Genomic DNA, 82389 nt, shown 5'->3' with positions numbered 1-82389 from the left:
CGACGACGCGGTCGATCACGTAGCTGCCCTGGCCCGCTCCGCGCAGGAGGGAGGCCGGGATCACCGTCTCGCGCTCGCCGACGGCGGCCCCGACACGACCCAGAAGGGCTCCTAGTCCGTGCCAACGACACGCCTCAGCACCGAACCCACCGCCGTCCTCGTCCTCGAGGACGGACGACGATTCCGGGGACAGGCCTACGGCGCCCGAGGCCGCACCCTGGGCGAGATCGTCTTCGCCACCGGCATGACCGGCTACCAGGAGACGCTGACCGACCCGAGCTACGCCGGCCAGATCGTCGTGCAGACCGCGCCCCACATCGGCAACACCGGGACCAACGACGAGGACATGGAGTCGCGCCGCATCTGGGTCGCCGGCTACGTCGTCCGCGACCCCTCCCGCGTCGTCTCCAACTTCCGCGCGCAGCGCTCCCTCGGCGACGACCTGGAGACCGACGGCATCGTCGGGATCTCCGGCGTCGACACCCGGGCGATCACCCGCCACATCCGCTCGGCCGGCTCGATGCGCGCCGGCGTGTTCTCCGGCGAGGACCTCGCCCTCCCCGAGGAGGAGCAGCTCGCGCTGGTCCTCGGCGGCCGGCAGATGCAGGGGCTCAACCTCTCCTCCTCGGTCTCGACCGACGAGCAGTACACGGTGCCCGCCCGCGGCGAGCGCGTCGGCTCGGTCGCGGTCATCGACCTGGGGGTGAAGACCTCGACGGTCGACTACCTCGCGGAGCGCGGCTTCGACGTCCACGTGCTGCCCGAGTCGGTGACCGCCGAGCAGGTGCTCGCGCTCGACCCGTCCGCGCTCTTCTTCTCCAACGGCCCCGGCGACCCCGAGGCCTCGGACCGCCACGTCGAGCTGCTGCGCACCACGCTGCGCGCCGACCTGCCGTTCTTCGGCATCTGCTTCGGCAACCAGCTGCTGGGGCGCGCTCTCGGCTTCGGCACCTACAAGCTCCCGTTCGGCCACCGCGGGATCAACCAGCCCGTGCTCGACAAGCTCACCGGCCGCGTGGAGATCACCTCGCAGAACCACGGGTTCGCCGTGGACGCGCCGATCGAGGGCGAGCTGGACTCGCCCGAGGGCTTCGGCCGCGTCGAGGTCAGCCACTACTCCCTCAACGACTCGGTCGTGGAGGGCCTGCGCTGCCTCGACATCCCCGCCTTCTCGGTGCAGTACCACCCGGAGGCGGCGGCCGGCCCGCACGACTCCAACCACCTCTTCGACCGCTTCCGCGAGATGGTCGTGCAGCGCACGGCCGGGCGCGGGGCCTCGGAGCCCACCGACATCCCCACGACCAGCAGCATCGGAGAGCAGAAGTAATGCCGCGCAGGGAAGACATCCAGAGCGTCCTGGTCATCGGCTCCGGCCCGATCGTCATCGGACAGGCCGTCGAGTTCGACTACTCCGGCACCCAGGCCTGCCGCGTGCTGCGCGCCGAGGGGGTGCGCGTGATCCTCGTCAACTCCAACCCGGCGACGATCATGACCGATCCCGACTTCGCCGACGCCACCTACGTGGAGCCGATCACGCCCAAGGCGATCGAGGCGATCATCGCCAAGGAGAAGCCGGACGCGATCCTGCCGACCCTCGGCGGGCAGACGGCCCTGAACGCGGCCATCCAGCTGCACGACCTCGGGATCCTCGAGAAGTACGGCGTCGAGCTCATCGGCGCGAGCTTCGAGGCGATCAACCGCGGCGAGGACCGCCAGATCTTCAAGCAGCTGGTGCTGGACGCGGGCGCCGACGTCGCGAAGTCCTACATCGCGCACACCGTCGACGAGGCGATCGAGTACGCCGAGGACCTGGGCTATCCCCTCGTCATCCGCCCGTCGTTCACCATGGGCGGCCTGGGCTCCGGCTTCGCCTACACCCGCGAGGAGCTGGTGCGGATGGTCGGCGACGGCCTGCACCAGAGCCCCACCACCGAGGTTCTCCTGGAGGAGTCGATCCTCGGCTGGAAGGAGTACGAGCTCGAGCTCATGCGCGACACGGCCGACAACACGGTCGTCGTCTGCTCGATCGAGAACGTCGACCCCGTCGGCGTGCACACGGGCGACTCGATCACCGTCGCACCGGCGCTGACCCTCACCGACCGCGAGTACCAGAAGCTGCGCGACATCGGCATCCGGATCATCCGCGACGTGGGCGTGGACACCGGCGGCTGCAACATCCAGTTCGCGATCGACCCGGCGGACGGCCGGATCATCGTGATCGAGATGAACCCGCGCGTCTCCCGCTCCTCCGCCCTCGCCTCCAAGGCGACCGGCTTCCCGATCGCCAAGATCGCCGCGAAGCTCGCCATCGGCTACCGCCTGGACGAGATCCCGAACGACATCACCAAGGTGACGCCGGCGAGCTTCGAGCCGACGCTGGACTACGTGGTCGTGAAGGTCCCGCGGTTCGCGTTCGAGAAGTTCCCGGCCGCCGACAAGACGCTGACCACGACCATGAAGTCGGTGGGCGAGGCGATGGCGATCGGCCGCAACTACGCGCAGGCGCTGCAGAAGGCGCTCCGCTCGCTCGAGAAGCGCGGCTCGTCGTTCCACTGGGGCGCGCAGGAGCGCTCGGTCGAGGAGCTCCTCGAGATCGCGAGGACCCCGACCGACGGCCGCATCGTCACCGTGCAGCAGGCGCTGCGCCTGGGAGCCACGGTCGAGCAGGCGTTCGAGTCCACGAAGATCGACCCCTGGTTCCTCGACCAGATCGTGCTGATCAACGAGATCGCCGACCTGGTGCGCGAGCACGACGGCCTCGACGCCGGACTCCTCCGCCTGGCGAAGGACCACGGCTTCTCGGACGCGCAGATCGCCGAGCTCCGCGGGCTCGACGAGGCGGAGGTCCGCCGCACCCGCTACGCGCTGGACGTGCGCCCGGTCTACAAGACCGTCGACACCTGCGCGGGCGAGTTCCCGGCGCTCACGCCGTACCACTACTCCTCGTACGACGAGGAGACGGAGGTCGTCGCCGCCGACCGCCGCAAGGTCGTCATCCTGGGCTCCGGCCCCAACCGCATCGGCCAGGGGGTCGAGTTCGACTACTCCTGCGTGCACGCCTCGTTCGCGCTCTCGGACGCGGGCTTCGAGACGATCATGATCAACTGCAACCCCGAGACGGTCTCGACCGACTACGACACCTCGGACCGCCTCTACTTCGAGCCGCTGACTCTCGAGGACGTGCTCGAGGTCATCCACGCGGAGTCGCAGTCCGGCGAGCTCGTCGGCGTCGTCGTGCAGCTGGGCGGCCAGACGGCGCTCGGGCTCGCCGCGGGCCTCGAGGCGGCCGGCGTGCCCATCCTCGGCACCACCCCCGCGAACATCGACCTCGCGGAGGAGCGCGGCGCGTTCTCGCGGATCCTCGACGAGGCGGGGCTTCTCGCTCCGCGCAACGGCACCGCGACCGACCTCGACGGCGCCCGTGAGGTCGCGGTGGAGATCGGCTACCCGGTCCTCGTCCGTCCGTCGTTCGTCCTCGGCGGGCGCGGCATGGAGATCGTCTACGGCACGCCCCAGCTCGAGGACTACTTCGAGCGGATGGCCGGCGAGGGGATCATCGACGAGGCGCACCCGCTGCTGGTGGACCGCTTCCTCGACGACGCGATCGAGATCGACGTCGACGCGCTCTTCGACGGGGAGCAGCTCTACATCGGCGGCGTGATGGAGCACATCGAGGAGGCCGGCATCCACTCCGGCGACTCGGCGTGCACGCTCCCGCCGGTGACGCTCGGCCGCCGGCAGATCGACCAGGTGCGGGAGGCGACCCTCGCGATCGCGCAGGGCGTCGGCGTCCGGGGACTGCTGAACGTCCAGTTCGCGATCGGCCAGGGCGTGCTCTACGTGCTCGAGGCGAACCCCCGGGCCTCGCGCACCGTGCCGTTCGTGTCGAAGGCGCTGGGGATCCCGCTCGCGAAGGCCGCGTCGCGCCTGATGGTGGGCGAGACCATCGCCGCGCTGAAGGCCGAGGGCCTGCTGCCCGAGCGCGACGGCTCCGACGTCCCGATGGACTCTCCCATCGCGGTGAAGGAGGCGGTCCTGCCGTTCAAGCGCTTCCGCACCAAGGAGGGCCAGATCGTCGACTCGCTGCTCGGGCCCGAGATGCGCTCCACCGGCGAGGTCATGGGGATCGACCGCGACTTCCCCCGCGCCTTCGCGAAGAGCCAGGACGCCGCCTACGGCGGCATGCCGGCGAGCGGGACCGTCTTCATCTCGGTCGCCGACCGCGACAAGCGCTCGATCGTCCTGCCCGCGCTGCGCCTGCGCCAGCTCGGCTTCGACATCCTCGCGACCGAGGGCACGGCCGAGGTGCTGAACCGCAACGGGATCCAGGCCCGCGTGGTCCGCAAGTACAGCGAGACCGCCGAGGGCGACGCGCCCTCCATCGTCGAGCTGATCGCCCGCGACGAGGTCGACGTGGTGATCAACACGCCCAGCGGAGGAGCGACCCGCGCCGACGGCTACGAGATCCGCGCCGCCGCGGTCGCCGCGGACAAGCCGCTGTTCACCACGATCGCCCAGCTCGCGGCCGCGGTCGCCTCGCTCGACGCGGCGAACGAGCCCTTCGAGGTGACGAGCCTGCAGGACTACGCCCTGCGCCGCGCGGAGCGCACCGCGTGAGCGGCGGCGCGGCGGGCACCGCCTCCTTCGGCTCGCGCCTCGAGGCGGCGTTCGCCGCGCACGGCCGGCTCTGCGTCGGGATCGACCCGCACGCGTACCTGCTCGACGCGTGGGGCCTCGCCGACGACGCGGCCGGGCTCGAGAGCTTCGGCCGCACGGTCGTCGAGGCGGCGGCCGGCCGCGTGGGCGTGGTGAAGCCGCAGATCGCGTTCTTCGAGCGGCACGGCTCGGCGGGCTACGCCGCGCTCGAGCGCGTGCTCGCCGACGCGCGCGAGGCCGGACTGCTGGTGATCGCCGACGTCAAGCGCGGCGACATCGGCACGAGCGTCACCGCCTACGCCGAGGCGTGGCTCCGGCCGGGCTCGCCGCTCGAGGCGGACGCCATGACCGCGGCGGCCTTCCAGGGGCTCGGCTCCCTCGAGGGGATGCTGACCCTCGCCGAGGAGGCGGGCAAGGGCGTGTTCGTCCTCGCAGCCACCTCGAACCCCGAGGCCCGCCCCGTGCAGCGCGCCCTCGTGCAGGACGGCGGCCGGGCGGGATCCACCGTGGCACGCGCGGTCGTGGCGGACGTGGCATCCTGGAACGACGCTCACGCTCGCGCGTCGATCGGCTCGGTCGGCGTGGTGCTCGGCGCCACGGTCGCCCTGGGCGACTTCGGCATCGGCATCGACGAGCCGCTGCACCCCGCACTCCCGGTGCTCGCGCCCGGCTTCGGCCACCAGGGCGCGGCCGTCGCGGACGCGCAGCGGCTGTTCGGCGCGCTGAGCGCCGCCACCATCGTCAGCGAGTCGCGCAGCGTGCTCGGCGCCGGCCCCTCGGGGATCGCGGCCGAGATCACCCGCCGCGCGACCGACATCCAGGAGACCCTTGTCCGCTGAAACCGTCAGCCCCGATCCCGGCGCCTCCTCGCGCCCGGAGGCCGTGCGCCGTCCCTCGCCGCCCGAGGTCGACCGGCGCGCCGCCTCCGAGGCCGCGATCGCGGCGCGCCGTGCCCGCGCCGCCGTCAAGAAGGCCGTCGCCGCCGGACGCCGCCCCGCGACCGCCGTGCTCGCGGCGGCCCAGGCCGAGCCGCTCGGAGTCGAGGGGCGGATGCGCGTCAGCGAGCTGCTCCGCGCGGTGCCGGCGCTCGGCGTGGTGAAGACGCCCCGGGTGATGGACCAGCTGCGGATCGCCGAGTCGAAGCGCCTCGGCGGGCTCGGCCGGCGCCAGGTCGAGGGCCTGGCGTCGTTCCTCGAGGAGCGGGAGTCCCGGCAGCGCCGCCCCGGCCGCAACCGCCTGCTCGTCCTCGCCGGTCCGACCGCGGTCGGCAAGGGCACCGTGTCGACCTACATCCGCGAGAACTACCCGGACGTCCTGCTCTCGGTCTCGGCCACCACCCGGGCCCCGCGTCCGGGCGAGGTGGACGGCGTCAGCTACTACTTCGTCGACGACGCCGAGTTCGACCGGATGGTCGCGGCGGGGGAGTTCCTCGAGTACGCCGTCGTCCACAACGCTCACCGCTACGGAACGCCCCGCGGCCCCATCGACGCCGCGCTGGAGCAGGGCCGGCAGGTGATGCTCGAGATCGACATCCAGGGTGCCCGTCAGGTGCGCGAGCGGATGCCGGACGCGCGGCTGGTCTTCCTCCTGCCGCCGAGCTGGGACGAGCTGGTCCGCCGGCTGGTCGGCCGCGGCACCGAGAGCGCGGAGGAGCAGGAGCGCCGCCTGGCCACCGCGAAGGTGGAGCTGGCCGCGCAGGACGAGTTCGATTTCGCCGTCGTCAACAGCACCGTGCCCGAAGCGGCCCGCGAGGTCGTAGAATTGATGTCGCCTCGTGCCGACGGCGCGCCCGCTGACCCGGGCCGCTGACACCGGGCCACCGACCACCTCCGGGCCGACGCCCCGGGTCCCACCGGGCACACGCCCCTCGGAGCCCGCGCGCCGTGTTGCTCCGGAGCCGCAGATCGGCGCTGATGCGCCTGCAAGGAGACACCCATGGCCAACAACCTCGGCATCATCGACCCGCCCATCGACGAGCTCCTCTCGAAGGTCGACTCCAAGTACGCGCTGGTGATCTTCGCCTCCAAGCGCGCCCGCCAGATCAACGACTACTACGCCGACCTCCACGAGGGCAGCCTGTTCGACAACGTCGGCCCGCTGGTCGACTCCACCATCGACGACAAGCCCCTCTCGGTCGCACTGCACGAGATCAACGAGGACAAGCTCGTCGCCAAGCCCCTCGCCGAGTAGTCCCCTCCGGGTGGGCTCCTCTCTCGAGGCCGGCCGACGGCTCAAGGTCGTCGTCGGCATCACCGGCGGCATCGCCGCGTACAAGGCCGTCGGAGTCGTCCGCGCGCTGGTCCTCGCGGAGCACGACGTGCACGTCGTCGCGACCGAGGCCGCGCTGCGCTTCGTCGGGAAGCCCACCCTCGAGGCCATCTCGCGGAACCCGGTGCACACCGAGCTCTACGAGGGCGTCGCCGAGGTCCGGCACGTTGCCATCGGCCAGGCCGCCGACCTCATCGTGATCGCGCCCGCGACGGCGCACACGCTCGCCAAGCTCGCCGCCGGCCTCGCCGACGACCTGCTCGGCAACACGGTGCTCGCGAGCACCGCCCCGCTCGTGGTCGCCCCCGCGATGCACACCGAGATGTGGGCGAACGCCGCCACCGTCGCGAACACGGCGGTGCTCCGCTCCCGCGGCGTGCACGTCGTCGGCCCCGCGGTCGGCCGCCTCACCGGCGCCGACTCGGGCCCCGGCCGCATGGAGGAGCCCGAGACGATCGTGGCGGAGGCCCTCGCCGTCCACGCCCGCTCCGCCTCCGCCCGCCGCGACCTCGCGGGCGTGCGCGTCCTCGTGACCGCCGGCGGCACCCGCGAGCCCCTCGACCCGGTGCGCTTCGTCGGCAACCGCTCCAGCGGCAGGCAGGGCGTCGCGCTCGCGCTGGCCGCCGCGGCCCGGGGCGCGGAGGTCACCCTCCTCGCCGCGAACCTCGACGTGCCGGCGCCGGAGGGCGTCACGGTCCTCCCGGTGGGCACCGCGCTCGAGCTGCGCGAGGCCGCCCTCGCCGCGGCCCCCGGCGCGGACGTCGTGATCATGGCCGCGGCCGTCGCCGACTACCGGCCCGCCTCGGTCGCCGACGCGAAGATCAAGAAGGAGCAGCAGGGCGACCGTCTCGTCCTCGAGCTCGTCAAGAACCCGGACGTCCTCGCCGAGATCTCCGCCTCCCGGCGGGAGGGGCAGATCGTCGTCGGCTTCGCCGCGGAGACCGAGCCGGACCGGGACGCGATGCTCGCCCTCGGCCGCGCCAAGATCGCCCGCAAGGGCTGCGACCTGCTCGTCCTCAACAGGGTGGGCTGGGCCGAGGGTTTCCAGAGCGACAGCAACGCCGTCGTGGTCCTCGATCGGGCCGGCGATATAGTTGGCGAGGCCTCGGGCAGCAAGGCGGAGGTGGCCGATCGCGTCCTCGACGCGGTCGTGCGCTAGCCCCGCCGGTCCGCCCGCCCAGGCGCCGATCGCCTGCCGCCCGGCATCCGCCCGCCAGGCCACTCCCGGTACGAACGACCCCGGTCCGCACGAGCCGGGACGAGAAGAGAAGCATGACCTCCGGTCCCCTCCGCCTGTTCACCTCCGAGTCCGTCACCGAGGGCCACCCGGACAAGATCTGCGACCAGATCTCGGACCGCATCCTCGACGCCCTGCTCCGCGAGGACCCGCGCAGCCGGGTCGCCGTCGAGACGCTGGTCACGACGGGGCTCGTGCACGTCGCGGGCGAGGTCTCCACGAGCGGCTACGTCGAGATCCCCAAGATCGTGCGCGACACGATCGTCGAGATCGGCTACGACTCCTCGGAGAAGGGCTTCGACGGCCGCTCCTGCGGCGTCTCGGTCTCGATCGGCCAGCAGTCGCCCGAGATCGCGGCGGGCGTCGACACGGCGCTCGAGGTCCGCTCCTCCGAGGCGGGCGAGGACGCCTTCGACCGCCAGGGCGCGGGCGACCAGGGCCTGATGTTCGGCTTCGCGACCGACGAGACCCCCGAGTACATGCCGCTGCCGAGCTGGCTCTCGCACCGCCTCGCCGAGCGCCTGGCCGCCGTCCGCAAGTCGGGCGAGCTCGACTACCTCCGACCCGACGGCAAGACCCAGGTCACCATCGGCTACGACGGCACGACGCCGTCCACCATCGACACCGTCGTCCTGTCCACCCAGCACGCCGAGCACGTCAGCACCGAGACGATCCACGCGGACATCGCGGCGCACGTCATCCGCCCCGTCCTCGAGACGGTCGACCTCGACTCCTCCGCCGTGCGCCTGCTGATCAACCCGACGGGCCGCTTCGAGATCGGCGGCCCTCAGGGTGACGCCGGGCTCACCGGCCGCAAGATCATCGTCGACACCTACGGCGGAGCGTCCCGCCACGGCGGCGGCGCGTTCTCGGGCAAGGACCCGTCGAAGGTGGACCGCTCGGCCGCCTACGCCATGCGGTGGGTCGCCAAGAACGCGGTCGCCGCGGGGCTCGCCTCGCGGCTGGAGGTGCAGGTCGCCTACGCCATCGGCAAGGCGGCCCCGGTCGGCCTCTACGTCGAGACCTTCGGCACCGGCACCGTCTCCGACGAGACGATCACCGAGGCGATCCGCTCGGTCTTCGACCTGCGCCCGGCCGCGATCATCCACGCACTCGACCTGCTCCGCCCGATCTACGCGCAGACCGCGGCCTACGGCCACTTCGGCCGGGAGCTCCCCGACTTCACCTGGGAGCGCCTCGACCGGGTCGACGACCTGCGCTCCGCCGCGGGCCTCTCGTAGCGGGCGCGGCGGCGATGGCGACGAGCGGAGCCGTCGCGCGCGTGCTCCTGGACTCGCCCCTCCCGCAGCTCGACCGGCTCCTGGACTACGCGGTGCCGGAGGCGCTGCGCGGCGAGGTGGTCCCCGGCGTGCGCGTGCGGGTGCCGTTGCGGACCGGAGGCCGGATCGCCGACGCGTTCGTCGTCGAGACGGGGGAGGGGACCGAGCACGCCGGAGCGCTCAGCGGCATCGAGGAGCTGGTCTCGCCGCTCGTCGTGCTGACCCCGGAGGTCTGGGCCCTCGCCCGCCGGGTGGCCGACCGCGCCTCCGGAGGCGCGAGCGACGTGCTGCGCCTGGCCGTGCCGCGCCGCCACGTCCGCGTCGAGAAGGCGCGACTCGCCGCGGGTCCCGCTCCTGCGGCGCCCGCGGTCGAGGCGGGCGGCGTGACGGGCTACCCCGCCGCCTCCTTCGCGGGACTCGCCGAAGGGGCCCGGTTGGCGGTCGGCGCCGTGCCGGCTCCCGTGAGGCTCGACTCGGGCGCGTGGGTCGGCGGCTGGGCCGTCACGCTCGCCGAGCTCGCCCGGGACACGCTCGCCGCGGGCCGCGACGCGATCCTGGCGGTCCCCGACTACCGCGACCAGGAGCAGCTGGAGCTCGCTCTCGCCGCCCTCGTCCCCGCGGAGGCGGTGGTGCGCCTCGATGCGCGGCAGAAGGGCGCCGAGCGCTACTCCGCCTTCGTCCGCTGCCTCGATCCCGGGCCGCGGGTCGTCGTCGGCAACCGCTCCGTCCTCTACGCGCCCTCCTCCGCCCTCGGCCTGATCGCGCTCTGGGACGACGGCGATCCGCTCTTCGCCGAGCCGCTCGCGCCCTACGCGCACGCCCGCGACGTCGCCCTGGTGCGGCAGGAGCAGAGCGGCGCCGGCCTCGTCCTGCTCGGCAACACGCGCACGGTCGAGGTCGAGCGGCTCGTCGAGATCGGCTTCGCGACCGAGGTGGAGCCGCGGCCGAGCCGCCGCCCGCACGTCGTGCCGACCGCCCAGCAGTGGGCGGCCGACGAGCACGACGCGGCAGCGCGCATCCCCTCCTCCGCCTGGCGGGAGGCGCGGAAGGCCCTCGACTCCGGTCCCGTGCTCGTCCAGGTCGCGCGCCCCGGCTACGCGCCGGTGGTCGCCTGCGCCCGCTGCCGGACCGTCGCACGCTGCAACCGCTGCCAGGGTCCGCTCGGCGTGCACTCCGAGGGCGGGCGGCCGAGCTGCGGCTGGTGCGGCCTGATCGCGGCCGACTGGACCTGCTCCGTCTGCGAGGCGACGGCTCTGCGCCTCGTCTCCCTCGGCGCGGGCCGCACCGCGGAGGAGCTCGGACGCGCCTTCCCGGGTGCCAAGGTGATCGTCGCCGACGGGCAGCGCCCCGTGCTCACCCTCCCCGACGAGCCCGCGCTCGTCGTGGCCACGCGCGGGGCGGAGCCGCGGGCCGACGGCGGCTACCACGCCGTCCTGCTGCTGGACGGCGAGCGGATGCTGGCCCGCGAGAGCCTGCGGGTCGCCGACGACGCGCTCCGCACCTGGTCGAACGCCGCGGCGCTGGCCCGCCCGGGCGCGCCGGTCCTCCTGGTCGGGGTCGGCGGCCGGCTCGCGACCGCCCTGGCGACCTGGCGGCAGGCCGAGTACCTCCGGGCCGAGCTCCAGGAGCGGCGCGCTCTGCGCTTCCCGCCCGCGGTGCGCCTGGCCACGGTGAGCGGCGACGCGCACGCGGTGGAGGAGGCGCTCGACGCGCTCGACGAGGACGACCGGCACGAGGTCCTCGGTCCTGTCGGGCTCGAGGACGGCTCCGTCCGGGCGATCGTCCGGTTCGACTACGCTCGCGGTGCGGATGTGGCCGCGCGCCTCCGCTCCGCCGTGATCCGCAACGCCACGCGCCGTCGTCGCCCGCCGACCACGCCCGGCCGCTTCCGGCCGGCCCCCCGGCTCCGGGTCCGTCTCGACGACCCCGACATCCTCTGACTCCCCAGGAGACCCCCGTGCGCCTCGTCTTCGCCGGCACGCCCGCCGCCGCCGTTCCGACCCTCCGCGACCTCGCCGCCTCCGCGCACGAGGTCGTCGCCGTGGTCACCCGGGAGGACGCCCCGGTGGGCCGCAAGCGCGTGCTCACCCCCTCGCCGGTCGCCGTCGCGGCCGAGGAGCTGGGGATCCCGGTGATCCGGGCGAACCGCCTCGACGAGGACGTGACCGACCGGATCGCGGAGCTCGCCCCCGACCTCGGCGTGATCGTGGCCTACGGCGGCCTCGTCCGGCAGCGCCTGCTGGCGGTGCCGCGCCTGGGCTGGATCAACCTGCACTTCTCCCTGCTGCCGCGCTGGCGCGGGGCGGCTCCCGTCCAGCGGGCGCTGATGGCGGGCGACACGCGGATCGGCGCGAGCGTCTTCCAGCTGGTCGCCGAGCTCGACGCCGGTGACGTGTACGCCGAGCTCGCCGTCGACGCGGGGGAGCGCACCGCGGGCGAGCTGCTGACGGAGCTGGCCGGGAGCGGCGCCGGCCTCACCCTCGGCGTGGTCGACGCGCTGGAGGAGGGCACGGCCGTCGCGACTCCGCAGGCCGGAGAGGCGACCCCCGCTCCCAAGCTCGACGCCGCCGACGGCCGGATCGACTGGAGCCTCCCGACCGCGCGGGTCCTCGCGCTCGTGCGCGGAACGACTCCCGAGCCCGGAGCCTCGACCGCGGTGGGGGACGCGCGCCTCAAGGTGCTCGCGGTCCGCGCGGCCGAGGGGGACCTCGCTCCCGGCGTCGTCCGCCTCGACTCGGGGCGCGCCCTCGTCGGCACCGCGGACGGAGCGGTCGAGCTGGTCACCGTCCAGCCCGCCGGCAGGACCCCGATGGCCGGCGCCGCCTGGGCCCGCGGCCTGCGCGAGAGCACGGTGCTCGCATGAGCGCCCGTCGCGAGGCCGCTCCCGCCCGCCGGGTCGCCTACGACGTCCTGCTCGCGGTGAGCGGGTCGGACGCCTACGCCAACCTGGTCCTGCCCGCGCGGATCAGCGCCGCCGGCCTCTCGCCCGCCGACGCGGGACTGGCCACCGAGCTCTGCTACGGCACTCTGCGGATGTCCGGCTACTACGACCGCGTGATCGCCCTCGCGGCCGGCCGGTCCGTCGAGAGCATCGATGCGCCCGTGCTCGACGCGCTGCGCCTGGGCGTGCACCAGCTGCTCGCGACCCGCGTGGCCCCGCACGCCGCGGTGAACGAGAGCGTCGCGCTCGTCGCGGCCGGCTCCTCGCGGGGAGCGGTGGCCTTCGCCAACGCCGTGCTGCGCGCGGTCTCGCGCTCGAGCGCCGGCGAGTGGCGCGAGCGGGTCTCCGCGGCCGCGGTCTCCGGGGACGACCGGATCGCCGCGCTGAGCTCCCACCCCGTGTGGATCGTGCGCGCCCTGCGACGGGCGCTGGCGGCGGAGGGGGCGGCCGACGAGCTCGACGCGCTGCTCGCCGCCGACAACGCGGCTCCGCGGGTGAACCTGGTGGCTCTGCCGGGTCTGGCGTCTCCCGGCGAGATCGCCGACGCCGAACCCGACCGGTTCTCGCCGGTCGGCATGACCAGCACCGGCGGCGACCCGGAGGCGTTCCCCGCGGTGCACGAGGGCCGCGTGCGCGTGCAGGACGAGGGCTCCCAGCTCGCCGCTCTGGCGCTCTCCCGAGCACGGCCGGTCCGCCCGGGCGAGCGCTGGCTCGACCTGTGCGCGGGACCCGGCGGCAAGGCGGCGCTGCTCGCGGCGGAGGCGCGCGCAGGCGGGGCGGCGCTGCTCGCCAACGAGGTGGTCCCGGGCCGCGCGGGCCTGGTGCGGCAGGCGCTGGCCGCCGTCGACCCGTCGGTCGAGGTGCGCACCGGCGACGGGCGCGACCTGGGCGACGAGCAGCCGGGCTCGTTCGACCGCATCCTCCTCGACGCGCCGTGCACCGGTCTCGGTGCGCTGCGGCGTCGGCCCGAGGCGCGCTGGCGCAAGTCCGCGGCCGACGTGGAGCCGCTGGCCGCCCTCCAGGGCGAGCTGCTCGACTCCGCGGTCCGGGCTCTCGCTCCCGACGGGCTGCTGGCGTACGTGACCTGCTCGCCGCACCTCGGCGAGACCCGGCGCGTGCTCGCCCTCGCGCAGGAGCGGCACGAGCTCGAGCTCGTCGACACGCCGGCCGTGCTGCGCGCGGTGACGGCGGACCCGCTCCCGCTGCCGGACGGCCCCCTCCACGTGCAGCTCTGGCCGCACCGGCACGGCACCGACGCCATGTTCGTCCAGCTCCTCCGCCGCCGCCGGCCCCTCGAGGCGGCGTCCGGAGACGCCTGACCCCTCCGGAGCGGGAGCGTGCTCGGCCGGCGGACGCCGAGGACGCTCCGATCTAGGCTGGACGCATGCCCGCACGGATCAACCCCAGCATCCTCTCCGCCGACTTCGTGAACTTCGAGGCCGAGCTGCAGCGCATCGCCGGAGCCGACCTCGTGCACGTCGACGTGATGGACAACCACTTCGTGCCGAACCTCACCTTCGGGCTGACCATGGTCCAGCGCCTCCAGGACGTCTCGCCCCGCCCGCTCGACCTGCACCTGATGATCGACGACCCCGACCGGTGGGCCCCCGACTACGCCGAGACCGGCGCCTTCTCCGTGACCTTCCACGCCGAGGCCGCGCGCGACGCCGTGGCCCTGGCGCGGCGCCTGCGCGAGATCGGCTCGCGGGCGGGGATCGCGCTCAAGCCGGGCACGATGGTGGACGACTACCTCGACCTCCTGCCCGAGTTCGACCAGGTCCTCGTGATGACGGTCGAGCCCGGCTTCGGGGGCCAGTCATTCATGGAGGAGACGATGCCCAAGCTGCGCACCCTCCGGAACGTGGTGGACCGCACCGGGCTCGACGTCTGGCTCCAGGTCGACGGCGGGATCGCTCCCGGCACGATCGAGATCGCAGCGGAGGCGGGAGCCGACACCTTCGTCGCGGGCTCCGCGGTCTTCGGCGCGGACGACCCGGAGGCCGCGATCGCGTCGCTGCGCGAGACGGCGACCGCTCACCTGCACCGGCACTGAGGCGGCCCGCGCCCGGCCGCCGTATAGACTTCCCCGGTGAAAACTTTCGACGACCTCTTCGCTGAGCTGGGCGAGAAGGCCGCCGCCCGTCCCGAGGGTTCGGGCACCGTCCGCGAGCTCGACGCCGGCGTGCACTTCATCGGCAAGAAGATCGTCGAGGAGGCCGCCGAGGTGTGGATGGCCGCCGAGTACGAGGGCGACGAGCGCACCGCCGAGGAGATCTCGCAGCTGCTCTACCACCTGCAGGTGCTCATGCTCGCCAAGGGACTGACGACGGCCGACGTCTACCGGCATCTGTGAGCCCCGCCCCGCTCGCCGGGGTGCGCCTCCGCTCCGCGCCGTCGCGCCCGCACGCTCCCCGAGGAGCATTGCCGCCCCCTGAACAGCCGTCGAGTCATGAAGGACGTCCCGTGACCACCACCCCCGCCCCGGCGCTCCTGCGCGTCGCCGTCCCCAACAAGGGCTCCCTCTCGGAGACCGCCGGTCAGATGCTCGCGGAGGCCGGCTACACCGGCCGCCGCGACCCGAAGGAGCTGCACGTCGTCGACGAGCGCAACGGGGTGGAGTTCTTCTACCTGCGCCCGCGCGACATCGCCACCTACGTCGGCTCCGGCGCTCTCGACGTCGGGGTCACCGGCCGCGACCTCCTGATCGACTCCGGCTCCGAGGCGCGCGAGATCGCGAGCCTCGGCTTCGCGAACTCCACCTTCCGCTTCGCCGGGCCCGCCGGCCGCTACGACGAGCTCGCGCAGATCGACGGCCTCCGCGTGGCGACCAGCTACCCGGGCCTCGTGGGCCGCTTCCTCCGGGAGCACGGCGTCGAGGTGACGCTGATCCGCCTCGACGGCGCGGTCGAGTCCGCGATCCAGCTCGGCGTCGCCGACGTCATCGCCGATGTCGTCGAGACCGGCACCACGCTCCGCAAGGCCGGCCTCGAGATCTTCGGGCCGGTCATCCTGGACTCGACCGCCGTCCTGGTCTCCGCCGCGGGGGAGCCCGAGGGCATCCCGGTGCTGCTGCGCCGCCTGCAGGGCGTGCTGGTCGCCCGCGAGTACGTGCTGCTCGACTACGACTGCCCCGTCGCGCTCCTGGAGAGCGCCACGGCGATCGCCCCGGGCTTCGAGTCGCCGACGGTCTCGCCGCTGCACGACGCCGAGTGGGTGGCCGTCCGCGTGATGGTGCCGCGCTCGGACATGAACCAGGTGATGGACCGCCTGTACGACCTGGGCGCCCGCGCGATCCTGGTCACCTCCATCCACGCCGCGCGCCTGTAGAGGGGGAGCCGATGAGTCTCGCCGTCCGCGTCATCCCCTGCCTCGACGTCGCCGCCGGCCGCGTCGTGAAGGGCGTCAACTTCCAGAACCTGCGCGATGCGGGCGACCCCGTCGAGCTCGCCCGCCTCTACTTCGAGCAGGGCGCCGACGAGCTGACCTTCCTCGACGTCACCGCCACGGTCGACGACCGCTCGACCACCTACGACGTGGTGCGGGCGACCGCCGAGCAGGTCTTCATCCCGCTCACGGTCGGCGGAGGCGTGCGCAGCGCCGAGGACGTCTCGCGACTGCTCGCGCACGGCGCCGACAAGGTGGGCGTCAACTCCGCCGCGATCGCCCGGCCCGAGCTCCTCGGCGAGATCGCCGACGTCTTCGGCGCGCAGGTGCTCGTGCTCTCGCTCGACGTCAAGCGGAGCGACGCCACGCCGTCCGGCTTCGTCGTCACCACTCACGGCGGACGCCGCGAGACCGAGCTCGACGCCCTGGCCTGGGCGGCCGAGGCCGTCGAGCGCGGCGCCGGGGAGCTGCTGGTCAACTCCATCGACGCCGACGGCACCAAGCAGGGCTTCGACCTCGAGCTGATCGCCGCGATGCGCGAGCTGAGCTCCGTGCCCGTCATCGCCTCTGGAGGCGCCGGCGCCGTCGAGCACTTCGCTCCGGCCGTCGACGCGGGGGCCGACGCCGTGCTCGCCGCCTCCGTCTTCCACAATCGCGAGCTGACGATCGGCGACGTCAAGCGCTCGCTCGCGGCCTCCGGGATCGAGATCCGATGACCCCCGCCGAGCTCGACGCCGTCCTGGACCGCGCCGCCTTCGATCCGACCGGGCTCCTGCCCGCGATCATCCAGCAGCACGACACCCGCGAGGTGCTCATGATGGGCTGGATGGACCGCGAGGCTCTCCGGCGGACCCTCACCGAGGGCCGCGTCACCTTCTGGTCGCGCTCGCGTCAGGAGTACTGGCGCAAGGGCGACACGTCCGGTCACGCGCAGTACGTGCGGGGTGCCGCCCTCGACTGCGACGCCGACACCCTGCTGGTCCAGGTCGAGCAGATCGGCGCCGCCTGCCACACGGGCGAGCACGCCTGCTTCGACGTCGACCCCCTCGTGCCGTTCACCGGCCTCGGCCCGGTGGAGTGAGCATGAGCGGACGGCGGCTGAAGTACACGGCGATCCTCGGGGTCGTGCTCCTCGCCGCGCTCGAGCTGACCTCCTCCACCCAGACCTGGTCCACGCTGAACCTGGCGGCGATCGAGGGGGAGGGCCAGCGGATCGACGTGGCCGGGACCGTCGCCGCGCCCGCGCTCTCCGCCCTGGCGCTCGCGGGCCTCGCCCTCGCCGCGGCCCTCGCCATCGCCGGCCCCGTCTTCCGGATCGTGCTCGGTGTGCTCCAGGCCGTCCTCGGCGCCTCGGTGGTGCTCGCGGCCGCGACGGCACTGGGCGACCCCGTGCGCGCCGGCGCCTCGCTGGTCACGGAGGCGACCGCCATCGCGGGGGAGCAGTCCGTCGCCGCGCTCGTGGCCTCGTCCTCCGCGACGGCCTGGCCCGTCGTCGCCCTGGTCTGCGGCGTGCTCACCGCGCTGCTCGGGATCGGCGTCCTCGCGACCTCGCGCCGCTGGCCGGGAGCGGCGCGGAAGCGCGCGTCCCGCTTCGAGCCCGCCGACGGCTACGGCCACGGCGCGTCGACCGTGCAGACGGACGACGGCGACATCGATCCGGTCGTCTCGTGGGACGAGCTCTCGCGCGGCGACGACCCCACCTCGGGCCGCTGACACCGGCCGGGGACGTGTCCGGCGGTCCGGCATCCCCGCCTCCTGCAGGCGACTGCGCAGGCGAGTCCGGGGCCGGGCGCTCAGGCGCCTCACGCTAGACTGCTCTGGTCCCGATGCACCCCCAGGAGGAGACCCATGAGCACCGAGCACGACGACGACAACCACGGCCACTCGCCCGCAGCGTGGACGGCCGTCGTCATCATGCTGGTCGGATTCACGATCGGCACGATCGCGTTCTGGTTCGACGTGCCCCTGGTGGTCTGGCTCTCGGCCGGCCTGGTCGTGGTGGGTCTGCTCGTGGGCATGGGCATGGCCAAGGCGGGCTACGGCGTCAACGGCGCGAAGGCGAACCCGAAGGCGCGCGCCTAGGTGCTCGCCGACCTCACCGCCGGAGCCCTGGCCGACGCGGCCCGGCGCCGCGAGAGCGCCCCGCTCGAAGCCGTCGAGCGCCGCGCGCTCGCCCAGGCGCCCGCCCTCGACGCCCTGGCCGCTCTGGCCCCCGCCGAGCGCGTCAGGATCATCGCCGAGGTGAAGCGCGCCAGCCCGTCGCGCGGAGCCCTCGCCGACATCCCCGTCCCCGCCGAGCTGGCCGGGCAGTACGAGCTCGGGGGAGCGAGCGCGATCAGCGTCCTCACCGAGGAGCGCCGCTTCAAGGGGTCCCTCGCGGACCTCGAGGCGGTCCGCGAGCGCGTGTCGATCCCCGTCCTGCGCAAGGACTTCGTCGCCGAGCCGTACCAGGTCCTCGAGGCCCGCGCGGCCGGAGCCGACCTGGTCCTCCTCATCGTCGCCGCGCTCGAGCAGCCCCTGCTCGCCGAGCTGCACGCCCTCGTCCTCGAGCTGGGGATGACCCCGCTCGTCGAGACGCACTCGGCCGACGAGCTCGAGCGGGCCGCCGACCTCGGCGCGCGGCTCATCGGCGTGAACGCCCGCGACCTCTCCACCTTCCAGCTCGACCGCGACCTCTTCGGCCGCCTCTCCGAGCGCTTCCCCGACGACGCGGTGAAGGTGGCCGAATCGGCCGTCCTCACCGCCGACGACGTCGCGCACTACCGCGGCTCCGGAGCCGACGTCGTCCTCGTGGGCGAGGCTCTCGTCACCGGCGGCGACCCCGTCTCCACCCTCGCCGGCTTCCTGGCGCACTGACCACACCGATAGGCGGTACCCCCATGGCACTCCGGGATGAACTCGGCCCCTACTTCGGCGAGTTCGGCGGACGCTACGTCCCCGAGTCCCTCGTCGAGGCCCTCGACGAGCTGAGCGCCGAGTACGAGCGCACGAAGGTCGATCCCGCGTTCGCGGCCGAGCTGATGGAGCTGCACCGCAGCTACACCGGCCGTCCGTCGATCATCACCGAGGTGCCGCGGTTCGCCGAGCACGCCGGCGGAGCACGGATCATCCTCAAGCGCGAGGACCTCAACCACACCGGCTCGCACAAGATCAACAACGTGCTGGGCCAGGCGCTGCTCACCAAGCGGATCGGCAAGACCCGCGTCATCGCCGAGACGGGAGCGGGCCAGCACGGCGTCGCGACCGCCACGGCCGCCGCCCTGTTCGGCCTCGACTGCGTGGTCTACATGGGCGAGGTCGACACCGAGCGCCAGGCCCTCAACGTCGCCCGCATGCGCCTGCTCGGCGCCGAGGTGATCCCTGTGACGACCGGCTCGCGCACCCTCAAGGACGCGATCAACGACGCGATGCGCGACTGGGTGACGAACGTGGGCACCACGAACTACATCTTCGGCACCGTCGCGGGCCCGCACCCGTTCCCGGCCCTCGTCCGGGACTTCCAGAAGATCATCGGCGAGGAGGCGCGCGAGCAGGTCCTCGAGCTCACCGGCTCGCTGCCCACCGCGGTCACCGCCTGCGTCGGCGGCGGCTCCAACGCGATGGGGATCTTCCACGCCTTCCTCGACGACCCCGAGGTCCGCCTCGTCGGCTTCGAGGCCGGCGGCGACGGGATCGAGACCCCCCGCCACGCGGCGACCATCAGCAAGGGCCGCCCCGGCGTCCTGCACGGCGCCCGCAGCTTCCTCCTCCAGGACGAGGACGGCCAGACCGTCGAGTCGCACTCGATCTCGGCCGGCCTCGACTACCCGGGCATCGGCCCGGAGCACGCGTGGCTCTCGAGCATCGGCCGCGCCGACTACCGCGCGGTCACCGACTCGGCCGCGATGGACGCGCTCATGCTGCTCAGCCGCACCGAGGGGATCATCCCGGCGATCGAGTCCGCGCACGCGCTGGCCGGCACGCTGGAGCTCGGGCGCGAGCTCGGCTCCGAGGCCACCATCCTGGTCAACCTCTCGGGCCGCGGCGACAAGGACATGACGACCGCTGCGCACTACTTCGGCCTCATGGACCAGGGCGCGGTGCAGTCGTGAGCGGCCGCGGACCGAGCGTCGCCGAGACCGTCCGGCGCCGGAACGAGGAGGCGGCGGGCGCCCTGATCGGCTACCTCCCCGTCGGCTTCCCCGACCTGCCGACCAGCATCGACGCCGCCGTGGCCATGGCCGAGAACGGCGTCGACGCGATCGAGCTGGGCCTGCCCTACTCCGATCCGGTGATGGACGGACCCGTCATCCAGGAGGCGACCCAGGCCGCCATCGCGGGGGGCTTCCGCCTCCGCCACGGCTTCGAGGCCGTCCGCGAGATCCGGGCGCGCGTCGACGTGCCGGTCCTGGTGATGACCTACTACAACCCCGTCCTGCAGTACGGGGTCGAGCGCTTCGCCACCGATCTGGCCGAGGCCGGCGGGTCCGGCCTCATCACGCCCGACCTGATCCCGGACGAGGGCGCTGAGTGGCTCGCCGTCTCCGAGCGGCTCGGACTCGACCGCGTGTTCCTCGCGGCACCGTCCTCGACGGACACGCGCCTGCGCCAGGCCGTCGACTCGAGCCGTGGATTCGTCTACGCGGTGTCGACGATGGGCATCACCGGCGCGCGCACCGATGTCGACTCCGCGGCCCGCACCCTGGTCGACCGCCTCCGCGCCGCCGGCTCCGAGAGCGCGTGCGTCGGCCTGGGCATCTCGACCGGCGAGCAGGTCGCCGAGATCCTCGCCTACGCGGACGGCGCCATCGTCGGATCCGCCCTGGTGCGGGCGCTGGCGTCCGGAGGGGTCGACGCGGTCGCCGAGACCTCCCGCGGCCTCGCCGAGGGCACCCGCCTGCGCTCCGCGCGCTGACACCCTCCCGCTACAATCGGGATGCCCACCGGGGCGCGGCCGAGCCGCGCCCGGGGGACCCCCTCCTTCGAAAGGTCGAGTACCGGTGTCCGTACCGCTGAGCATTCCGAGCCCCCCCGACGCGTGGAGTCAGTACGACCTCACGATCGGCACCTTCACGCTCGCGATCCACACCTACGCGCTCTGCATCCTCGCGGGGATTATCGTGGCGACGATCATGACGAACCAGCGCCTCAAGCGCCGCGGCGCGGAGCCGTGGGTCGTGCTCGACATCATCATCTGGGCGGTGCCGCTCGGCATCGTCGGCGCCCGCGCCTACCACGTGCTCACCCACCCCGGCGACTACTTCTACGACGGCGCCGACCCGTGGGAGGTCGTCCGCATCTGGAACGGCGGCAACGCCATCTTCGGCGGGCTCATCGGAGGCGCGGTCGGCGCGTTCATCGGCTGCCGCTGGACAGGAGTGCGCTTCTGGACCTTCGCCGACGCCCTCGCCCCCGGCATGCTCGCCGCTCAGGCGCTCGGGCGCCTGGGCAACTGGTTCAACCACGAGCTCTTCGGCCTGCCCACGACCCTGCCCTGGGGCCTCGAGATCGAGACCACCAACCCGGCCTTCCCCGTCGGCCTCCCGGCGGGCACGCTCTTCCACCCGACCTTCCTCTACGAGATCCTCTGGAACGTCGTCGGCATCGCGGTCATCCTCCTGCTCGAGCGCCGTCTCAAGCTGCAGTGGGGCACCGTCTTCGCCGCCTACCTGATCTGGTACGGGATCGGCCGCGTCTGGTTCGAGTCCATCCGGATCGACCCGAGCGAGTTCTTCTGGGGCATCCGCACCAACGTCTGGGCCGCGCTCATCGCCGTGGTCATCGGCCTGGTCCTCGTGGTGATCCAGAAGCGCGAGCACCCGGGCGCCGAGCCCTCGGCCTACCGGCCGGGTCGCGAGTGGACGCCCGCCCCGGCTGCGGTAGAATTCGAGGACGTCGAGTCCGACTCCGACGACACCACCACCCCTGCTTCCGGCACCGACGCCGAGAAGCCGACGGTCTCCCGCACCTGACGGAGGTCGCGGAGCCTCCGCGACCGCCTCCCGGGTGCCCGACACCTCCACGACCGCCCCATCGCGGCGCAGCCACGAGCGCTGCCGCGGGCGGGTCGTCGTGCAGGCACCGCCGGCGGCGCGCGACGCTCGCGCCACGGCAGAACCCTGCGGCCCTCCCGATCGGGGAGCCGCTCCTCCTCCACCACCGCGGGCCAGCGACGTCCCGATCAGCCATCACCCCCGTGAGGACGGTTCCCATGGCCTCCGCCCAGCCCTCGACCCCGGCCCGCGCCGTGCCCTTCCTGGGCATGCCGCCGGCACAGGGGATGTACGACCCGGCCGCCGAGAAGGACGCGTGCGGTCTCGCGATGGTCGCCACCATGCGCGGCACCGCCGGCCACGACATCATCGACGCCGCGCTGAACGCGCTGCGCAACCTCGAGCACCGCGGCGCCGTCGGCTCCGACGCGGGGACGGGCGACGGCGCGGGGATCATCACGCAGATCCCGGACGAGTTCCTCCGCGCGGTCGCTCCCTTCGAGCTCCCGCCGCTGGGCCAGTACGCGGTGGGCAACGCCTTCCTCCCGGTGGACGTGTTCGAGCGCGAGCGGGTCAAGTCGACGATCGCCGACATCGCCCGCGAGGAGAACCTCGCCGTGGTCGGCTGGCGCTCCGTGCCCGTGCAGCCCGACGAGATCGGCACGCTCGCCCGGGCCGCCATGCCGGCGATCGAGCAGCTGTTCATCCGGAGCGAGCTGAACGACGAGAGCGGCACGCCCCTCTCCTCCGTGCGCCTCGACCGCCTGACCTTCCGCCTGCGCAAGCGCGTCGAGCGCGAGCTCGAGGTCTACTTCATGTCGCTCTCGAGCCGCACGCTCGTCTACAAGGGCATGGTGACGACGCTCCAGCTGGAGCCGTTCTACCCGGACCTGTCCGACGAGCGCTTCGCGTCGAAGCTCGCGCTGGTGCACTCCCGGTACTCCACCAACACCTTCCCGTCGTGGCCGCTCGCTCAGCCGTTCCGGATGATCGCGCACAACGGCGAGATCAACACGGTGCAGGGCAACCGCAACTGGATGCGCGCGCGCCAGTCGCAGCTGAAGAGCCGCGAGCTGGGCGACCTGGCCCCGCTGTTCCCGATCGTCTCGCCCGGCCGCAGCGACTCCGCCTCGTTCGACGAGACCGTCGAGCTGCTCAACCTGGCCGGCCGGTCGCTCCCGCACGCGGTCATGATGATGGTGCCGGAGGCCTGGGAGAACCAGGACGGCGCGCTCGACCCGAAGCGCCGCGCGTTCTACGAGTACCACTCGATGCTCATGGAGCCGTGGGACGGCCCGGCCGCGATCGTCTTCACCGACGGCGAGCTCGTCGGCGCCACCCTCGACCGCAACGGGCTCCGCCCCGGCCGCTACGTCGTGACCGACGACGGGCTCGTGGTGCTCGCCAGCGAGATCGGCGTGCTCGACATCGACCCCGCGAAGGTGGTCCGCAAGGGACGCCTGCAGCCCGGCCGCATGTTCCTGGTCGACACCGAGCAGGGCCGCATCGTCGAGGACGAGGAGATCAAGGGGCAGCTCGCCGCCTCCGGTCCGTTCGAGGAGTGGCTCGAGAAGGGCCGCATCAACCTCAAGGACCTCCCCGAGCGCGAGCACATCGTGCACACGCCCGCCTCGGTCAACCGCCGCCAGCGCACCTTCGGCTACACCGAGGAGGAGGTCCGCCTCCTCCTGCTGCCGATGGCGCGCGCCGGTGCGGAGCCGCTCGGAGCGATGGGCTCGGACACCCCCGTGGCCGTCCTGTCCAAGCGCCCCCGCCTGCTCTTCGACTACTTCACGCAGGCCTTCGCGCAGGTGACGAACCCGCCGCTGGACTCGATCCGCGAGGAGGTCGTGACCTCGCTCCGCCTAGGCCTCGGCCCCGAGCGCAACCTGCTGACCGCCGGTGCCGAGCACGCGCGCCAGGTCGTCCTCGACTTCCCGGTCATCGACAACGACGAGCTCGCGAAGATCCAGCACATCGCGCCGCGCCCGCTGAGCCACATCACCACGACGATCCGCGGCCTGTACCGCGTCGACGCGGGACCCCGCGCGATGCAGGACCGCATCGACGAGATGTGCGACGAGGCCGACGAGGCCATCGCCGCGGGAGCGCAGTTCCTGGTGCTCTCGGACCGCGACTCCACCAAGGACCTCGCGCCGATCCCCTCGCTGCTGATGCTCGCCGCCGTGCACCACCACCTCATCCGCACCGAGAACCGGATGCGAGTGGGGCTCGTGGTCGAGGCGGGCGACGTCCGCGAGGTGCACCACGTGGCGACGCTCATCGGCTACGGCGCCTCCGCGGTCAACCCGTACCTGGCGATGGAGACCTGCGAGGACCTCGTCCGCAGCGGCATGCTGTCGGACGTCTCGCCGGAGAAGGCCGTGAAGAACGTGATCAAGGCGCTCGGCAAGGGCGTGCTGAAGATCATGTCCAAGATGGGCATCTCCACCGTGTCGAGCTACGCCGGGGCGCAGACCTTCGAGGCCGTCGGCCTCAGCCAGGCGTTCGTCGACCAGTACTTCACCGGCACCGTCTCGAAGCTCGGCGGCATCGGCATCGACGTCGTCGCCGAGGAGAACGCCGCGCGTCACCGCGCCGCGTACCCCGAGGACGGCGCGATCGTCGCGCATGAGCGCCTGGCGGTCGGCGGCGAGTACCAGTGGCGCCGCGACGGCGCCCCGCACCTGTTCAACCCGGACACGGTGTTCCGCCTGCAGCACTCGACGCGCAACCGCCGCTACGACGTCTTCCGCGAGTACACGAAGATGGTCGACGACCAGGCGAGCTCGCTGATGACCCTCCGCGGCATGTTCAAGCTCGACACCGCGGGGCGCACGCCGATCCCGATCGACGAGGTCGAGCCGGTCGAGGCGATCGTGAAGCGCTTCTCGACGGGCGCGATGAGCTACGGCTCCATCTCGCCGGAGGCGCACGAGACGCTCGCCATCGCGATGAACCGCCTCGGCGCCAAGTCGAACACGGGCGAGGGCGGCGAGGACACCGAGCGGCTGCTCGACCCGGAGCGCCGCTCCGCGATCAAGCAGGTCGCCTCGGGCCGCTTCGGCGTCACGAGCATGTACCTCACCCACGCCGACGACATCCAGATCAAGCTCGCCCAGGGCGCCAAGCCCGGCGAGGGCGGTCAGCTGCCGCCGACGAAGGTGTACCCGTGGATCGCGCGCACCCGGCACGCGACCGCCGGCGTCGGCCTGATCTCGCCGCCGCCGCACCACGACATCTACTCGATCGAGGACCTGAAGCAGCTGATCTTCGACCTCAAGCGGGCGAACCCGTCGGCGCGCATCCACGCGAAGCTGGTCAGCCAGTCGGGCATCGGAGCGGTCGCCGCCGGCACCGCGAAGGCCCTCGCCGACGTGATCCTCGTCTCGGGTCACGACGGCGGCACCGGCGCGAGCCCGGTGAACTCGCTCAAGCACGCGGGCACGCCCTGGGAGCTCGGCCTGGCCGAGACCCAGCAGACGCTGATGCTCAACGGCATGCGCGACCGCGTGGTCGTGCAGGTCGACGGCCAGATGAAGACCGGTCGCGACGTCGTCATCGGCGCGCTGCTCGGAGCCGAGGAGTTCGGCTTCGCGACGGCTCCGCTGATCGTCGAGGGCTGCATCATGATGCGCGTCTGCCACCTCGACACCTGCCCGGTGGGCGTCGCGACGCAGAACCCGGAGCTGCGCCAGCGGTTCTCCGGCAAGCCCGAGTTCGTCGTCAACTTCTTCGAGTTCATCGCCCAGGAGGTGCGCGAGTACCTCGCGCAGCTCGGCTTCCGGAGCGTCGACGAGATCGTCGGACACCGCGAGCTGCTCGACGTCGACCAGGCGATCGAGCACTGGAAGGCGAGCGGGCTCGACCTGACGCCGATCCTCGTCGGACCGGTCTTCACGGCGGAGGAGCCTCGCCGCCACGGCCGCGCGCAGGAGCACGAGCTCGAGCACCACTTCGACAACGAGCTGATCCGCCTCGCGGCGAACGTGCTCGACCACCGCGGCACCGTGCGGATCGAGCGCGAGATCAAGAACACCGAGCGCGCCGTCGGCACCATGCTGGGCCACGAGGTCACCGTCCGATTCGGCGAGAACGGCCTGCCGGCCGACTCCATCGTCGTGTCGCTCCGCGGCTCGGCCGGGCAGTCGCTCGGAGCGTTCCTCCCCGCCGGCATCACGCTGCGGCTCGAGGGCGACTCCAACGACTACGTCGGCAAGGGCCTCTCGGGCGGCCAGATCGTGGTGCGGCCGGACCGCCGCAGCACCTTCGACGCCTCGACGAACGTGATCGCGGGCAATGTGATCGGCTACGGGGCGACCCAGGGCACGATGTTCATCCGCGGGATGGTCGGCGAGCGCTTCCTGGTCCGCAACTCCGGCGCCACCGCGGTGGTCGAGGGAGTGGGCGACCACGCGCTCGAGTACATGACCGGCGGCCTGGCGGTGATCCTCGGCGAGACCGGGCGGAACCTCGGCGCCGGCATGTCGGGCGGCACGGCCTACATCCACGGCCTGCGCCGCGAGCTCGTGAACCGCGACGCGATCGCCTCCGGCGAGCTGACCCTCTCCGAGCTCGGCAGCGCCGACGTGGAGATCCTGCGCGACCTGCTCGAGCGGCACGTCGCGGAGACCGAGTCGACCCTGGCCCAGGGGATGCTCGACGATTTCGACGGAACGGTCTCGCGTTTCGTCAAGGTACTGCCCCGCGACTTCGCCGCGGTGCTCGCGACGCGCGCATCCGCTGTGGAGGAGGGGCTCGACCCCGACGGCGACGTCGTCTGGGGACGGATTCTGGAGGTGACCGGTGGCTGATCCCAAGGGGTTCCTGAAGGTGCAGGACCGGGAGCTGCCCAAGCGGCGTCCCGTGTCCGTCCGCCTGATGGACTGGAAAGAGGTCTACGAGCAGGGCGACTCCGCCGTGCTGCGCCGGCAGGCGGGCCGCTGCATGGACTGCGGCATCCCGTTCTGCCACAAGGGCTGCCCGCTGGGGAACCTGATCCCCGAGTGGAACGACCTGATGTGGCGCGGCGAGGGCCGCCAGGCGATCGAGCGCCTGCACGCGACGAACAACTTCCCGGAGTTCACGGGCCGGCTCTGCCCGGCGCCGTGCGAGTCGTCCTGCGTGCTCGGCATCAATCAGCCCGCCGTCACGATCAAGCAGATCGAGGTCTCGATCATCGATCAGGCCTTCGGCAACGACTGGGTGCAGCCGCACCCGCCGGAGCGCCTGACCGGCAAGACCGTCGCGGTCGTCGGATCCGGCCCGGCGGGGCTCGCCGCCGCTCAGCAGCTCACCCGCGCCGGGCACACCGTCGCGGTCTACGAGCGCGACGACCGCATCGGCGGCCTCCTGCGCTACGGGATCCCGGACTTCAAGATGGAGAAGAAGCACCTCGAGCTGCGCCTGAACCAGATGAAGGCCGAGGGCACCCGGTTCCGCGCGGGCGTCGACATCGGCTCCGACATCACCTGGGACGACCTGCGGGCGCGCTACGACGCGGTCGTGGTCGCCACCGGTGCTCTCGTACCGCGCGACCTGCCGATCCCGGGTCGCGACCTCGACGGCGTGCACTTCGCCATGGAGTACCTCGTGCAGTCGAACCGCGCGATCGCGGGCGACCGCGTCTTCGAGCAGATCTCGGCCGAGGGCAAGCACGTCGTCGTCCTGGGCGGAGGAGACACCGGAGCGGACTGCATCGGCACCGCCCACCGCCAGAAGGCCGCGTCGGTCACGAACCTGGCGATCGGGCAGCAGCCGCCGTCGCAGCGCCCGGACAGCCAGCCCTGGCCGATGGACCCGACCGTGTTCGAGGTCTCGAGCGCCCACGAGGAGGGCGGGGAGCGGATGTTCCTCGCGTCGACCGTGGAGTTCCTCGCGAACGAGGGCGGCGAGGTCCGCGCGGTGCGCGTGGCCGAGACCGAGTACCTCGACGGACGCCGCGTGCCCAAGGCGGGCACCGAGCGCGAGATCCCGGCCGACCTGGTCCTGCTCGCCCTCGGCTTCACCGGCCCGGAGGCGGACCACCTCGGCCGCCAGCTCGACGTCCCCTTCACCGAGCGCGGCAACGTCGCGCGCGGCGACGCCTTCGAGACGACCGTCCCCGGCGTCTTCGTGGCCGGCGACGCCGGGCGCGGCCAGTCCCTGATCGTCTGGGCGATCGCCGAGGGCCGCTCCGTCGCGGCCGAGGTCGACCGCTACCTCGAGGGCACGACCCAGCTGCCGGCGCCGGTCGGCCCCAACGACCGGGGCTTCACGCTCTAGTCCCCGGGACGCGATAGTCTCGGCCCGCCAGCAATCAGCTCACCCTCCCCGCTAACGACGCGCCTCCGGGCGCAGAACAACGGAGCACCCCCTCAATGAGACGAGCGAAAATCGTCGCCACCCTCGGCCCGGCAACGTCGTCGTACGAGACCATTCGTGCGATCATCGACGCCGGCGTGGACGTGGCCCGCATGAACCTCAGTCACGGAAGCTACGACGTCCACGAAGGCATCTACCGCATCGTGCGGAAGGCCGCGGACGACGCCGGGCGCGCGGTCGCGATCCTCGTCGACCTGCAGGGTCCGAAGATCCGCCTCGGCAAGTTCGAGGGCGGCCCGTACGCCCTCGCCGAGGGCGACGTCTTCACCATCACCACCGAGGACGTCCTCGGCACGCGCGAGCTCTCGGGCACCACGTTCAAGGGCCTCCCGGACGACGTGAACCCGGGCGACATGCTCCTCATCGACGACGGCAAGGTCGCTGTCCGCGTCACCGCCGTCGAGGGCCCCCGGGTCGTCACCGAGGTCGTCGTCCCCGGCAACGTCTCGAACAACAAGGGCATCAACCTGCCCGGTGTCGCGGTCAACGTCCCCGCCCTCTCCCAGAAGGACGAGGACGACCTCCGCTGGGCGATCCGCCTCGGCGCCGACATCATCGCCCTCTCCTTCGTGCGCAACGCCAGCGATATCGAGCGCGTGCACGAGATCATGGCGGAGGAGGGCCGCAAGGCGCCCGTCATCGCCAAGATCGAGAAGCCGCAGGCGGTCGACAACCTGCAGGAGATCATCGACGTCTTCGACGGCATCATGGTCGCCCGCGGCGACCTCGGCGTCGAGCTGCCCCTCGAGGCGGTGCCGATCGTGCAGAAGCACGCCGTCGAGCTCGCCCGCCGCTGGGCGAAGCCGGTCATCGTCGCGACCCAGATGCTCGAGTCGATGATCGAGAGCCCCCGCCCCACGCGGGCCGAGGCCTCGGACGTCGCGAACGCCATCCTCGACGGCGCGGACGCGGTCATGCTCTCTGGCGAGACCAGCGTCGGAGCCTGGCCCGTCGTCACCGTGCAGACCATGGCCCGCATCGTCGAGTCCACCGAGGAGCACGGCCTGGAGCGCATCCCCCCGCTGGGCAGCAAGCCCCGCACCCAGGGCGGATCCGTCACGCTGGCCGCCGCCGAGGTCGCGGAGTTCGTCGAGGCGAAGTTCCTCTGCGTGTTCACCGAGTCGGGCGACTCGGTCCGCCGCATGACGCGCTTGCGCCACGGCATCCCGATCATCGGCTTCACCCCCGAGCCCGCCGTCCGCCGCCGCATGGCGCTGAACTGGGGCGTCCAGTCCTTCGTCACGCCGCGCGTCAACCACACCGACGCGATGTTCGCGCAGGTGGACGCGGTGCTGCTCCGCGAGGGCCTCGCCCAGGCGGGCGAGACCGTGGTCGTCGTCTCCGGATCGCCCCCCGGGCGCGCCGGCACGACGAACGACATGCGGGTGCACATCGTCGGCTCGTCCAGCTCGGCCGACAGGGCCGAGAACTGGGACCACTGAGTCCAGCACCGCCGGAGGGCCCGGTCGCGCGAGCGGCCGGGCCCTCAGGCGTTCCCCGGCGGCCCGCGTGGCGGGACGCGCCTCCGCGGGCGGATACCGTGGACCCATGCGACTCGGCGTGCTCGACATCGGCTCCAACACGGTCCACCTGCTCCTCGTCGACGCGCACCCCGGCGCCCGCCCGGTGCCCTACCGCTCGCACAAGCGGAGCCTCGCTCTCGTGGCGCACCTCGACGAGGCGGGGGAGATCACCGAGCGGGGCCAGCGCGAGCTGATCGCGTTCGTGACCGAGGCCGCGGAGGTCGCCCGCGAGCACCGCGCGGAGGACCTGCTGGCGTTCGCGACCTCGGCGATCCGCGAGGCCGGCAACGGCGCGGCTGTCCTCGACCGGGTCCGCGCCGAGACGGGAGTGCACCTCCAGGAGCTCGGCGGCGAGGCGGAGGCGTCGGCCACCTTCCTCGCCGTGCGCCGCTGGTTCGGCTGGGGCGCGGGCTCGATCCTGGACCTCGACATCGGCGGCGGCTCGTTCGAGCTCTCGATGGGCGTGGACGAGGTGCCCGAGCTCGCCGTGTCGGTCCCGCTCGGAGCGGGGCGGGTGACGCGGGACCTGCTGGTCGGCGATCCCGCCTCGGCCACGAGCGTGAAGGCCGCCCGGCGTCACGCCCGCGAGGTGCTCGCGGAGCCCGTCCGCGGCTTCCTCGCCCTGGGGCGCCCCGACCTGGTCGCAGGCACGTCGAAGACTTTCCGGTCTCTGGCGCGGATCACCGGCGCCGCTCCGAGCGCCGCCGGTCCGCTGGTGCGCCGGGAGCTGCACCTGGTCGACCTCCGGCTGTGGTCCGCCCGCCTCGCCGCGATCAGCGCGGCCGACCGCTCAGCGCTGCCCGGCGTCTCCGCTCTGCGGGCTCCGCAGCTGCTCGCGGGCGCTCTCGTCGCGGAGGCGGCCATGGACGCCCTCGGCATCGAGACGCTGGTGATCTGCCCCTGGGCCACCCGCGAGGGGCTGATCATCCGCCGCTTCGAGCTGCTCGACGCGCAGATCCAGCGCGAGGACGTTCAGCTCAGCGCGATGCTGTAGGACAGCGACCGCCGGCCGCCCGGCTCGAGGACGATCTGGCGCGGCTTGTCGACGATGTCGCCGTCCCAGCCCTCGGGGGTCGGGACGCTCCGCCAGGGCTCGAGGCAGACGAACGGGGCCCCGACGGGCTTCCACACGCCGACCACGTCGAAGTCCCCGGTGTCGACGACGATCGCGCGGGCGGCGCCGTCGGCCTCGAGCCGGAGGGTCCGCCGGCGCGGCTCGTCGAAGATCATCACGCCCTCCTCGAAGTGCGCGTCGTCCACTGTCAGGACCCCGTCCTCGAGCGGCGCCGGGTGGCGCGCCTCGAGCAGCAGGTTCTCCGGAGCGCGGCGGTACCCCTCCGGCTCGGGCTGCGCGAAGCGGATGCGGTGCTCGCCGCGGCCCTCGGGCAGCGGCAGCGCGAAGGCCGGGTGGTTGCCGAGCGAGAAGCCCAGCGGAGAGGGACCCCTGTTCTCGACGGTCTGGGTGATCCGGAGCGAGGCGCCGGTCACGGCGTAGGCGATGAGGAGCGTCCAGTCGAAGGGGAACACCGCGCGCGTGGCGTCGTCGCTCCGGAGCCGGAACACCGCCTCGTCCGCCGAGACGCCCGCGAGCTCGAAGACCCGGTCCCGCGCGAAGCCGTGCTGCCCCATCCGGTGGTCCGCGCCGTCGTGGTGCAGCGTGTCGCCGGGGAGGCGCCCGATGATCGGGAACAGGACGGGAGCGTGCCGGCGCCACTCCGGGCCGGCCTGCCACAGGTACTCGCGGCCCTCGTCGTCGCGGAGGGACGTCATCTCGGCCCCGGCGGTCGTCAGGGCGAGGCGCAGGCTCTCGCTGCCGAGGGTGAGGACGGTGGGCGCGGGGGAGTCGCTGCTGGTCATCCTCCGATTCTGCCCGTCACGCGGTGCGGGCGGGGGTGTCGGCGGCGCGTGGCAGCATGGGGCGGTGCCTCCCGAGTCGACCCCCTCCTCCTGGCGCGCCCGCATCGGCGAGCTCAGCGGATCCGCCGAGGCCGAGTCGCCGCCCGTCCTCACGCCGATCGGGCTGCAGTTCGAGCTGCGCCGGCTGGTGCGCCGGGCCGACGATCCGTGGCGGGCGCCGGCGAGCGAGCGCGTCACGGCGAAGACCTACGACGCCGACGAGCGCCGCGACCACCGTCTGGCCACCCGCCCCGTCGTCCGCGGGCGCGGGGGCGCCTGGAACCGCACCACCCTGACCTGGAAGTCGCTGAACTTCCAGACCCACCGGCTCTCGCTCGACCCCGCTCACCAGCGCTGGTTCGCCGAGTTCGCGGCTCTGCACCGCGCCACGCGCACCGTCCACCTGGGGCAGGACCCCGACTGGATCCACCTCGACGACTACGAGAGCCCGCTGCTCTGGCGGCTGCTCGAGCAGGCGCAGGCCGCCGGGATCCCGCTGCTCGGCCCGGAGAAGGGCGCGGTCCGCCTCGCCGGACCCGCCCATGTGGCGGTGACGGTCTCGGCCGAGGAGGGAGGCCTGCGGCTGCGGCCCGTCCTGCGGATCGACGGCGCGGAGCACTCACCCGAGTCGGCGCGTCCGGTCGCCCGGCACGGCGTGTACGCGGTCGAGGGCGGCGATCCGTCCTCGCTCCTGCTCGCGCCCGCGTCCCTGCCCTTCGACGACGAGGAGCTGCGGCTCCTCGACCACCCCGAGGAGACGGAGGTCCCGGCGGAGGACGTGCCCGAGTTCGTCGGCGAGCACCTCCCCGCCCTCCGCGGCCGCGTCGCGGTCCGCGAGGAGGGCGTCGACCTCGTCCTGGACGATCCGGAGCCCCCGCGCCTGGTCTGCACGGTCTCGTTCGAGCCGCGGCGCGCCGTCAGGGTGGGCTGGCACTGGCGCCGCTCGCCCGATCGCGCGGGCGAGCTCGACGGCACGGCCGACGCCGCTCTCGAGCGCGCGGTGCTCCGCCGGGTGCGCTCGGTGCTCGGCGAGGCCGGGTCCGCTCTCGTGCCGGAGCCGGGGACGAGCGCGGTCCTGCGCGGGGCCGAGGCGGCGGTGTTCGTGGTGGAGCAGCTCCCGCAGCTGGAGGGGATCGGCGGGGTCCGGATCGAGCGCGAGGGCGCGGCCCCGGACTACCGCCTGCTGACCGGACCGCTCACGCTCACCATCACCGCGGTCGACACCGAGAGCGCCGACTGGTTCGACCTCGGCGTCGTCGTGACCATCGGCGACGCGACCGTGCCGTTCCTGCCCCTCTTCCGCGCTCTGGCCGCGGGCGGCGACCGCATCCGCCTGGTCGACCACTCCTACCTCTCGCTCGCGCACCCCGGCCTCGACCGGCTCCGGGAACTGCTGACCCGGGCAGACGAGCTCGAGGAGTGGGAGACGGGACCGCGGCTCGGCCGGCACCAGGCCGGGCTGTGGAACGAGCTGGAGGAGCTCGCCGACGAGAGCGTCCCCTCCGACGCGTGGCGCGCCGTGCTCGACTCCGCGCTGGCCGCCGGGTCGCCGGAGGACGTGGAGCCGCCGGAGGGCCTGACCGCCCGGCTGCGTCCGTACCAGCGGGCGGGCTACGCCTGGCTCGTGCACCGCCTCCGTCACGGGCTCGGCGGGATCCTGGCCGACGACATGGGCCTCGGCAAGACCCTGCAGGCGCTGGCCATGATGCTCGACGCGGTCGAGGAGGCGGGCCGCGCCGGGATCCGCCGCGCGCCGTTCCTCGTGGTCGCCCCCACCTCGGTCGTGCCGGGCTGGCGCTCGGAGGCCGAGCGCTTCGCGCCCGCCCTGCGCGTCCACGTCGTCGCGAGCTCGCGGGAGGGCGCGCTCGACGCGATCCCGGCCGACGCGGACGTGGTCCTCACCAGCTACGCGGTCCTGCGCCTCGGCGGCGAGCGCTGGGCGTCGAGGACGTGGTCGGCGCTGATCCTCGACGAGGCCCAGTTCGTCAAGAACCCCGCCTCGCAGACGCACCGGGCCGCCCGCGAGGTCGGCGCGCCCGTCACGCTCGCGCTCACCGGCACACCGCTGGAGAACTCGCTCGACGAGCTCTGGGCGGTCCTCGCCCTGGTGGCGCCCGGGCTCCTGCCGCCGCTGCGCCGCTTCCGCGAGGAGTACACCCGGCCGATCCTGCACGCGGAGGCGCCCGTCGGCATCGCCTCGCCCGATCTGTCCGAGGGACGGACCGTCAGCCACACCGAGGGCGCGCGCCGCCGCCTCGAGAGACTGCGCCGACGACTGCGTCCGTTCCTGCTCCGCCGCACCAAGGAGGCGGTGGCGCCGGAGCTCCCCGAGAAGCAGGAGCAGACGATCGAGGTCGCGCTGACCCCCGCCCACCGGGTGCTCTACGACGGCTACCTCCAGCGCGAGCGGCGGAAGCTCCTGGGTCTGGTCGACGACCTCGACCGGCAGCGCTTCACGGTGTTCCGATCGCTCACCCTCCTGCGCCTGCTCGCGCTCGACGCGTCCCTGGTCGACCCGGCCTACCGGCACGTCCCGTCCGCGAAGCTCGACGTGCTCGTCGAGCAGCTCGACGACGTGATCGCGGAAGGCCGTCGGGCCCTCGTCTTCAGCACCTTCACCTCGTACCTGGAGCGGGCGGGGGAGCGGCTGCGTCGGCGCGGCATCCCGTTCGTGCAGCTCGACGGCTCCACGCGGGACCGCGCGGGAGTGATCGAGGAGTTCCGCTCCGGAGCCGCGCCCGTCTTCCTGATCAGCCTGAAGGCGGGCGGCACCGGGCTCACCCTCACCGAGGCCGACCACGTCTTCATCCTCGACCCGTGGTGGAACCCGGCGGCCGAGGCGCAGGCCGTCGACCGCGCGCACCGCATCGGCCAGGAGCGGCGGGTGAACGTGTACCGGCTGGTGGCGACGGACACGATCGAGGAGAAGATCGTGCGCCTCCAGGAGCGCAAGGGCCGCCTCAGCACGGCGGTGCTCGACGAGGGCGAGCTCTTCGCCCGGGCGCTGTCGGCCGACGACGTCCGCGAACTGCTGGCCGAGTGACGACGGCCCCACGAAGGGTGACAGAACGGCCAGCCGCGGCCCAGGATCCGAGCGCACACTGAGCGGATGAGACGCCGCCGCCCCCGCCCCCGCGCCGACTGGATCGTGGCCCTCGAGAAGGGCGACGACGCCGGGCTCTTCGGACCGGGCAGCGCGGTCTGGGCCGTCAACGGCGGCCTGCCCACGATGATCGCCGGAGTGCGGGCTCTGCTCATGCAGACCCTCCACGCCGGAGCGATGGCCGGTGTGCACGACCACTCCCGCTACCGCGAGGACCCGATGGGCCGCCTCGACAACACGGTCCGCTGGGTCCTGACCACCAGCTTCGGCGACACCGCCGCGGCAAGTGGAGCGGCGCGCTGGGTGACCGGCGTGCACGAGCGGATCGTCGGCTCCTACGAGGACGCCGGCGGGCGCGAGCGCTCCTACTCGGCGCAGGACCCCCGCCTGCTGCTCTGGGTGCACGACGCCTTCACCGACGCGTTCCTCGGCGCCCACGAGATCTGGGGCGGACGGATCCCCGGCGGCCCCGACGCCTACGTGCGCGAGTGGGCCGCCTCCGGCCGGCTGCTCGGAGTGGAGGATCCGCCCGAGAGCGTCGCGGAGCTCCGCGCGCAGCTCGCCGGATTCGCGGGCGAGCTCAAGCCCGACGCACGCGTGCACGAGGCGGTCGGCTTCCTCCGCGACATCCGGCTGCCGGGCGAGGCGGGCGTGGTCTACCCGCTGCTGTTCGCCGGCGCGGTCGCCTCGCTCAGCCCCGAGGTGCGGAGGCTCCTGGGCCTCCGGCGCCCGTGGTGGCCCGCGATCACGGCGAACCGTCTGCTGTTCGTGTTCCTGGGCCGGTATCTCGGCCGGGTGTCGCCGAGCGAGCAGGCCGCGATCGACCGCATCGCCGGCCTCGATCAGGTGCACACCGACGCCTGACGCTCTTCCCGTACACCTGTCCGGGAAGTGGTAGACTGACGTCGATGACTCCCGCCCGCCTCGCCTCCGTGCCCGCGGCGGAGTCCCCCTCGGCGCTCGGCTCCGCCGATCCGCGAGCCCGGCGCACCCGCCGCCGCGTGTTCGACGCCGTCGAGCGGCTCGTCATGCAGAGCGACGGCGAGAGGGCCGAGGGCATCGCCGTGAGCGACATCGTGCGCGAGGCCGGGATCAGCCGCAGCTCGTTCTACGCCCACTTCGACGACGCGGCGGGAGTCGCCTCCGCGCTGCTCCGCCAGGACCTCGTGGTCGCCGACGTCGCCGAGGGCGATCCCGCCGACCGCTCCGGGGCCGACGCCCTGCAGCGCGGCTACTCGCGGCTCGTCGAGCGGCTGGTCGACCGCCACGCCTTCCATGCCCGGCTCCGCGCGCGGGCCTCCGCCCGGGTCGCCTCCGACGACGCCGTGCTCGACACGGCGCTCGCCCTGCACCGCGAGGTGCTCGCCCGGGTCGACGTCCCCGCAGCGGTCGATCCCGAGCTCACCGCGGTCTTCGCGGCCGGCGGCGTCCTCTCCGTGGTCGGCGCCTGGCTCGCCGGCTCCCTCGACGGCACCGACGAGGAGCTGGTCGAGCACCTCGTCGCGCTGCTCCCGGCCTGGCTCGCCGCGGCGCCGCTGCGCCCCCTGGACTCCTCACTCCCACCACGCCCCACGACGAAAGGCACGACATGATGACATTCGAGGTCGGCGAGACCCTGGTCTACCCGCACCACGGAGCGGTGACGATCACCGGGCTCGAGAAGCGCTCGGTCAAGGGCGTCGAGAAGACGTTCATGACGATGAACGTGCACACCAGCGAGCTCACCATCACCCTCCCCGTCGAGAACGCCGAGCTCGTCGGCGTCCGCGAGATCATCGACGACGCCGGAGTCCAGGCGGTCTACGACGTCCTGCGCAGCGACGTCGCGGAGGAGGCCAGCAACTGGTCCCGCCGCTTCAAGGCCAACCAGGAGAAGATGGCCAGCGGCAGCGTGTACCGCGTCAGCGAGGTCGTCCGCGACCTGTGGCGCCGCGAGCAGGCGGGCGGCGTCTCGGCCGGCGAGAAGCGGATGCTCCTCAAGGCGCGTCAGATCCTCGTGTCGGAGCTCTCGCTCGCCCTGAAGGGCACCGACGAGGAGGCCTCGGCCAAGCTCGACGAGGTCCTCGCCTCGGCGATCTGACCCCGCGTCGCGGCGGGTCGGCTCACTCGGGCCGGCACGCCGCGATGATCCTCGCGGCGACCTCGTCCTGCGAGGCGGAGCCGTCGATCCGCACCAGGAGCTCGCGCTCGTCGTAGACCTCCGCCAGAGGAGCCGTCTCGCGCTCGTAGACCTCGATCCGGTTCCGCACCACCTCGGGGTCGTCGTCGGCGCGGTCCTGCTCCTGCGCCCGCACGTGCAGCCGTTCGAGGACCACGTCCGCGTCGGCCGTCAGCAGCACGACGCACGAGAGCGGCGTGCCCCGCTCCTCGAGGAGCTCCGCCAGCGCGTCCACCTGGGCGAGCGTGCGCGGGTAGCCGTCGAGGATGAACCCGTCCCGGGCGTCCTCCTCGGCGATGCGCTCGGCGACCAGGGCGTTCGTCAGCTCGTCCGGCACGTACTCGCCGGCCTCCACGAGCGCCCGCAGACGCCGTCCGAGGTCGGTGCCGTCGGCGACGTGCGCGCGGAACAGATCGCCGGTGGAGATCGCCGGCACCCCCAGCTCGCGCGACAGCACGGCCGCCTGGGTGCCCTTGCCCACGCCGGGCGGGCCCATCATGATGACGCGCATCGCTCGTCCTCCTCGGTGTCGTCAGGCGATGCTAGCGGTGCGGAGCGGGGTGGCCGGTGCACACCGCGCCCGTAGGCTGGCGGGACGAGCCGAGGAGGAGCGATGCCCGCAGCACCCGGGGCCGAGCAGGCCGCCGCCGATCTGGCCGCGCTCCTGCGCGAGGTCTCCGCCGAGCTCGACGCCCGCGGCATCGCCGACCAGGCCGTCGCCGAGCTGCGGACGCCGCGCGCGATCCTCGGCTTCCGCCGCAAGCCGGTGATGGCGCCGGTGACCCGCGCGTGGCGCCTCGGCGTGGTGCTCCTCGGACGCGAGGGCGAGCTCCTCGCGACGGGCTCCGTCACGCGTGCCGTCGCTCCGCTGCACGCCAACAACCAGTCCGAGTCGCAGGAGGCGCGCCGCGAGATCCGGCGCGCCGCCTTCGACGGTCTGTTCCAGGAGGGCGAGATCGTCAACTACGGCTGGCGGCGCCTCGCACTGGACGCCGCAGCGCTCGAGTGGGGCCAGGAGCCGCTGGCCCTGCGCGGCTCCGAGGTGCTCGTGCGCTGGGCGCCCGGTCTGGGCGAGCAGGGACTGATGCCGCTGCGCAGGTACCTGGCCGACCGCCTCGACCTCCTCGAGGCCGACTAGCGCCGGGTCACTCCTCCTCGGCCACCGGGTGGAACCACGGCGGGTAGACGGCGACGCGGGGAGAGGCGTCGATGCCCTCGAAGAGAGCCTTGACGCGGTTGCGGGCGGCGACCGACGCCACGCCGACCGTCGCGACGCCCTCGAGCGGGAAGCGCTCGGGCACGAGCGCCTCGGCGCTACGCAGGGCCGGCTCGTCGACCAGGAGGCGCGCGAAGGTGCGCACGAGCGCGTCGCCCTCGGTGAAGCGCGTGAGGACGTGGGAGGCGTCGCCGTCGCTCAGCACCGGGGCGGAGGCGAGCGAGCCCACCAGGACGACGTACTGCGAGGCGGTGGTCTCGTGGGCGCTCGGCGACCAGTGCGGAGCGACCCGCTCGCCGCGCAGGTCGGCCCAGAGGGCGGCGTCGGGGGAGAGGAAGAAGGGCACGAAGCCGGCAACGCTCACGCCGTCCTTCACCTGCACGGCTCGGCGGTGCTCGCGGGTGGTCTCGGCGCTGACGTCGATCGCGGGGCGCTCCTGGAGCTGCTGGTCCGCCAGGATCGCGCCGGCGGCGACGATCGCCTCGAGGTTGTCGAGGTGGGTGACGTGGTAGATCCGCTGCGCGGCGATGTCGACCTTCGGCAGGGGCTTCTCGCGCGCCGTGCCGCGGGCGGCGGCGCGGGCGGTGGCCGCACGGGAGGTCCCGGGCACGCGCGCGGGGGCGCGGGTGGCACGGCCGACCTGCTCGGGGAGCTTCTTCGGGGTGCAGACGTCGCAGAGCGCGATGTCGAGGCCGTGGATGCATTCGGTGGGCACTCTGGATTCCTTCTGCGCGCGGGCTCGGGGTTCCGCCGCAGGGACGACGTTACGCGACCGGGGCCCCCGCGCGTCCCGGCGGCGGGGATCTGCGGAGCCGCGGCGTCCGCCCGGGCATCCTCTGGGAGGCGCCGGAGCACCGCTCCCCGACGCGTAGCGTGAGCGGGATGAAGCGCGTGCCGCCCGCCGAGGGCCAGGAATCCGTCTGGGACTACCCGCGACCCCCGAGGGTCGAGACCACCGCCGAGCACGTGGTCGTGCGGCTGGGCGGCGTCGTCGTCGCCGAGACCCGCGACGCTCTCCGCGTCCTCGAGACGAGCCACCCTCCCGTCTACTACCTCCCCGTGTCCTCGTTCGCGCCCGGGGCGCTCGAGCCCGCGCCCGGCCGCAGCATCTGCGAGTTCAAGGGCGCGGCCTCCTACCTGACCCTGCGCGGGGGAGGAGGAGCGGTCGCGGAGGCGGCGGGCTGGACGTACCCCGAGCCGATGGCCGGCTTCGAGGCCCTCGTCGACACCGTCGCCCTCTACCCCGGCCGGATGGACTCCTGCACGGTCGACGGCGAGGCGGTCCAGCCACAGCCGGGCGACTTCTACGGCGGCTGGATCACCTCGCGCGTGGTCGGTCCGTTCAAGGGCTCGCCGGGCACGATGTTCTGGTGAATCAGACGGGGGAGGGCGGACCGAGCGGGTCCTGGACGAGGACCGCTCGTGCGGCGTCGATCCCCGAGGCCTCCAGCGTCCATTCCGGCCGCACCAGGGTCTCCGGTGTGACGCGGAACCGCAGCTCCTCGACCGACATACCGTCCGGACCGACGATCCGGTGCGTCCCGTTCGGCCGGTAGCCGAGGGCCTCCGAGACCCGGATCGAGCGGGTGTTCCAGGCGAGAGCGGCGCTCTCGGCGACCTCGGCTCCGAGGTGGTCGAAGGCGAGGAGGAGCACGGCGGCGCGCATCTCCCGCCCGAGGCCGCGGCCCTGCGCCGAGCGGGTGAGCCACGAGCCCGAGGTCAGGGTGCGGGTGGCGGCGAAGGACTCGGCGACCACGTCCTGGCAGCCGACGACCCGGCCGTCCTCGACCACGGCGAACGCGACGCGCCACGACTCCCGCGTCGTCTGCGCGCGCTGCGACCAGTGGAAGCGGGCGAGCTCGCCGGGCAGGCGCTCCGCCGGCGCCTCGGCCCAGGGGGAGGGGAACGGCGAGCGGCCGCTCTCGTGCACGCCCGCGAGGGCTGCCTCGGCGAGAGGGCCGAGGTCGGCGTCGCGGACCGGATGCAGCTCGAGCCGCGGCGTGCGCAGCTCCAGCGAGAACAGGGGCCAGGGGTCGGTGCTCATCCGACGACGCTAGCGAGCGGAGGCGCGCACCGCGCGACCAGGCGGGTACCGGTGGTGGGACTCGAACCCACAAGCCCTCTCGGACAGAGCATTTTGAGTGCCCCGCGTCTGCCATTCCGCCACACCGGCTCATCACCAGCCCGTCGAGAATACCGTAGGCTCATCGGCGTGACTGACCAGGAACCCTCGTCGACCGCACCCCGTCGGGTCGTCGTCGCCGAAGACGAATCCCTCATCCGCCTCGACATCGTGGAGATCCTCCGCGACAACGGCTTCGAGGTCGTCGGCGAGGCCGGCGACGGAGAGACCGCTGTGGCCCTCGCCACCGAGCTGCGCCCCGATCTCGTCATCATGGACGTCAAGATGCCCCAGCTCGACGGCATCTCGGCGGCCGAGCGCCTCTCTAAGGCGCACATCGCGCCCGTCGTCCTGCTCACCGCCTTCAGCCAGAAGGAGCTCGTCGAGCGCGCCAGCGAGGCCGGAGCGCTCGCCTACGTCGTGAAGCCCTTCACGCCCAACGACCTGCTGCCCGCGATCGAGATCGCCCTCTCGCGGTACGCCCAGATCCTCACCCTCGAGGCCGAGGTCGCCGACATGGTCGAGCGCTTCGAGACCCGCAAGCTCGTCGACCGCGCCAAGGGCCTGCTCAACGAGAAGATGGGGCTCACCGAGCCCGAGGCGTTCCGCTGGATCCAGAAGGCCTCCATGGACCGCCGGCTCACCATGCACGACGTCGCGCAGGCGATCATCGAGCAGCTGAACACGAAGAAGGCCTAGCGCGAGGCCGGGCCCGAGGGCCCACGGCCTCAGGGCCAGAGGCGGGTGCGCTCCCACGGGGAGCCGCCCGCCTCCGTCGTTCCCGGGCGGTACTCGAGACGGGTGTGATCCTGCTCCGGCGCGGTCGAGCCCTGCCAGAACTCGATGCGCTCGGGCACGACGCGGTAGACGGCCCACTCCCGGTCGAGCGTCGCGGGCGAGCAGCCCACGGCGACGCTGGTCTGGAGCGTGACGAGGCCGAAGTCCTGCGCGCTGCGCATCGGCTCGCTCTGGCGTCCGACGAGCAGGGCGGTGCGAGCGGCCTCGGAGCGGCGGCGGAAGTCGTCGGCCGACTCCTGCGCGGAGGCGCGCTCGACCCGGCCCTCGACCCGGACCTGACGGCCCTGGACCGGCCAGAAGAAGGTCAGCGCGGCGTGCGGGTTCTCCTCCATGGCGCGTCCCTTGGGGCTGGCGGCATGGGTGGAGAACGCCCAGCCCGCCTCGTCGATCTCGCGCAGCACGAGCACGCGCGCCGAGACGGTGCCGTCGTCGGAGGCGGTGGAGAGCGTGGCGCCGTGGGGGAGGAGCTGGCCCGCGTCCTTCGCCTCCTCGAGCCACTGCGCGAACAGCTCGAGAGGATCGGCCGGAGCCGCCTCCGCATCGAACGAGGGCAGCTCGGAGGGCATGGACGGGAGGCTCTTGAGGAGATGGCGAAGGCTCATCCGCTCAGTGTCGCCCTTCGGGCACCACCGGGCACAGTCGCGCGCCGTCGCTTGACAGTGCCGCTCGCCGCGGTGCCGGGTCCCCGAGCGGCGCGGCCGACCGGTCGATCCCCTGTCGCTCGCAGGCACGGGCGGTCCCGACGGCGGTCGCGGTCCTGGGCGTGGTCGTCGCCCTCCGCTCCCGCGAGGGGGACCCGTCCGCTCCCGTCAGCGGGCGTCGCGGATGATGTTGGTGATCCGCACGGTGGAGAGGCGGCGCCCCTCCTGGTCGCGCACGACGATCTCGTGGGTGGTGAGGGTGGAGCCCAGGTGGATCGCGTCGCAGGTGGCGATCACGAAGCCCGAGTGGACCGACCGGCTGTGGCTCGCGTTCAGCTCGATGCCCATCGCCAGGCGGCCCGCGCCGGCGTGCACGTTCGCCGCGATCGAGCCCATCGACTCGGCGAGCACGACGTGCGCGCCGCCGTGCAGGATGCCGACCGGCTGCCGGTTGCCCTCGACGGGCATCGAGGCCACCGAGTGCTGCGGGGTGAGCTCGTGCCAGAGGATCCCCATCCGCTCGGCGAGCTCGCCCATGCCGCGACCGATCCCGGCGACCAGGTCGAGCGCGGGCGGGCGGATCCAGGCGGTCGTGGTGGGGGTCGGCTCGGTCACGTCGCTCCTCGCGCTGGAGCCTCGGAGCGGCCCTGACCGGCGGGCGCGAGCGGGCCGATCCGGTGTCGGAGGCGCTGTGTAGTCTGGCCCTGTGTCAGATCCGGAACAGCCTACCCTCCTGCTCGTCGACGGCCATTCCCTGGCGTTCCGGGCGTTCTACGCGCTCCCGGTCGACAGCTTCCAGACCCGCGAGGGCCAGCACACGAACGCCATCCACGGCTTCCTCTCGATGCTGATCCTGCTGCTGAAGAACGAGAAGCCGACCCACCTCGGCGTCGCGTTCGACATCTCCCGCTACTCGTTCCGCACCCGCGAGTACCCGGAGTACAAGGGCACCCGCGGCGAGACGCCGCCCGAGTTCAAGGGCCAGGTCCCCCTCCTCGAGGAGGCGCTGCACGCCATGAACATCCGGACCGTCTCGAAGGAGGACTTCGAGGCCGACGACATCCTCGCGACGCTCGCGCGCCAGGGGGCCGAGGCCGGCTTCCGCGTGCTGGTCGTCTCGGGCGATCGCGACACCATCCAGCTGGTGACTCCGGACGTCACCCTGCTCTACCCCTCCACCCAGGGCGTCTCGCAGCTCACCCGCTACGACCGCGACAAGGTCTTCGAGAAGTACGGCGTCGAGCCGCACCAGTACCCCGAGATCGCCGCGCTCGTCGGCGAGACCAGCGACAACCTGCCCGGCGTCGACAAGGTCGGCCCCAAGACGGCCGCGAAGTGGGTCAACCAGTACGGCACGGTCGCCGACATCATCGCCCACGCCGACGAGATCAAGGGCGTGGTCGGCGAGAAGCTGCGCGAGCAGAAGGAGAACGCGCTCCGCAACCGCCGCCTCAACCGGCTGGTGACGGACGTCGAGCTCCCCCTCGGGCCGCACGATCTGACGCGCCGTCCGATCGATCCCGACGCGGTCCGCGAGATCTTCAGCCGCCTCGAGTTCAAGACCCTGCAGGAGCGGGTCCTCACGATCGCCGCGGAGGAGGGCGTCGACGGCGCTGCCGCGGCCCTGGCGGGCGACGTGGTCACGACCTCCGCACCCGCCGTCCGCACCCTGGTCGACGAGGAGCTCGCGCACTGGCTCGACCGCGTGTCGGCGAAGGGCACCGCGCCCGTCGCCGTGCAGGTCCTGCTCGGAGCCGGCGGGCTCGAGGGTGTGGGTCTCGCGGTCGAGAAGGAGACGGCGTTCGTCCCGTGGGCCGCTGAGCGGCCCGACTACACCGCGCTCGAGCAGTGGCTGGCCGGGCCCGCCCCCAAGTACTTCGCCGACGCGAAGCCCCAGATCAAGGCGCTGCGGAGGGCCGGACTCCCCGTCGCGGGGCTCTCGTTCGACACCCGCGTCGCCTCCTGGCTGGTGCAGCCCACCGGGCATCCGGCCACGCTCGCGGCGCAGGTCGCGCAGCACCTCGACGAGACCATGGCGCAGGGCGACCCGAACCAGCTGGTCCCCACCGTCGAGCCGATGGGGCCCGCCACCGAGGCCTGGTACGCGTACCGGCTCGTCGCTCCGCTGCGCGAGCGGCTGGGCGAGGGGATGCTCTCGGTGCTCGTCGACATCGAGCTGCCGATCGTCCAGGTCCTCGCGACGATGGAGCTCACCGGCGTCGCGATCGACGCCGACGTGCTGGCGCGCCTCCGCGCCGAGCTGACCGTCTCGGCCGCCGACCTCGCGAGCCGCGCGTTCGCCGAGATCGGCCACGAGATGAACCTCGGCTCGCCCAAGCAGCTGCAGCAGGTCCTCTTCGAGGAGCTCGACATGCCGCGCACCCGGGCCACGAAGACGGGCTACACCACCGACGCCTCCGCCCTCGCCGACCTGCAGGAGTCCCACCCGCACCCGTTCCTCGGGCTGCTCCTCGAGCACCGCGACGCGACCAAGCTCAAGCAGATCATCGAGACGCTCGAGAAGTCGGTCACCGCCGACGGCCGGATCCACACCAGCTACGACCAGACCGGCACGGCCACCGGCCGCATCTCCTCCAACGACCCGAACCTGCAGAACATCCCCGTCCGCAGCGAGGTGGGCCGCCGCATCCGCACCGCCTTCGTCCACGGAGCGGACGCGAGCACCCTCCTCACTGCCGACTACTCGCAGATCGAGATGCGGATCATGGCGCACCTCTCCGGGGACGCCGGGCTGATCGAGGCCTTCCACTCCGGCGAGGACCTGCACCGCTTCGTCGGATCGCGGATCTTCGGCGTCGATCCGGGCGACGTCACCTCGGCCATGCGCAACAAGGTCAAGGCGATGTCGTACGGCCTCGCCTACGGCCTGAGCGCCTTCGGCCTGTCGAAGCAGCTGCGCATCTCGAGCGCCGAGGCCAAGCAGCTGATGACCGACTACTTCGTCCGCTTCGGCGCGGTGCGCGACTACCTCCGCAGCGTCGTCGAGCAGGCCCGCGAGACCGGCTACACCGAGACGATCTTCGGACGCCGGCGTCCGTTCCCCGACCTGCAGAGCGCGAACCGCGTCCTCCGCGACAACGCCGAGAGGGCGGCACTCAACTCGCCGATCCAGGGCTCGGCCGCCGACATCATGAAGCGCGCGATGATCGGCGTGCAGGCCGACCTCGACGAGCAGGGGCTCGGCTCGCGGATGCTCCTCCAGGTGCACGACGAGCTGATCTTCGACGTCGCCCCCGGCGAGGAGGAGCCGCTCGAGGCGGTCGTACGCGGCCGGATGGCGGGTGCCGCCGACCTGAGCGTCCCGCTCGAGGTGCAGGTGGGCCACGGGTCCGACTGGGACGTCGCCGCGCACTGAGCCGGCCGCAGGGCCTGGCTAGGCTCGGAGGCATGAGCACCGACACCCCCCGCGAGCCCACCGCCGTCGACGCCGTCGCCGAGCGCTGGGTCGACACGCTCGTCGACCTCGACCCCACCCTCGGCACCTCGATCGGACGCAGCGGCGCGAACGGCCGTCTGGGCGACTACTCGCCGGCCGGTCTCGAGCAGGCCCGGGCGGCGACCGCCTCGGCCCTCGCCGAGCTCGAGGCCGCCGACCCCGTGGACGACGTCGACCGCGTCACGGCCGCCGACCTCGGCGCCGAGCTCCGGCTCTCCCTGGAGGGGCACGACGCCGGTCTGCCGCTGCGGGACGTCAACGTGATAGCGTCTCCGGCGCAGGAGCTGCGCGACGTCTTCGACCTGATGCCGACGGACAAGGTCGCCGACTGGGAGGCGGTCGCCGAGCGGCTGCTGGCCGTGCCGGCCGCCCTCGAGGGCTACGCGGAGACCCTGCGCGAGGGGATCCGCACCGGCGTGGTCCCCGCCCGCCGCCAGGTCGAGCTCGTCGCCGAGCAGGCGCGGAAGATCGCCGCTCCCCGCGGGTTCTTCGCCGAGCTGGCCGCGGAGGCCGCTCCCGCCGCCGGATCCCTGCCCGCGTCGCTCGCTCAGCGACTGGAGGACGGCGCCCGCCGTTCCTCGGCCGCCTACGGGTCGCTCGCGCAGTTCCTCCGGGGCGAGCTCGCCCCCGCCGCGACCGAGCAGGACGCCGTCGGCCGGGAGCTGTACGCGCTGCACTCCCGCCGCTTCCTCGGCGCTGTCGTCGACCTCGACGAGACCTACGAGTGGGGGATCGAGGAGCTGGCCCGCATGACGTCCGAGCAGGAGGCGATCGCGCGCGAGATCCTGCCCGGCGCCTCCGTCGCCGAGGCGATCGCCCACCTCGAGGCGGACCCGGCCCGCACTCTGCACGGCGTCGACGCTCTGCAGGCCTGGATGCAGGAGACCAGCGACCGCTCCGTCCGCGAGCTCGCCGGCACCGCCTTCGACATCCCGGAGGAGGTGCGCCGCCTCGAGTGCAGGATCGCGCCGACCCAGGAGGGCGGCATCTACTACACCGGTCCGAGCGACGACTTCTCGCGCCCGGGGCGGATGTGGTGGTCGGTCCCGGCCGGAGTCACCGAGTTCGCCACCTGGCGGGAGCTGACCACGGTCTACCACGAGGGCGTCCCGGGCCACCACCTGCAGATCGGCCAGGCCGTCCACAACCGCGCCCGCCTCAACACCTGGCGCCGTCAGCTCGCCGGGACCTCCGGCCACGCCGAGGGCTGGGCGCTCTACGCGGAGCGGCTGATGGAGCGCTTCGGCTACCTCGACGACCCGGCCGACCGCCTGGGCATGCTCGACGGCCAGCGGATGCGCGCGGCGCGCGTCGTGCTGGACATCGGCGTGCACCTCCAGAAGCCGATGCCGGGCTCCGACACCGTCTGGACCGCCGACTCGGCCCTCGACTTCATGCGGGCCAACGTGAACATGGACGACGCGTTCGTGCGCTTCGAGGTGAACCGGTACCTCGGCTGGCCGGGGCAGGCTCCGTCCTACAAGATCGGGCAGCGGATCTGGGAGCAGCTGCGCGACGAGGCGGAGGCGCGCGAGGGCGCCGCGTTCTCGCTCGCGGCCTTCCACCGGAGGGCGCTCGACCTCGGCGGCGTCGGTCTCGACACCCTCCGCTCCTCCCTCGCCGGCTGACTCCGGAACCCGCGCCTGGACGGGCGCGGCGAGATTGCCGTGCGCCTCCCGGGGCGTCTAAGCTGGGGTGTCACATCTGTGGCGCCGCCGTGCCCGCGGCGCGCGAGGAAGGCCGGTCCTCCGGCCGGCCGAGCGCGGCTCCCGGGCCGGAGGCACATCCCTCACCACCGCAGTGGTCACCACTCCGCCGAGCCGCGAGGCCCGCAGGCGGCCGCCGCCCGAGACCCATCCATCCTGGAGCATCCCTTAATGACAACCGCAACGACCGACAAGGCAACCAAGCAGGTCGCGATCAACGACATCGGGTCTGCTGAAGACTTTCTTGCCGCGGTCGAAAAGACTCTGAAGTTCTTCAACGACGGAGACCTCATCGAAGGCACCGTCGTGAAGATCGACCGCGACGAGGTCCTCCTCGACGTCGGCTACAAGACCGAGGGCGTCATCCCCTCGCGCGAGCTCTCCATCAAGCACGACGTCGACCCCTCCGAGGTCGTCAACGTGGGCGACAGCGTCGAGGCCCTCGTCCTCCAGAAGGAGGACAAGGAGGGTCGCCTGATCCTGTCCAAGAAGCGTGCGCAGTACGAGCGCGCGTGGGGCGACGTCGAGAAGATCAAGGAGTCGGACGGCGTCGTCACCGGCTCGGTCATCGAGGTCGTCAAGGGCGGTCTCATCGTCGACATCGGCCTCCGCGGCTTCCTCCCGGCCTCGCTCATCGAGCTGCGCCGCGTCCGCGACCTCACGCCGTACCTCGGCCAGGAGATCGAGGCGAAGATCCTCGAGCTCGACAAGAACCGCAACAACGTGGTCCTGTCGCGTCGCGCGCTCCTCGAGCAGACCCAGTCCGAGAGCCGCACCACGTTCCTGAACAACCTGCACAAGGGTCAGGTCCGCAAGGGCGTCGTGTCGTCGATCGTCAACTTCGGTGCGTTCGTCGACCTCGGCGGCGTCGACGGTCTCGTCCACGTCTCCGAGCTCTCCTGGAAGCACATCGAGCACGCCTCCGAGGTCGTCGAGGTGGGCCAGGAGGTCACCGTCGAGATCCTCGAGGTCGACCTCGACCGCGAGCGCGTGTCGCTCTCGCTCAAGGCGACCCAGGAGGACCCGTGGCAGGTCTTCGCCCGCACCCACGCGATCGGACAGGTCGCGCCGGGCAAGGTCACGAAGCTGGTCCCGTTCGGTGCCTTCGTCCGCGTCGCGGACGGCATCGAGGGCCTCGTCCACATCTCCGAGCTGTCGGGCAAGCACGTCGAGCTCGCCGAGCAGGTCGTGTCGGTCGGCGAAGAGGTGTTCGTCAAGGTCATCGACATCGACCTCGACCGTCGCCGCATCTCCCTCTCGCTCAAGCAGGCGAACGAGAACGTCGACCCCGAGGGCACCGAGTTCGACCCGGCGCTCTACGGCATGGCCACGGAGTACGACGACCAGGGGAACTACAAGTACCCCGAGGGCTTCGACCCCGAGACCAACGAGTGGCGCGAGGGCTTCGAGTCGCAGCGCGAGGCCTGGGAGCAGGAGTACGCCGCTGCTCAGGCGCGTTGGGAGGCCCACAAGGCCCAGGTGGCCAAGTCGCAGGAGGAGGCGGCCACCGTCTCCGAGGGCGTCTCGGTCGGCGCCGGCTTCACCAGCGAGTCGACCACCGGCGGCACCCTCGCCGACGATGAGTCGCTCGCCGCGCTCCGCGAGAAGCTGTCCTCGAACAACTGATCGCGAGCACATCGCATCGAACGGCCGGTCCCCTCGGGGGCCGGCCGTTCGGCGTTCCGGGCGACGGCGCTGGGTAGGGTGGCCGGGTGCATCTCGTCGCCCTCACCGGAGGCATCGCCTCGGGCAAGTCCACCGTCGCCCGCCGTCTCGCCGAGCACGGAGCGGTGGTGGTCGACGCCGACGTCCTCGCGCGCGAGGTCGTCGAGCCGGGGGAGCCGGCGCTGGCGGCGATCGCCGAGCGCTTCGGCCCGTCCGTGATCCGCGCGGACGGCGCGCTGGACCGCCCGGCGCTCGGCGCGATCGTCTTCTCGGACGCGGCGGCCCGCGCCGACCTCAATGCGATCACCCATCCGGCGGTGACGCTCCGCTCGCAGCGGCTGTTCGCGGAGGCCGCCGAGGCGGACCCGGCCGCGGTGGTCGTCTACGACGTCCCCCTCCTCGCCGAGGGCCGTGGAGCGGGGGAGTTCGACGAGGTGGTCGTCGTGCACGCGCCGCAGCACCTCCGCATCGAGCGTCTCGTCGCCCTCCGGGGACTGACCGAGGAGGAGGCTCGTGCGCGGGTCTCGTCGCAGGCGAGCGACGAGGAGCGCCTCGCCCTCGCCGACGTCGTGATCGACTCCTCCGGCACGCTGGAGGAGACGCTCGCTCGGACCGACGCGCTGTGGGAGCGTCTCGCCCGCTGACGGTCCGTCCCGGACACCCGCCCTCGTGGCCGAGCGGCCCGGCCGGAGAGCGCACCCCCGTTCGCCGCCAGCGCACGCGCCGTCCGGTGTCGGTGGTCGCGGCTACGCTTCGAACCATGGAGCCAACCCGTGCCGTGCACCCGTTCGAGGTCATCAGCGAGTACAAGCCGAGCGGTGACCAGCCCGGCGCGATCGCCGATCTGAGCGCCCGCATCAACGCCGGCGAGACCGATGTCGTCCTGCTGGGCGCCACCGGGACCGGCAAGTCCGCGACCACGGCCTGGCTCGTCGAGGCCGTGCAGCGCCCCACGCTCGTGCTCGCGCACAACAAGACCCTCGCCGCGCAGCTCGCCAACGAGTTCCGCGAGCTGTTCCCCAACAACGCCGTCGAGTACTTCGTCTCGTACTACGACTACTACCAGCCCGAGGCCTACGTCCCGCAGACCGACACCTTCATCGAGAAGGACAGCTCGGTCAACGCCGAGGTCGAGCGGCTGCGCCACTCCACCACGAACTCGCTCCTGAGCCGCCGCGATGTGATCGTGGTGTCGACCGTCTCCTGCATCTACGGCCTCGGCCAGCCCGAGCAGTACCTCGAGGCGATGGTGGCGCTCCAGGTCGGCCAGCGGGTCGACCGGGACCGCCTCATCCGCAAGTTCGTGTCGATGCAGTACGCGCGCAACGACGTCGACTTCGCCCGCGGCACCTTCCGGGTGCGGGGCGACACGATCGAGATCATCCCGATGTACGAGGAGCTCGCGATCCGGATCGAGATGTTCGGCGACGAGATCGAGGCGCTCTACACGCTCCACCCGCTCACCGGCGACATCGTCCGGAAGCTCGACTCCGTGTCGGTCTTCCCCGGCTCGCACTACGTCGCCAGCCAGGACGTCATGCACCGTGCGATCGACACCATCCAGCAGGAGCTCGAGGTGCGCCTGGCCGACCTCGAGAAGCAGAACAAGCTCCTCGAGGCGCAGCGCCTGCGGATGCGCACGACCTTCGATCTCGAGATGATGCAGCAGATCGGATTCTGCTCCGGCATCGAGAACTACTCCCGCCACATCGACGGCCGCGAGTCGGGCGAGGCCCCGCACTGCCTGCTCGACTACTTCCCGGACGACTTCCTCGTCGTGATCGACGAGTCGCACGTGACGGTGCCGCAGATCGGTGCGATGTACGAGGGCGACGCCTCCCGCAAGCGCACGCTGGTCGAGCACGGCTTCCGCCTGCCCTCGGCGATGGACAACCGGCCCCTGAAGTGGGAGGAGTTCAAGTCTCGCGTCGGCCAGACCGTCTACCTCTCGGCGACTCCGGGCCGCTACGAGATGGGCATCGCCGACGGCATCGTCGAGCAGATCATCCGCCCGACCGGCCTGATCGATCCCGAGATCGTCGTCAAGCCGACGAAGGGCCAGATCGACGACCTGCTCGAGGAGATCAAGCGCCGCACCGAGCGCGACGAGCGCGTGCTCGTCACGACGCTGACGAAGCGCATGGCCGAGGAGCTCACCGACTTCCTCACGGAGGCCGGCGTCCGGGTCCGCTACCTGCACTCCGACGTCGACACCCTGAGGCGCGTCGAGCTCCTCTCGGAGCTGCGAGCGGGCGTGTACGACGTCCTGGTCGGCATCAACCTGCTGCGCGAGGGGCTCGACCTGCCCGAGGTCTCGCTCGTCGCGATCCTCGACGCCGACAAGGAGGGCTTCCTCCGCTCGTCCACGTCGCTCATCCAGACGATCGGCCGTGCGGCGCGCAACGTCTCGGGCGAGGTCCACATGTACGCCGACAAGGTGACGGACTCGATGCGGCTCGCGATCGACGAGACCGACCGCCGACGCGAGAAGCAGGTCGCCTACAACCTCGACCACGGCATCGACCCGACGCCGCTGCGGAAGAAGATCGCCGACATCACCGACGCCCTCGCCCGCGAGGGGGCCGACACCGCCAAGCTGCTCGCCGGGCGCGACGCCAAGAAGAAGAGCCCGACGCCGAACCTGCGCCGTCAGGGTCTCGCCGCGAACGGCGGCAACGACCTCGAGGCGATCATCTCCGACCTCAACGGGCAGATGCTCCAGGCGGCGGGCGAGCTCAAGTTCGAGCTCGCGGCCCGGCTGCGGGACGAGGTCCAGGAGCTCAAGCGCGAGCTCCGCCAGATGGAGAAGGCCGGGCACCTGTCCTGATCGGGGGCGCTGATCCGCAAGGGGAGGGGCCCGCGGATCAGCGCCCAGCGAACGCCACGGGCGATGTCGGTGGCTCCGCATACACTTTCGGAGTGTCGATCCTGAACGCCGTTACGGACCCCTCCTCCACCCCCTCTCCCTCCTTCCACCGCTTCGTCTCCTCGCTCGACGAGTCGTCCTCGAAGCTGGTGGTGAGCGGCGCGCGGGTGCACAACCTGCAGAACGTCGACCTCGAGATCCCGCGCGACTCGATGGTGGTGTTCACCGGTCTCTCGGGCTCGGGCAAGTCCTCCCTGGCCTTCGACACGATCTTCGCGGAGGGCCAGCGGCGCTACGTCGAGTCCCTCTCCGCGTACGCCCGCCAGTTCCTCGGGCAGGTGGACCGGCCGGACGTCGACTTCATCGAGGGCCTCAGCCCCGCGGTCTCGATCGACCAGAAGTCGACGAACCGCAACCCGCGCTCCACCGTCGGCACGATCACCGAGATCTTCGACTACATGCGTCTGCTGTGGGCGCGCATCGGCGTCCCGCACTGCCCCATCTGCAGCGAGCGGATCTCCGCGCAGACCGTGCAGCAGATCGCCGACCAGCTGATGGAGCTCGAGACCGGTACCCGCTACCAGATCCTCAGCCCCGTCGTCTCCCAGAAGAAGGGCGAGTTCGTCGACCTCTTCAAGGAGCTGACCGCGGGCGGCTACTCCCGCGCCATGGTGGACGGGAAGCTCGTCCAGCTGAGCGAGCCGCCGGTGCTCAAGAAGCAGTACAAGCACGACATCTCCGTCGTGGTCGACCGGCTCGTGGCCGGCCCCGACATCCTCGGGCGCCTCACCGACTCGCTCGAGACGGCCCTGCGGCTCACCGACGGCATCGTGCAGATCAACTACGTCGACGGCGAGGGCGACGGCGCCTGGACCACCTACTCCGAGAAGCTGTCCTGCCCCAACAACCACCCGATCTCGCTGACCGAGATCGAGCCGCGGACCTTCTCCTTCAACGCGCCCTTCGGCGCCTGCCCGGAGTGCTCGGGCCTCGGCACGCGCATGTCGGTCGATGACGAGCTGCTGCTCGGCGACCCCGACCTGAGCATCGCCGAGGGCGTCATCATCCCCTGGACCACCCAGGGCAAGGGCTTGTTCCAGTACTACGAGAAGCTGCTCGACGGCCTCTCCCGCGACCTCGGCTTCACGCTCACCACCCCGTGGAAGCGCCTCAGCACCGAGGTGCAGCAGGCCGTCCTCCACGGCGACAACTTCGAGGTCAAGGTCAAGTGGAAGAACCGCTACGGCCGCGAGATGAGCTACACCTCGGGCTTCGAGGGCGTCGTGCCCTACATCGAGCGCCAGTTCGTCCAGGCCGAGACCGACGTCCAGCGCACCCGCTGGTCCGAGTTCCTCCGCGAGGTGCCCTGCCCCGTGTGCAAGGGCTCCCGCCTCAAGCCCGAGGTGCTCGCCGTGCTCGTGCACGGGGCGAGCATCGCGGACGTGGCCGACCTCAGCCTCGGCGACGCCCAGGACTTCATGAGCCGGCTCGAGCTGACCGACCGCGAGGCGCACATCGCCGCGCAGGTGCTGCGCGAGATCCGCGCGCGCATCGACTTCCTCATCGAGGTCGGGCTCAACTACCTCAACCTCTCGCGCGCCGCCGCCTCCCTGTCGGGCGGCGAGGCGCAGCGCATCCGCCTGGCGACCCAGATCGGCTCCGGGCTGACCGGCGTGCTCTACGTGCTCGACGAGCCGAGCATCGGCCTGCACCAGCGCGACAACCGCCGCCTGATCGACACCCTCATCAAGCTGCGCGACCTGGGCAACACGCTGATCGTGGTCGAGCACGACGAGGACACCATCCGCACCGCCGACTGGATCGTCGACATCGGCCCGGGCGCCGGGGTCAACGGCGGCAAGGTCGTGCACTCCGGCTCCTACGAGTCGCTGCTCGAGAACACCCACTCGCTCACCGGCGACTACGTCTCGGGCCGCAAGGCGATCGAGGTCCCGAAGAAGCGGCGGAAGATCGACCGCAAGCGGATGATCAAGGTCGTCGGGGCGAACGCCAACAACCTCCGCAAGGTCGACGCGGAGTTCCCGCTCGGCACGTTCGTCGCGGTCACCGGGGTCTCCGGCTCCGGCAAGAGCACCCTCGTGAACGACATCCTCTACCGCGTGCTCGCCAACCAGCTCAACGGCGCCCGCAAGGTGCCGGGCAAGCACACGCGCGTCACCGGCCTCGAGAACCTCGACAAGGTCGTGCACGTCGACCAGAATCCGATCGGCCGCACGCCGCGCTCGAACCCCGCCACCTACACGGGCGTGTTCGACCGCATCCGCAACCTCTTCGCCGAGACCACCGAGGCGAAGGCGCGGGGGTACCTGCCCGGCCGCTTCAGCTTCAACGTCAAGGGCGGCCGCTGCGAGGCCTGCTCGGGCGACGGCACCATCAAGATCGAGATGAACTTCCTGCCCGACGTCTACGTCGCGTGCGAGGTCTGCGGGGGAGCGCGCTACAACCGCGACACCCTGACCGTGCACTACAAGGGCAAGAACATCGCCGAGGTGCTCGACATGCCGATCGCCGAGGCGGCCGACTTCTTCGAGCCCATCACGGCGATCCACCGCTTCCTCCGCACGCTGGTGGAGGTGGGCCTCGGCTACGTCCGCCTCGGGCAGAGCGCGACCACGCTCTCCGGCGGCGAGGCGCAGCGCGTCAAGCTGGCGACCGAGCTCCAGCGCCGCTCCAACGGCCGCAGCGTCTACGTGCTCGACGAGCCGACGACGGGCCTGCACTTCGAGGACGTCCGCAAGCTTCTCCTCGTCCTCAACGGCCTGGTCGACAAGGGCAACACGGTGATCACCATCGAGCACAACCTCGACGTCATCAAGTCGGCCGACTGGCTGATCGACATGGGTCCCGAGGGCGGCGCCGGCGGCGGACAGGTGGTCGCGGTGGGCACCCCCGAGCACGTGGCGAAGGTCGAGGGCAGCCACACCGGCATGTTCCTCGCCGAGATCCTCGGCTGACGCGAGCGAGAGGCATGGCGCAGACAGTCGACTTCCGGCCGAAGCCGGGTGAGATCCCGACCCTCCCGGGCGTGTACCGCTTCACGGACGCCCGGGGGCGGGTGCTCTACGTGGGCAAGGCCAAGAACCTCCGCGCGCGGCTGAGCAACTACTTCGCCCCGCTGCCGAGCCTGCACGAGCGCACCCGGCGGATGGTCACCTCGGCCTCCGGCGTCGAATGGACCGTCGTCGGCACCGACGTCGAGGCCCTGCAGCTCGAGTTCACCTGGATCAACGAGTTCGATCCACCCTTCAACGTCAAGTTCCGCGACGACAAGTCCTACCCCTACATGGCGGTGACGCTCGGCGACGAGGCCCCGCGGGTGATGGTCACGCGGAACGCCAAGATCAGGAAGGCCCGCTACTTCGGGCCCTACCCCAAGATCTGGGCGATCCACGAGACGATCGACCTGATGATCAAGGCGTTCCCGATCAGGACCTGCAACGACTCCAACTACAAGCGCGCCATGCAGAGCGGCAAGCCCTGCTTCGCGTCGCAGATCGGCCGCTGCGGCGGGCCCTGCTCCCACCGCGTCACCTTCGCCGAGCACCGCGAGATGGTCGACCGCTTCGTCGCCTTCATGGGCAGCCACGACCGCCGGATGATCGGCGAGCTCGAGAAGGAGATGCGCGAGGCCGCGGCGGCGATGGAGTACGAGCGCGCGGGGAAGCTGCGCGATCAGGCCGCCGCCCTCGACGCGGTCCTCGCCAAGAGCGCGGTCGTGCTCAAGGACAACGTGGACGTCGACCTCTACGCGATCGTCCACGACGAGCTCGCCGCCTCCGTGCAGCAGTTCCGGGTCCGCGGCGGGCGCATCCGCGGCGAGCGGGGCTGGGTCGTCGACAAGGAGCTCGACATGAGCACGGCGGAGCTCGTCGACACGGCCCTCCAGGCCGCCTACGAGACCGGCGACGTCCCGCCCCGGGAGGTCGTCGTGCCGGAGCTGCCCGAGGACACCGAGGCGCTCGAGGAGTGGCTGAGCGGACTGCGCGGCACGAACGTGCGCCTCCGAGCGGCCCAGCGCGGAGACAAGGCCGCCCTCCTCGAGACGGCGACGCAGAACGCGAAGCACTCGCTGATGCTCTACAAGACCCGCCGCTCCGCCGACTTCACCGCTCGGACGCAGGCTCTGGAGGACATCCGCGACGCCCTCGGCATGAGCGAGGCGCCGCTCCGGATGGAGTGCTACGACGTCTCCCACCTCAGCGGCACCAACATCGTCGCCTCGATGGTGGTCTTCGAGGACGGGCTCGCGCGGAAGGACCAGTACCGGCGGTTCTCCATCGCGGAGTCGACGGACGACACCGAGTCGCTGTACCAGGTGCTCACCCGCCGCCTCGCCTACCTCCGCGAGCCGGTCGAGCCCGCGGCGGTCGACCCCGAGACCGGCGAGGCCAAGCGGCGCAAGTTCTCGTACCCCCCGCAGCTGCTGATCGTCGACGGCGGCCAGCCGCAGGTCGCGGCGGCGCAGCGCGCGCTCGACGAGTCCGGGGTGACCGGCATCACCCTCTGCGGGATCGCCAAGCGCCTCGAGGAGATCTGGCTGCCGGACTCCGACTTCCCCGTCATCCTGCCGCGCAACAGCGATGCGCTCTTCCTCTTCCAGCGCATCCGCGACGAGGCGCACCGCTTCGCGATCACCCACCAGAGGACGCGTCGCAAGCGCGACATCTCGTCGCAGCTGGCCGAGGTGCCCGGGCTCGGAGGCACGCGAGTCCGCGACCTGCTGAAGCACTTCGGATCCGTCGCCCGGCTCCGCGAGGCGGGCGAGGCCGAGATCGCCGAGGTCAAGGGCATCGGCCCGACGCTGGCGGGCGCGATCCACGCGCACCTGCATCCGGACGGGTCCGCCGTCGGGGGCACGCCCTAGGCTGGAGGCCCGCGCTCCGGGGGAGAGCGGCCGGTGCCCGGCACCGAGGACACGAGCAGACACGAGCACGGAGAGCGCATGAGCACGGAGAGCGAGCAGCAGGACGTGCTGATCGTCACGGGGATGTCCGGAGCGGGCCGGTCCACGGCCGCGAACGCGCTGGAGGACCTCGGCTGGTACGTCGTCGACAACCTGCCGCCGCAGATGCTGCGCCCGCTGGTCGACCTGGCGCAGCGTGCAGGGGACACGCTGCCGAAGATCGCGGCGGTCGTCGACGTCCGCGGACGCGACTTCTTCGAGGACCTCGGCGACATCGTCCGCGAGCTGCGCGCCGGGGTCGACCTCCGAGTGGTGTTCCTCGAGGCCACCGACGCCGCGCTCGTCCGCCGCTTCGAGCAGGTGCGCCGTCCGCACCCGCTGCAGGGCCGGGGGACCCTCCTCGACGGCATCTCCGCCGAGCGGACGCGCCTCGCTCAGCTGCGGGAGTCGGCCGACATCGTCATCGACACCTCGGACCTCAACATCCACCAGCTGGCCACCAGCATCACCGAGCGCTTCGCCGAGGCCGGCCGCGCGGGCCTCCAGGTCACGGTGATGAGCTTCGGCTTCAAGTACGGGCTGCCGACGGACGCCGACATGGTGGCCGACGCGCGGTTCCTGCCGAACCCGTACTGGATCCCTGAGCTGCGTCCGCACACGGGTCTCGACGAAGAGGTGAGAGACTACGTGCTGGCCCAGCAGGGCGCCGAGGAGTTCATCGACTCCTACTCCCGGGCCCTGCGCCCCGTGCTCGACGGCTACCAGCGCGAGAACAAGCGCCACGCGACCATCGCGATCGGCTGCACGGGAGGCAAGCACCGCTCCGTCGCGGTCGCGGGCCGTGTCGCGGCCCGTCTGGCCGAGCTGCCGGGCGTCGCCGTCAACGTGGCGCACCGCGACCTCGGCCGAGAATGATCCCCGCGCGCTCAGCCGCGCACCCGACGTAAGGAAGACTCCGTGGCCCTCACCGCAGACGTCAAGGGCGAACTGGTCGCGATCGTCTCGCGCAAGAACACCGTCCGTGCCGCCGAACTGGCGACCATCCTCCGCTTCTCCGGAGGACTGCACATCATCTCCAACCGCCTCGCGGTCGAGGTCGAGCTCGACTCCGCCCCGCTCGCGACCCGCGTGCGCCGCGACCTCGCCGAGCTGTACGGCGTCCGCAGCGAGGGCAGCATCGTCTCGGCCGGCGGATCCCGGAGGACCACGAGCTGGCTGGTGCGCGTCGTCGAGGGCGGGGACACCCTCGCCCGGCAGACCGGCCTCCTCGACCAGCGGGGCCGGCCCGTCCGCGGCCTGCCCAACCGCCTCACGACCGGCTCCCGCGAGGAGCTCGCCGCCCTGTGGCGCGGCGCCTTCCTCGCCCAGGGCTCGCTGACCGACCCGGGCCGCTCCGCGGCGCTCGAGATCGTCTGCCCCGGCAACGAGGCGGCCATGGCGATCGTCGGAGCCGCCGGACGCCTGGGAGTCCAGGCCAAGTCCCGCGAGGTGCGCGGCGTCCACCGGGTCGTCATCCGCGACGGCGAGAGCATCAGCGCGATGCTCACCCTGATGGGCGCGACCGCGACCGTCGCAAGCTGGGAGGAGCTGCGCCAGCGCCGCGAGGTGCGGGCGACCGCGAACCGCCTCGTCAACTTCGACGACGCGAACCTCCGCCGCTCCGCCCAGGCCGCCGTCGCGGCGTGCGCCCGCGTCGAGCGCGCGATGGAGATCCTGGGCGACGACATCCCCGAGCACCTCCGCTACGCCGGGCGCCTGCGCCTCGCGCACCGCGACGCGAGCCTCGACGAGCTCGGCCACCACGCCGATCCGCCGATGACGAAGGACGCCGTCGCCGGCCGCATCCGCCGCCTCCTCGCGATGGCCGACAAGCGCGCGTCCGACCTCGACATCCCGGGCACCGACGCGAACCTCCCGGCCGAGCTGCAGGACCTGTAGGCCCGGCCGCACGGCGCGCCCCGCCCGGCGAACGCTGAGTGTCTCCTGGTCGAACAGCGCAAGCCCTCCGAACGCGGTGGGGCCCCCTCGCTAGACTGATCAAGTCGCTCAGGACACTCCCGGCCCTCCTCCTCCGCCTCGCGGAGAACGCCGAGACGCCGGCGGGTCGCACGGGAGCGACGACCACGAACAGGAGATCGCACATGGCTGACTACACGCTCGCCGAACTGCCCTACGACTACTCGGCCCTCGAGCCGAACATCAGTGGACGGATCATGGAGCTCCACCACGACAAGCACCACGCGACGTACGTGGCCGGGGCGAACACCGCCCTCGCCTCGCTGCAGGAGGCTCGCGACAGCGAGAACCTCGCGAACGTGAACAAGCTCCAGAAGGACCTCGCCTTCAACCTCGCCGGTCACGTGAACCACACCGTGTTCTGGAACAACCTCTCGCCGGACGGCGGCGACAAGCCCGTCGGCGAGCTCGCCGCGGCCATCGACGACAACTTCGGGTCGTTCGACAAGTTCCGCGCCCACTTCACCGCCTCGGCCCTCGGCATCCAGGGCTCCGGCTGGTCGATCCTCGCCTGGGACTCGCTCGGCGAGAAGCTCATCATCGAGCAGCTCTACGACCACCAGGGCAACCTCGCCGCGGCGACCGTCCCGGTCCTCCTCCTCGACATGTGGGAGCACGCCTTCTACCTCGACTACGTCAACGTGAAGGCCGACTACGTCAAGGCGTTCTGGAACATCGTGAACTGGGCCGATGTGTCCGCGCGCTTCGAGAAGGCCCGCGAGAAGACTTCGGGCCTGCTGCTACTGTCGTAGCGATCTCGGCGTCCCGGGCCCCGCGCCCGGGACGCCCTGTCGTCGGCTTCCACCCCTCCACTGCACCGTCGAGGTGCCTTTCCTCACCAGGAGATATCTGTGTCCGTCAAGATCGGCATCAACGGCTTCGGCCGTATCGGCCGTAACTTCTTCCGTGCAGCCCTCGCCAAGGGCAGCGACCTCGAGATCGTCGCGGTCAACGACCTCACCGACAACAAGGCCCTCGCGCACCTCCTGAAGTACGACTCCATCACGGGCCGCCTCGACGCGACCGTCGAGCTCGACGGCGACCGCATCGTCGTCAACGGCAAGCCGATCATCGTCCTCGAGGAGCGCGACCCCGCGAACCTCCCCTGGGGCGAACTGGGAGTCGACGTCGTCATCGAGTCGACCGGCCGCTTCACCAAGTCGGAGGACGCGCGCAAGCACATCACCGCGGGTGCCAAGAAGGTCATCGTCTCCGCTCCCGCCACCGGCAGCGACGTCGCGACCCTGGTCCTCGGCGTGAACGAGAACACCTACGACCCCGCGACGCACGACATCATCTCGAACGCGTCCTGCACCACGAACTGCCTCGCGCCGCTCGCCAAGGTGCTGCTCGACAACTTCGGCATCGAGCGCGGCCTGATGACCACGGTCCACGCGTACACCGCCGACCAGAACCTCCAGGACGGCCCGCACAGCGACCTGCGTCGCGCCCGCGCCGCCGCCGTCAACATCATCCCGACCTCGACCGGTGCCGCCAAGGCGCTCGGCCTGGTCATCCCGGAGCTCGTCGGCAAGCTCGACGGCTACGCCCTCCGCGTCCCGGTCCCGACCGGCTCGATCACCGACCTCACCGTTGAGCTGACCAAGCCCGCCACCGTCGAGGAGATCAACGCGGCGTACAAGGCGGCCTCCGAGGGAGACCTCAAGGGCATCCTCAAGTACACCGAGGACCCGATCGTCTCGAGCGACATCGTGACCGACCCGCACTCGTCGATCTTCGACGCGGGCCTCACGAAGGTCATCGGCAGCCAGGTCAAGGTCGCCTCCTGGTACGACAACGAGTGGGGCTACTCCAACCGCCTCGTCGACGTCACCGAGTTCGTCGCCGGCAAGCTCTAAGGGCTGCGCGCAGTGACGCTCCGCACTCTGGACTCACTGGGCTCCCTCGCAGGCAAGCGCGTCGTCGTCCGCTGCGATCTGAACGTCCCCCTGAAGGACGGAACGATCACGGACGACGGCCGCGTGCGCGCGTCGGTGCCCACACTCCAGCGTCTGGTCTCCGAGGGCGCCCGAGTCGTGGTCGTGAGCCACCTCGGGCGCCCCGAGGGGAAGCCCGAGGCGAAGTACAGCCTCGCTCCCGTCGCCGCCCGCCTCGGCGAGCTGCTCGACGCTCCGGTGGCCTTCGCCGAGGACACCGTCGGGGAGGCGGCCTCGGCCGCCGTCGACGCCCTCGAGGACGGCCAGGTCGTCGTCCTCGAGAACCTCCGGTTCAACGCCGGCGAGACGAGCAAGGACGAGGCCGAGCGCCGCACCTTCGCCGAGAAGCTGGCCGCCTACGGCGACGCCTTCGTCTCCGACGGGTTCGGCGTCGTGCACCGCAAGCAGGCGAGCGTCTACGAGCTCGCCGAGCTTCTCCCCAGCGCGGCCGGCACGCTGATCGCGGCCGAGCTCGAGGTGCTGGAGCGGCTCACCGAGAAGCCCGAGCGCCCCTACGCGGTCGTCCTCGGCGGCTCGAAGGTCTCGGACAAGCTCGGCGTGATCGAGCACCTGCTCCCGAAGGTCGACTCGATCCTCATCGGCGGCGGAATGCTCTTCACCTTCCTCAAGGCCCAGGGCCACGAGGTCGGCGCCAGCCTGCTGGAGGCCGACCAGGTCGACACCGTGCTCGGCTACCTCGCGAAGGCGAAGGAGCTGGGTGTGGAGATCGTCCTGCCGACGGACGTCGTCGTGGCGTCGGAGTTCGGCCCCGACGCCGAGCACCAGGTCGCCTCGGCCGACGCGATCGAGGGCACGCCCTTCGGTGAGAAGGGCCTCGGCCTGGACATCGGTCCGGACACCGCCGCGCACTTCGCCGAGATCATCGCGGCGTCCAGGACGGTGTTCTGGAACGGCCCCATGGGCGTCTTCGAGCTCGAGCCGTTCGCGGCGGGCACCAAGACCGTCGCGCAGGCGCTCACCGAGGTCGACGGTCTCAGCGTCGTCGGCGGAGGCGACTCAGCCGCGGCCGTCCGCGCCCTCGGGTTCCGCGACGACCAGTTCGGCCACATCTCGACGGGAGGCGGAGCGAGCCTCGAATTCCTCGAGGGCAAGCGCCTCCCCGGACTGGAGGTCCTCGGATGGTAGACACCGCCGCCCGCACCCCGCTCATCGCCGGCAACTGGAAGATGAACCTGGACCACCTCCAGGCCATCGCCTTCGTGCAGAAGCTGGCGTGGAGCCTCAAGGACGCCGATCACGACTTCGACGGCGTCGAGGTCGCGGTGTTCCCGCCCTTCACGGACCTCCGGCCCGTGCAGATCCTCGTCGACTCGGACAAGCTGCCGCTCAAGTACGGCGCGCAGGACGTCTCGAAGTTCGACAGCGGCGCCTACACCGGTGAGATCTCGGGTCAGTTCCTGAAGCAGCTCGACTGCGACTACGTGATCGTCGGCCACTCGGAGCGTCGCACGCTCCACGGCGAGACGGACGCGGACATCGCCGCCAAGTCGGCTGCGGCCGTCAATCACGGCGTCGCTCCGATCATCTGCGTCGGCGAGACCGCGGAGGACCTCGAGAAGCACGGCCCGTCGGCCGTGCCGGTCGCCCAGTTGAAGGAGGCCCTCACCGGCCTGCCCGCGGACGCCGACCTCGTCGTCGCCTACGAGCCGGTCTGGGCCATCGGCTCCGGACAGGCCGCGACGCCCGAGCAGGCCCAGCAGGTCTGCAAGGCGCTCCGCGGAGTCGTCGCCGACGTCCTCGGCGCCGACACCGCCGCGAAGACCCGCATCCTCTACGGCGGCTCCGTGAAGTCCGGCAACATCGCCGGCTTCATGCGCGAGCCCGACGTCGACGGAGCACTCGTCGGAGGCGCCAGCCTCCAGGTCGACGAGTTCGCGGCGATCGCACGATTCCGGAACCACGTCGGGGTCTGAGTTGCTGCGACGAGAGGGCGGGCCCATCGGGCCCGCCCTCTCGTCGTCCACGCCGCTCCCTGCGCGGCGTGGCGCGGTCGGCTTCGCGACGGGGCGCGGTTCCGAGAGCGGGATGCGTTCGGCTACGTCGATCCGCTCGGACGCGGATCGCCGGTTCGCCTCGCTGTCGTCCACGCCGCTCCCTGCGCGGCGTGGCGCGGTCGGCTTCGCGACGGGGCGCGGTTCCGGGAGCGGGATGCGTCCGGCTACGTCGATCCGCTGGAACGCGGATCACCGGTTCGCCCCGGAAGATCCCACACCGGCTTCGCGCGTTGGCCGGTGCGGTGCTGTCGGCTCGTCGCGGGGTGCTCTCCTAGAGCGTGGCGCGTTCGGCTCGATCGGTCCGCTGGTACGTGGATCACAGGCTCGCGGTCCGGCGACTGAAGAGGTTGTCGAGGGCACCGCGACGAGGCCACCCGCTCCGCCCATCGACGGACACTCGTATACATCGCCCCGAACACGGGACGACGCATTCCTCGCGGATTCGCAGGCGCCGTTATACTCGTCGGGGCGCGCAACGCGCCAGAACTTCGAAAGGTACCGCGTGGACATCCTCCAGGTCGTGCTCCAGGTCATCCTGGGCATCACGAGCCTCCTGCTCACCATGCTGATCCTGCTCCACAAGGGGCGCGGCGGCGGTCTGTCCGACATGTTCGGGGGCGGAGTCACCTCCAACCTCGGCGCGTCGGGCGTCGCCGAGCGCAACCTGAACCGCATCACCGTGATCCTGGGCGTCGTCTGGCTGGCCTGCATCGTGGTGCTCGGACTCATCACCAAGTTCACCACCGGAGCATAGGGGTACTCGCAATGGCATCAGGCGGCAGTGCAATCCGCGGTTCGCGCGTCGGCGCAGGACCCATGGGCGAGCAGGACCGGGGCTTCCACGCGGAGCGCGTCGCGGTCTCCTACTGGGACGCTCTCGGCAACGAGACGGTGCGCCACTTCTCGGCGGCCCTCCCCGAGGACGAGATCCCCGAGGTGATCGACTCCCCGCAGTCCGGTCTCCCCGCGGGCCGCGACCGGGCGAACCCGCCCCAGGTCGCGAAGACCGAGCCCTACAAGACGCACCTCGCTTACGTGAAGGAGCGCCGCACCGAGGCCGAGGCGGCTCAGCTCCTCGAGGAGGCGCTGCAGCAGCTGCGCGCCCGACGAGGCACCGCGACCCCGTCCTGATCCTCACCGCACGACGAACGACGGAAGGCCCGCCCCCTCAGGGGACGGGCCTTCCGTCGTTTCCGGACCGGGCTCAGTAGCTCGGAGCGATGAGCGACTCGGGGACCTCGGCCGCTGCCTCCTGGTCGACGAAGAACACCGTGCGCTTGCGACCGAACGCGCCCGACGCGGGCACCTCGTTCGTGCTGGCACCCGCGAGCGCGAGGCCCAGGGCCGAGGCCTTGTCGGCGCCGGCGAGCACCATCCAGATGCGGTCCGACTGGTTGATCAGCGGCAGCGTGAGGGTGAGGCGCTCGGGCGGCGGCTTCGGAGAGTTGCGGACGGCGAGGACGCCGGGCGTCGTGGAGCGGATCGCGGAGCGCTCGGGGAACAGCGACGCGATGTGCCCGTCCGGCCCGACGCCGAGGAAGGTGATGTCGAAGCGCGGGTAATCGCGCCCCTCGGAGGCGTGCTCGCGCAGCTCCGCGTCGTAGGCAGCGGCGGCGCCGTCGAGGTCCAGGCCCTCGTCCGAGGCCGGGTAGGAGTGCACGTTCGCCGCCGGCACATCGAGGACGCTGAAGAGGTCCCCGGCCTGGACGTCGTTGCGGTCCTCGTGGCCGCGGGGCACCCAGCGCTCGTCGCCCCACCAGAAGTGCACGCGCGACCAGTCCACGTTGCCGGCGGCGGAGGAGGAGCCGATCTCCTTGAGCGTGGCGGCTCCCATCGTCCCTCCGGTGAGCACGACGTTCGCCGAACCCAGGTCGTCGAGGACGTCGATCGTCTTGGTGAGGAACCGGGCGGCGACCGAGCCGGCGAGGGTCTGCTTGTCGCGGTGGACCAGCACGCGGCGTTCGGTGGTCATCTCAGGGGACTCCTTCGGGTTCGGGTGCCGATCGGCGGGGTTCGGCTCCGTGTCGGGAAGCTCTGAGGTGCGGGCGCCCTGGACGGGCGCCCACGCCTCAGGAGGCGCTGCGGGCCTCGGCCTTCTCAGTGAGCATGTCGACCCCGCGCGAGATCACTTCACCGTACAGGTCATCCGGGTCGAGTCGGCGCAGCTCCTCCGCCAGGCAGTCCCGGAGGCTGCGGCGGGGGAGCGAGATGTCGTGGACCGGCTGATCGGGCTGAGTGAGCGTCGCGACGTTGGGCACCGAGCGCTCGAGCTCGATCACTCCGGAGTCGCGGATGAGCCGCACGCCGTGGATCCCGCTGGACCCGGTGGCGCTGATCGTGAGCTCATGGTCGACGGGGATGTCGAGCTCGAGCTGCAGCCAGGCGGCGAGCAGGATCGTCGAGGGCGAGTCGGCCGCGCCCGAGACCTCGACGGCCGTGATCGGCTCGTAGGGCGGCTGGTCGAGCACGGCGGCGAGCTGCGCGCGCCAGAGGGTGAGGCGGGTCCAGGCGAAGTCGGTGTCGCCGGGGGCGTAGGTGGACGCGAGGTGGTGCAGCGCCTCCGCCGGGTTCGACTGGGCCGACGCGTCGGTGATCCGCCGAGTGGCGATCCGGCCGATCGGGGACGCGGAGGCGTTGTCCGGAGCGCTGTTCGGCCACCAGGCCACGACGGGGGCGTCGGGGAGGAGCAGGCCCGTGACCAGGCTCTCCTCGTCCTCGGCCGCGTCTCCGTAGGGACGGAGCACGACGACCTCGCTCGCGCCGGCGTCGCCTCCGACCCGGATCTGCGCGTCGACCCGCGCCGTCGCGTCGACCGGGACCGTGGTGGTGCCGTCGTCCTTCGAGACCACGATGACGCGCATCGGGTGCTCGCGGGACGCGTCGTTCGCGGCTTCGATGGCCTCCTCCTCGTGACCCCGGGAGGTCGCGATGATGAGGGTGAGGACGCGGCCGAGGGCGACGGCGCCGCCCTCCTCGCGGATCTTGACGAGGGTCTTCGAGACCTCGCTCGTCGTGGTGTCGGGCAGATCGACGATCATGGACGCCTCCAGGTGCGGCCGTCGCGGGCGAGGAGCTCGTCGGCGGAATCGGGGCCCCAGGTTCCGGGGCGGTACTGCTCGGGCTGGCCCTGCGTGGCCCAGAACTCCTCGATCGGGTCGAGGATCTTCCAGGACAGCTCGACCTCCTCGTGCCGGGGGAAGAGCGGCGGCTCGCCCAGGAGGACGTCGAGGATGAGGCGCTCGTAGGCCTCGGGGCTCGCCTCGGTGAACGCGTGGCCGTAGCCGAAGTCCATCGTCACGTCGCGCACCTGCATGCCGGCGCCGGGCACCTTCGAGCCGAATCGCATGGTGACGCCCTCGTCGGGCTGGACCCGGATGACGAGCGCGTTCTGGCCCAGCGACGTGGTCTGGCTCTCGGCGAAGAGCTGCTTCGGTGCCCGCTTGAACACGACCGCGATCTCGGTGACGCGGCGGCCGAGGCGCTTGCCGGCCCGCAGGTAGAACGGCACGCCGGCCCAGCGTCGGGTGCCGATGTCCAGGCGCATGGCGGCGTAGGTCTCGGTGGTCGAGGTGGGGCTCATGCCGTCCTCCTCGAGGAAGCCGAGCACCTTCTCGCCGCCCTGCCAGCCGCCGGCGTACTGTCCGCGGGCGGTAGAAGTGGAGAGGTCGGCGGGGAGGCGGACGGCCGCGAGGACCTTCTCCTTCTCCGCACGGAGGTCGGCCGCGTCGAACGAGATCGGCTCCTCCATGGCGGTCAGGGCGAGCAGCTGCAGCAGGTGGTTCTGGATGACGTCGCGCGCCGCTCCGATGCCGTCGTAGTAGCCCGCGCGCCCGCCCACGCCGATGTCCTCGGCCATGGTGATCTGCACGTGGTCGACGTAGTTCGAGTTCCAGAGCGGCTCGTACATCATGTTGGCGAAGCGGAGGGCCAGGATGTTCTGGACCGTCTCCTTGCCGAGGTAGTGGTCGATCCGGAAGACGGAGTCGGGCGGGAAGACCGACTCGACGACGTCGTTCAGCTCGCGGGCCGTCTTCAGGTCGCTGCCGAACGGCTTCTCGATGACGACGCGGCGCCACTGGCCGTCCTTCTGCTCGGCGAGGCCGGAGCTGCGCAGCTGCTCGGTGACCTGCGGGAAGGACTTCGGGGGGATCGAGAGGTAGAAGGCGAAGTTGCCGTTCGTGCCGCGCTCGCGGTCGAGGTCGTCGACGGTCGTCTTCAGGCGGGCGAACGCCTCGGGGTCGTCGAACTCGCCCTGCACGAACCGGATGCCCTGCGCGAGCTGCGCCCAGACCTCCTCGTGGAACTCGGTGCGGGCGTGCTTCTTCACGGAGTCGTGGACGACCTGCTCGAAGTCCTGGTCGTCCCAGTCGCGCCGGGCGAATCCGACGAGGGCGAAGCCGGGAGGCAGGAGGCCGCGGTTGGCGAGATCGTAGACCGCGGGCATGAGCTTCTTGCGGGAGAGGTCGCCGGTCACGCCGAAGATGACGAGGCCGCTGGGCCCGGCGATCCGGTTCAACCGGCGGTCGAAGCTCAACCTCAACGGGTTGAACTCGGGGGTGATGTCCACAGACATGTGCAGTGTCCTTCTGTGTGCCGGTGGGACCGGCGCACTGCTATCGGTGAGGGAGGGGGAGGAGCGGGCGGGCCCGGCTGCTGCCCCGGGAAGTGGTCGCGGGACGACTGCGGGCACGCCGCCGCGCGCTCGAGAGCGCAGCGGCGGCGTGCCCGTCGGATCAGGTGTTGAGGGCCTCGAAGAGCGCCTCGAGGTCGGCCTCGGGGTCGGTCAGCGTGAGGGTCAGCACCGGCCGGCCGTGCTCGGCGAGCACGCTCGCGTCGCCGGCGGCCTGCGCCAGGATGAGCTGGCCGAAGGTGAACGGGCTGTCCGGGATCTCGAGGTCCACGTCGGAGCGCTCGGTGATCTGGAGGAACACGCCGGTCGGCGCCCCGCCCTTGTGGTACTGCCCGGTCGAGTGCAGGAAGCGCGGGCCCCACCCGAAGGTGACGGGGCGCTGGGCCTGCGCGGCGAGGAGGTCGCGCACGCCCTCGAGCTGCGGGAGCGCGAGGCGGTCGACGTACGCCTGGATCGAGACGTAGCCGCCGTCGCCCAGCTGCGCGAGGAGGCGGTCGACAGCGGCGGCGACGGTCGAGACGCCCTCGGTGACGCTGCTGCTGCCGGTGACCTCGATGCCCGCGTCGGTGAACGCGGGCGCCTCGGGCTCGGGGCGCTTCTCGAGCAGGGCCCGGGTCGCGACCTTCGCCGACTCGACGTCGGGCTGGTCGAACGGGTTGATGCCCAGGAGGCGACCCGCGACGGCGACGGCGTACTCCCACGTCAGCATCTGAGCGCCGAGCGAGCCGGAGAGGAGGATCTCGCCCTCGTGGCGGTCGCGCGGGAACAGGTGCAGCGCCGCGGCGTCCTCGACCAGGCGGACGACCTGCACGTCGGGCAGGTCCTCCGAGAGCTCGGGGGCCAGCGTGCCGAGGACGACGGGAAGGATGCCCGTGCCGTCCTTGCCGGTGGACTCGGCGATGAGCTGCTCCGCCCAGTCGGCGAAGCCGACGATGTCGGTCCCGTCGGCCACGATCGCGAGCTTGTCGCGGCGCGGGCTGGTCGCGGCGATCGCCGCTCCGAGGATCAGGCCCGGGTTCTCGGGGGAGTCCACGGCGAGCCCGAGGGAGGCCTCGGCCGCCTCGTCGAGGAGGGCCGCGATGTCGGCGCCGGCGAGCCCGGACGGCACGAGGCCGAACGCGGAGAGCGCCGAGAAGCGCCCGCCGATGTTCGGGTCGGCGTTGAACACGCGGTAGCCGGCCTCGCGGGAGGAGGTGTCCAGGGGCGAGCCCGGGTCGGTCACGATGACGATGCGGTCGAGCGGATCGATGCCCGCCTCCGTGAACGCCTTCTCGTAGGCCTTCTTCTGGCTCGCGGTCTCGACGGTCGAGCCGGACTTCGAGGAGATGACGACCGCGGTCGACGCGAGCCGGTCGTTCAGGGCCGCGAGCACCTGGCCGGGCGCCGTCGAGTCGAGCACGGTGAGCTCGACGCCGGCGGTGCGGGTGATGACCTCGGGCGCGAGCGAGGAGCCGCCCATGCCGCCGAGGACGATGTGGTCGACGCCCTTGGCCTGGAACTCCTCGCGCAGGGCGAGGATCTGAGGGATCAGGGGGCGGGAGACGGTGGTCGACTCGGTCCACCCGAGGCGCTTGGCCGCCTCCTCCTCCGCCGCGGCGCCCCACAGGGTGGGGACCTGGGCGGTGATGCCGGACGCGACCTCGTCGGCGACGAGCTCCGGGACGACGCGGTCGACGGCCTTCTCGGCGTCTCCGCTGACGTGGATCTGGATGGCCATGATCAGGCCTGCGCCTTCGCGCCCTCGAGCGCCGCGGTGACGGTGTCGAGCAGCTCGTTCCAGGAGACGATGAACTTCTCCACGCCCTCCTTCTCGAGCAGCTCGGTGACGTCGGCGTACGAGACGCCCTGCGCCGCGACGGCGTCGAGGACGGCGTTCGCGTCGGTGTACGAGCCCGTGACGGTGTCGCCGGTGATGACGCCGTGGTCGAAGGTCGCCTCGAGGGTCTTCTCGGGCATCGTGTTGACCACGCCGGCCGCGACGAGCTCGGTCACGTAGAGGGTGTCGGGGAGGTCGGTCGACTTGACGCCGGTCGAGGCCCAGAGGGGGCGCTGGCGGTTGGCGCCGGACTCCTGGAGCAGCAGGGCGCGCTCGGTGGCGAACGCCTCGACGAAGACCTCGTAGGCCAGCTGCGCGTTGGCGACGCCGGACTTGCTCTTGAGGGCGCGGGCCTCGTCGGTTCCGACGGCCTCGAGGCGCTTGTCGATCTCGGTGTCGACGCGCGAGACGAAGAACGAGGCGACGGAGTGGATGGTCGACAGGTCGATGCCGGCGTCCTTGGCCTTCTCGAGGCCGGCCAGGTACGCGTTGATGACGGCGCGGTAGCGGGCGAGCGAGAAGATCAGGGTGACGTTCACCGAGATGCCGGAGCCGATGACCTCCGTGATGGCCTCGAGGCCCTCGACGGTCGCGGGGATCTTGATCATCGCGTTGGGGCGGTCGACCTTGGCCCAGAGGGCCTTGGCCTGCTCGATGGTGCCCTGGGCGTCGTGCGCCAGGCCGGGCTCGACCTCGATCGACACGCGGCCGTCGTAGCCGTTGGTCGCGTCGTAGATCGGGCGGAAGATGTCGGACGCCGCGGCGACGTCGTCGGTGGTGATCTCGAAGACGGCGTCGGTCACCGAGGTGCCGGCGGAGGCGAGCTCGCGCACCTGGGCGTCGTAGGACTCGCCGTTGGTCAGGGCCGCGGCGAAGATCGTGGGGTTCGTGGTGACTCCGACGACGTTCTTCTCCTCGATGAGCTTCTGCAGCCCTCCGGTGGAGATGCGCGAGCGGGAGAGGTCGTCGAGCCAGATGCTGACGCCGGCGGCGGAGAGCTCTGCGGTGGGGGTGTTCTCGGTCATGTCTCTTCTTCTTCTGCGTAGGTGGTGCGTGGTGTGAGGGGGAGCCGCTGCTCCGACGGCGAAGGCCGCGTCCGTGGTGGACGCGGCCTTCGGGTCAGGAGGCTGCGAGCGACTCCTTGGCGGCGGACAGTGCCGCCTCGGTGGTGATCCCGAACTCGCGGAACAGGGTCTTGTAGTCGGCCGAGGCGCCGAAGTGCTCGATCGAGACGGAGCGGCCGGCGTCGCCGACGTACTTCTGCCAGCCCAGGCTCAGGCCGGCCTCGATCGAGACGCGCGCCTTCACCGAGGAGGGCAGGACCTTCTCGCGGTACTCGGCGTCCTGCTCCTCGAACCACTCGAGGGACGGAGCCGAGACGACGCGGGCGTTGACGCCCTCGCTCCTCAGGGCCTCGCGCGCCTCGACGGCGATCTGGACCTCGGAGCCGGTCGCGATGAAGATCACGTCCGGGGTGCCGCCCGGCGCCTCGGCCAGGATGTAGGCACCGCGGGCGACGTTCGCGGCGGAGGCGAAGGTCTCACCCTCCGCGTCGCCCTCGCCGCGCTCGAACACCGGGATGTTCTGACGGGTGAGCGCGAGGCCGGCGGGGCCCTCGCGGCGCTCGAGGATGGTCTTCCAGGCGTAGGCGACCTCGTTCGCGTCGCCGGGGCGGACGACGTCCAGGCCCGGGATCGCGCGGAGGGTCGACAGCTGCTCGACCGGCTGGTGCGTCGGGCCGTCCTCGCCGAGCGCCACGGAGTCGTGGGTCCAGACGTAGATGGCCGGCGCCTTCATGAGCGCGGCGAGACGGACCGCCGGGCGCATGTAGTCGGAGAAGATCAGGAAGGTGCCGCCGAAGGGGCGGGTGTTGCCGTGCAGGACGATCCCGTTGAGGATCGCGCCCATGGCGTGCTCGCGGATGCCGAAGTGCAGCACGCGGCCGCCCTTCTTCCCGGTCCACTCGTGGGTCGAGAACTCCGTCGGGACGAAGGAGCCGGCTCCCTCGATCGTCGTGTTGTTCGACTCGGCGAGGTCGGCGGAGCCGCCCCACAGCTCGGGGATCACGCCGGCGAGGGCGTTGATGACCTTGCCGGACGCGGCGCGGGTCGAGACCTCCTTGCCGGGCTCGAAGACGGGGAGCGCCTCCTGGACGCCCTCGGGCAGCTCGCCCGAGAGGACCCGGTCGAGCAGCTCCTTCTTCTCGGGGTTCGCGGACGCCCAGGCGGCGAGCTGCTCGTCCCACTCGGCGTGCTGGGCCTGGCCGCGCTCGACGGCCTTGCGGGTGTGCTCGATGACCTCGTCGGCGACGTCGAAGGTCTTCTCGGGGTCGAAGCCGAGCACCTCCTTGAGTCCGCGGAGCTCGTCGGCGCCCAGGGCGGAGCCGTGGATCTTGCCGGTGTTCTGCTTCTTCGGCGACGGCCAGCCGATGATGGTGCGCAGGATGATGAGCGACGGCTTGTCGGTCTCGCCCTTCGCGGCCTCGATCGCGGCGTGCAGCTCGGCGACGTCCTCGTCGTACTCGCCGGTCTTCTTCCAGTCGACGACCTGGACCTGCCAGTCGTAGGCCTCGTAGCGCGCCTTGACGTCCTCGGTGAAGGCGATGTTGGTGTCGTCCTCGATCGAGATCTGGTTGGAGTCGTAGATGACGACCAGGTTGCCGAGCTTCTGGTGGCCTGCCAGCGAGGAGGCCTCGCTGGTGACGCCCTCCTGCAGGTCGCCGTCGCCGGCGATCACGTAGACGAAGTGGTCGAACGGGGAGGTGCCCGCGGCGGCCTCCGGGTCGAACAGGTCGCGCTCGAAGCGCGAGGCGTAGGCGAAGCCCACGGCGGAGGCGAGGCCCTGGCCGAGCGGCCCGGTGGTGATCTCGACGCCGTCGGTGTGGCCGTACTCCGGGTGGCCCGGGGTCTTCGAGCCCCAGGTGCGCAGCGCCTTGAGGTCGTCGAGCTCGAGTCCGTAGCCGCCCAGGTAGAACTGGACGTACTGGGTCAGCGAGGAGTGGCCGACCGACAGGATGAACCGGTCGCGGCCGATCCAGGTCGCGTCGGACGGATCGCGGCGCATGACCTTCTGGAACAGGAGGTAGGCGGCGGGCGCGAGGCTCATGGCGGTTCCGGGATGGCCGTTGCCGACCTTCTCGACCGCATCCGCGGCGAGAACCCTCGCCGTGTCGACTGCCTTCTCGTCAATGGATTCCCATTGCAGTTCTGACACTTGGTACTGACCCTTCTCGAGACGTGGGGCAGACGGGGACCGTCCGCCCTCTCGCATGGTGGAGCACGCCGCATGACGACTTCGACACGATGCTCCGGCGACGACCCTCTCGGCCCCGTGCCGACGATCGTCGGGCGGGCTCGGGTGCGTGCCGGGCGCTCTGGCGAGCAGTCCCGAGTATACGGAGGGGGGTGCGCCGCCGACCGGGGGTTGCGTGGTCGCATATGTCTGCGTCCGATTGGACAAGCGTGCACGCCGGGCCCGGCTCCCGGACGGGCGCATTACACTCGTTCGGGATCATCGAATCGTTAGAGGAGCAATGGACGCAGTCGTGGAGACCACCGCCGTCGAGCGGGACGGGGCGTCGCCGACGACCCTCTCGCGCAAGGTGAAGGCCTTCGTCGCTCTGACGAAGCCGCGCGTGATCGAGCTGCTCCTCGTGGTGACCGCTCCGACGATGATCCTGGCGCAGGGCGGGATCCCGAACCTGCTGCTGGTCCTCAACGTCCTGATCGGCGGCGCCCTGAGCGCCGGGTCCGCGGGCGCGTTCAACTGCTACTTCGACCGCGACATCGACCGGATCATGAACCGGACGAAGAACCGGCCGCTCGTGACCGGGGAGATCTCGGACCGGTCCGCGCTCGTCTTCGCGACCACGATCGGCGTCCTGTCGATCGTCTGGCTCGGCCTCACGGCCAACTGGCTCTCCGCGGGCCTCTCGCTCGCCGCGATCCTGATCTACGTCGTGTTCTACACGCTCTTCCTCAAGCGCCGGACGCCGCAGAACATCGTGTGGGGCGGCATCGCGGGCTGCATGCCGGTGCTGATCGGCTGGGCGGCGGTCACCGGCTCGCTCGACTGGGCCCCCGTCATCCTCTTCTCCGTCATCTTCCTCTGGACGCCGCCGCACTACTGGCCGCTGTCGATGAAGTACCGGGACGACTACCAGGCCGCCGGCGTGCCGATGCTGGCCGTCGTGCGCGGACGCACGATCGTCGGGCTCCAGGTCATCCTCTACGCCTGGGCCACCGTCGCCTGCTCGCTCCTGCTGATCCCCGTCGCCGGCATGGGGGTGCTCTACACGGTGGTCGCGCTCGGCAGCGGAGTCTGGTTCATCGCCGAGACGCACCGCCTCTACAGCCTCGCGATCCGTCACGAGCACGTCTCGCCGATGCGGGTGTTCCACGGGTCCATCGGATACCTCACCCTGCTCTTCCTCGCCGTCGGCATCGACCCGCTGCTGCCCTTCTGATGGTGACGCCTTTCTCCTTGCTCGCCGAGCGGGTGACCCTCGGTCCGCGCGCACTGCGCTGGGGGACCACCGCGGCGCTTGTCGCGAGCATCCTGATCATCTTCTTCGGGGGCGTCGTCCGGCTGACCGGCTCTGGCCTCGGCTGCCCCACCTGGCCGGCGTGCGAGCCGGGCTCGCTCACCTCGACCCCCGAGCTCGGGATCCACGGCTTCATCGAGTTCACGAACCGCGCGTTCACCGGCGTCCTCGTGGTCGCGGTGGGCTGGGCGATCACGGCCGCGCGTCTGCAGAAGCCGCGCGACCGCACCATGACCCGGCTCGCCTGGTCGCAGTTCTGGCTCGTCGTCGCGAACGCCCTCGCGGGCGGCGCGACCGTGCACTCGGGCCTCAACCCGTACATAGTGGCCGGGCACTTCGTTCTCGCCATCGCCCTCCTCACCACCACCGCACTGACGTGGCACCGCGCCCACCGCTCGCAGTCCGTGGCCTTCGAGCCGGACCGCGCGACGCGGGCGCTCAGCATCGGGCTCGTCGGCCTGACGCTCCTCGTGATCCTCGTGGGGACCCTCGTGACGGGGACCGGTCCGCACGCCGGCGACTCCGCGGAGGTGCCCCGCATGCAGTTCCACTGGGAGAGCGTGACCGTCGTGCACGGCGTGCTCGGCACAGCGGTGCTCCTCGTGGGCGCCGCGCTGCTCCTGCGCCTGTCGCGGGCGGCGGGCTCGGAGCTCGCCCGGCGGCGCGTGATCGCCTTCCTCGTGGTCGTCGTGCTGCAGGCGCTGGTCGGGGTCGTGCAGTCGCTCACCGCGCTGCCCGAGACGCTCGTCGCGGTGCACCTCCTCGGCTCGGCGCTCGTCTGGGTCGGCGCGGTCCGCGTGCTGCTCGACGTGAACCCGAGGCTGTTCACCGTGCGCGCCCAGCGCCGGGACGCCGCCCAGGAGCTCCAGCCCGCCGCCTGACCGCGGGCTCCGGCTCGGCGGAGAGCAGGTGCCGCCGGAGGCGCAGGAGCACGCGGGGGAGCGCCCGCAGCGGGAGGTCGGCCTCGATCGCGCGGGCGAGAGGACCGAACGCCCGTGCGGGTCCGGCCGGCAGGCCGGCGCCCACCAGTGCGGTCACGAGTCGTGCGGGGATCGGGGTCGATGCGTCGTTCGTCATGGCGGAACCGAATCACGGACCACCGACACCGGTATGGCCATGCGCGTCTGGAGGCGCGTCACCGGCGCCCGGCCGACACCCAGGTGAGGAGGTTCCCCTGAACGGCGGACGCCGGTAGAATGAGAAGCTGGTCACGGTTCGACGCACCCTGCGCACGTGATCCGCACACGGCCCGATGGAGCGCCGACGCACACCTCCGGAATCCAGGGACGCACATCATCCGCTCCGCGCATCAGATCGATCGCGCGACCGGCCGGAGAGCACCCGCGGGCCACCCCCGGGGGAATGACTCCGGGACCCGACCGGTTAGCAGTGGGTAGGAAACGAGGTACACATGTCAGACATCCTGATCGACCGCCCCGAGCTCGAGAGCCTGGGCGTCTACGAGTTCGGCTGGTCCGACTCGGACTCCGCCGGAGCCTCCGCACGACGCGGCATCTCGCCCGAGGTCGTCTCCGACATCTCCGCGCTCAAGAACGAGCCCGCCTGGATGCGCGACCGCCGCATGAAGGCCCTGAAGCTCTTCGAGCGCAAGCCCATGCCGACGTGGGGCGCCGACCTGTCGGACATCGACTTCGACAACATCAAGTACTTCGTCCGCTCCACCGAGAAGCAGGCGCAGACGTGGGACGACCTCCCGGACGACATCAAGAACACGTACGAGAAGCTCGGCATCCCGGAAGCTGAGCGCCAGCGCCTCGTCGGCGGCGTCGCGGCCCAGTACGAGTCCGAGGTCGTCTACCACCAGATCCGCGAGGACCTGGAGGAGCAGGGCGTCATCTTCATGGACACCGACACGGCGCTGCGCGAGCACCCCGAGATCTTCGAGGAGTACTTCGGCACCGTCATCCCCGCGGGCGACAACAAGTTCGCGGCGCTGAACACCGCGGTCTGGTCCGGCGGCTCCTTCGTGTACGTCCCCAAGGGCGTCCACGTCGACATCCCGCTGCAGGCCTACTTCCGGATCAACACCGAGAACATGGGCCAGTTCGAGCGGACCCTGATCATCGCGGACGAGGACAGCTACGTCCACTACATCGAGGGCTGCACGGCTCCGATCTACAAGTCGGACTCGCTGCACTCGGCCGTGGTCGAGATCATCGTGAAGAAGAACGCCCGCGTGCGCTACACGACGATCCAGAACTGGTCGAACAACGTCTACAACCTCGTCACCAAGCGCGCGATCGCGCACGAGGGCGCGACGATGGAGTGGATCGACGGCAACATCGGCTCCAAGGTCACGATGAAGTACCCGTCGATCTTCCTGGTCGGCGAGCACGCCAAGGGCGAGACCCTCTCCGTCGCGTTCGCGGGCCCCGGCCAGCACCAGGACGCCGGCGCGAAGATGGTCCACATGGCGCCGTACACGCAGTCGTCGATCGTCTCGAAGTCGATCGCCCGCGGCGGCGGTCGCGCCGGGTACCGCGGCGAGGTCCGGGTGGACGCGAACGCGCACCACTCGGCGAACACCGTGCGCTGCGACGCCCTCCTGGTCGACACCATCTCGCGCTCCGACACCTACCCGGCGATCGACATCCGCGTCGACGACGTGCAGCTCGGCCACGAGGCGACGGTGTCGAAGGTCAGCGAGGAGCAGCTCTTCTACCTGATGTCGCGCGGCCTGCCGGAGGACGAGGCCATGGCCATGATCGTCCGCGGCTTCATCGAGCCGATCGCGCGCGAGCTGCCCATGGAGTACGCCCTCGAGCTGAACAAGCTCATCGAGATGGGGATGGAGGGCAGCGTCGGTTGACGCCCGCCTCCCCCCTCGAGGGGGCGCCCGGACGGGGCGCCCCGCACCCATCGAAAGGAACCACCGCCAGATGACGGTCCCCACGAGCGCCGCGACCCCCGAGATCGACGGCGCGGCCGCCGCTGAGCGCCTGGGCATCAGCGCCCACTCCGACGGGGCGTTCACGCCCGTGCAGACGCGCTCCGAGCGTTTCGCGTCGGTCGACGTCGAGGCCTTCGAGGCCGTCACCGGCCGCGAGATCGCCTGGAAGCTGACGCCCGTCGCCCGCCTGGGCGATCTCATCGACGGCGCGCTCGACGGCTCGCCCGCCCCGGTCGAGCACACGCCGGTGGACGGTGTCGACGTCTCGTGGGTCGGCCGCGACGACCAGCGGATCGGCACTGCAGGCCTCCCCGAGGACCGCGCCGCCGCGAACGCCTGGTCGAGCTTCGAGAAGGCCCTCGCCGTCCGCGTGACGGGAGAGGACGAGAAGGTCGCCACCCTCGTCCGCTCGGGCCTCGGCTCCGCACCCCGCGCCGCGCACACGATCATCGAGGCGGCGCCCTACGCCCGCGCCGTCGTCGTGCTGCAGAACGAGGGGGAGGCCTCCCTCGCGGAGAACGTGGAGATCCTCGTCGGCGAGGGCGCGCAGCTCACCGTCGTCACCGTGCAGGAGTGGGCGGACGACGCCCGGCACCTGGCCAACCACCTCGTGCGGGTCGGACGCGACGCGAAGGTGAAGCACATCGTGGTCACCCTCGGCGGCTCCATCGTCCGGGTGAACCCCTCGGCGCACCTCGTCGAGCGCGGAGCGGACGGCGAGCTCTTCGGCCTGTACTTCGCCGACGGCGGCCAGCACCTCGAGCAGCAGGTGTACGTCGACCACGACGCCCCCGACACCCGCAGCCGCGTGACCTACAAGGGCGCGCTGCAGGGCGAGGGCGCGCGCACCGTCTGGATCGGCGACGTCCTGATCCGCAACAGCGCCACCGGCACCGACAGCTACGAGCAGAACCGCAACCTCGTCCTCTCGGACGGCACGCGCGCCGACTCCATCCCGAACCTCGAGATCGAGACCGGTGACATCGCCGGAGCGGGGCACGCCTCGGCGACCGGCCGCTTCGATGACGAGCAGCTCTTCTACCTGCAGTCCCGCGGCATCCGTGAGGACGAGGCGCGACGCCTGGTCGTGCGCGGGTTCCTCAGCGAGATCGTGCAGCAGATCAAGGTCGCCGAGCTCGAGGACCGCCTGCAGCTCGCGATCGAGGCGGAGCTCGCCGGCAGCGCCGGCCAGACCGGCTCCTCCCGCGGAGCGGCGGTCCCCGCATGAGCAACGCCGCGATGATCTGCTCGGTCTCCGAGCTGATCCCCAACCAGGCCATGCGGGTCGAGGTCGACGGAGTCGCGATCGCGGTCGTGCAGGACTCCGCCGGCGAGATCCACGCCATCGGCGACACCTGCACCCACGGCGAGATCTCGCTCTCCGAGGGCTTCGTCGAGGGCGACAGCCTCGAGTGCTGGGCGCACGGCTCCCAGTTCTCCCTCCGCACCGGCACCCCGCTGAACCTCCCGGCCTACGAGCCGGTCCCCGTCTTCGTCGTCGAGATCATCGACGGCGACGTCTACATCGACCCGACCGTCACGAAGGAAGTCTGAATGTCCGTTCTCCAGATCAGCGATCTCCACGTCAGTGTCGAGACCGAGCAGGGGACCAAGCAGATCCTCCGCGGTGTCGATCTCACCATCAACCAGGGTGAGATCCACGCGATCATGGGCCCCAACGGGTCCGGCAAGTCCACCCTCGCGTACACGATCGCGGGACACCCCAAGTACCACGTCGACGGCGGCTCGATCACCCTCGACGGCGTCGAGGTCCTCGACATGTCCGTCGACGAGCGCGCCCGCGCGGGCCTCTTCCTCGCCATGCAGTACCCGGTCGAGATCCCCGGTGTGACCAACACCAACTTCCTCCGCACCGCCAAGACCGCGATCGCCGGCGAGGCGCCCGCCATCCGCACGTGGACGAAGGACGTCAAGTCGGCGATGGCGAACCTCCGCATGGACTCGTCCTTCGCGGCGCGCAACGTCAACGAGGGCTTCTCGGGCGGCGAGAAGAAGCGCAACGAGATCCTCCAGCTCGAGCTGCTCGCCCCGCAGTTCGCCGTCCTCGACGAGACCGACTCCGGCCTCGACGTCGACGCGCTCAAGATCGTGTCGGAGGGCGTCAACCGCGCCCACCAGAGCACCGGTCTCGGCGTGCTGCTGATCACGCACTACACGAGGATCCTCCGCTACATCCAGCCCGACTTCGTCCACGTCTTCGTCGCCGGCCGCGTCGCCGAGCAGGGCGGCAAGGAGCTCGCCACCCGGCTCGAGGACGAGGGCTACGACCGCTTCCTGACCTCGGCGACGGTCTGATCATGGCGGTCACCACTCTCGAGCCGAAGCTCTTCGACCAGGTCGAGGAGGCCCTCAAGGACGTCATGGACCCCGAGCTCGGGGTCAACGTGGTCGACCTGGGACTCATCTACGACCTGGGCTGGGACGACGAGAACGACGCCCTCGTCATCCACATGACCCTCACCTCGGCGGGCTGCCCGCTGACCGACGTGCTCGAGGAGCAGACCGCCGAGTCGCTCGACGGCATCGTCGAGGCGTTCCGGATCAACTGGGTCTGGATGCCGCCGTGGGGTCCCGATCGGATCACCGAGGACGGGCGCGACATGATGCGCGCACTCGGCTTCTCGATCTAGCCGCTGCACACCGACGCCGAAGGGCCGGGAGGAGTCGACCTCCCGGCCCTTCGGCGTCTCTGTCGTCTCCAGCCGGTCGCAGTCCGTCGCGGAGTCGGAACGGCCGGACGGGTCGACTCCGGCGTCGAGGGCCGTCGTCGCCCCCGCCGGTCGAGTCGGTGGAGGTGCCCACCGAGGTCGAGCAGGAGGACCGGGCGGCTCGACCTCTGCCGGACGCCGAAGGGCCGGGAGGAATCGTCCTCCCGGCCCTTCGGCGTCCGTGCGACCGCTCAGCGCGAGCGGCGCGAGAGCATCGCCCAGGTGGTGGGGAGCAGCGCGGCGGCGACCAGCGCCTTGAGCGCGTCGCCGACCAGGAAGGGCACGAGTCCCGCGGAGAGGACGGAGCCGAGGTCGGCGGGCAGCCCCAGCGAGGCGAGGGCGGCGGCCAGCCAGGGCAGGCCGACGAGGTAGATGGTGGCGGTGCCGGCGAGGAAGGTCACCAGCGTGCCGAGGACGCGACGGTCCCACTGCCGCTGGGCGAGCCACCCGGTGACGATCGACGCGAGGACGAAGCCGACGATGTAGCCGCCGGTGGGACCCGCGAGGACCGCCCAGCCGTGCGAGCCCTCGGTGAAGACCGGGGCGCCGAGAGCGCCGACGAGCGCGTACACGAGCATGGAGAGCGCGCCGCGGAGCGCGCCGAGCGTCGTGCCGACCAGGAGGACCGCGAAGGTCTGGCCCGTGAAGGGGACCGGCCACATCGGGATGAACAGCTGCGCCATCGCTGCGGTGAGGCCCCCACCCGCGAGCACCAGCAGGGCGTCGGTCGCGACGGAGCGGGTGACGAGCCGGTCGGCGAGGACCGGGCGCGGGAGGGCGGAAGAGGAAGGGGACATGGGTGATCTCCGAGAGTCCTGGTCGCCCGAGAGCGAGGAGCGAGCGCGTCCGCGGTGAGCGGACGTGGATCCGCCCCGCGGCTCAGGAAATATACTAGGGGGCTGCCGCATCGCGGCCCCTTGCCCCACTCCTCCCGAACCGAACGCCATTTCTTGGCGGGAACGGACAGCACTGTGCTCAGCGTGCACGACCTCGAACTCCGAGTCGGCGCCCGACTCCTGATGGAGAACGTCTCCTTCCGGGTGGGCGACGGCGACAAGGTCGGCCTCGTCGGCCGCAACGGGGCGGGGAAGACGACGCTGACCAAGGTCCTCGCGGGCGACCTCATCGCCTCGAAGGGCACGGTCGACCGCGGCGGCGAGATCGGCTACCTCCCCCAGGACCCGCGCTCCGGCGACCCGGAGGAGCTCGCGCGCACCCGCATCCTCGACGCCCGCGGGCTGGGGCAGCTGGTGCTCGGCATGCAGGAGGCGACGGTCGCGATGTCGAGCAGCGACACCTCCGTGAGCGAGGCCGGCATGAAGAAGTACGGCAACCTCACGGATCGCTTCCTCTCCCTGGGCGGATACGCGGCTGAGGCGGAGGCCGCGTCGATCGCGAGCAACCTCAACCTCCCCGACCGGATCCTCGACCAGCCGCTCAAGACGCTCTCCGGTGGCCAGCGGCGCCGCATCGAGCTCGCGCGCATCCTCTTCTCCGACGCGAGCACGCTGATCCTCGACGAGCCGACGAACCACCTCGACGCCGACTCCGTCGTCTGGCTCCGCGAGTTCCTCAAGAACTACCGCGGCGGCTTCATCGTGATCAGCCACGACATCGAGCTGGTCGGCGAGACCGTGAACCGCGTCTTCTACCTCGACGCCAACCGCCAGGTCATCGACGTCTACAACATGAACTGGAAGAACTACCAGCGCCAGCGCGCCGCCGACGAGGAGCGCCGCAAGAAGGAGCGGGTCAACGTCGAGAAGAAGGCCGGCGCCCTCCAGCTGCAGGCCGCCAAGTTCGGCGCGAAGGCCTCGAAGGCCGCAGCGGCGCACCAGATGGTCGCGCGTGCCGAGCGCATGCTCAGCGGGCTCGAGGAGGTCCGCGCGGTCGACCGCGTCGCGAAGCTCCGGTTCCCGACCCCGTCCGCCTGCGGTCGCACCCCTCTGCAGGCTCAGAACCTGTCGAAGAGCTACGGCTCGCTCGAGATCTTCACCGCCGTCGACCTCGCGATCGACCGCGGCTCCAAGGTCGTCATCCTGGGGCTCAACGGAGCGGGCAAGACGACGCTCCTGCGCATCCTGGGCGGCGTCGACCAGCCCGACACCGGAGTGATCGAGGCCGGGCACGGCCTCCGGATCGGCTACTACGCGCAGGAGCACGAGACGATCGACGTCAAGCGCTCGGTGCTCGAGAACATGGTCTCCTCCAGCCCGAACCTCACCGAGACCGAGGCGCGCCGGGTCCTGGGCTCGTTCCTGTTCACCGGGGACGACTCGCACAAGCCGGCCGGGGTCCTCTCCGGCGGGGAGAAGACCCGTCTCGCCCTGGCGATGATCGTGGTCTCGGGCGCGAACGTTCTCCTGCTCGACGAGCCCACCAACAACCTCGACCCCGCGAGCCGCGAGGAGATCCTCGACGCGCTCGCGCACTACGAGGGCGCGGTCGTCCTGGTCAGCCACGACGAGGGAGCCGTCGAGGCGCTGAACCCCGAGCGCGTCCTGATCATGCCGGAGGGCACCGAGGACCACTGGGCGGCCGACTACCTCGACCTGATCACGCTCGCCTAGCGGGCGTCGAGCAGCTCGTCCTCGACCTCGGAGTCGCTGCGGCCGCGGCGTCGGCGGCGCTCCTCGCGCCGCTCCTCGGCCGCCACGACCTCGGGGTCGTCTGCGTTGCGGATTCGGTACTCGTGGCGGATCGCCCAGCCGAGCCCGCCGAAGCCCATGACGGCGAACAGCACCCACTGGATCGCGTAGCTGATGTGCAGGCCCTCGTCGGCGACCGGCTTGATCGCGGCCAGCGGGGGAGCGTCGACCGGCGCCGGCGCCTCGGCGACCAGCAGGCCGTACGCCGAGGTCCGCAGGGGCTCGTCCAGCTGCGTCGACAGGTCATCGAGCTGGATCGTGGCGATCTGGCCGGCCGGTGCGGAGCGTCCGTCGATCCGTCCCTCCGCGGGCTTCAGGCGGGCGACGACGGTCACCTCCCCCTCGGGCGGCGCGGGGATCGCATCGGGGGAGTCCTGGGTCGAGCCGACGGGGACCCAGCCGCGGTCGACGACGAACACGCTGCCGTCGTCGAGCCGCAGCGGCGTCAGGATCTCGAAGCCGGGATTGCCGTTGTAGGGCCGGTTGCGGACGAGGGTCTGCCCCTGCGTCTCGTAGACGCCGGTGATCTCGACCGGGCGGTACTCGAGGGCGTCGTCCCACGTGGAGTCGGCGGGGAGCAGCCCGTCGAGCGCCACCGGGTCGGCGGTCCAGTTCGCGGTGACCAGCCGGTTGGTCGAGGCGGCCTGGTCGAGCCGCGCGACCTGCCAGCGCGAGAGCAGCACGCAGGCGACGGCGAAGACGATCGCGAGAGCGAGGTAGCCGAACCAGCGTCGCGAGAAGACGAAGCGCCAGGAGGGACGGGGCGCGTCGCCGCTCATCGTTCCGCTCCGCGATCGACCGTGTAGAGCGGCTTCACCTCGAGCGGGAAGTCGCGGGCGAGGAGGAACTCGCGCAGGAACTCCCGGTGCTCGCCGCAGGCCAGCCAGGTCTTCCGACGGTCCTCCGCGTGGATCCTCGGGTTCCGCCACTCGATCGCGAACGTCGCCGTCCGCGGGCAGCCCGCTCGG

General features: G+C 71.8%; 70 protein-coding genes and 1 tRNA gene. 55 read left to right on the top strand and 16 right to left on the bottom strand.

Annotated elements, in window-relative coordinates; translation table 11 throughout:
- Nucleotides 1-118: 118 nt before the first annotated feature.
- From carA to C5C69_RS09705, 25 genes are all read left to right on the top strand, one after another.
- Nucleotides 119-1327: a glutamine-hydrolyzing carbamoyl-phosphate synthase small subunit gene (carA, locus tag C5C69_RS09825; protein WP_104250389.1), complete on the top strand. Its 1209-nt coding sequence runs from the start codon at nt 119-121 to the stop codon at nt 1325-1327.
- Nucleotides 1327-4617: a carbamoyl-phosphate synthase large subunit gene (gene carB / locus C5C69_RS09820; RefSeq protein ID WP_104221829.1), complete on the top strand. Its 3291-nt coding sequence runs from the start codon at nt 1327-1329 to the stop codon at nt 4615-4617. The genes carA and carB overlap by 1 nt, the downstream gene beginning before the upstream one ends.
- Nucleotides 4614-5495, top strand: a complete 882-nt coding sequence (gene pyrF, locus C5C69_RS09815) for an orotidine-5'-phosphate decarboxylase (RefSeq protein WP_104257842.1) — start codon at nt 4614-4616, stop codon at nt 5493-5495. The genes carB and pyrF overlap by 4 nt, the downstream gene beginning before the upstream one ends.
- A gap of 43 nt (nt 5496-5538) precedes the next feature.
- Nucleotides 5539-6465, top strand: coding sequence for a guanylate kinase (gene gmk, locus C5C69_RS09810; RefSeq protein WP_104354723.1), 927 nt, complete (start codon nt 5539-5541; stop codon nt 6463-6465).
- A 126-nt stretch (nt 6466-6591) separates the two neighbouring features.
- Nucleotides 6592-6846 (top strand): DNA-directed RNA polymerase subunit omega, encoded by a 255-nt coding sequence (rpoZ, locus tag C5C69_RS09805; RefSeq protein WP_104221835.1) that lies wholly within the window; start codon nt 6592-6594, stop codon nt 6844-6846.
- Nucleotides 6847-6856: 10 nt separating this feature from the next.
- Entirely contained in the window at nt 6857-8083 is a 1227-nt protein-coding gene (coaBC, locus tag C5C69_RS09800) for a bifunctional phosphopantothenoylcysteine decarboxylase/phosphopantothenate--cysteine ligase CoaBC (RefSeq protein ID WP_104257841.1), read from the top strand.
- Between the two features lie 113 nt (nt 8084-8196).
- Nucleotides 8197-9402 (top strand): methionine adenosyltransferase, encoded by a 1206-nt coding sequence (gene metK / locus C5C69_RS09795; RefSeq protein ID WP_104257840.1) that lies wholly within the window; start codon nt 8197-8199, stop codon nt 9400-9402.
- Between the two features lie 14 nt (nt 9403-9416).
- Nucleotides 9417-11381: a hypothetical protein gene (locus tag C5C69_RS09790; RefSeq protein ID WP_104257839.1), complete on the top strand. Its 1965-nt coding sequence runs from the start codon at nt 9417-9419 to the stop codon at nt 11379-11381.
- A gap of 17 nt (nt 11382-11398) precedes the next feature.
- On the top strand, nt 11399-12304 hold the full coding sequence (locus C5C69_RS09785) for a methionyl-tRNA formyltransferase (protein WP_104257838.1): 906 nt from the start codon (nt 11399-11401) through the stop codon (nt 12302-12304).
- The gene (locus C5C69_RS09780; RefSeq protein ID WP_104257837.1) at nt 12301-13701 is read left to right on the top strand and encodes an RsmB/NOP family class I SAM-dependent RNA methyltransferase; all 1401 of its coding nucleotides are present in this window, start codon (nt 12301-12303) and stop codon (nt 13699-13701) included. Before C5C69_RS09785 ends, C5C69_RS09780 begins: the two co-directional genes overlap by 4 nt.
- 65 nt (nt 13702-13766) lie before the next feature.
- Complete coding sequence (gene rpe, locus C5C69_RS09775; RefSeq protein ID WP_104257836.1) at nt 13767-14435, top strand: ribulose-phosphate 3-epimerase; 669 nt, start codon at nt 13767-13769, stop codon at nt 14433-14435.
- A gap of 36 nt (nt 14436-14471) precedes the next feature.
- The gene (locus C5C69_RS09770) at nt 14472-14735 is read left to right on the top strand and encodes a phosphoribosyl-ATP diphosphatase (RefSeq protein ID WP_055791842.1); all 264 of its coding nucleotides are present in this window, start codon (nt 14472-14474) and stop codon (nt 14733-14735) included.
- Between the two features lie 110 nt (nt 14736-14845).
- Nucleotides 14846-15709, top strand: a complete 864-nt coding sequence (gene hisG / locus C5C69_RS09765) for an ATP phosphoribosyltransferase (protein WP_104221851.1) — start codon at nt 14846-14848, stop codon at nt 15707-15709.
- 11 nt (nt 15710-15720) lie between these two features.
- Nucleotides 15721-16482, top strand: coding sequence for an imidazole glycerol phosphate synthase subunit HisF (gene hisF / locus C5C69_RS09760; protein ID WP_104225312.1), 762 nt, complete (start codon nt 15721-15723; stop codon nt 16480-16482).
- The gene (hisI, locus tag C5C69_RS09755) at nt 16479-16847 is read left to right on the top strand and encodes a phosphoribosyl-AMP cyclohydrolase (RefSeq protein ID WP_104237502.1); all 369 of its coding nucleotides are present in this window, start codon (nt 16479-16481) and stop codon (nt 16845-16847) included. The genes hisF and hisI overlap by 4 nt, the downstream gene beginning before the upstream one ends.
- A 2-nt stretch (nt 16848-16849) precedes the next feature.
- The gene (locus C5C69_RS09750) at nt 16850-17479 is read left to right on the top strand and encodes a Trp biosynthesis-associated membrane protein (RefSeq protein ID WP_104257835.1); all 630 of its coding nucleotides are present in this window, start codon (nt 16850-16852) and stop codon (nt 17477-17479) included.
- Between the two features lie 135 nt (nt 17480-17614).
- The gene (locus tag C5C69_RS09745) at nt 17615-17848 is read left to right on the top strand and encodes a DUF6704 family protein (RefSeq protein ID WP_104221860.1); all 234 of its coding nucleotides are present in this window, start codon (nt 17615-17617) and stop codon (nt 17846-17848) included.
- Nucleotides 17849-18622, top strand: coding sequence for an indole-3-glycerol phosphate synthase TrpC (gene trpC, locus C5C69_RS09740; protein ID WP_104221862.1), 774 nt, complete (start codon nt 17849-17851; stop codon nt 18620-18622).
- Nucleotides 18623-18645: 23 nt separating this feature from the next.
- Entirely contained in the window at nt 18646-19857 is a 1212-nt protein-coding gene (gene trpB / locus C5C69_RS09735; RefSeq protein WP_104257834.1) for a tryptophan synthase subunit beta, read from the top strand.
- Entirely contained in the window at nt 19854-20660 is an 807-nt protein-coding gene (gene trpA, locus C5C69_RS09730) for a tryptophan synthase subunit alpha (RefSeq protein WP_104232657.1), read from the top strand. The genes trpB and trpA overlap by 4 nt, the downstream gene beginning before the upstream one ends.
- Nucleotides 20661-20745: 85 nt before the next feature.
- Nucleotides 20746-21717: a prolipoprotein diacylglyceryl transferase gene (gene lgt, locus C5C69_RS09725; RefSeq protein WP_258059820.1), complete on the top strand. Its 972-nt coding sequence runs from the start codon at nt 20746-20748 to the stop codon at nt 21715-21717.
- Between the two features lie 239 nt (nt 21718-21956).
- A complete protein-coding gene (gene gltB, locus C5C69_RS09720) occupies nt 21957-26552 on the top strand; it encodes a glutamate synthase large subunit (protein WP_104257833.1) in 4596 nt (1531 codons plus the stop codon).
- On the top strand, nt 26545-28002 hold the full coding sequence (locus C5C69_RS09715) for a glutamate synthase subunit beta (protein ID WP_104246790.1): 1458 nt from the start codon (nt 26545-26547) through the stop codon (nt 28000-28002). The genes gltB and C5C69_RS09715 overlap by 8 nt, the downstream gene beginning before the upstream one ends.
- A gap of 95 nt (nt 28003-28097) precedes the next feature.
- The gene (gene pyk / locus C5C69_RS09710; protein WP_104221869.1) at nt 28098-29543 is read left to right on the top strand and encodes a pyruvate kinase; all 1446 of its coding nucleotides are present in this window, start codon (nt 28098-28100) and stop codon (nt 29541-29543) included.
- A gap of 106 nt (nt 29544-29649) precedes the next feature.
- The gene (locus C5C69_RS09705) at nt 29650-30618 is read left to right on the top strand and encodes an exopolyphosphatase (RefSeq protein WP_104232654.1); all 969 of its coding nucleotides are present in this window, start codon (nt 29650-29652) and stop codon (nt 30616-30618) included.
- Here the strand turns inward: C5C69_RS09705 and C5C69_RS09700 are convergent.
- Nucleotides 30597-31481, bottom strand: a complete 885-nt coding sequence (locus tag C5C69_RS09700) for an aldose 1-epimerase family protein (RefSeq protein ID WP_104221873.1) — start codon at nt 31479-31481, stop codon at nt 30597-30599. The two genes, C5C69_RS09705 and C5C69_RS09700, sit on opposite strands and share 22 nt — an antisense overlap.
- Nucleotides 31482-31545: 64 nt before the next feature.
- Between C5C69_RS09700 and C5C69_RS09695 the strand changes: the two genes are divergently transcribed.
- From C5C69_RS09695 to C5C69_RS09680, 4 genes are all read left to right on the top strand, one after another.
- Nucleotides 31546-34563: a DEAD/DEAH box helicase gene (locus C5C69_RS09695; protein ID WP_258065287.1), complete on the top strand. Its 3018-nt coding sequence runs from the start codon at nt 31546-31548 to the stop codon at nt 34561-34563.
- 66 nt (nt 34564-34629) lie between these two features.
- Entirely contained in the window at nt 34630-35487 is an 858-nt protein-coding gene (locus tag C5C69_RS09690) for an oxygenase MpaB family protein (RefSeq protein ID WP_104257832.1), read from the top strand.
- A gap of 44 nt (nt 35488-35531) precedes the next feature.
- Nucleotides 35532-36215, top strand: coding sequence for a TetR/AcrR family transcriptional regulator (locus C5C69_RS09685; RefSeq protein WP_104221877.1), 684 nt, complete (start codon nt 35532-35534; stop codon nt 36213-36215).
- Nucleotides 36215-36703 (top strand): CarD family transcriptional regulator, encoded by a 489-nt coding sequence (locus C5C69_RS09680; protein WP_068257183.1) that lies wholly within the window; start codon nt 36215-36217, stop codon nt 36701-36703. Before C5C69_RS09685 ends, C5C69_RS09680 begins: the two co-directional genes overlap by 1 nt.
- Before the next feature lie 22 nt (nt 36704-36725).
- On the opposite strand, the gene C5C69_RS09675 is transcribed toward C5C69_RS09680, so the two are convergent.
- On the bottom strand, nt 36726-37292 hold the full coding sequence (locus tag C5C69_RS09675) for an adenylate kinase (protein ID WP_104221879.1): 567 nt from the start codon (nt 37290-37292) through the stop codon (nt 36726-36728).
- 102 nt (nt 37293-37394) lie between these two features.
- On the opposite strand from C5C69_RS09675, the gene C5C69_RS09670 reads away from it, so the two are divergent.
- Complete coding sequence (locus C5C69_RS09670) at nt 37395-37919, top strand: hypothetical protein (RefSeq protein ID WP_104257831.1); 525 nt, start codon at nt 37395-37397, stop codon at nt 37917-37919.
- A gap of 7 nt (nt 37920-37926) precedes the next feature.
- On the opposite strand, the gene C5C69_RS09665 is transcribed toward C5C69_RS09670, so the two are convergent.
- Entirely contained in the window at nt 37927-38712 is a 786-nt protein-coding gene (locus C5C69_RS09665; RefSeq protein ID WP_104221883.1) for a DarT ssDNA thymidine ADP-ribosyltransferase family protein, read from the bottom strand.
- A gap of 167 nt (nt 38713-38879) precedes the next feature.
- Here C5C69_RS09665 and C5C69_RS09660 point away from each other — a divergent pair, with 167 nt between their 5' ends.
- Nucleotides 38880-39371, top strand: coding sequence for a DUF427 domain-containing protein (locus C5C69_RS09660; protein WP_104257829.1), 492 nt, complete (start codon nt 38880-38882; stop codon nt 39369-39371).
- 1 nt (nt 39372) lies between these two features.
- On the opposite strand, the gene C5C69_RS09655 is transcribed toward C5C69_RS09660, so the two are convergent.
- Both C5C69_RS09655 and C5C69_RS09650 read right to left on the bottom strand, forming a co-directional pair.
- Nucleotides 39373-40041 carry a GNAT family N-acetyltransferase gene (locus C5C69_RS09655; protein ID WP_104257828.1) on the bottom strand — a complete coding sequence of 223 codons (669 nt, stop codon included), beginning with the start codon at nt 40039-40041 and terminating at the stop codon, nt 39373-39375.
- Nucleotides 40042-40087: 46 nt separating this feature from the next.
- Nucleotides 40088-40170, bottom strand: a tRNA-Leu gene (locus C5C69_RS09650).
- A 39-nt stretch (nt 40171-40209) separates the two neighbouring features.
- Between C5C69_RS09650 and C5C69_RS09645 the strand changes: the two genes are divergently transcribed.
- Nucleotides 40210-40818: an ANTAR domain-containing response regulator gene (locus tag C5C69_RS09645; protein WP_104257827.1), complete on the top strand. Its 609-nt coding sequence runs from the start codon at nt 40210-40212 to the stop codon at nt 40816-40818.
- Nucleotides 40819-40847: 29 nt separating this feature from the next.
- On the opposite strand, the gene C5C69_RS09640 is transcribed toward C5C69_RS09645, so the two are convergent.
- Together C5C69_RS09640 and C5C69_RS09635 are read right to left on the bottom strand one after the other, a co-directional pair.
- Complete coding sequence (locus C5C69_RS09640; protein ID WP_104257826.1) at nt 40848-41519, bottom strand: pyridoxal 5'-phosphate synthase; 672 nt, start codon at nt 41517-41519, stop codon at nt 40848-40850.
- A gap of 207 nt (nt 41520-41726) precedes the next feature.
- Complete coding sequence (locus C5C69_RS09635) at nt 41727-42173, bottom strand: PaaI family thioesterase (RefSeq protein ID WP_374953047.1); 447 nt, start codon at nt 42171-42173, stop codon at nt 41727-41729.
- A 91-nt stretch (nt 42174-42264) separates the two neighbouring features.
- Here C5C69_RS09635 and polA point away from each other — a divergent pair, with 91 nt between their 5' ends.
- From polA to C5C69_RS09560, 15 genes are all read left to right on the top strand, one after another.
- The gene (gene polA, locus C5C69_RS09630; RefSeq protein WP_104257825.1) at nt 42265-44934 is read left to right on the top strand and encodes a DNA polymerase I; all 2670 of its coding nucleotides are present in this window, start codon (nt 42265-42267) and stop codon (nt 44932-44934) included.
- A gap of 32 nt (nt 44935-44966) precedes the next feature.
- Nucleotides 44967-46643 (top strand): DUF885 domain-containing protein, encoded by a 1677-nt coding sequence (locus tag C5C69_RS09625; RefSeq protein WP_104257824.1) that lies wholly within the window; start codon nt 44967-44969, stop codon nt 46641-46643.
- Nucleotides 46644-46892: 249 nt separating this feature from the next.
- Nucleotides 46893-48347, top strand: coding sequence for a 30S ribosomal protein S1 (gene rpsA, locus C5C69_RS09620; RefSeq protein WP_104221897.1), 1455 nt, complete (start codon nt 46893-46895; stop codon nt 48345-48347).
- An 86-nt stretch (nt 48348-48433) separates the two neighbouring features.
- Nucleotides 48434-49030, top strand: coding sequence for a dephospho-CoA kinase (gene coaE, locus C5C69_RS09615; RefSeq protein ID WP_104221899.1), 597 nt, complete (start codon nt 48434-48436; stop codon nt 49028-49030).
- 116 nt (nt 49031-49146) lie between these two features.
- Nucleotides 49147-51213 (top strand): excinuclease ABC subunit UvrB, encoded by a 2067-nt coding sequence (gene uvrB / locus C5C69_RS09610; RefSeq protein WP_104221901.1) that lies wholly within the window; start codon nt 49147-49149, stop codon nt 51211-51213.
- A 188-nt stretch (nt 51214-51401) separates the two neighbouring features.
- The gene (gene uvrA, locus C5C69_RS09605) at nt 51402-54227 is read left to right on the top strand and encodes an excinuclease ABC subunit UvrA (RefSeq protein ID WP_244229661.1); all 2826 of its coding nucleotides are present in this window, start codon (nt 51402-51404) and stop codon (nt 54225-54227) included.
- A 14-nt stretch (nt 54228-54241) separates the two neighbouring features.
- Entirely contained in the window at nt 54242-56137 is a 1896-nt protein-coding gene (uvrC, locus tag C5C69_RS09600; RefSeq protein WP_104232640.1) for an excinuclease ABC subunit UvrC, read from the top strand.
- 78 nt (nt 56138-56215) lie between these two features.
- The gene (rapZ, locus tag C5C69_RS09595) at nt 56216-57091 is read left to right on the top strand and encodes an RNase adapter RapZ (RefSeq protein ID WP_097166020.1); all 876 of its coding nucleotides are present in this window, start codon (nt 56216-56218) and stop codon (nt 57089-57091) included.
- Between the two features lie 42 nt (nt 57092-57133).
- Nucleotides 57134-58114: a DNA-binding protein WhiA gene (gene whiA, locus C5C69_RS09590; RefSeq protein WP_104237489.1), complete on the top strand. Its 981-nt coding sequence runs from the start codon at nt 57134-57136 to the stop codon at nt 58112-58114.
- Between the two features lie 203 nt (nt 58115-58317).
- Nucleotides 58318-58944, top strand: coding sequence for a superoxide dismutase (locus C5C69_RS09585; RefSeq protein WP_104221907.1), 627 nt, complete (start codon nt 58318-58320; stop codon nt 58942-58944).
- 99 nt (nt 58945-59043) lie between these two features.
- Complete coding sequence (gene gap / locus C5C69_RS09580) at nt 59044-60051, top strand: type I glyceraldehyde-3-phosphate dehydrogenase (protein WP_104221909.1); 1008 nt, start codon at nt 59044-59046, stop codon at nt 60049-60051.
- A 12-nt stretch (nt 60052-60063) separates the two neighbouring features.
- Nucleotides 60064-61275 carry a phosphoglycerate kinase gene (locus C5C69_RS09575; protein WP_104257823.1) on the top strand — a complete coding sequence of 404 codons (1212 nt, stop codon included), beginning with the start codon at nt 60064-60066 and terminating at the stop codon, nt 61273-61275.
- On the top strand, nt 61269-62063 hold the full coding sequence (gene tpiA / locus C5C69_RS09570) for a triose-phosphate isomerase (protein ID WP_104221913.1): 795 nt from the start codon (nt 61269-61271) through the stop codon (nt 62061-62063). Before C5C69_RS09575 ends, tpiA begins: the two co-directional genes overlap by 7 nt.
- A 583-nt stretch (nt 62064-62646) precedes the next feature.
- Complete coding sequence (gene secG, locus C5C69_RS09565) at nt 62647-62898, top strand: preprotein translocase subunit SecG (protein ID WP_104221915.1); 252 nt, start codon at nt 62647-62649, stop codon at nt 62896-62898.
- A gap of 11 nt (nt 62899-62909) precedes the next feature.
- On the top strand, nt 62910-63275 hold the full coding sequence (locus C5C69_RS09560) for an RNA polymerase-binding protein RbpA (RefSeq protein ID WP_055791968.1): 366 nt from the start codon (nt 62910-62912) through the stop codon (nt 63273-63275).
- Nucleotides 63276-63348: 73 nt separating this feature from the next.
- Here C5C69_RS09560 and pgl read toward each other — a convergent pair whose 3' ends face one another.
- The 6 genes from pgl to tkt all read right to left on the bottom strand — a co-directional run bounded on the left by pgl (nt 63349) and on the right by tkt (nt 71803).
- Nucleotides 63349-64116, bottom strand: a complete 768-nt coding sequence (pgl, locus tag C5C69_RS09555; RefSeq protein WP_104221917.1) for a 6-phosphogluconolactonase — start codon at nt 64114-64116, stop codon at nt 63349-63351.
- A 97-nt stretch (nt 64117-64213) separates the two neighbouring features.
- A complete protein-coding gene (locus C5C69_RS09550; RefSeq protein WP_104221919.1) occupies nt 64214-65182 on the bottom strand; it encodes a glucose-6-phosphate dehydrogenase assembly protein OpcA in 969 nt (322 codons plus the stop codon).
- Nucleotides 65179-66717, bottom strand: coding sequence for a glucose-6-phosphate dehydrogenase (gene zwf / locus C5C69_RS09545; protein WP_104225293.1), 1539 nt, complete (start codon nt 66715-66717; stop codon nt 65179-65181). Before zwf ends, C5C69_RS09550 begins: the two co-directional genes overlap by 4 nt.
- Nucleotides 66718-66877: 160 nt before the next feature.
- A complete protein-coding gene (locus C5C69_RS09540) occupies nt 66878-68491 on the bottom strand; it encodes a glucose-6-phosphate isomerase (protein WP_104257822.1) in 1614 nt (537 codons plus the stop codon).
- A gap of 2 nt (nt 68492-68493) precedes the next feature.
- Nucleotides 68494-69615, bottom strand: coding sequence for a transaldolase (tal, locus tag C5C69_RS09535; RefSeq protein ID WP_104257821.1), 1122 nt, complete (start codon nt 69613-69615; stop codon nt 68494-68496).
- Nucleotides 69616-69709: 94 nt separating this feature from the next.
- Nucleotides 69710-71803, bottom strand: coding sequence for a transketolase (tkt, locus tag C5C69_RS09530; RefSeq protein WP_104257820.1), 2094 nt, complete (start codon nt 71801-71803; stop codon nt 69710-69712).
- A gap of 319 nt (nt 71804-72122) precedes the next feature.
- Here tkt and C5C69_RS09525 point away from each other — a divergent pair, with 319 nt between their 5' ends.
- The 7 genes from C5C69_RS09525 to C5C69_RS09495 all read left to right on the top strand — a co-directional run bounded on the left by C5C69_RS09525 (nt 72123) and on the right by C5C69_RS09495 (nt 78695).
- Complete coding sequence (locus tag C5C69_RS09525) at nt 72123-73055, top strand: heme o synthase (RefSeq protein ID WP_104232635.1); 933 nt, start codon at nt 72123-72125, stop codon at nt 73053-73055.
- Nucleotides 73055-74014: a heme A synthase gene (locus C5C69_RS09520; RefSeq protein ID WP_104257819.1), complete on the top strand. Its 960-nt coding sequence runs from the start codon at nt 73055-73057 to the stop codon at nt 74012-74014. The genes C5C69_RS09525 and C5C69_RS09520 overlap by 1 nt, the downstream gene beginning before the upstream one ends.
- A 530-nt stretch (nt 74015-74544) precedes the next feature.
- Nucleotides 74545-75963, top strand: coding sequence for a Fe-S cluster assembly protein SufB (sufB, locus tag C5C69_RS09515; protein WP_104221933.1), 1419 nt, complete (start codon nt 74545-74547; stop codon nt 75961-75963).
- A gap of 70 nt (nt 75964-76033) precedes the next feature.
- Nucleotides 76034-77272 carry a Fe-S cluster assembly protein SufD gene (gene sufD, locus C5C69_RS09510; protein ID WP_104257818.1) on the top strand — a complete coding sequence of 413 codons (1239 nt, stop codon included), beginning with the start codon at nt 76034-76036 and terminating at the stop codon, nt 77270-77272.
- Nucleotides 77269-77598 carry a non-heme iron oxygenase ferredoxin subunit gene (locus C5C69_RS09505; RefSeq protein WP_077222834.1) on the top strand — a complete coding sequence of 110 codons (330 nt, stop codon included), beginning with the start codon at nt 77269-77271 and terminating at the stop codon, nt 77596-77598. The genes sufD and C5C69_RS09505 overlap by 4 nt, the downstream gene beginning before the upstream one ends.
- Nucleotides 77599-78360, top strand: a complete 762-nt coding sequence (gene sufC, locus C5C69_RS09500; protein WP_104221937.1) for a Fe-S cluster assembly ATPase SufC — start codon at nt 77599-77601, stop codon at nt 78358-78360.
- Nucleotides 78361-78362: 2 nt separating this feature from the next.
- Nucleotides 78363-78695, top strand: coding sequence for a metal-sulfur cluster assembly factor (locus tag C5C69_RS09495; protein ID WP_104221939.1), 333 nt, complete (start codon nt 78363-78365; stop codon nt 78693-78695).
- Between the two features lie 269 nt (nt 78696-78964).
- On the opposite strand, the gene C5C69_RS09490 is transcribed toward C5C69_RS09495, so the two are convergent.
- Nucleotides 78965-79570, bottom strand: coding sequence for a biotin transporter BioY (locus C5C69_RS09490; protein ID WP_104257817.1), 606 nt, complete (start codon nt 79568-79570; stop codon nt 78965-78967).
- Between the two features lie 174 nt (nt 79571-79744).
- On the opposite strand from C5C69_RS09490, the gene C5C69_RS09485 reads away from it, so the two are divergent.
- Entirely contained in the window at nt 79745-81343 is a 1599-nt protein-coding gene (locus C5C69_RS09485; RefSeq protein ID WP_104221943.1) for an ABC-F family ATP-binding cassette domain-containing protein, read from the top strand.
- On the opposite strand, the gene C5C69_RS09480 is transcribed toward C5C69_RS09485, so the two are convergent.
- Both C5C69_RS09480 and C5C69_RS09475 read right to left on the bottom strand, forming a co-directional pair.
- Nucleotides 81340-82200: an SURF1 family protein gene (locus C5C69_RS09480; RefSeq protein WP_104257816.1), complete on the bottom strand. Its 861-nt coding sequence runs from the start codon at nt 82198-82200 to the stop codon at nt 81340-81342. The two genes, C5C69_RS09485 and C5C69_RS09480, sit on opposite strands and share 4 nt — an antisense overlap.
- Nucleotides 82197-82389 (bottom strand): hypothetical protein (locus C5C69_RS09475; RefSeq protein WP_104257815.1); only part of this gene is annotated, 193 nt, incomplete at its 5' end. The genes C5C69_RS09475 and C5C69_RS09480, both read right to left, overlap by 4 nt.

Origin of the sequence: Rathayibacter sp. AY1C7 (assembly GCF_002931865.1) — a bacterium.
GTDB lineage: Bacteria > Actinomycetota > Actinomycetes > Actinomycetales > Microbacteriaceae > Rathayibacter.
This window is presented reverse-complemented; position numbering and strand designations above follow the sequence as displayed.

Excerpts from the sequence above, each read along its gene's own strand:
- carB (WP_104221829.1), top strand. The coding sequence starts at position 1,327 with ATGCCGCGCAGGGAAGACATCCAGAGCGTCCTGGTCATCGGCTCCGGC.
- rpoZ (WP_104221835.1), top strand. The coding sequence starts at position 6,592 with ATGGCCAACAACCTCGGCATCATCGACCCGCCCATCGACGAGCTCCTC.
- metK (WP_104257840.1), top strand. The coding sequence starts at position 8,197 with ATGACCTCCGGTCCCCTCCGCCTGTTCACCTCCGAGTCCGTCACCGAG.
- C5C69_RS09790 (WP_104257839.1), top strand. The coding sequence starts at position 9,417 with ATGGCGACGAGCGGAGCCGTCGCGCGCGTGCTCCTGGACTCGCCCCTC.
- C5C69_RS09780 (WP_104257837.1), top strand. The coding sequence starts at position 12,301 with ATGAGCGCCCGTCGCGAGGCCGCTCCCGCCCGCCGGGTCGCCTACGAC.
- rpe (WP_104257836.1), top strand. The coding sequence starts at position 13,767 with ATGCCCGCACGGATCAACCCCAGCATCCTCTCCGCCGACTTCGTGAAC.
- hisF (WP_104225312.1), top strand. The coding sequence starts at position 15,721 with ATGAGTCTCGCCGTCCGCGTCATCCCCTGCCTCGACGTCGCCGCCGGC.
- hisI (WP_104237502.1), top strand. The coding sequence starts at position 16,479 with ATGACCCCCGCCGAGCTCGACGCCGTCCTGGACCGCGCCGCCTTCGAT.
- C5C69_RS09750 (WP_104257835.1), top strand. The coding sequence starts at position 16,850 with ATGAGCGGACGGCGGCTGAAGTACACGGCGATCCTCGGGGTCGTGCTC.
- C5C69_RS09745 (WP_104221860.1), top strand. The coding sequence starts at position 17,615 with ATGAGCACCGAGCACGACGACGACAACCACGGCCACTCGCCCGCAGCG.
- trpB (WP_104257834.1), top strand. The coding sequence starts at position 18,646 with ATGGCACTCCGGGATGAACTCGGCCCCTACTTCGGCGAGTTCGGCGGA.
- gltB (WP_104257833.1), top strand. The coding sequence starts at position 21,957 with ATGGCCTCCGCCCAGCCCTCGACCCCGGCCCGCGCCGTGCCCTTCCTG.
- pyk (WP_104221869.1), top strand. The coding sequence starts at position 28,098 with ATGAGACGAGCGAAAATCGTCGCCACCCTCGGCCCGGCAACGTCGTCG.
- C5C69_RS09705 (WP_104232654.1), top strand. The coding sequence starts at position 29,650 with ATGCGACTCGGCGTGCTCGACATCGGCTCCAACACGGTCCACCTGCTC.
- C5C69_RS09700 (WP_104221873.1), bottom strand. The coding sequence starts at position 31,481 with ATGACCAGCAGCGACTCCCCCGCGCCCACCGTCCTCACCCTCGGCAGC.
- C5C69_RS09690 (WP_104257832.1), top strand. The coding sequence starts at position 34,630 with ATGAGACGCCGCCGCCCCCGCCCCCGCGCCGACTGGATCGTGGCCCTC.
- C5C69_RS09685 (WP_104221877.1), top strand. The coding sequence starts at position 35,532 with ATGACTCCCGCCCGCCTCGCCTCCGTGCCCGCGGCGGAGTCCCCCTCG.
- C5C69_RS09680 (WP_068257183.1), top strand. The coding sequence starts at position 36,215 with ATGACATTCGAGGTCGGCGAGACCCTGGTCTACCCGCACCACGGAGCG.
- C5C69_RS09675 (WP_104221879.1), bottom strand. The coding sequence starts at position 37,292 with ATGCGCGTCATCATGATGGGCCCGCCCGGCGTGGGCAAGGGCACCCAG.
- C5C69_RS09670 (WP_104257831.1), top strand. The coding sequence starts at position 37,395 with ATGCCCGCAGCACCCGGGGCCGAGCAGGCCGCCGCCGATCTGGCCGCG.
- C5C69_RS09660 (WP_104257829.1), top strand. The coding sequence starts at position 38,880 with ATGAAGCGCGTGCCGCCCGCCGAGGGCCAGGAATCCGTCTGGGACTAC.
- C5C69_RS09655 (WP_104257828.1), bottom strand. The coding sequence starts at position 40,041 with ATGAGCACCGACCCCTGGCCCCTGTTCTCGCTGGAGCTGCGCACGCCG.
- C5C69_RS09640 (WP_104257826.1), bottom strand. The coding sequence starts at position 41,519 with ATGAGCCTTCGCCATCTCCTCAAGAGCCTCCCGTCCATGCCCTCCGAG.
- C5C69_RS09625 (WP_104257824.1), top strand. The coding sequence starts at position 44,967 with ATGAGCACCGACACCCCCCGCGAGCCCACCGCCGTCGACGCCGTCGCC.
- rpsA (WP_104221897.1), top strand. The coding sequence starts at position 46,893 with ATGACAACCGCAACGACCGACAAGGCAACCAAGCAGGTCGCGATCAAC.
- uvrB (WP_104221901.1), top strand. The coding sequence starts at position 49,147 with ATGGAGCCAACCCGTGCCGTGCACCCGTTCGAGGTCATCAGCGAGTAC.
- uvrC (WP_104232640.1), top strand. The coding sequence starts at position 54,242 with ATGGCGCAGACAGTCGACTTCCGGCCGAAGCCGGGTGAGATCCCGACC.
- rapZ (WP_097166020.1), top strand. The coding sequence starts at position 56,216 with ATGAGCACGGAGAGCGAGCAGCAGGACGTGCTGATCGTCACGGGGATG.
- C5C69_RS09585 (WP_104221907.1), top strand. The coding sequence starts at position 58,318 with ATGGCTGACTACACGCTCGCCGAACTGCCCTACGACTACTCGGCCCTC.
- tpiA (WP_104221913.1), top strand. The coding sequence starts at position 61,269 with ATGGTAGACACCGCCGCCCGCACCCCGCTCATCGCCGGCAACTGGAAG.
- C5C69_RS09560 (WP_055791968.1), top strand. The coding sequence starts at position 62,910 with ATGGCATCAGGCGGCAGTGCAATCCGCGGTTCGCGCGTCGGCGCAGGA.
- pgl (WP_104221917.1), bottom strand. The coding sequence starts at position 64,116 with ATGACCACCGAACGCCGCGTGCTGGTCCACCGCGACAAGCAGACCCTC.
- C5C69_RS09550 (WP_104221919.1), bottom strand. The coding sequence starts at position 65,182 with ATGATCGTCGATCTGCCCGACACCACGACGAGCGAGGTCTCGAAGACC.
- zwf (WP_104225293.1), bottom strand. The coding sequence starts at position 66,717 with ATGTCTGTGGACATCACCCCCGAGTTCAACCCGTTGAGGTTGAGCTTC.
- C5C69_RS09540 (WP_104257822.1), bottom strand. The coding sequence starts at position 68,491 with ATGGCCATCCAGATCCACGTCAGCGGAGACGCCGAGAAGGCCGTCGAC.
- tal (WP_104257821.1), bottom strand. The coding sequence starts at position 69,615 with ATGACCGAGAACACCCCCACCGCAGAGCTCTCCGCCGCCGGCGTCAGC.
- C5C69_RS09525 (WP_104232635.1), top strand. The coding sequence starts at position 72,123 with ATGGACGCAGTCGTGGAGACCACCGCCGTCGAGCGGGACGGGGCGTCG.
- C5C69_RS09520 (WP_104257819.1), top strand. The coding sequence starts at position 73,055 with ATGGTGACGCCTTTCTCCTTGCTCGCCGAGCGGGTGACCCTCGGTCCG.
- sufB (WP_104221933.1), top strand. The coding sequence starts at position 74,545 with ATGTCAGACATCCTGATCGACCGCCCCGAGCTCGAGAGCCTGGGCGTC.
- sufD (WP_104257818.1), top strand. The coding sequence starts at position 76,034 with ATGACGGTCCCCACGAGCGCCGCGACCCCCGAGATCGACGGCGCGGCC.
- C5C69_RS09505 (WP_077222834.1), top strand. The coding sequence starts at position 77,269 with ATGAGCAACGCCGCGATGATCTGCTCGGTCTCCGAGCTGATCCCCAAC.
- sufC (WP_104221937.1), top strand. The coding sequence starts at position 77,599 with ATGTCCGTTCTCCAGATCAGCGATCTCCACGTCAGTGTCGAGACCGAG.
- C5C69_RS09495 (WP_104221939.1), top strand. The coding sequence starts at position 78,363 with ATGGCGGTCACCACTCTCGAGCCGAAGCTCTTCGACCAGGTCGAGGAG.
- C5C69_RS09490 (WP_104257817.1), bottom strand. The coding sequence starts at position 79,570 with ATGTCCCCTTCCTCTTCCGCCCTCCCGCGCCCGGTCCTCGCCGACCGG.
- C5C69_RS09480 (WP_104257816.1), bottom strand. The coding sequence starts at position 82,200 with ATGAGCGGCGACGCGCCCCGTCCCTCCTGGCGCTTCGTCTTCTCGCGA.